Source organism: Streptomyces sp. NPDC107581 (genome assembly GCF_055657175.1).
This window is the reverse complement of the sequence record NZ_JBVKBH010000006.1, coordinates 453,875-567,207: the sequence shown is the minus strand read 5'-3', so window position 1 is coordinate 567,207 and position 113,333 is coordinate 453,875. Positions and strand designations below refer to the sequence as shown.

The window sequence follows — 113,333 nt, the reverse complement described above, 5'->3', positions numbered from 1 at the left end:
GTCCTGCTTCAGCAGAGAAGAGCCGACATCGTATGTGTCCTCCGCCAGTTCCTTCCGATACTTGTACGGTGTGTTCGGGTCGCTGACGATGAGGAACGAAACAGACATCGCCTTCGCCAGCTTCAAGGCCTGCGCATCATGGCTGCCTGTTGTCGCCCCATAGGTCGCGGCGTGCGCGCTCCCGATCAGAGGCCGACGCAGCTCCTCCGGTGTGGCGCGGTCGCCGATCGTGCCCAGCAGGGCTGCCGACCTCTCTGCCACCAGGGACATCACGCGCCGCTGCTCCGGCGGTGTCCCCGAGTGGTTGGCCGCGTCCAGCGCGGCGGTCACCTGTTTGACGAGCCCGGTCAACTGGCCCCGCAGCGCGCGAGGTGTCCGGGGATCGGCGATCACTTCCAGTGTGGAGTTCAGCGCCTGCGCGCTCCTGATGGCGCTGTCACGCTCCTGCGGAGAGGTCCCCGGGTCCTGCACCGCCTTCAGGGTGGCGGTCAGCTGCTCCAGGCTCGGGGCGAGCTCCTCCGGAACTTCCCCCTTCTTCTGGTTCAGGTCTCCCGTCACCTCATCGATGTCCTTCTTCTGCTCCGTCACCGCGTCGGACGCGGCAGTGTCCGTTCCGCTGGGACTGGGCGGCTCATCGGTGCGCGACGACTCGGTCGGTAGAGGCGCCGGGGGCGATGTTGTCGAGGGCGGAGCGCTGGTCGTCGGCGAGGGAGTGCTGATCGTCGGCGAAGGGTGTGGTGTCGTGGCCGACGCGGTGCTCGGCGTCGATGGGGGAGGGGGCTTCGGCGGCGGGGGCGTTGACACGTCCACCCTGGCCTCGCCATGGACCTGCGGCGCCGGCAGAACGGTCCCGGGAGCCGCGGGCAGCGCGAGCGCCGCGGCCAAGGCCGATGCGCTGCTCAGGTGGAAGACATGTCGCCTGGTGATTCCGGCCATCGCGCATCCAGACGGGCTGTGTGTCGCACTGCGGTGTCCGTTGCGGACAGAACTCCCCGAGGGCGGTCCCGCGGTCCGGTTCTGCGCCGAGGCCCGCGGTGAAAGCCGCTCCAGGACCAACTCTTCACCCGTTCAGCGCATCACGCAACGGGAGTCCGAGGCGCCGGCGGGGCCCTCGGAGTGCCCGTCCGGTCCGTTCCGGGCTGCCGACACACCGTCAGGCCTTACCGGGTTACCCGTCACACATCGCCGGGGCACCCGTCACACATCACCGGGCTACCCGTCACGCGCCACCGGGGTACCAGGAGCCGGACACCCGGACGTCTCCGTAGGCATCGGAGTCGGTGAAAGTTCTTGCCATCGGTTTCAGGACTCTTGCTGTAAACCTTTCGTCAGCGATACGGTCACGCGGGCGCCCGGCAGCGATGGCGTGCCGCGGCGTTGGGGTCGGACCCAAGAGAGCCGCATTCGCTAGGAGTTACCGCCTGTGATACCGAGATGGCCGGCGCCCCGCGCGCGCCGTACCCCACGAGCGGGACGAGCCGCGGCCGTCACCGCTGCGGCCCTCGCCGCCGCACTGATCCAGCCACTGGCCGCGCACGCCGCCGCCCCGCCCCCGCCCCCGTCGGACGCCAGTCTCGCGGCCCAGCCCGCCCGGCACGACGACACCCGCGAGCAGTTCTACTTCGTCATGCCGGACCGTTTCGCCAACGGGGACAGGTCCAATGACCGGGGCGGCCTGACCGGCTCCCGCCTGAGCACCGGCTACGACCCCACCGACAAGGGCTTCTACCAGGGCGGCGACCTCAAGGGCCTGACCAGGCGGCTCGACTACATCAAGGGCCTGGGCACCACCGCCATCTGGATGGCGCCGATCTTCAAGAACCGTCCGGTGCAGGGCACGGGCAGCAACGCGTCGGCCGGCTACCACGGCTACTGGATCACCGACTTCACCCAGGTCGACCCGCACTTCGGGACGAACGACGACCTCAAGACCCTCATCTCCACGGCGCACGCCAAGGGCATGAAGGTCTTCTTCGACGTCATCACCAACCACACCGCCGACGTCGTGGACTACAAAGAGAAGTCGTACGACTATCTGTCCAAGGGTGCCTTCCCGTACCTGACCAAGGACGGGCGGCCCTTCGACGACGCCGACTACGCCGACGGCAGCCGGAAGTTCCCCGCCGTGGACGCCGACTCCTTCCCGCGTACGCCGGAGGTCACGAGCGACAGCAAGGTCCCGGCCTGGCTCAACGACCCGACGATGTACCACAACCGGGGCGACTCGACCTACGCCGGCGAGTCCACGACCTACGGCGACTTCTCCGGTCTGGACGATCTGTGGACCGAGCGTCCCGAGGTCGTCCGGGGCATGGAGAAGATCTATGAACGGTGGGTGCGGGACTTCGGCGTGGACGGGTTCCGGATCGACACCGTCAAGCACGTCGACATGGAGTTCTGGACCCAGTGGGCCACCGCGCTCGACAGATACGCGGCCGCGCACGGGCGGAAGAACTTCTTCATGTTCGGCGAGGTCTACTCCGCCGACACCTCCGTCACCTCGCCGTACGTCACCCAGGGCCGCCTGGACGCCACCCTCGACTTCCCCTTCCAGGACGCGGCCCGCGCCTACGCCTCCCAGGGCGGCAGCGCGCAGCGGCTGGCGAGCGTCTTCGGTGACGACTACAAGTACACGACCGACAAGGCCAACGCGTACGAGCAGGTCACCTTCCTCGGCAACCACGACATGGGCCGCATCGGGTACTTCCTGAAGCAGGACAACCCGAAGGCCACCGACGCCGAGATCCTGCGCAAGGACCGGCTCGCCAACGAGCTGATGTTCCTCAGCCGCGGCAACCCGGTCGTCTACTACGGCGACGAGCAGGGCTTCACCGGATCCGGTGGTGACAAGGACGCCCGCCAGACGATGTTCGCCTCCAGGGTCGCCGACTACCTGGACGACGACGAGATCGGCACCGACCGCACCCACGCGAGCGACGCGTACGACACCGGCGCGCCGCTCTACCGGGAGATCGCCGCCCTCTCCAGGCTCCGCAAGGCCAACCCGGCCCTGACGGACGGCGTCCAGAGCGAGCGGTACGCGGCCGACGGGCCCGGCCTCTACGCCTTCACCCGGACGGACCCGAAGACGGGCGCCGAGTACGTCGTCGCCTTCAACAACGCCGACGGCGAGAAGTCCGCGACCTTCACCACCGGCTCGGCCGGCATGACCTACCGGGGCATCTACGGGACCTCCGAGTCGGTGACGTCCGACGCCGGCCGCAAGGTCACCGTCACCGTCCCGGCCGGTTCCGCGGTCGTCCTCAAGGCCACCGGAGCCCTGGCGAAGCCCGCCACCACGCCGACCCTCACCCTGCAGGCCCCGGCCGCCGGGGCCACGGGAACCGTGGACGTCACGGCCGATGCCGACGGGGGTCAGCTCGACCGCGTGGTCTTCGCCGCCCAGGTCGGCAACGGACGGTGGCGCACCCTCGGTTCCGCCGACCACGCCCCCTACAAGGTCACCCAGACCCTCGGCAAGGCCGTGCCCGCCGGCACCGCCCTGCGCTACAAGGCGGTCGTGATCGACTCGGCCGGGCGCACCACGAGTGCCACGGCGAGCAGCACCACCGGCACCCCGCCCGCGCCCGAGGTCCCCACGGCCTCCTCCCGCGACTACGCGATCGTCCACTACAAGCGCGCCGACGGCGACTACGCCGACTGGGGCCTGTACGCCTGGGGCGACCTGGCCGACGGCGAGTCGACCGACTGGCCCGACAGCCACCCCTTCGTGGGCCGCGACGCGTACGGCGCCTTCGCCTACGTCAAGCTCAGGCCCGGTGCCTCGAACGTCGGCTTCCTGGTCATCGACAAGGACGGTGACAAGGACGTCTCCGCCGACCGGTCCATCGACGTCACCAGGACGGGGGAGGTCTGGATCGAGCAGGGCAAGCCGGATGTACTGACGACCAAGCCCGGCTATCCCGCGCAGGACACGGCCAAGGCGGTCGTCCACTACCACCGCGCCGACGGGAACTACGACGGCTGGGGCCTGCACGTCTGGACGGGTGCCGCGCACCCCACCGACTGGTCGAACCCGCTGGAGCCGGTGAAGACTGATGCCTATGGCGCGGTCTTCGAGGTGCCGCTCACCGAGGGTGCCACCAGCCTCAGCTACATCATCCACAAGGGCGACGACAAGGATCTCCCCACCGACCAGTCACTCGACCTCAAGGTGAACGGCCACGAGGTGTGGCTGTTGAACGGCCAGGAGAAGTACCTGCTGCCGCAGCCCGCCGGCAGCGCGGCCGCCCTCGACCTGACCACGTCCAAGGCGGTCTGGATCGACCGGAACACGGTCGCCTGGAACGGCGTCGACGGCGCCGCCTCCACCCAGCTGCTGTACTCCCACGACGGCTCGATCGCCGTCGAGGACGGGACACTGGCCGGCGACGACGAGCGCTGGCTGCGGCTGACGAGGACCACGCTCACCGACGCCCAGAAGGCGAAGTTCCCGCATCTGAAGGACTACACCGCCTGGTCGGTCGACCCGCGCGACCGGGACCGGGTGCGCGAGGCGCTCGGCGGGCAGCTCGTGGCCTCGCAGCGCGCCGCGAACGGCGCCGTCCTCGCCGCGACCGGTGTGCAGAGCGCCGGGGTGCTGGACGACCTGTACTCCGGGGCGACGAAGAGCAGGCTCGGGCCGGTCTTCCACGACGGAAGGCCCACCCTGTCCGTATGGGCGCCGACGGCCCAGTCGGTGCGTCTCGACCTCGACGGCCGCAGCATCGCCATGCACCGCGACGCGGCGACCGGCGTCTGGTCGGTCACCGGCCCCGCGTCCTGGAAGGGCAAGCCCTACCGGTACGTCGTGAAGGTCTGGGCGCCCAGCGTCCGCAAGATGGTCACCAACAAGGTCACCGACCCCTACTCGGTGGCGCTCACCGCGAACTCCGAGCGCAGCCTCGTCGTGGACCTGAACGACAGGTCCCTCGCGCCGGGCGGCTGGGCGGCTCTGCGCAAGCCCAGGGCCGTACCGCTGAAGGACGCCCAGATCCAGGAGCTGCACATCCGGGACTTCTCGGTCGCCGACAGGACCGTCCCGGCGCGGGACCAGGGCACCTACCTGGCCTTCACGGACAAGAACAGCGACGGCTCGAAGCACCTGCGGCAGCTGGCGGAGTCCGGCACCTCGTACGTGCACCTGCTGCCCGCCTTCGACATCGCCACCGTCCCGGAGAAGAAGGCCGACCAGGCGAGGACCGACTGCGACCTGGCCTCCTACCCGGCCGACTCCGACCAGCAGCAGGCGTGCGTGGCGAAGACCGCCGCGAAGGACGCCTACAACTGGGGCTACGACCCGTACCACTACACGGTCCCCGAGGGCTCGTACGCCACCGACCCCGACGGCACCGCCCGCACGGTCCAGTTCCGCAGGATGGTCCAGGCGCTGAACGGGGACGGCCTCAGGGTCGTCATGGACGTCGTCTACAACCACACCGCCGCGAGCGGCCAGGCGGACACCTCCGTCCTGGACCGGATCGTGCCCGGCTACTACCAGCGGCTCCTCGCCGACGGCAGCGTGGCCGACAGCACCTGCTGCGCCAACACCGCGCCCGAGAACGCGATGATGGGCAAGCTGGTCGTGGACTCGATCGTCACCTGGGCCAAGCAGTACAAGGTCGACGGGTTCCGCTTCGACCTGATGGGCCACCACCCGAAGGCCAACATCCTGGCGGTCAGGAAGGCCCTCGACGCGCTGACCCCCGAAAAGGACGGCGTCGACGGCAAGAAGATCATCCTGTACGGCGAGGGCTGGAACTTCGGGGAGGTCGCGAACGACGCCCGGTTCGTGCAGGCCACGCAGCAGAACATGGCCGGCACCGGCATCGCCACCTTCTCCGACCGCGCCCGCGACGCCGTACGCGGTGGCAGCCCCTTCGATGCGGACCCCGGCGTCCAGGGCTTCGCCTCCGGGCTCTACACCGACCCCAACTCGTCCGCGGCCAACGGCACCCCGGCCGAGCAGAAGGCCCGCCTCCTGCACTACCAGGACCTGATCAAGGTCGGCCTGACCGGCAACCTGAAGTCGTTCACCTTCACCGACACCGACGGCAAGCAGGCCAAGGGCTCCGAGATCGACTACAACGGCTCGCCCGCCGGGTACGCGGACGCGCCCGGCGACGCCCTCGCCTATGTCGACGCACACGACAACGAGTCGCTGTTCGACGCCCTGACCTACAAACTGCCCAAGGACACCTCCGCGTCCGACCGGGCCCGGATGCAGGTCCTGGCCATGGCCACCGCCGCCCTCTCGCAGGGGCCGTCCCTCTCCCAGGCGGGCACCGACCTGCTGCGCTCGAAGTCGCTGGACCGCAACTCCTTCGACAGCGGCGACTGGTTCAACGCCATCCACTGGAACTGCGCCGACGGCAACGGCTTCGGGCGCGGTCTGCCGATGGCGGCCGACAACCAGTCCAAGTGGAGCTACGCCAAGCCGCTGCTCGGCACGGTGAAGGTGGGATGCCCGCAGATCAACGGTTCCTCCGCCGCCTACCAGGACCTGCTGAGGATCCGTACGACGGAGAAGGCCTTCTCGCTCGGTACGGCGGCGCAGGTGCAGGACCGGCTCTCCTTCCCGCTGTCCGGCAAGGACGAGACGCCCGGCGTGATCACCATGCGCCTCGGTGACCTGGTCGTGGTCTTCAACGCCACTCCGCAGCGGCAGGAGCAGCACATCGCCGCCCTCGCCGGGACGCCCTACCGGCTGCATCCGGTGCAGGCGTCCGGCGCGGACCCGGTGGTGAAGACCTCGTCCTACGCGGCCGGCCCGGGCACGTTCACCGTTCCCGCGCGGACGGTGGCGGTCTTCACCCGGGCGGCGGAGTAGGGTCGGGGCATCGCCTTAGAACGGGAGTTCCCATGCCGCAGATCACCGTCGACTGCTTCCACCCCGGGGAGGACGCCTTCGACATCGACGGATTCACCCTGGCACTGCACGAGGCGGTGGTCGACATCGCGGCGGCCAAGCCGGAGTCCTGCAAGACGCTGATCCGGCACGACTGCCTCGCGACGTTCGGCTACGAGGACCCCGAGGAGGAGCGGCACGCCATCGTGCACGTCACCATCGGTCTCCTCGCCGGCCGCAGCGAGGAGACCAAGGAGCGGCTGACGGAGACCGCGCTGGAACTGCTGCGCAGATACGTGGCGCCGGAGGACGGCGTCACCCTGCACGCCTCCGCCGAGGTCCGCGACCTGGACCCCTCCTACCGGAAGTTCGTCTGGTAGGCGGGGTCAGGGAGCCAGCGAGATCAGCCGGCCGACGAGCTCCGCGAAGGGCCCGTCGGCCGGTTCGTCCTTGACCATGGTGCGCAGCAGGGCGGCCATGTCGGGGTCGTGGGCGGCACTGACCGCCGCCAGGGCCGCGAAGTCGTGCACGAGCTGCAGCTCCAGTTCGGCGCGCGGGATGCGCCGGCCGTCCAGCCAGATCAGCGCCGTCGACTCGGCGAGCGAGATCCACGAGCGGACGACCAGTTCCAGCCGCGGGGGTGCGTCGACGACGCCCAGGTGCGACAGCATCTGGTCATAGGCGGCCTGGCGTACGGAGTCGATGAGCGCGTTGGTCGCCGAGACGTGTTCCCTCGAGTGGAGCCCGTCCGCGGGGACGGCCGGGCCGCCGCGCATCAGCGCCGAGAAGCCGGGGCCGTGCTCGTCCACGAAGTCGAAGTAGCGGCGCATCACACGCAGCAGCCGGGCCCCCAGCGGACCCTCGCGGGGCTCGGCGAACCGGTCGGCCAGATCCTCCGCGGCGCGCTTCAACGCGGCCTCGTACAGGCTCAGTTTGCCGGGGAAGTAGTGATATACCAGCGGGCGCGAGATGCCCGCCGCCGACGCTATCTCGTCGATGGAGATCTCGTCGGGCGAGCGGCGGCTGAACAGGTCGAGCGCGACACCGATCAGCTGCTGCCGTCGCTCCTCGACACCCATCCTGCGGCGAACCCCGGTACTCATGCGAACACCTTACCGATCGAATCCGGCCCCGAACGGGCCGGACCGGTACCGGCATTCGCATGATTTCGTCACAGATCCAGCACGAGACGCCCACTTCTGGCCCGCGATACACAGATCAGCATCGAGTCGGCACGCTCCGCATCCGTCAGCAGCTCGTCCCGGTGATCCACCTCGCCCTCCAGCACCCGCTGTTGACAGGTCCCGCAGAAGCCCTGCTCGCAGGAGTAGGCGGTGTCCGGCAGCTCCCGGCGCACGGCGGCCAGCACGGTGGAGTCGGCCGGCACCGTCAACGACCGCCCGCTGCGCCGGAGTTCGAGCTCGAACTCGGCGTTCCCGCCGGCCGAGGCGCGGGGCGCGAACCGCTCCAGGTGCAGCGAGGATCCCCGGGGCAGCCGTGCCTCCACCGCCGCCGTCAGGCCTTCCGGGCCGCAGCAGTACACCGCCGCCCCCTCGGGCACCCGGGCGAACCACGCCTCCAGGCCGGGGCGGCCGTCCTCGTCCTCGGCGACCAGCGTCAGCCGGTCCCCGGCGAGCTTGCTCACCTCCTCCAGGAACGGCATCGACGCCCGGGTCCGTCCGCCGTACAGCAGCCGCCAGTCGGTGCCCTCCGGCAGGGCCCGCAGCATCGGCAGGATCGGCGTGATGCCGATGCCGCCGGCGACGAAGGCGTACGAGGGTGCCCCGACCAGCGGGAAGCGGTTGCGCGGTCCGCGCACCTCCAGCTCCATGCCCTCGGTGAGCTGCTCGTGCACCTCGCGCGAGCCGCCCCGGCCGTCCTCCACCAGCCGGGTGGCGAGCGTGTACGAGGACGTGTCCTGCGGATCGCCGCACAGCGAGTACTGCCGGACGAGTCCCGACGGCAGCACCAGGTCGAGGTGCGCACCCGGCTCCCAGCCCGGCAGCCCGCTCCCCTCCAGGCGCAGTTGCACGACTCCGTCGGCGACGGTCTCACGGGCGGTGAGCAGCAGCCGCAGGGCCCGTGAGCGGGGGCGGCCGGAGAGCGGCGGGTCCAGGGCGGGCAGCGGCCACAGCGGCGAGGCCTTGACCCGGCGGCGCAGGGCCCGCCGGGTCAGCAGGGCGGCCCCGGTGACGAGGGCGACGGTGCGCAGCTTCGGCATCACGACGCCGCCTTCTCCGCGGCGAGCGCGGCGGGGGAGGAGGCCAGGTAGGCGACGGCCTGCGCGGTGGAGCCCTCGTGGGAGGGGTGGTAGGAGCGGCTGAGGTAGCGCGGGATGGACTTGAGCATGTCGCCGGTGGCGGGCAGGGTGCCCTGCCGCCCGCGGACGTAGAAGTCCTTCAGGGAGGCCTTGCCGTCCCCCACGGTCGGGTCGTTCTCCAGGAAGAAACGGACCCCGCGCTGCCACAGGAACACCAGTGCGCTGAAGGCCGTCGCCCAGGTGCGCGCCCGGCGCCGGTAGCTGCCGTCGACGTGGGTGAACAGGTCGAAGGCGACGGAGCGGTGCTCGACCTCCTCGGCGCCGTGCCAGCGCAGCAGGTCCAGCATGGTCGGGTCGGCGCCGCGCCGGTCCAGCTCGGCGGCGTTGAGCACCCAGTCGCCGAGGAAGGCGGTGTAGTGCTCGATCGCCGCGATCAGCGCGACCCGCTCCAGCAGCCACCAGCGGCGCGCCCTGCCCGGCGGCAGGGTGCGGTCCCCGAGCAGCTTCTCGAAGAACCAGTCGACCTGGGCGGTGTACGGCGTCGGGTCGAGCCCCTGCTCGCGCAGGTGCGGCAGGACCTCGTCATGGGCCTGGGAGTGCATCGCCTCCTGCCCGATGAAGCCGACGACGTCCTCGCGGAGCCGGTCGTCCCGGATGAGCGGCAGCACCTGCTTGTACACCTGCACGAACCATCGCTCACCGGCGGGCAGCAGCAGGTGCAGCACGTTGATGGTGTGCGTGGTGAAGGGGTCGCCGGGCACCCAGTGCAGCGGTGTGTCCTCCCAGGAGAAGGACACGTTGCGGGCCTTGAGCGGTATGCGCTCGGACTCCACCGGCCGGGCCTGCGTGTTAGACATGGCGTCAATGTACTGACGGGTAGGTGATCTGAGAACCCCTGTGCCGCACCTTGTTGACGCCGATGTCAGCTAGATGCACGCTGGATGCCCGGTGGATGCCGGCTAGTGGAGTCCGCTGATCTGCCGCCCGTCCGCCAGTGTCGCCTTCAGGTCGGCCTGGGCCCCTTGCCTGGCCTTGACCGCCAGCAGCGGCCCCTGCCCCGACGCGGTGACCCCGCCGGTCGCGCGGATCGACGCGGTGCCCTCGCTGCCGGCCGCCAGCAGGTACCAGGTTCCGGCGCCGGACTTCCACAGCACCCCGGCCAGCACATGAGGGTCGCGCGCACCGCAGGCCGGCACGTCCATGCCCTTGGCCACGACCGCTCCCGCCCGCCCGCCCGGCGTGCGGAACTGGGCCAGTGCGGCCGTACCGTCGCCGCGCCAGGTCTCGGCCCGGGTGCACACCCAGCCGGCCGCCCCGCCCGCCTCGGGCAGGGGCTGGTTCGCGAACGCCCACACGTTGACGCTGCGCACGCCCGCGGACCGCTCCATGGCCAGCGAGCAGGCGAACGGCGCCCAGGCACGCAGCCCCTCCGCGCCGGACGCCTCGGCGGCGGCGTCCGGGCGGCCCGCGGTGAGATGGGCCGGGACCAGCTCGCCCAGATCGGTGGCGAGCCGGGTGCCGGAGGCGTCGGTCAGCTGGAGCACGTTCCACGAGGTGCAGCTGCCCGGCTGCAGCGCGGGGCTGGCCAGTGGTGTGGTGACTCCGCCGGTGACGGTGAGGGGAGTCGCGGCCGCCCCCGGCTTCATCAGGTCCCGCTCGGCCGCCTGCTTCACCCAGGGGGCGAGCAGATAGCGGACGTTGCCGTCGGAGCGGCCCAGCACCAGCGCGCCCGCCTCGGCGCCGGTCGCGCCGTCGACGCGGGCGAAATCGAGGGCGGCGCCGGAGGTGCTGTCCGTGGGCTCGGCGTAGCGGACGATGCGCAGACCGTCGTGGAGGAGCACCACGCGGGCGCCGTCCACGTCGCCCGCGTACAGCAGCTGGGGCGGGCCGGCCGGGCCGCCGGTCTGGGTGCCGGGGGTGGCCGAGACGCGTACCGTCCCGCCGGGGCGGGCCCAGACGGCGAGGGCGCGGCGCAGCAGGGCCTTGTCGCCGGTGAGCGGGCCGCGTGCGGGCCACACGGAGAAGTCGGTACGGGCGGCCGACTGCCACGCCGCCGGGGGAACCCGGGTCACCTTGCCCGGGTCCAGGGCCGCCTCGGCCGCCGGGTTCTGCGCGTACAGCGGTGCGGCGGCGCCGTCGGGGCCCCAGCCGCCGCCCGGCATGGCCACCAGCGCCCCGCACACCGCGAGCGCGGCCGCCGCGGCCAGCGCGGCCTTGGTGTGCTGGCGGCGGCGCATCAGATCGGTGGGCCGGGCCTGCAGCGAGCAGGGGTCGTACTCGGGAGAGGAGAGCAGCGCGTCCTGCCCGGGTACCTCGTTGGCCTCCGCCAGCGCGGACTCGGGCTGTTCGACCCCGGACGCCTGAAGGATCCTGCGGATGTCGGGGTCGGGCAGCTTCTCCAGGCCGCGCAGCACGTACACGGCGCGGGCCGGGCCGGACAGGGCCGACAGCCGCTGGTCCAGGGCGAGTTCGTCGGCGCCGCCGGAGCGCGGGAACAGCCGCAGGCCCCACACCTGGGGGAGCAGGGGCGGCACCAGCTGTGAGAGCCTCGGCAGGGCCTTGCGGGGGCGGGCCGCCTCCAGCGCCGCCCGCAGCACGCGCAGGCGGAGGAAGGCGTACCCGGGGTCGCCGTCCCGGCTCGAGGACTGGGCCGGGATCACGGACGTGTGTTTGCGGCCCCCGGGCAGGGCACGCTGGGCCAGAGCGTGTGCCGTCAGCACCCGGCGGCTGCGCCCGAGGCGGGGCGGCAGCACCAGATAGGCGAGCCGGACCAGCCGGGGGTAGTGCTCGACGAGCGCGGCCTCGGCCTGCTCGACGTCGACTACCGGGCCGGCGGCTCCGGCGGAGGCGGGTGCGGGACGCTGGTCTACTTCCTGTGACTGCACGTCCGGGAAAACGAGCGAACCGTTGGTTGGTCACCGCCACACGGGTGAGTCAGTCCTCCGGCTCGACGAGCAGGCGTGCGTAGTTCCCCATCGACCGCTGGTAGCGCGGCAGATGCGGAGCCAGCGCGCCGAGCACCAGGGACAGGCCCTCGCGGTCGCGGCCCAGGCTGGACAGGCACAGGGCGAGACAGGCCCGTACCGCGTCGTCCAGCTCGTCCGACCCGGCGTCCAGTTCGGGGGTGAGCAGGTCGACACCCTCCTGGGCCTGCCCGATGTTCCGCAGCGAGCTGGCCATCTGGATCTTGGCCCGGCGGCCCTTGTACCGGCTGGCCCCGCTCAGACCGAGGGCCAGCGCCTCCCGGTACAGCGGCACCGCCCGGTCCGAGTGGCCGGTGGAGTCCCAGGCGCAGGCCCGCTCGAACGGGCCCAGCGGGCTGTCCTGCGGCAGTTCGGCGACGAGTTTGCCGATCACGGCGCGGAACTCGGCCGCATCCTCCTCCGCGTAGTCGTCGAAGGTGGCCCAGGCCGCGGTCACGCGATCTTCCCAGTCTTGGTTCACCGTGGCACTTTCGCACGCCTGTGCCCGTACCGGCACCGGATTTGAGCACAGCGCGCGCGACAGCCGTATCGAAGGGCGGGGTCCCTCGCCGGGGCTCCCTGCGGCATGCTTCTGCGCACCAGGACCGGAGGAACAGATGAGGTTGACGCGACCGATGCTCGCCGTTGCGGGTGCGGCGGCCGTACTGGCGCTGACGGGCTGCGGCTCCGGCGGGGAGACACAGAAGGTGCCGGCCACCGCCACGGGCAGCCTGGAGAGCCTGGCCGCCGACGTGAAGTGCAAGCCGAACATGCAGACCGACGCGGACGAGATCCGCCAGGCCATCTGCAAGAACACCGACGGGAAGTTCATCCTCGCGACCTTCGCCACCGACCGCGGCCAGCGCGAGTGGATCAACGACGCCAAGGACTACGGCGGCTACTACCTGGTCGGCCGCAAGTGGGTCGCCGTCGGCGACAACGGCGTCGTCAAGGCGCTGCGCGGCACGCTCGGCGGTGATGTGGAGATCGGGACCGACCACCACGCGCACAGCGGCTGACGGCCGCGGCACAGCACACGGAAGCGGGCGGTGGGAAATTCCCACCGCCCGCTCGCGCTACCGGTTCGTCACTGGCACTGACGCCCGGTGTTGATGCAGTTGGCGATCCCGTTGGCCAGGCCGCGGGTCGTGACGCTGATGAAGTCGTCGTGGTCGGTGGCCGGCTTGTGGAGCTGCTCCGGGAAGCCGTCGACCGCGTAGGCGTTCTTCACCTGGCCGTTCTGGAGGGTCGGCGGGTTGATGTTGTACACCAGCCGCATCGTCAGCTGCGGGATCGCCTTGAAGCCGTTCCCGCAGACGCCGCTCGCCGGATCGGCGAAGGCCACGTGCGTGCGGTGGTTGGCGCTGTCGATGTTCTGCCCGTCCCAGCAGCTCTGGAAGGCGAACGTACGCACGACCTTGCTGCCCTGCGGGCAGATCGGGTACTGCGTCGTCAGCTGGACCTTGTTCTCGAAGCCGGTGCAGCTCCAGTGCGCGTTGGCGTTGGCCAGACCGTTGGTGGTGGTCTTGGCGTCACCGGTGATGATGCGCAGGAACTGCGGCATCGCGACGACCTTGCCCGCCGGGCTGCCCACGTACTTGATCTGGGCCTGCACCGGCGTCAGGATCTTGCCGACGTTGCCTTCCTTGCCACCGCCGTCCGCGTTCTGGTCGAAGTCCTGGCTGCCGTCCTGGACGCGGACCACGGGCCAGTAGTAGGCCGACAGGTCGTTCCTGTTCTGGCAGCTGGTGCCGCCCTGCAGGAACGTCTGGTTGCTGGAGAACGCGTTGACCTTCTGGTTGCCGACGTAGTCGTGCAGGTGGTGCGCGCCGTTGGTCACGCCGGGCGCCACGATCACGTTGTCGGTGTTGTGGTTCTTGTTCGCGTTCACACCGCAGCGCGTGGTGAATGTACCCGTCGAGGCGTTGCGCAGCCGGCGCGGCTTGCCCTGGACGTTCGGCGCGACCTTCGTGATGTCCACGAAGTCGGCCGCGACCGGGCCGTTGCCCGCCTGTCCGCCGACGTTCTGCTGCTGCCCGGCGTTGCCCTGCTGCTGCCCGCCGTTCTGCTGCTGGCCACCGTTGTTCTGCTGCTGGCCACCGTCCTGCTGGCCACCGTCCTGCTGGCCACCGTCCTGCTGGCCACCGTTCTGCTGGCCACCGTTCTGCTGGCCACCGTCCTGCTGCCCCCCGGCGGTGGTCTGGTTGGCGGTCTGCGTCGTACAGGCGGCGAGCTGCTGCAGCGAGCTGTTGAAGGAACCGCCGACCCGCTGGATGTCCATCCTGATCCGGTCGATGGTCGAGGCCCGCTTGTCCTTGAGGGGGCCGACGATCGAGTTCTGCACGAAGCTCGGATCGTTCGCCTGCGCCTGCCGGGTGGAGGCGAGCCGGTTGTAGGCCTCGGTGATCTGCTTGTCGAGGTTCGCCAGCTCCATCGCCACGCCCTGTCGTGCGCGATAGGGCACGTTCGTCAGTTTCTGGCCGACGTCCGGGCAGGAGATCGTCGCGACCTGGGCCGTGGCGGCCTTGGTCGAGTTGCCTCCCCACGTCTGGTTGTTCGACTCGTGCGCCGAGGCGTAGAAGTTCGCCCAGATCAGCCCGCCCCCACCGAGCGCTAGGGCCGCCGATGCGGCTATGGCCTTGGTGGCCAGCGGCGTACGGCGTTTTCGTGTGTTGCGTCCCATGGAACTCCTCTGACTTCCTTGCGGGGCAGCATCGAGGCGCCCGACAGGAGTGAAGCGGCGTCCTTCCATACGGACGCCGCCCCAGAGGTGTTCAGCCGTCTCACGAAACATTCGCAGGAATACCCCGACCCCCCGCCTCAAATGCCCTCTGAGCAGCAGAAGTTGAGACCCGTATCAGAAGTCGCGGTCGAGGTGGGCAAGCACGGCCAGGACGCGGCGATTGTCATCGTCCGACACCTCCAGGCCCAGTTTGGTGAAGATGTTGGAGGTGTGCTTCGCGATGGCCCGTTCCGTCACCACCAGCTGGCCGGCGATCGCCGTGTTCGACCGGCCCTGCGCCATCAGCTCCAGGACCTCCAGCTCCCTGGGGGTCAGACGGGCGAGCGGCCGGTCGTCGGCCCGCCGCGACAGCAGCTGCTGGATCACCTGCGGGTCCATCGCCGTACCGCCCGCGGCGACCCGCTGTACGGCGTCCACGAACTGACCGGCGTCGAACACCCGGTCCTTCAGCAGATAGCCCACGCCGCCGCTGCCGTCGGCGAGCAGCTCGCGTGCGTACAGCTGCTCCACGTGCTGGGAGAGGACCAGCACCGGCAGCCCGGGGCGCTCCCGCCGGGCCTGCAGCGCGCACTGCAGACCCTCGTCGGTGTGCGTGGGCGGCAGCCGGACGTCGACCACGGCGACGTCCGGCCGCAACTCGGCGAGCGCACGGGTGAGTTCGGGGCCGGACTCGACGGCCGCCGCGATCTCGAAGTCGTAGGCCTCCAGCAGCCGGACCAGTCCGTCGCGCAGCAGGAACAGGTCTTCGGCTAGGACAACGCGCACGGAATCTCCATGGTCACCAGGGTGGGACCGCCCGCGGGGCTGCTGACGGCCAGCACGCCGTCGAATGTACCCAGCCGCCGCTCGATCCCGGCGAGTCCGGACCCCGCACCGACGACGGCGCCGCCCTTGCCGTTGTCGGTGACCGTGATCCGCAGCATGCCCCCGGCGTGGTGCAGGTCCACCCAGACCCGCTGCGCGCCGGAGTGCTTGGCGGCGTTGGTGAGGACCTCGCTGACCGCGAAGTAGGCGGCCGACTCGACCGGTGCGTCCGTACGGCCGGGCAGCTCCACGTTCACCTCGCTGGGCAGCGGAAGCCGCAGTGCGAGGGCCCGTACCGCGTCCCCGAGCCCGCGCTCGGCCAGCACCGGCGGATGGATGCCGCGGACCAGGTCGCGCAGCTCCTCCAGGGCGGCGGCGGAGTTCTGGCGGGCCTGGGCGAGCAGCTTGCGCGCCTTGGCCGGATTCTTCTCCAGCAGCGCCTCGACGGTGCCGAGGTCCATGCCCATGGCGACCAGCCGGGCCTGCGCCCCGTCGTGCAGATCCCGTTCGATGCGGCGCAGCTCGGCCGCGGAGGTGTCCACGGCGTCCCGACGGGTCTCGGTCAGCACCCGCACCCGCTCGGTGAGTTCGGCCTGGCTCGGGGCGAGGACGGCGCGGGTGAGGCGGAAGTGGGCGCTCAGCAGGGAGGGCGTGAACCGGAGGGAGGCCACGAGGAGCACGGCGGCCACGGCGGCGGCGGCGAACGCGGTCGCGCCGCCGCCGACGGGCACGAAGGCGTACCAGTAGGGGCCGCCCCCGGCCTTCGCCAGCACCCGCCACAGCCCGGCCGCCACCGCGAACCCCTCCAGCGGATAGAACACCAGCACGGCAGGCAGCAGGGCGGTGACGAACCCGGCCGTCATGTCGACCGGCAGCCACCTCAGGTCCCGCCAGGTCGCGGGGTCCCCGAGCATCAGGACGGTGCGCGTCCAGGGGTTGGCGTCCTCGGGCACCGGCCGGTACGTCTCCGGGATGCGCACCCCGCTCCACTCGGCCGCCAGGACCCGCCGCCAGCCGGCGAAGGTACGCACACCGGTCAGGACCCAGGGCGTCGTGAAGATGCCGACACCACAGGGGACGAGCGCGACGGACACGGCCGCCAGGGTGAAGCAGAGGACGGCCAGCGGCAGCGAGACCACGGCCAGCACGAACCCCCGCCCGGCGGCCCGCAGCACGTCCGGGACCCGGGTGCGCAGGCCGTCGTCCTTCGTGTCGGTGTTCATGACGTCAGTCTGGCGGCCCCGGTGCCGGAGGTCACTCGGCCGGACCCCCCTTCAGGAGGTGGTGCCGGCTACACCTCCGGTACCGGCCAGCACCTTCGCCTCCACTTCCGGGTCCAGGCCCGGGGCGACGCGGTCCGGCCGCTGCGGGGCCCGGCCGCCGATGTCCGTCAGCCACCGCCAGGTGTCGGCGACGGTCTCGGCGGCCGGCCGGCACACCAGCCCCGTGGCGAGCGCCCGGGACACGTCCCCCCGGTGCGCGGGGGCGTACATCTCGCCCTCCGGCGGCACCCACACCGGCAGCTGGGTCCACGGCTCGATCCCGGCGGCCAGGATCACGTCCGGCCCGGTCCAGCGCAGCTCCGCGTCCGCGCCGGTGACCTGGACGCACAGCCGCAGCAGCTCGCCCATGGTGGTGTGACCGGGCGGGCTCACCAGGTCGTACGGCCCGCCCAAGTCCTGCTCCACGGCGCCCAGAAGCCACTCGGCCAGGTCCCGGGCGTCGATGTACTGGAGCGGCAGTTCCCGGGGTCCCGGTGCCAGGACCGGGCCGCCGCGGGCGATCCGGGTCAGCCACCAGGGCAGCCGGCCGATGTTCTCGTACGGGCCGAGGATCAGCCCCGCCCGGACCAGCAGCGAGGCCTCGGCGCCGAAGGCCTCGACGGCGGCCAGCTCGCCGCCCCGCTTGTCCTTCGCGTAGTCCGTCGCCCCGGCGTCGGCGGCGGCACCCTCGACCAGCGGCCCGCCCTCGGCCGCCCCGCCCACCGAGGGCCAGGGCCAGGCGTACACGGACCGGCTGGACACGTACGCGTACCGGCCGGCACGGCCCCGCAGCAGCCGTGCCGTGTCCCGGACCGCGCGCGGCTCGGCCGACCAGGTGTCGACCACGGCGTCCCAGGTGCCGTCGTCCGCGGCGAGAGCGGCCAGACCGTCGGGGGCGGTGCGGTCGCCGTGCAGCGCCCGCACCCCCGCGGGAGGCCGGTGCCGGCCACGGTTGAAGACGGTCACCTCCCAGCCGCGGCCGAGCGCGGCCTCCACGACGGCCCGTCCCACGAACTCCGTACCGCCCAGCACAAGAAGTCTCATACCGGTGAGCGTGCCCGGTCGCAGCCGTGGCGGGGAAGGGCTGTCTGCCGAGGGCAGACAGCCCGGTCAGCGCCCGGTCGGCGGGGTGTACTTGTAGCCGACGCGGCGCACCGTCTGGATCGTCTGGCGGTGCTGGGCGCCCAGCTTGCGTCGCAGCCGGGCGATGTGGACGTCGACGGTGCGGCCGTCGCCGACGTGGCCGTACCCCCACACCGTGGTGACCAGCTGGTCGCGGGTGTGCACCCGGTGCGGATGCGCCACGAGGTGGGCGAGCAGCTCGAACTCCAGGTAGGTGAGGTCGAGTGCACGGCCGTCGACGCTCGCGGTGCGCTGCCCGGAGTCGATCCGCACGAGCGGGTCGCCGCCCGCCTCGCCGCCTGCCCCGGCGGCCGTCCCGGCGGCCGTCCCCGGCTCGTCCGGCACGGGGACCGGCAGGAACGGGGGCCGCTGGTCGGCCGGGACCAGCACCAGGTAGCCGACCATGGGCGGTTGTCCGGGGAGGGTGGGCAGGGTGTGCTGCGGCGCGGGCAGCCAGGTGGCGCCCGGCGGCAGGAAGTCCGCGACGTCCACGACCTCGTCCCGGTCGACGGCTCGCAGCCGGTGCCGGGCGCCGTTCGGGGAGGGGACGGTGAGGGCGGCGGTGGAGAGAGGACGAGTGGTCGCCATGACAGGTCAGCTCTTTCGCGCGAGGAGTTCGTCGGGCAGGACGGCGGCCGCGATTCGTGGTCGGGCGTGCCGGGGGACGTTCGTCGTTTCGCGCTGGCCGAAGGCCGGGGTGTACGGCTTTAGAGGGCCCGCGCGTTCACCGCGCGGCAACACACCCGGTCGAAGTCGTGGTGCTGACGGGAAGGCCAGAACGGCTCGAGGTCATGGCGACCCGTCGCGGTGTGGTTCTGGAAGCTGGCCATGGGGCCATTGAAGCAGACACCGGCGCCGGGCAGCAGCCTTCTCTCACTGCTTGGACGCGTCCTTGGCGCGAAGTCGACGCTGCCCGTGCTCCGTTGCGGCCGATCCGCCCCTGATCAGCGGCTTCCGGCCGGTCGACGGGTCCGGTACGTCGTCTCGGCATGCGGACAGGGCACCGGCTCGCGGACGTCCGGGTCCGCGGATTCCCGTGCCCGCAGCAGCTCCGGGGTGTCGGCCGGTCCGTACGCGCGCAGCAGCTCCGGGGTGTCGGCCGGTCCGTACGCCCCCAGCAGCTCCGGGACGTCGTGGGCCGGTCCGCACGCGTGCGAGAGCCGCCCCCGGTCGCTCTCCATGCCGGCGCACGATAGGCAAAAATAGGGGCGCCCGCCGAGTCGGCGGGCGCCCCTTCGGGAAGCGGGACGGATCAGGCCTGGCCGGCCTTCTCCAGGGCGGAGCAGCAGGTGTCCACCAGCAGGCGGGTCACCACGTACGGGTCGACGTTGGCGTTCGGACGGCGGTCCTCGATGTACCCCTTGCCGTCCTTCTCCACCTGCCACGGGATGCGGACCGAGGCGCCGCGGTCGGAGACGCCGTAGGTGAACTCGTCCCACGGGGCGGTCTCGTGCAGGCCCGTCAGGCGCTCGTCGATGCCGGCGCCGTAGTTCTTGACGTGGTCGAGCGGCTTGGAACCCTCGCCGAGCGACTCGCAGGCGGTGATGATCGCGGCGTACCCGTCAGATCCTTCACGCATCGCCCGGGTGGAGAAGTTGGTGTGCGCACCCGCGCCGTTCCAGTCGCCCTTGACCGGCTTCGGGTCGAGGGTCGCGGAGATGCCGAAGTCCTCGGCGGTGCGGTACAGGAGCCAGCGGGCCACCCACAGCTGGTCGGAGACCTCCAGCGGGGCGAGCGGGCCGACCTGGAACTCCCACTGGCCGGGCATGACCTCGGCGTTGATGCCGGAGATGCCGAGACCGGCCTTCAGGCAGTTCTCCAGGTGGGCCTCGACGATCTCGCGGCCGAAGATCTCGTCGGCGCCGACACCGCAGTAGTAGCCGCCCTGCGGGGCCGGGAAGCCGTTCTCGGGGAAGCCCAGCGGGCGGGCGCCGTCGAAGAAGGTGTACTCCTGCTCGATGCCGAAGATCGGCTCCTGCGCGGCGAACCGCTCGGCGACCTCGGCCAGCGCGGCACGCGTGTTGGACCGGTGCGGGGTCATGTCGATGTCGAGGACCTCGCACAGCACCAGGATGTCGTCGCCGCCGCGGATCGGGTCCGGGCAGGTGAAGACCGGCTTGAGCACGCGGTCCGAGGAGTGGCCCTCGGCCTGGTTGGTGGAGGACCCGTCGAAGCCCCAGACCGGCAGCGTGTCCAGACCGGCGAAGGCACCCGTGACGATCTTCGTCTTGGAACGGAGCTTGGCCGTCGGCGCGGTGCCGTCGATCCAGATGTATTCGGCCTTGAAGGTCACGGGGACACGTCCTTCGGGGGGTGGGTCGGGCGCACTCGGTGCGGGTGCTGCGGCGCTGCGGCACCGGGGCGCCGCGTCGAACTGCCCGGCAGCCTGTCAACAGGCGGTTTCTTGGTCATTGCTCGTCTGTGAACCCCGTGTTACCTGGCGGTTCTGTGCTCCGACTCACATGGCGAAGAGGCGGCGGCCCGGGTATGGGAGGTGGCCGTGTCCCGTCCCGGGGCTCACTCGCGCCCCGCAACGGCCTGCCGTACCCCGCCGAGGAAGCCCCGGCCGCCGACCGCCACCCCCGCACGGTCGCCGCCCCGGCCGTCCGGCCGGACGCCCTCCTGGACGCCCTCGGCGGGGACCCCTCCCGCCGCACCGGACCCGGGAGCGGGGGAGGCTCTCCTGGAACCCGGCCGACTCACCCTCCGGGAGCCGGCCGCGGTATTCCCGTCCGCAAAGCCGGTGCCGGGCCCGCGCCCGGCACCGGAGGCGCTGCGCGCCCTCGGTGTGCCGGTCCTGCTGCCCGTGGCCGCGAACAGCAGGACCGTCCCCCGCTCCGGACCTCGCCCGAGCGGGGGGACCTCATCCCCTGTGAGGCGGCGGCCCGGGCCGCGGCGATGCCGCGGCACGTGCGGACCGGCGTACTGCCGGACGTCTCGCACCACGCGCCGCCGCAGTCGGCACTCGACCCGGCCCGCCGCCTCACCGGCTTCCGGCCGGCCTCCTGAGCCTCACCCCACCTTCTCGATCACCGCGCGGCGGATGAGGAACTTGCCCGGCTCCCGGACCTGTTCGAAGGCCGCGTTGTTGAGCAGGACGCAGCTGCCGGAGACCGAGGTGACCTTCACCGTGGTGGACTTGTTGTTGTCCAGGTTGGTGACCTTCAGGGTCGTCCCCGCCGGGAACTGGCTGCTGGACGCCGCCGGGGCACCGCCCTCGCCGGAGAGCGTGACGGTCGAGCCCTTGCAGACCTGCTGGCCGGAGGCCACGGCTCCACCGGCGCCGCCGGCCCCCGCGGCACCGCTCTGCTGACCTGCCTGCTGGCCGCTGCCCTGCTGACCTGCTTGCTGGCCGTTGCCCTGCTGGCCCGCCTGCTGGCCGTTGCCGTTCTGCGCCGCCTGGGAGCCCTGAGCCGACTCCCCAACCGTGCAGCCGGACGCCTTCTGCTGGACCTCGATCTGTTTGATGACCGCCTCGCGGTTGGCGATCCGGGCCGCCGACTGTGCGTCCGGGTGCGCCTTCTGGTCCGCGATGAACTTGTCGTTGTTGCCGTGGGCCGTGGCCAGCCCCTGGCAGACGGTCGAGTCCCCGGCGGACAGGGTCCTGGCGTTCTGCGGGCTCTGCGCGGCGTTCGAGGTGGACGCCAGAGCGAAGGCTCCGCCGCCCGCCACCGCCGCGGCACTGACGAGCAGCGCGAGCTTCTTCTTGGTGCTGAGAGTTCTCCTGCGCGACATCACGCGCCTCCTGAAGAGGTAGGGGAGCGTACGCCGCTATGTACGAGATGCCGAACAGGGTTACTCAGCAGTTGCACAAGTTATCGAAGTAACCTGCGTCACAGCCGAGTTGAGCGCGGTTCAGCTCTTGCTCCGGGACAGCGCCTCCCGTACGGCTTCGTCCGTGCGCGCCACCAGGGCGGTTCCGTCGTCGGCGGTGATGATCGGGCGCTGGATGAGCTTGGGGTGCTCGGCGAGGGCCCGGATCCACCGGGCCCGCGAAGCCTCGTCCCGCGCCCAGTCCTTGAGTCCCAGCTCCTTGGCCACGGCCTCCTGGGTGCGGGTGATGTCCCACGGCTCGAGGCCGAGCCGTTCGAGCACGGCCCCGATCTCGTCCTCGCCCGGCACGTCCTCGAGGTAGCGGCGGACGGTGTAGCCGGCCCCCTCGGCATCGAGCAGGCCGATCGCGCTGCGGCACTTGGAGCAGGCCGGATTGATCCAGATTTCCATGCGGCCCACAGTAGCGAGACGCGCGCCACGGCCTTGGCCGCGGCAGCGGTGATGGCCGCCCGTGCCGGTCACGGTCACGGCCGCCCATGCCGGTCACGGCCGCCGACGGCGGTCACGGTCACGGCCACGACCGCCGAAGGCGATCGCGGTCGCGGCAGCGGTTGCGGCCGTCGGCGGCGGCCCGGGGCGGACGCCTTCCCCGATGGGTCTGTTCGAATTTCTGGACGCCTCACCCGCCTCACCCGGAACCTGGGTGACAAGGCGTCAATGTGCCTGCTCACCTGGAGCTTTGTCGGGCTTCGCGACCTCCCTGAATGTCAGTGCCGGCCAGTAGAATGGAGGCAGTGTTCGAGGGTTTCGCCGGACGTTCCGGTGGATGCCCTGACCGCGACAGGAGGATGCCCGTGCCCGCTGCCGCTCTGCAGTCCAAGCCGTTGCCCACCCAGTCCACCGCCAAGCGCTCCGTTCTGCTCGACTCGCCCTATACGCCGATGGAGAAGCGTCCGCTGCCGGCCGGGCGGCCCCGCGAGTGGTACGTCACGCACAACCGGCGCCTGAAGGCCATGCGTCTGGCCATCGCCCTGCTCGACTGCGGCGTCTACCTGCCCGACCACGCCCGCAACGAGACGATCCGCAGCACGGCGGAGCGGATCGGTGTGCACCCGCCGTCGGACACGACGTGCCACATGGTGCGGGCGTTCATGCGTTACAGCCGGTGAGACCGGTGCCGGGTGTCCCGTGCCGACGCGGGGCACCCGGTGCGTCACACCGACAGTTCACGCTCCAGGGGGGTCCGGAAGCGCGGCGTGACCTTCGTGGTCCCCAGCCACCCCCGCAACCGCTCCGCCTCCGCCGCGACCGCGGCCTCGGCCTCGCGGCCCGCGTCCTTCCCGGTGATCCGCCAGACGATCTCGCCGTTCGCGCGCTGGGCCCAGCCGCCCACCACCCGCCCGTTCCACCACACCGTCGGTCCCACGTTGCCGCTGCGGTCGAAGAGGTCCGGGCGCAGTTCCGGGGCGAGGTACCAGTCGCGCTGCTGCCAGGCCATGGCCGTCGGGTCCAGGGCGGGAAGCAGGGCCGCCCAGGGTTCGCCGGGGGCCTTCACCGGGTCCAGGTCACCGTCGGCGACATGGCCCGTCCCCTCGTCCAGGGTCACCTCCCGCGCGCCGATGGCGGAAAGGGCCCGGCGGACCTCCGTCACGCGCCAGCCCGTCCACCACTTCAGGTCCGCCTCCGTGGCCGGGCCGCACGCTCTGAGCCAGCTCTCCAGCAGGTCCGCCTGTGCCCGGGCGGTGTCCAGCTCCGGGTGCTGCGGTGCGGGTGCCCAGCGGAACCGGCTCGACGTCCAGGAGCCCAGCGGGCGGCCGCGGACCACCTTGCCCTCGACACCGAGGACGCGCAGCAGGCGGGAGGAGACCGTGTGCAGGCCCTCGTAGCTCTTGCCGGGCGCGTACACGAACTGCTCGCGCAGCCGGGGCTCGTCCGCCGTCAGCTCCGCCGCCGTCGCCTGGCCGCGCCGGTCCAGCGCGGCCAGCGTGGCCGCCTCGACCTCCGCCAGCCAGGCCGCGTCCGGGGCGCCCGCCCTGGCCATGTCCTTGAGCAGCGAGGCCCGTTCGCGGGCGGCCACCGTGAGACCCGTGGAGGCGTGGACGACCGCCGTCAGCTCCGTCGGGAACACGAACACCGTGTGACGCATACCGTGCATCCGCACGAGCGAGCGGTCCTCGTACAGGGCCCGTTCCGTCTCCGGGACCGCCTTCGCCGGGTCGGTCAGCCGCGCCGCCACCGCCAGGTACACCGTCGCCGGGTCCGTGCCGTGCAGCGCCACCAGGGAGGCGGCGACCTCCTCGGGAGCCGCCGCCCGCGCCCCACCCGCGAGCCGGTGCCGCAGGGCCAGTCTGGCCCTGCGCTCCGCCGTGCCGATGTGCCGCTGCCCTCCGCCGCTCATGCCGGCCTCCCCGTCGCTCCCACGATGTCCTTTCCCGCATGGTCGCCGATGCCACTGACAGTCGGCCTGTTCACCCGTTCGTCCCTGTTCCGGGTGCGACGGCCCGCCCGTGCGGACTTCACTGCGATCAGGAGGTGACGGCAGACGCGGGGAACCGCAGGAAGGGGCCGCCGTATGAGCACGACAAGAGACCGCCGTGTGAGCGCGGCCGAGGACCGCTTGCAGCATGGCACCCCCGAGCACCGTGCCCGGCTCGGCAGGGAAGCCCGCAAGAAGGTCCCCCGCTCCGCGCACGCCCCGTGGATCCCGTCCGCCGACAGGCCCGACCCCGTCGCCGTGCTGGAGCGGCAGGGCCGTGACCGGCTCCCCGAGCTGCTGCCGATCCGGTACGGGCGGATGGCCGCCTCGCCGCTGGCCTTCCTGCGCGGCGCGAGCGCGGTGATGGCCGCCGACCTCGCCGGCCGGCCGCACACCGGGCTCATGGTGCAGCTGTGCGGCGACGCCCACCTGCTCAACTTCGGGCTCTACGCCTCCCCGGAACGCTCCCTGCTCTTCGACCTCAACGACTTCGACGAGACGTTCCCGGGGCCCTTCGAGTGGGACGTCAAACGGCTAGCCGCCAGTGTGGCCGTGGCCGCCCGGGAGAACGGCCACAGTGGTGCCCGCACGCGGGCCGCGGCCCAGGCGGCCGTCACCGGCTACCGCACCGGCATGCGGCGGCTGGCCGGGCTCGGGGAGCTGGCCGTCTGGTACGAGCAGGTCGACGCCGACCGTCTGCTGCCCTTCGTCCGCTCCGTGCGCCGCCGGCGCCGCCTGGAGTCCACCCTCACCCGGGCCCGCCGCCGCACCAGCCTCCAGGCCCTCGGCAAGCTGACGGAGCTGGTCGAAGGGCAGCGCCGGATCGTGCACGACCCCCCGCTCCTCGAACCGGCCGGCGCCCCGGACATGGCCTCGCTGCGCAAGATATTCAGCGACTACCGCTCCACCCTCCCCGAGGAGCGCCGCCACCTCCTGGACCGGTACCGGTTCGTGGACGCCGCCCGCAAGATCGTCGGCGTCGGCAGCGTCGGCCTGCGCTGCTTCATCGTGCTGCTCGCCGGGCGGGACGCCGACGACGCCCTGTTCCTGCAGATCAAGGAGGCACGGGCCTCGGTCCTGGAGGAGTACCTGCCGAGCGGGCCGTACATCCACTCCGGTCAGCGGGTGGTCGCCGGGCAGCGGCTGCTGCAGTCCGCCTCCGACATCTTCCTCGGCTGGATGAGCGGGCCGCAGGGCCGTGCCTTCTACTGGCGCCAGCTGCGCGACATGAAGGGCTCCGCCGAGGTCGCCGGCATGGATCCGGACGGCCTGCTCGCCTACGCCCGGCTGTGCGGCACCACCCTGGCCCGGGCCCACGCCCGCTCCGGCGACCGCATCGCCATCGCCGCCTACCTCGGTGCCGCCGACACCTTCGACCGTTCCGTCGCCGACTTCGCCCTGGCCTACTGCGACCGGACCACGGCCGACCACCACACCCTCGGCGCGGCCATCGCGGCGGGGGTGGTGACCGCGGAGCCGGGCGTCTGAGACCGGTGCAGCAGCTCAGCAGTATCGTTCCAGCAGCCCGCGCACATACGTCTCCAGCCGCTCGCCCAGCAGCTCCGCCGTCAGATCCGTACGCCCCAGCTCACGCCACGGTCCGGCCAGCTTCTCCGCGTCGGGGACGTAGGCCAGGGTGTCGAGCAGCCGCCAGTAGAGGTGGTCGGGGCCGTCCGCGAGCCCGTGGCCGCCGTTCTCCTCGTACCGGTCCCGGAAGGCGAGTCCGTGCGTGGGCCCGTGCAGCAGGGCCAGCGCCGTCGCGCAGTGGGCCACGTCGAGGTCGGCGGGGCCCCACGAGGTCTCCACCCAGTCCACGACGCCGCTCACCCGCAGGCCGTCCCCGGCCCCGGTGAACAGCACGTTCCCGGGGTGGTAGTCCCGGTGCAGGAACCGGCCGCGGTACGGCGGCGGGTCGCGGCGCAGCACGTCCACCGCCCGCTCCCACATCCCGCCCGCCGGAGTGCGCACCCGCTCCGGCGAGGTCCACGCCTCGTAGGTGCGCGGACGCTCCTGCGGCAGGACCGCGTGGATCCGGACCAGCTGGGCGGCGAGCAGGTCCGCCCGCCGCTCCAGGGCCTCCCGGTCCTCCTCGTCCACCCGCACCAGACCCGGCAGCCGGGTCATCAGCAGCGAGGGATGGTCGCAGTGTTCACCGTGCGGGTCCACGGCGACCAGGGCCGGGGCCGGGATGCCCTCCTGACCCGCGAGCAGGCCGAGGACGGCCGCCTCCCGGCCGAGCAGGCCCGGTGCGTGCCGCCGGAAGAACGGCCGCACGAAGGTGCGCAGCACCAGCTCCTCCCCGTCGTCCAGGGTGAGCCCGCGCATCTGCGCGGACCAGCCCCCCGGCAGCGGCCGGCGGCCGGCGACCGTACGGCCCTGCGGGAGCTGCCCGGCCACCCAGCTCCGGGTCGCCGTCCAGCCCCCGTCCGCCAGCCCGCTCAGCAGTGCGGCGGCGAACTCCCGCCGGTCCTCCGCGTGATCGCGGAACCACGTGCCCAACCGGTGCCCGGCGTCCGGGAGGTCGAAGCGGGTGTACTGGGAGCGGGCCGACAGCGCGTCCTGGACGGCCTCCGTCACCTCGGGCGGGACGACCGCGTCGGTGCCCGGCACCGCCAGCACCGACCGTCCCTCGTACGCCCGCAGCGCCTCCAGGGCGGGCGAGGCGCACCAGCTGCCGGAGGTACGGATGATCCCGCTGAACCTGCCCCGGCCGTCGCCGAAGGGCACGTCCCAGGCCTCGGGCGCGTACACGGCGGGTGCGCACAGGCCCACGGCCGCCACCCGCGGTCCGTAGTGGCGGACGAGGTCCGCCACCGTCTGGCCGCTCATGCTGAACCCCGCCAGGACCAGCGGATCGTGCTCCGGGGCATGAGCGCCGATCACCGCCACCGCCTGCTCGAACCGGCGCCGCAGGCTCAACTCCGGGAGTTCTCCGGTGCTTTCGCCGTGCCCGGAGAAGTCGAAGGCGAGGGCGTGGCAGCCGTGCGCGGCGAACTCGGCGAGCAGCGGGAGCAGCCGCTCCTTGCTGCCGTTTCCGGCGCCGTGCAGGAGGACGACGGTCGCCCGTCCGGGCGGACCCGCACTCACGACGCTGAGCCGTTCACCGTCGCAGGCGTACGTGACGGAGCCGTACTCGCAAGGAGGAGCAGGGAGTTCGCTCATGCCGGCCATTCACTCACACCGGCCGGGCCGCCCGGAAAACGGGGTGCACCCGCGGTAGCGGTCTCCCTACTCTGAACAAACGTCGCGAAGCCGACACGTACCCCCTCACCCACGCACGCCGCACACACCCCAGGGAGGTCCGTCATGGGTGGCATCGTCGTCGCCGGGACCGCCGTCCTGGTGATCCTCGGATTCGGCAACCACCTCTGGTGGCTCGCCGCCGTCGCACTCGTCCATCTGTACCTGAAGCACGGCCGGGGCTCGTCCGGCGAGGCGACCCCGCCCACCGGTCAGGGCGGCCCGCCCGCCTCGTACCGGGCCTACCGCGAGCGCCGGGACCAGCAGGCCAGGTGGGAGCGCCGCTACCGCCGCGAGCGTCCCTTCGAGGCCCGGCGTCAGGAGCGGGAGAAGCACAAGTGAGCCCGGGGGGCCTCCGGTCACAGGCCGGGAGCCCGGGGGTGCCGCCGGTCACAGGCCGGGGGCACCCCACACCGGGAACCATCGGCTCAGGTCCTGCTCGATCCTGAGGTCGTCGGCGAGCGTGGCCTTCACCTGCAACTCCAGCGAGCTGTCCCGGTGTTCGCCACCGCCGGGCAGCGGTGCGAAGGGGTAGAAGGTGCCGCGTTTGTAGAGGTAGACGAGGGCCAGCCGGCGGCCGCTGTCGTTCGCGAACGCGGCCAGGGAGCACAGCAGCTGCGGGCCGAAGCCGTTGGCCTCCATCGAGCTGTTCACCGCATGCAGGTCGTTGACCAGCTGGGGCAGCTGGTCGGGGGCCCGCCGCGAGACCAGCCAGGAGTAGCCGTAGTCGTCCTGGCTCAGTTCCACCGGGGGACCAGCGCGGTCGGCGTCCGCGTCGAGCAGCGCCTGGACCTCCCGGTGGGTCTGTTCGAAGGCCGCGCCCTCGACCGTGGCGAAACACACCGCACCGCTGCCGGTCGGTGTGAACCCGGCCGCCGCCTGGAGCGTCACGGCCGCCGACGGCAGCGCGAACAGCTGGTCCAGGTCGGGCGCCACGGGCTTCGTGCGGCCCAGCAGGATGTCCAGCAGCCCCAAGGTTCAGCCCGCCTTCCGCAGTGCCGCACTCGGCTCCCCGTGAGTCATCGCCCGCTCAGTCCGCCCTGCCCGGCGCGGCCGCCTCGCCCAGCTCCGCGGAGATCCGGCCCAGCTGGTCCAGCCGCTGCTCCAGGGTCGGGTGGGTGGAGAAGAACCGCTCGATGCCGGGCTCCTTGCCGGTCGCGGGGGTGAAGTAGAAGGCGTTGAAGGCCTGGGCCGTGCGCAGGTCCTTGGTCGGGATCCGGGCGATGTCCCCGGAGACCTTGGTGAGCGCCGACGCCAGCGCCGAGGGCCGGCCGGTCAGATGCGCGGCAGCCCGGTCGGCCGCCAGCTCCCGGTACCGGGACAGGGCCCGGATCAGCAGGAAGCTGAGCGCGTACACGGCCGCCGAGACCCCCATCACGGCGGCGAACACGACGGCGGTGTTCTGGTCCCTGCGGCCCCCGCCGAAGAGCTGTGAGTAGAAGGCGAACCGCACGATCAGTCCGGCGATCACCCCGAGGAACGAGGCGATCGTGATCACGGCGACGTCCTTGTGCGCCACGTGCGACAGCTCGTGCGCGAGCACACCCTCCAGCTCGGCGGGCTCCAGGCGCCGCAGCAGCCCTGTGGTCACGCAGACCACGGCGTGATCGGGGTTGCGTCCGGTGGCGAACGCGTTCGGCATGTCCATCTCGGACACGGCGACCACCGGCTTCGGCATGTCGGCGATCGCACACAGCCGGTCGACCACCGCGTGCAGCTGGGGATACTCCTCCCGCTCCACGACCCGCCCGTGCATGGCGAACATCGCGATCCGGTCGGAGAACCAGAACTGGGCCACGAACATCGCGCCGACCAGGACGACGACGAGCAGCCAGGACTTCAGCAACACGATCAACACGGCGACGAACGCCACGTACAGCAGTCCGAGCAGGAACATCGTGACCGTCATCCGTACGGTCAGCCGCCGATCGCTCCTAAAGCGGCTCTGCATCTGCATCACCCCGCAGTCACGCACTCGTCCCGCTGTCCAGTGTGCACCTGCGGATCGCCATAAGGAGGTCGCGCGCAGACCTAGGGGCAGCAAAGGCTTCCTATGAACCGGGGCGCCTCAGTCCGCGCCCAGAAGGCACCGGGCCCGTGCGAGCAGCTCCGCGGCCTCGGGCTCCGTCCGGCTCCGCACGCCCCACCGCAGGGCCCGCCGCACGACCGGCTCGGCGCGGGTGCGCAGCCGGTCGTCCGCGTCGCCGAGCAGGGCCACCGCCGCCCGCAGCCGTACGAGCTCGCCGTGCGCGGCCAGCAGCCGGTACGCCGATACGCGTACCCACCGGGGCCGCCGCGGCGCCAGCCGCTCGCTCAGCCATGCCTCCGGCAGCGTTCCGGCCGAGGGGAGCAGGACGAGGGTGGCCTCGCGTACGACCCCGGGCGCCGGATCGTCCAGCAGCCGCCGCATCCGTGGCACGTCCGTCACGTCCAGCAGGCGCAGCCCGGCCACGGCCTTGGCCCGCACGGCCGGCGCCGGGTGGTCCAGCAGCGGCCACAGCAGGACGGAGTCCGCGCGGGTCCCGCACTCGGCGAGCCCGACGACGGCCCCCGGCGGAAGCTCCGGGTCGCCGGGGTCGGCGCACCGCCCGCGGTACCAGGGCAGCGGATCGGTCCCGTGCTGCCGTACGACATACCGGGCACAGGCCCGCACCAGCGCCGACCGGTCCGCCAGGAACCCGGCGGCCCGCTGCGGCCGCCCGAGCCGCCGCAGCGCGGTCACCCCGGCGGACCGGGCCCGCGGACTGCGGGCGCCGAGCAGCGCCTGAAGCACCTCCTCGGCGTCCTTCTCCGTCACGGCGGCCAGGGCGGCCTCGGCGCACCGGCTCTGGACGACGGCGTCGTCGTCCCGGGCGGCCGCGCGGGCCAGCTCGGCGCAGGAGAGGACCCCCTCCTCGATCGCCAGGCCGTATGCGAAACGGCGTACGGGGCGGTCGGGGGAGGAAAGGAGCGGGGCGAGCCATTCACCGGGGGCCTGCCGGAGCACGTCGCCGAGCAGGTCGAGGGCGTAGCCGCCCCGGTGGCGGTCGGCCAGGCGCCGGATCAGCGGGGCGAGCCGCGCGGCCGTCTCCGCGTCCATCGCCTCGGCGAGCCGCTTCCTCGCCCGGTCCCGCACCGGCTGCGCCCAGTCGGTGCAGCGCACGGCCACCAGCGGCAGCAGTGCCGGCAGCGCGGCGACCCGCCCCAGTGCCGTGTGCCGGATCCGGCCGTCCCGATGACACAGGGCGAGCGCGAGCTGTGCCTCGGTGAGCGGGCCCTCGCCGCGCAGCACGGCGGTCAGCGAGCGCCCGCCGTCCGTCTCGTCCCAGGCGGGACCGGCGTACGGCGGGAAGGACCACCCCTGGCTCCGCACGCCCTCGTCCAGCGCGAGCCAGGCCGCCGGATCGCCGGTGTCCAGCACGTCCCGCAGCGCGGCACCCGCGGCCAGCCGCCGCGCGGCCTCCGCCCCGCTCCCGATCTCCTCCTGCACCCGTCGTCCCCCTAGTACGGGGAGCGCATCTGCGCGTACCCGAGCAGGACTATCACCGCGGCCACACAGCCGAGCACCACGACCGTCGACACCCATGACGAGCGCCGCGGGGCCGCCCGCTCCGGGTCGGCACGGAAGGGCGCCGGGTCCGGGGGGTTCTCCTTCCAGCGGGCGGCCAGCATCCGGGCCCGTGCCGAGGGCTCCTTGTGTTCGGCGGAATTCGCCCACTTGTGATCGAACTCGTACTTCCAGTCGTCCTGTTCGGCCATCCCCGTTCAACCTCTCTCGTCGGACAGAACCAGGAGGATGATCCCCCGAAAGTAGGAAGCATGGGAAGCGCAGAAGGTTGCGCAGAAGGTTGCACGGACGGCCGCGGCTTCCCGGCTGATCTCGTCAGGATGCTGGGTGGTCGCCGGGCGGCTAGCATCTACAGATGAGAGCCGCGCCGCAGGGTGCGCCGGACGTGCGCAATCCCCGTATCGCAGGGGACTGAGAGCCCTGTTTCCTCTACCCGGGCGGCAACACCTACGACCACGCCGGACATCGCTCCGGGATCGTGGCCATCCGTCTCGTGCCTCGAAGCCGAACGCACGAGGGGGTGGAAGGAGGGCAGATCAATGAATGCACATCGTGCGAGGCGTCTTGCCGCTGCGTCCGCCATCGGCGTTCTGATGGCCGGCGGGGTGGCGATCGGCACCGCAGGTACCGCGTCGGCATCGACCCCGACCCAGGTCTCCACCAACCGAGGTTGCTACGGCCGCTTCTTCAACAACTGCTACGGCGGTTTCGGCTACGGCAACGGGTTCATCAACAACGGCTTCGGCTACGGGTTCGGCGGGTACGGCGGGTACGGCTACGGCAACAACCCGGTCGTGGTGGTCGTGGTGGGCTGACGGCCGCAGGAATCGGACACAGGCGAGGGCCGCCACCCGGAGACGATCCGGGTGGCGGCCCTCGCCGCTGGGCCGCACGGGGCGGACCGGTCGCATGCCGATCACACGTCACATGCCGACCACACGTCGAAGAAGTGACCCATCGGCCCAGCTGCCTCGGCACCCTCCGGGGATCGTTCCCCTGACCAGCGAAGACGCCATTGTTGCCCGTGTGTCGGGCAGTGCCTCGACGACGCTCCCGCTGTGCGTGGAATTCGCCACAATCTATACCGTTCATGAGCTATGACCATCAGAGTGGCATTTGGTGCCGGTTGCACGCCTTCGGTAACCAGCTCAGGGATTCAACGACCAGCGGCATGGGAGAAGCGTTTGATCACGGTACGTAAGCGACGCGTGGAACTGATGGCTACGGCCGGCGTACTCGGCGGCGTACTCGCACTCACCGTCCTCGGCGGCACCAGCAACGCCGCCACCGGCGGCGACGGCAACCCCGGGAACGACCCGAAAACGCAGACGCAGACGCAGGCGCAGACGGATCAGACGGGCGCCCAGGACGACGCTTCCGACGCCCGCATAGAGATCACGCCCGGGCAGGGTGCCTACAGCGTCGGGATCAACGGCCCCGTCAAGGTCACCGTCGGTGACGGCAAGCTCACCAAGGTGACCATGACCGCCGTCGCGACCGGCACCGAGGTTCCGGGCACCGTGTCCGCGGACGGCACGTCCTGGCAGCCGGACGGCCGGCTGGAGCGGGCCACCCGCTATCAGGTCGCCGCAGAGGCCGAGGACGCCAAGGGCCGCTCCGCCTCCGGGAACGCCACGATCACCACGGTCTCCCCGGCCAACGACTTCATCGGGCACCTCTCTCCCGAGGACGGCTCGACCGTCGGCGTGGGCATGCCGGTGACGGTCAACTTCTACAAGGCGATCAGCGACAAGGCCGCCGTGCAGTCGGAGATCCGGGTCAGCTCCAGCAGCGGCCAGCAGGTCGTCGGTCACTGGTTCAACGACAACCGCCTGGACTTCCGCCCCGAGGGCTACTGGAAGCCCGGCTCCACCGTCACCGTCGACCTCAACCGCGACGGCGTCCGGAAGACGGTCACGTTCAAGATCGGCCGGAGCCAGATCAGCACCGTCGACGCCAGGACGAAGCAGATGACCGTCGTCCGGAACGGCAAGACGATCAGGACCATCCCGATCTCGTCCGGCAGCCCCGAGCACCCGACGTACAACGGTCAGATGGTGATCTCCGAGAAGTTCCAGCAGACCCATATGAACGCCACGACCGTCGGTCTTACGGAGAAGGACGGCAAGCCCTCCTACGACATCAAGGCCGTTCCGCACGCCATGCGCCTGACCGACTCGGGCACGTTCATCCACGGCAACTACTGGGGTGCCGACTCGGTCTTCGGCAGTGCCAACACCAGCCACGGCTGCGTGGGCCTGAAGGACGTCAGGGGCGGCGGCGACGGCAGGCAGCCCGCCGCGTGGTTCTTCGACAACTCCATGATCGGTGACGTCGTGGTCGTCAAGAACTCCGGGGACAAGACCATGCTGGCCCCGGACAACGGCCTCAGCGACTGGAACATGCCGTGGAACGAGTGGGTCGCGGGCAGCGCGACCGGCTGACGCGTCGCCGGGCCCGTACGACCCCGAATCCCTTCCGCCGGGCGGCGGCCGACACCATGCCGGCCGCCGCCCGCGGCCGTTCAGTCGATGCAGAACTCGTTGCCCTCGATGTCCAGCATCGGGATGCACGAGTCATTGCCGTCGTACAGCGTCTGCACGTGAACCGCCCCGAGCGGGACCAGCCGCGCGCACTCGGCCTCAAGCGCGGCGAGGCGCTCTTCGCCCACGAGTCCGGTGCCGACCCGCACGTCGAGATGCACCCGGTTCTTGGCGGCCTTCCCCTCGGGGACGCGCTGGAAGTACAGACGCGGACCCACGCCCGACGGGTCGATGCAGGCGAACCATGCGTCCTGCTCCTCAGGTGGCTGTGAGCGCTTGAAATCGTCCCACGTGGCGAACCCCTCGGGCGGCGGCGGTACGACGTAACCCAGCACCTCGCACCAGAAACGGGCGAGGCGCTCAGGCTCTGCGCAGTCGAAGGTGACCTGGAACTTCTTGATCGACATCACCGGGCCACGGTAGGGGCGCGTGTTCTTCAGCGGAACCCCCAGGGTGCCGTCGCCGCGCGGGGCGAGCGCCTTGCAGGACGACGCGGCCCGGGCAGGCCCCGGAAGCCCCGGAGCCGGAAAAGCCGTCGGCCGGCTCTCCCGTGCGGGGAGAGCCGGCCGACGGCCCACAGACGGCCCAGGGGAGCGGAAGACCGCTCTGACCTGGGGCGATATCACACGTCGAAGTAGAGCTCGAACTCGTGCGGGTGCGGACGCAGCTGCAGCGGGGCGATCTCGTTCGTGCGCTTGAAGTCGATCCACGTCTCGATCAGGTCCGGGGTGAACACGTCGCCCTGGAGCAGGAACTCGTGGTCGGCCTCCAGCGAGTCGAGGACGGCCGGCAGCGACGTCGGGACCTGGGCCACGTTGGCGTGCTCCTCGGGAGCCAGCTCGTAGAGGTCCTTGTCGATCGGCTCGGCCGGCTCGATCTTGTTCTTGATGCCGTCCAGGCCCGCCAGAAGCAGGGCGGAGAAGGCCAGGTACGGGTTGCCGGAGGAGTCCGGGGCACGGAACTCGACGCGCTTGGCCTTCGGGTTGGAGCCGGTGATCGGGATGCGCATCGCGGCGGAGCGGTTGCGCTGCGAGTACACCAGGTTGATCGGCGCCTCGAAGCCCGGCACCAGACGGTGGTAGGAGTTCACCGTCGGGTTGGTGAAGGCCAGCAGCGACGGGGCGTGCTTGAGGATGCCGCCGATGTAGTAGCGGGCCATGTCCGACAGGCCCGCGTAGCCGGCCTCGTCGTAGAACAGCGGGTCGCCGTTGCTCCACAGCGACTGGTGCACGTGCATGCCCGAGCCGTTGTCACCGAAGATCGGCTTCGGCATGAAGGTCGCGGTCTTGCCGTTGCGCCAGGCCACGTTCTTCACGATGTACTTGAAGAGCTGGAGGTCGTCGGCGGCGGCGAGCAGCGTGTTGAACTTGTAGTTGATCTCCGCCTGGCCGGCGGTGCCCACCTCGTGGTGCTGGCGCTCGACCTTCAGGCCGTTCTTCTCCAGCTCCAGGGAGATCTCGGCGCGCAGGTCGGCGAAGTGGTCGACCGGCGGGACCGGGAAGTAGCCGCCCTTGTAGCGGACCTTGTAACCACGGTTGTCCTCCAGGGCGCCGGTGTTCCAGGCACCCGCCTCGGAGTCGATGTGGTAGAAGGACTCGTTCGCGCTGGTCGCGAAGCGGACGGAGTCGAAGACGTAGAACTCGGCCTCGGGACCGAAGTACGCGGTGTCCGCGATACCGGTCGAGGCGAGGTAGGCCTCCGCCTTCTTGGCCACGTTGCGCGGGTCACGGGAGTACTGCTCGCCCGTGATCGGGTCGTGGATGAAGAAGTTGATGTTGAGCGTCTTGTCCCGGCGGAACGGGTCCACCCGGGCCGTGGACAGGTCGGCGCGCAGCGCCATGTCGGACTCGTGGATGGCCTGGAAACCACGGATCGACGACCCGTCGAAGGCCAGCTCCTCGTCCGGGTCGAACGCCTCAACGGGCACCGTGAAGTGCTGCATGACGCCCGGCAGGTCGCAGAAGCGGACGTCGATGAACTTGACGTCCTCGTCCGCGATGAACTTCTTGGCCTCGTCGGCGTTCTGGAACATCCAGCTCCTCCTACTCCCGACCGTCCTCGCCGGGGTGGTAGATCGTTCGTGCGGCCAGTGCGGTGGCACACGCTGGTCTCGACCCTAGGGACGGGTGATTTCTCGGGCGTGACCCGTTTGTTTCGCAGAAGTTAACCGGCCACTGTTCCACCGTAGCCCCGACACACCCCTCCGCGCTGCGACCGGATCCGGGCGCAGTACCGTGTTCGGGTGGACAACAGGCAAGCAATCGGATCGTGGCTGTCCGGGCCGCGCGCGGCCATGGAAGAAGCCGGTGCCGACTTCGGATACCGGGGCGAGCAGCTCGGCCTCCCGGAGGAGGGCCCGAACTCGATCGCCCGGCCCGGCAGGCGGCTCGGGGCGCTGGCCGTGGACTGGGGGCTGTGCGTGCTGATCGCATACGGCCTGATCACGCACGGCTACACCCCCGCCACCAGCAACTGGGCGCTGCTCGTCTTCTTCGTGATGAGCGCCCTGACGGTCGGCACGATCGGCTTCACGCCCGGCAAGCGCCTGTTCGGCATCCGGGTCGTGGCCCTGGAGACCGGCACGGTCAAGCCGCTGCTTTCCCTGCTGCGCACGGTCCTGCTGTGCCTCGCGATCCCCGCGCTGGTCTGGGACCGGGACGGCCGCGGCCTGCACGACCGGATCGCGAAGACCGTCGAGGTGCGCGTCTGATCTCCCGCTTTCCGACACCGACACGGGCCGGCCCCGGAACCCGCGGGTTCCGGGGCCGGCCCGTGTGAGAAAAGAAGCGGTGGGGGTCAGCGCGCCTTCGGGCCGCCGCCCTTCGGCATCCGCATGCCCTTCGGCATCGGTCCCTTGGGCAGCGGCATGTTGCTCATCAGGTCGCCCATGGCGCGCAGCCGGTCGTTGGTGGTGGTCACCTGGGGGCCGGTGAGCACGCGCGGGAGCTTCAGCATGGTCGTGCGCAGCTTCTTCAGCTCGACCTGGCCCTCGCCGGTGCCGACGATCACATCGTGCACGGGCACGTCCGCCACGATGCGGTTCATCTTCTTCTTCTCGGCGGCCAGCAGGGTCTTCACCCGGTTCGGGTTGCCCTCCGCGACCAGCACGATGCCGGCCTTGCCGACGGCCCGGTGCACCACGTCCTGGCTGCGGTTCATCGCCACCGCGGGGGTGGTCGTCCAGCCCCGGCCGATGTTGTCCAGAACGGCCGCTGCGGCGCCCGGCTGGCCCTCCATCTGCCCGAAGGCCGCCCGCTCGGCCCGGCGTCCGAACACGATCGCCGCCGCGAGAAGGCCGAGGAACAGGCCCAGGATGCCGAGATAGAGCGGGTGGCCGATCAGGAAGCCGATCGCGAGGAACACACCGAGGGTGCCGATGCCGACGGCCCCGAGGACAAGACCGATCTTCTTGTCGGCCTTGCGGGTCATCTTGTACGTGAGGGCGATCTGCTTCAGTCGCCCTGCGCTCGCGGCGTCCGCCGCGGTTTCCTTCCTCGCCATGCCAAGAAGTCTACGTGGCCCCGGGAGTGCCCACGACGGCAGTGCCCGGTGGAGGAGAAGGGTCAGGAACGGGTGGCGGCCTGCTCCAGGACGCGCTGCGCCTCGACCCTGTCCTTGGCGCGGCGTCGGTCCTCCAGTACGGAGGTCCAGGCGTTGCGGCGGGCGGTGCGCTGGCCGCCGCTCATGAGCAGGGACTCGACGGCTCGGAGCGCGTCGGTGAAGGACGGGATGGCGGTGGCGCGTACGGGCGCGGCCTGCATGGTCGAGGTCCCCCCTCGGTCCGGGTGTACGGGGCGTGATACCAGAGTCACTGATTGGTGTTACCAGGGCGTGACCGACCGGTCAAACACCGATGAAACCTTGATACAGAGCACTGAAACACTGACGCGGCCCTGATGGACGCCCTCATCAGCGAGGACGGTCAGGACCGCGTCGACTCGGCCATTACTGGCCGGTAATTACTTGTGCGCGAATTCACACGCTCGGATCACACCGCCACGGCGATGCGGTCCGCTCGGATCACACCGCCCGCACGGCGATGCGGTCCGCGTCGGTCACACCGCCTGGACGGCGATGTAGTCGCCCCGCTTCTCGATGGCCATCTGGTACAGGCGCCCGGCGCGGTACGAGGAGCGCACCAGCGGACCGGACATCACACCGGAGAAGCCGATCTGCTCGGCCTCCTCCTTGAGCTCCACGAACTCCTGCGGCTTGACCCAGCGCTCCACCGGGTGGTGGCGCACGGAGGGGCGCAGGTACTGGGTGATGGTGACCAGCTCGCAGCCCGCGTCGTGCAGCTGCTTGAGCGCCTCGCTGACCTCCTCGCGGGTCTCGCCCATGCCGAGGATCAGGTTGGACTTGGTGACCAGGCCGAAGTCGCGGGCCTCGGTGATGACCTTCAGCGAGCGCTCGTACCGGAAGCCGGGACGGATCCGCTTGAAGATCCGGGGCACGGTCTCGACGTTGTGCGCGAAGACCTCGGGGCGCGAGGAGAAGACCTCGGCGAGCTGCTCCGGGACCGCGTTGAAGTCGGGAGCCAGCAGCTCCACCTTCGTGCGGCCGCCCTCGCGCCCGGCCGTCTGCGCGTGGATCTGGCGCACGGTCTCGGCGTACAGCCAGGCGCCGCCGTCCTCCAGGTCGTCGCGGGCGACGCCGGTGATGGTGGCGTAGTTCAGGTCCATCGTGACCACGGACTCGCCGACACGGCGCGGCTCGTCGCGGTCCAGGGCCTCGGGCTTGCCCGTGTCGATCTGGCAGAAGTCGCAGCGCCGGGTGCACTGGTCGCCGCCGATGAGGAAGGTCGCCTCGCGGTCCTCCCAGCACTCGTAGATGTTCGGGCAGCCGGCTTCCTGGCAGACCGTGTGCAGGCCCTCGCTCTTCACGAGGCTCTGCATCTTCGTGTATTCGGGACCCATTTTCGCCCGGGTCTTGATCCACTCGGGCTTGCGCTCGATGGGGGTCTGGCTGTTGCGGACCTCCAGGCGCAGCATCTTGCGTCCGTCGGGTGCGACTGCGGACACATCGGCTCCCTGCTGATTGCTGTGAGTAGTCTTCGATTCGTCGGCGTACACCAGCGTACGCCCGTGCTAACTGAGCCCTGACGGTGAGACCAACCTCACGGCCGCAGGGCGCATTCCCCCGGTCAGGCGGACGCCCTCTCGATCACCCGCGGCTTCGGTTCCGTGTTCTCCAGGATGTCCGTCAAGTGGCGCTCCACCACCGGCAGGACCTCCTCGATCGTGATGTCGCGGCCCAGCTCGGCCGCCAGCGAGGCCACCCCGGCGTCCCGGATGCCGCACGGGATGATCCGGTCGAACCACCGGTTGTCCGGGTTCACGTTGAAGGAGAAGCCGTGCATCGTGACGCCCTTGGCGACCCGGATGCCGATCGCGGCGATCTTGCGGTCCTCGCGGCGCTGGCCGGCGTTGGAGGGGGCGTACTCGGGTCCGTTGAGGCGGGCGTCGAACTCGTCGTCGGTCAGCCGGGGATCGAAGTCGAGGGAGAGCCCGCCGAGCGCCGGCCGCTGCTCGACCGGGTCGCCGAGCACCCACACACCGCTGCGGCCCTCGACCCGGGTGGTCTCCAGGCCGAACTCGGCGCAGGTGCGGATGAGCGCCTCTTCGAGACGGCGTACATGGGCGACGACGTCCACCGGACGGGGCAGCTTCTGGATGGGGTAGCCCACCAGCTGGCCGGGGCCGTGCCAGGTGATCTTGCCGCCGCGGTCCACGTCGATGACCGGGGTGCCGTCCAGCGGGCGCTCACTGTCCTCGGTGCGGCGGCCCGCCGTGTACACCGGGGGGTGTTCCAGGAGGATCACGGTGTCGGGGACCTCGTCGGCGAACCGGGCCGCGTGCACCCGGCGCTGCTCGTCCCACGCCTCCTGGTACTCGACGGCATCCGCACCGAACCCCATGCGGACGAACCGCAACTCACTCACGGCAAGCGCCTCCCTCAGCGAACCGGTGTGTCAGGCCTGTAACGCGCCCACGCCACTGTACGTCCGACCGGCGTACGTCAGCCCTGCGGGCAATCCTCACACGATCGGATGAATGCGAGGCGAACTGTGCGATCACCTGCTCACTCTCCGCTACATTCGCGCCGTCCAATAGGCCATAAGGGCTGCTCACAGGCAATCCCGGCACTTCAGAAGCCCGGAAGGCAGGAGACCGCACCACAGATGACGGACCGACCCGCGCAGCGCACCCCCAACCGCCAGCTCGCCGCGCTCATCGCAGAGGCGGGGTTCTCCAACGCGGGTCTGGCCCGTCGCGTCGACCAGCTCGGCCTGGAGCACGGACTGGACCTCAGATACGACAAGACGTCCGTCACCCGCTGGCTGCGCGGGCAGCAGCCCCGGGGAACGACGCCCGCACTCATCGCCGAGGTGTTCACGCGCCGGCTCGGGCGCCGGCTCACGGCCCAGGACCTCGGCCTGGACGCCTGTGCGCCGGTCTACGCAGGTCTGGAGTTCGCGGCCACCCCCGAGGAGGCCGTCGACATCGTCGGCGGGCTGTGGCGCAAGGACTCCGGCAGCCATGCCGAGCTGCGCAAGATCGCCTTCACCCCCGCCGGGCTCGTCGTGCCCAGCCGCGACTGGCTGATCGGCAAGCCCGACGACAGGGTGGCCCGCGAGCCGGTGCCCCGGGTGCCCGCGCAGATCCGGGCCGGTGCCCTCAAGGACCGCCCGGAGACCGTACCGACTCCGCTGCGGCCCCGCGGACATGCCGCCCGCGCCCCGGGGCACAAGGTCAGCGGCGGCGACATCGCCGCGCTGCGCTCGGTCGGCGAGCTGTTCCGCACCCTCGACGACGCGTACGGCGGCGGCCACGCCCGGCAGGCCCTGGTGCGCTATCTGGAGCACGAGTGCGAGCCGATGCTGCGCGGCATCTACGACGAGCAGACCGGCCGCCGGCTGTTCGCGGCGGCCGCGGACCTCACCCGGCTCGCGGGCTGGACCTCGTACGACATCGCCGCGCACGGGCTCGCCCAGCGGTACTTCGTGCAGGCCCTGCGCCTCGCCCAGGCGGCCGCGGACCGGTCCTACGGCTCCTACGTGCTGGTCACCATGAGCCGTCAGGCCGTCTACCTCGGGCACGGCAGGGAGGCGGTGCAGCTGGCGCGGGTGGCCCAGCAGGGAGTGGGCACCGGCGCGCCGCCGGTGGTGCAGGCGCTGCTGCACGCCTCCGAGGCCCGCGCGCACGGGGTGCTCGGAGAGGTGCGGGCGTGCACCGGGGCGCTGGTACGGGCCGAGCGCGCCCTGGAGGCGGCCCGGCCCGGGGACGACGTGCCGTACTGGGCCCGCTTCTTCGACGAGGCGCAGCTCGCCGACGAGTTCGGGCACTGCCACCGTGACCTGCAGCAGTTCCGGGCGGCCGCACAGCACGCGGAACGCTCCCTCCAGCTGCGCGCACCCTCCTACGCCCGCAGCCGCCTCTTCTGCCGGGTCGTCCTCGCCACCGCCCGGCTCGGCCTCGGCGAACTCGACCAGGCCTGCACGCTCGCCGCGGAGGCCGCCGGCCAGGCGGCCGAGATGCGCTCGGTCCGCGCGATCGAGTACGTCAAGGACTTCGAACGCCGCCTGGAGCCCTACAAGGACGCGGCGCCGGTGAGGGGGTACCGCGACCGGATCGCCGCCCTGGGCTGACCGCGGTCCGGGCACACGGCCACCGCGACCGGGCCGACCGCGGTCCGGGGACAGAGTCACTGCGCCCGGGCCGGCCGCATGCCCGTGCCGCAGGTCACAGCGCTCCCGAGAGGCGAGACGGGTGGGCCGGCGGCACCGGCACCGCCGGCCTCCACCGCCGTGGCCGACCGCCGGCGCCGCGGTGGTCGGCCGAACGGCGGTGGGGGGCGACCGGTGCGACGGCCACCGTCGGCGGAAGGTGGCCGGCGCATCCGACCGCCGTCGGCGGAAGGCTGCCGGTGCGCCCCCCTCACCGCCGCGGCGGTGAGGGGCCACGGCGGTGTGGAGCGGCGGTGCCGGACGTGCCGTGGCTCCGGGTGTGTTCCGTTCGCCGGGCTACGCGGCGCGCGGCATCGTCGGGGTCGGGTCCGACCTGTTCAGGGAGCCTGTCGCGCCCAGGTCGGACAGGATCGCGGTCGTGGCGCGGTGGGCCGAGTGGAGGGCCCCCTGGACCGTGCTGGTGTCGCGGTGGTCGCCGCACACGTACAGGCCCGCCATCAGGCGTACCGGGCGGCGCAGGTCGTGCGGCGGGCGCATCGCCGGTACCGCTTCCGGCGTGTGATGCACCGCCAGCGTCTCCCAGCGGCGCGTCGAGGTGCCGTAGAGCCGGGCGAGGTGGATGCGTACGGCGGTGTCGACGCCGTCGGGCGGGGTGCCGAGGACCGTCGACGAGATCAGCACCCGGCCGGCCGGCGCGCGGCTCGGGTCCACGGTGCTGAACACCGCCGTGTGCGCGACCGGCCCACCGCGGTCGGCGTCCAGCAGCAGCGAGGTGCCCATGGCGAAGACCGCCGTCGGATCGTCCGTGGTGTGGTGGACGAGCGTCAGCGGATGGAAGTCAGGCACCCGCAGGCCAGGCAGCAGCTCGGCCGCGGCGCGCGCGTCGGTCGCCAGCAGCACCGCACGACAGCGGATCTCGCCGTGCTCTGCCGTGGTCACCGAGGTCGTGGACACGGAGGTGACCCGCACCCCGGTGTGCACGGTGCCGGCCGGCAGCGCACGGGCCAGCTGCTCCGGCAGTACCTCCGCGCCGCCCTCCGGCACGCACAGCCGCCCGCTCGCGAACGAGTGCAGCGCCAGGTCGGCGCACCGGCTGGACGTGGTCAGCTCCGGGTCGCACAGCAGCGCGGCGAGCAGCGGACGCAGAAAGCCGTCGATCGTCCGGGCGGGCACCCCGCGGGCCGCGAGGGCCTGCGCGGCGGGCAGCTCGGGCCGGGACAGCAGGCGTTCGACGGGGGTGGCGGCGATCCGGCCGAGGGCCGTGCCGAGCCGGGCCTGGTCGACCGCACCGCCCAGCGGCGCACCGGCCCGGCCCGGCGAGGCCGCCGCACCCCTGGGGGCGCTCGCCAGGGCGCGCACCATATGGAGTGCGCCCCTTGTGCTCCCGCCGACCGCCGGTGCGCCCGCCCGGTGCGTGCGTCCGTCGCGGTGCAGCAGGACACCCGGTGCGAAGCGGCGCAGGGCGAGCGAGCCGAGCCCCGGGGTGTGGCGCAGCTCGGGGTAGGACGTGGACAGCAGCTGTCCGATGCGGTCGAGCCGGAAGCCGTCGACCTTCTCGGTCGACATGCGGCCGCCCACGTAAGGGGCGGCCTCCAGGACTGCGGTCGTTACTCCTGCGCTGGTGAGCCGATGGGCCGCCGAGAGTCCGGCGATCCCGGCTCCCACGATGACGACGTCCACCTGGTACGCGGGCTCAAGCACGAGGCCCCTCCTGTGGTTGCGCGGCCGGTGGAGACGTCATGCCCCCAACTGGCTTCGGGGATACCCGAGTTCGGGTCGAGGTTAGGGCCGTGATCGGTCAGGAACAGTCGCGCATCAACAGAGCACGGTCGCACGACGGTCGCATACGGTCACAACAGATCACAGGAGAGTCCTGATGTCCTGTCAGGCCGCGCGGATCGCATCCTCGATGCCCGGAAACGCAAAGGTGAACCCCGACTCCAGCAGCCGCTCGGGCACCACCCGCAGACTGCCCAGCACCTCCCCGGCCATCTCGCCGAGCGCCGCCCGCAGCACCGGGGCCGGCACGGCGAACGGCGTCGGCCGGTGCAGTACCCGCCCCATCGCCCGCGTGATCTCACGGTTCGTCAGCGGCTGCGGCGCGGTCAGGTTGAACGGCCCGGCGAGCGTCTCGTGGTCGATCAGATGCCGGATCGCGGCCACCTCGTCGTGCAGCGCGATGTACGACCAGTACTGCCGTCCGTCGCCCATGCGCCCCCCGAGCCCTGCCCGGAACAGCGGGAACAGCCGCGCCCAGGCCCCGCCGCCGCGCGCGACCACCAGCCCCGTGCGCGCGAACACCGTCCGTACGCCCGCCTCCTGCGCCGGCGCCGCCGCCTCCTCCCACTCCACGCACAGGGAGGGCAGGAAACCGTCCCCCGGCGGCGCGTCCTCGTTCACGGCCCGGTCGCCGGTGTCGCCGTAGAAGCCGATCGCGCTGCCGCTCACGAACACCCGCGGCGGGGTGTCCAGCGAGGCCACCGCCTCCGCGAGCGCCGCCGTGCCCAGTACCCGGCTGTCCCGGATCAGCCGCTTGTACTCGGGCGTCCAGCGCCGGTCGCCGATCCCCGCCCCCGCGAGGTCGACCACCGCGTCGCAGCCGGCCAGGCCGCCCGCGTCCACCTGCTGCCGCTCCGGGTCCCAGCGGACCTCGCTGCCGTCCCGGGGCGCACGGCGGACCAGGCGCACCACCTCGTGCCCGTCGGCGGCCAGGGACCGCACCAGGGCGCTGCCGATCAGACCGGACGCGCCCGCCACCGCGATTCGTGATCGTTCCATGCCCCCATCCTTCACCCCCGCGTCTAAGGTGGCCGTCATGCCGGAGCCGTACATACGTGTCGCCCTGCCCGCCGACGAGCAGGAGCTGGCCGTCCTCGACCGGGCCACGTGGTCCCCGCTGCACGCCGTCATGCCCGCACCGCAGCCGCCGTACCCGCCCTTCTTCGACGAGCGCCACGTGCCGGAGGACCTCCTCGTCGCCGTAGTCGAGGGGCGCATCGCCGGCTACATCCGTGTCGTCCCGCCGACCCGCCTGGCCTCGAACGCGCACGTCCGCCAGATCCAGGGCCTCGCCGTGGCCGACGACGCCCGCGGCAAGGGCGTCGGCCGCGCGCTGATCCGGGCCGCGATCGAGGCGGCGCGGGGGCGCGGCGCGCGCCGCATCACCCTGCGCGTGCTCGGGCACAACACCCCGGCCCGCCGGCTCTACGAGTCCGAGGGGTTCGTGGTGGAGGGGGTGCTGCCCGAGGAGTTCCTGCTCCAGGGGGAGTACGCCGACGACGTCCTCATGGGCCTCTCCCTGTGAGCGCCGGATGAGCGCTACGACGTGATCAGCCGGCCCGTGTCCACGGGCGTGGTCGCCGTGGCCGCGCGCCCGGCGTCGCCCGCCACCTCGCCCGCCGTCAGGACGTACCCCGTCTCGGCGTCCGAGGTGGAGCGGGCGAAGACCACGCCGAACACCCGGCCCCCCGTGGTCAGCAGCGGTCCGCCGGAGTTGCCCGGCCGGACCGTGGAGCGGACCGAGTAGATCTCCCGGGTGACCGTGTGGTCGTTGTAGATGTTCTGGCCCGTCGCCCGCACCCGGTTCGCCACCGTCGCCGCCTGCAGGTCCAGGCTCCCGTCCTGCGGATAGCCCGCGACCACCGCCGCGTCGCCGCGCCCGGCCCCGTCGTCGAACCGCAGCACCGGGGCGCGCAGCGCGGGCACGTACAGCACCGCCACGTCCCGGTCGGGGTCGAAGAGCACCACCCGGGCCTCGAACGACCGCCCGACCCCGCCCACGCGCACGCTCGGGTGCCCGATGCCCGCCACCACGTGCGCATTGGTCATCACGTGCTGCGGGGAGTACACGAAGCCGCTGCCCTCCCGGCCCTCGGTGCCGGCCGCGCCCTCGATCTTCACCGTGCTGCGCTTGGCCGCGCTCGCCGCCGCCGGTGTGACGTTGTCCCCGGTGGGCCTGGCCACCTGGGCCGTCGACTCGTTCTCGAACGGGTTGAAGACCTGCGGGAAACCCGCCTCGGTCAGCGCGGACGTGGCCCGGGAGAACCACACGGGGGTCGTCTCCGGCATCGTCTGCTGCACCGCGCCCAGCAGCGCCGAGTTCCGGATCGCCGTCGTCACGGTCTGTGACGAGGATGCGCCCAGCACGCTCGCCGCTACCCAGGCCACGATCAGCACGGCGGCCGAGTTGGCCGCCGCACCCCCTATCCCGTCCGCCACCCGCAGCGGACCCCGGCCCTCCCGGTCCAGCTCCCGCCGCAGCCGCAGGACCAGCCGGCCCGCCAGCTCGTGCCCCACCATCCCCGGCACCAGCACCGTCAGCACCGCCAGCACGGTCGCCGTCGCCGACCCGCGCGCCGCCAGACCGGTCACCCACGGCAGCACCCACACTCCGACGACCGCGCCGCCCACGAACCCGGCCAGCGACAGGCAGCCGGCCACCAGCCCGCGCCGGTAGCCGGATGCCGCGTAGACGAGGATCACCAGCGCAAGCACCAGGTCGAGCAGGTCCACGGCGCCGCCTTTCTGTAGGACCCCTTCTCATACGGGTTCTCATACGGGCGGGACGGGCCCGATGATCAGCCGCGCGCGACCGACCGCGCGTGAATGATCATCGGACGGCGAACCGGCCACGTGTGCGTATACCCCCAGAAACGTCCTGGACCAGGACGATGGTTCCACCGGGTGGCACAGCACACATCGCGGGCCGCGAAGACCGGTCCGAGAGTGGGTCCATGCGTGTCTTGCGACGAACACCGCGGGCAGTGAAGCGGCGGGCCGCGCACGGTCCCGGCGGCATGCTGGTGCCGCTCGGGTGTCTGCCCGGCCTGACCGCCGTCCTCGCGCTGACCCTGTGCGCCAGCGGCGTCGAGCGCCCCACGATGATCAAGCTCGCCGATCCCGCGGCGGGCCGGCCCGCCGCGGTCCACCGCGCCGCCCGGCCGCACATCGAGCCCCGCTCCGCCTGGCTGGACCGCACCACCGCCCGGCACGGCCGGCCGCCCCCGCGCTACGACGACAAGGTGGTCGCCGTCTTCGTCCACCACACCGACTCGCCCAACGGCTACGACTGCGCCGACGCGCCCCGCATCATCCGTGCCCTGTACGCGGGCCAGACCGGCATCCGCGACTGGGACGACATCGGCTACAACTTCCTGGTCGACCGCTGCGGCACCATCTACGAGGGCCGCGCCGGAGGCGTCGACCGGGCCGTGACCGGCGCCCACGCCCAGGGCTTCAACCACCGCACCGCCGGCATCGCCGCCCTCGGCACCTTCACCGCGGGCGTCCCCGTCCCGCGGGCCATGACCGACGCGATCGCCGCGCTCGCCGCCTGGAAGCTCGGCCTCGCCGACGTCGACCCGCGCGCCCGCACCCGCCTGGTCTCCAGCAACGGCCAGAGCCGCTACCGGGCGGGGGCCACCGCCACGCTGCCCGTGGTGGCCGGCCACGACGACGGGTTCCGGACCAACTGCCCCGGCGCCGCCCTGGCCGCCCGGCTCCCGGAGATCAGGCGCACCGCGGCCCGGCTGCAGGGCCGCACCACGGCGGGCCGCGCGCCCACAGGAAGGCCACAGCCGGTTCACCGGACCCCCTGAGCCCGCCGCCCTACCGTCGGGGCACGCGCTCACGCAGGGGGGCGCACCGAGCGGAGGCGGGGCGACGATGAGCGGACGTACGCAGCGGCAGGACGGGCGAGCGGAGCGGTCCGCGCCGGCGGGCTCGTCGTGGAGCCGGGCGGTGCGCCGGCCCTGGACCGTGGTCTGTGTCGCCGCGGCGGTCGTGGTCGGTCCGGCCGCCGCCACCGCCTGCGCGCTCGACCGGGCCAACGCGGCGCCGCTGCACGCACCGGCCCGGGAGAGCGCCAAGTCCCTTGTGTGACAAGGAAATCGGGCTTGTTTGCAACTTGGCGCAACGCTTCGGGCAGCCTAACCTTTTCAGGGCAAAGTGAGGCAGGAGTGAGTGACCGGCGGTCGGGTTGTGCCGCGCACTGGCCACTCCCGCCGTCATCCTGCGGGGCTCGGCGCGTGTGCGGTACGGTGCGTGCGGACCGGCGAAAGCGGGAAATACGGGGGTTTCCAGGCACGAAGCAGCCTCCAACCGTACGGTCACCGACCGTGGGGTGAGGGGGAGTCAGGGGTGGGCGACGGTGACCTGCTCGCACTCGGCTGGCGCAAAAGCAGTGCATGCGATCCGTACGAGTGCGTGGAAGTCGCCCTGACGGACGGGGGAGTTCGGGTGCGCGTATCGCATCGTCCCGACGGGCATGTCATCGCCTTCGAGGCTTCGGCCTGGAAGGAGTTCCTGCGCGCGTTATGCGGTAGAACCCTGGAAGGGCCGGCGTGAGAAGCGACTTCCGGCCATGGGACCGGGGCGAGGACAGGGACGGGGGGTGGCTGTGCTTCGATTGGGCCCAGCCGTGACAAGACATCCGCATCACCACCAGAGTCCACTTCAGCCGCCTGGGGGCGAGATGGGGGAATCCGCCAAGACGCCGCTTCCCGCCGGGAGCGCGGACCGGCCGCGGGGCAGAGCGCTCGTGCCCCTGGTGGTCCTGCTCGTCATCGGCTTCGTGCTCTCGGGGGGTACGGCGACGCTGGTGGGCGTGCTGCTGTCCCTCGTAGTGGCACCGGAACTGCGGCCGTGGGTGTGGGGGGTGTCGGGCGCCATGACGGCGGCCCTCACGGGGGTGCTGCTCGACCGGGGGGCTACGGCTGCCGCTCGTCGCTTTCCTCAGCTGGCGGCCCGGACTCAGGCGAACGGGCGGTTCCGGCCGTCGGAGTAGGCGGCTTCGGGGAGCGGTCCTTGCGCGAGGCGTGTATTCGGCGGCCGACGATGGCCAGCGTGCCGACGCCGCCGAACAGCCACATGCTCAGCTGTACGGAGCCCAGGGACGGGACGGAGCCGGCGGCGATCCTGTGGGCCAGGGCGTGGATTCCGACGGGGATGTGCGGCCGGACCCACAGCGCGCCGACGGCGGCGAGCACCGCGAGGAACCTGAGCAGGGCACGGGTCGAGCCGAGGACCGTGTGCATGAGGTAGAGCACCAGGTCGTAGAGCGTGGGCGGTCGGTCCATCAGGACCTGCCGGGGCGAGGCGATGTCGTTGCCGCCCCTGGTGGCGCCGCCCGGCTCCGGCGCGGGCGGGTCGGGGTCCGCATCCGGGTCCGGACCCTCGCCCGGTATCTCCTCGTCGGCCGGCTCCCTCGGCTCGCCCGCGGGCCCGGCCGCAGGTGTGCCGGGGCCGGCGGCACTGCCCGCCCACCACTGCCGTATCCAGGTGAAGACACCCGCCACGGGCCCTCTCCGATCTCTGCCCGACTGTCTCCAGTGCGGTGGAACTGCTAGGACGGGTACTGGGCCAGCACCTCGTCGATGAAGCCGATCGCCTCGTCGCCGCGGACGGCGTTCTGGCGGGACTCCTCGAACCTCTCCAGGTACTTGTCGACGGCCTCCTGGTCGTCGCGGGTCGTCAGCGCGCCGCTCGGGCCCTCCACGAAGAGGACGTCGTCGCCGCCCCGGAACGTCAGCGCGATCGAGCCGTTGCGCAGCAACGGGTGCACGCCCAGCGTGAAGGGCACGACACTCAGCTCCACGTGCGGGACGCCGGCGGCGGACTTCAGCCGCTCCAGCTGCTCGCGCATGGTGTCCGGACCGCCGACCCAGCGGCGCAGCGCCGCCTCGTCGACCAGGAACCGCAGCCGTGGCTCGGCCGCCTCCTCGAGCAGCCGCCGCTGCCGCTCGGCCCGCAGCCGGACGATCGCGTCGGTGCTGGCCGCCGGGCGCCGGCCGTCCGCCAGCAGTGCGCGGGTGTAGCCCTCGGTCTGCAGCAGGCCGGGGACGAGTGTGGGGTCGTAGGCGCACAGTTCGCAGGCCGCGCTCTCCAGGCCCAGGTAGGTGGCGAACTGCGGGCTCACCACGTCCCGGAACGCACTCCACCAGGGCGGCCGCCTGCTCTCCCGGGTGGCCTGCTCCAGATCGCGGCGGATCGCGTCGTCCGTCACGCCGTAGAGATCGAGGAGGGCGCGCAGATCGGTCACGGACACCCCTACGGAGCCGCCCTCGATCCGGATGACCTTCGACGGTGACCAGGACAGACGCTCGGCCACCTCGGGCTGGCTGATGTGCGCGTCATTGCGGTAATTGCGCAGGGCGAGACGTACCTTGCGCCGTTCCAGAGCCGGATCTTTCGTCGTCATCTCCTCGCGGTCCCGATTCTTGTCGAGGATGACTTCGAGCCGCCACCGGCAGGTTGCCACCTGGCAGACTGCCGGTGGCAGCCTGCGCGGGGGCGACCTGCTACCTGGCTGCCCTGCGGAGTGAGGCTCAGACTACCCCCGGCGCACGGAAAACGTGGAACACGCCCCTGGCGCACGGTTTCTGACGGTGTGTCCCCTGGGGCGGAAGGTGCTGGGGGAGCGGGTGAACCCGCAGCTCAGGCGGGGAAGAGGATCGTTCGGCGGACCCGGTGGAACGTTTTCGGTCGAATGTGGTGGCGGAATCAGCCCTTGAAACGCTCCCAGAGTTTGGGATAGAGCCCGGCGAGGACCGCCTCGTTCTCGAAGTCGACCGGTGTCCCGTCCGGTTCGGCGGGCGCCGGTGCAATACCGAGGTCCGGCGCGACGGTGCCGGTGAGCTGCTCGTACGCCTCGTCCGCCGCGTAGCCCAGCTCCTCGCCGTCGCCGTCGATCTCCTCGTCGAAGTCGTCCAGCAGCTCGGCCAGCGCGTCCGGGGTGTGCACGGCGCCCTCGAAGACCTCCCGCCCCTGACCGATCAGCCAGCACCGGAAGAAGTCGAACGCGTCGTCGCTGGCCCCGTCCAGCAGCACCCAGGCGGCACCCCACAGGTCCCAGCGGTAGGCGCGGTTGTAGCGGGCCTCGAAGTGACGGGCGAAATCCAGGACCATGTCCGGGTCCAGCTGCAGCAGCCGGTCCACGAGCAGGTCGGCCTGCTCCTCGGGGTCGCCCTCGGCGGCCTCGCGGGTGGCGTCGATCAGCTCCCAGAACTCCGTCTCGTCCATCACGGCACCAGCATCGGGCCTCGGCCGGTGGGACGCACGCGGAGTGCAGCGGAGTGCGGCGGATCGTTATCAGGCGTCCGTTCGCCGGTACAGCGCGGCGAGCCCCGCCGCGTCCCGCGCGAACCGCTCCCGCAGACCCGCGGGCGCCAGCACCTCGGCCCGCGGCCCGAGCGCCGTCAGCTGGGTGTGCGCCACCTCCTCCGACTCCACCGGCACGGTCACCGTCACCCACCCCTCGGCATCCGGCTCGCCCGCGTTCATGAGCGCCTCACGCGCGGAGAGCGGGTCGACCGCGTGCGGCAGCCTGCGCACACCGTCCGGGGACAGCCGTACGACGGCCTCGGCGCGCAGGAGCGAACGGGCGAACCGCTCGGCCTGCTCGGCCCAGCGGCCCGGCAGGTCGAAGTCCGGGTCCCGGCCGAAGCGCTCGGCCAGGGCGTCGACCGAGGTGAACCGGTCGATGCGGTAGGTCCGGAAGGCGCCGCCGCCGGCCACCCGCGCGCACAGGTACCAGACCCCGGCCTTCAGCACCAGGCCGTACGGCTCCAGCTCCCGCTCGACGGCACTGGCGCGGCCCTCGGGCTCCGCGCCCGGGCGCTGGTAGCCGGCCCGGATCCGCCGGTCGTCCCACACCGCCTCGGCGATCACGGGCAGCAGCGCGGGGGTCTCCGGCTCCCGGAACCATGCGGGCGCGTCCAGATGGAACCGCTGGGCGGCGCTGTCCGGGGCGTCCCGCAGGGACGGCAGCAGCGCGGCGGAGACCTTCAGCCGGGCCGCGGAGGCGGCGTCCTCCAGACCCATCTCGCGCAGTGCCCCCGGCACCCCGCTCAGGAACAGAGCCTCGGCCTCGCTGCGCGCCAGCCCGGTCAGCCGCGTGCGGTACCCGCCGACCAGCCGGTACCCGCCGGCCCGCCCCCGGTCCGCGTACACCGGCACTCCGGCCTCCGACAGCGCCTGGGCGTCCCGGGTGACGGTCCGCTCCGACACCTCCAGCTCCCGCGCGAGTTCGGCGGCGGTCATGGACGGCCGGGACTGCAGCAGAAGCACCATCTTGATGAGCCGGGCGGCACGCATGCCGTTCATGATGCCGGGGCCCACTGACAGAAGGGCCGAGGCGAGCGCCGAGGGGGGCTAGGTGGGTGTCGGCGGGGGTGAGGTGAACGCCGGCGAGGTCCAGGCGAGTGTCGGCGGGTTCCAGGTGAGTGCCGGCGGGGGCGAGACGGGTTCGGCACCGCCGGAGGCCGCCGTCGCGGCGAGCGCCGTCGCGGTGGAATGGGTGTGGCGGGGCTTCGAAGGCCCCGGTCACCGTTCTCCGCCGCAATGGCGCTCAGCCGCTTTGGTGCGGTCCGGCGGCGCCGGGGTCGTCGAAGCGAAGCGGTGGCCGGTCTTCTGCGGCGTCGGAGACCGTGCTCAGCGGCGAGCGCCGTCGCGGTGGAAGGGGTGTGGCGGGCCTTGAACGGCCTCGGTCGCCCTTTTCCGTTGCGACGGCGCTCAGCTGCGATCGTGCGGTCCGGTGGTGCCGGACCCGTCCGAGTGGTGCTCGGCGTTCTAGAGCCCGTACTTCTCCCGGGCCTCCTTGACCGCCGTGGCCTTCACCTCGCCGCGCTTGGCGAGCTGGGCCAGGGCCGCGACGACGATCGACTGGGCGTCGACGCCGAAGTGGCGGCGCGCCGCCTCACGGGTGTCGGAGAGGCCGAAGCCGTCGGCGCCCAGCGAGGACCAGTCCTGCTCGACCCACTGCGCGATCTGGTCCGGGACCTGGCGCATGTAGTCGGAGACCGCGAGGACCGGGCCCTCGGCCCCCTGCAGGGCCTGGCGGACGTACGGCACCCGCTCCTCGCCGCGCAGGAGGGCCGCGTCGGCCTCCATCGCGTCGCGGCGCAGCTCGGACCAGGAGGTGGCCGACCAGACGTCCGCCGCCACGCCCCACTCGTCGGCGAGCAGCCGCTGCGCCTGAAGGGCCCAGTGGATCGCCGTACCGGAGCCCAGCAGCTGGATGCGCGGGGCGTTGGCCGGGGCGCTCACGCCCGCGGACTCCGCCGTGTTGAAGCGGTACAGGCCCTTGACGACGCCCTCGTCGATGCCGAGCCCGGCCGGCTTGGCCGGCTGCGGCAGCGGCTCGTTGTAGACCGTGAGGTAGTAGAAGACGTTCTGGTCCTCGCCCGGCTCGGCCTCGCCGTACATCCGGCGCAGACCCTCACGGACGATCACCGCGACCTCGTAGGCGAAGGCGGGGTCGTACGTCAGCGCGGCCGGGTTGGTCGCGGCGATGACCGGGGAGTGGCCGTCGGCGTGCTGGAGGCCCTCGCCCGTCAGGGTCGTACGGCCGGCCGTCGCGCCGACGAGGAAGCCGCGGCCGAGCTGGTCGCCGAGCTGCCACATCTGGTCGGCGGTGCGCTGCCAGCCGAACATCGAGTAGAAGATGTAGAACGGGATCATCGCTTCGCCGTGCGTGGCGTACGCGGTCGACGCGGCGATGAAGTCGGCCATCGAACCGGCCTCGGTGATCCCCTCGTTGAGGATCTGGCCGTTCTTGGCCTCCTTGTAGTACATCAGCTGGTCGCGGTCGACCGGCTCGTACGTCTGGCCCTTGGGGGAGTAGATCCCGAGCGACGGGAACAGCGACTCCATGCCGAAGGTGCGCGCCTCGTCGGGGACGATCGGCACCCAGCGCTTGCCGGTCTCCTTGTCGCGGACCAGGTCCTTGACCAGACGGACGAAGGCCATCGTGGTCGCCATGTTCTGCGAGCCGGAGCCCTTGTCGAAGGACGCGAACGCCTTCTCGGCGGGCGCGGGCAGCGGGGCCAGCGCGTGCGTACGGCGGGCCGGGGCGGGGCCGCCGAGGGCCGCGCGGCGCTCCTGGAGGTAGCGGACCTCGGGCGAGTCGGCGCCCGGGTGGCCGTAGGGCACCACGCCGTCGACGAAGTCGCTGTCCTTGATCGGCAGGTCCAGCAGGTCCCGCATCGCCTTGAACTCGTCCACCGAGAGCTTCTTCATCTGGTGGTTGGCGTTCTTCGACGCGAAGCCCGCGCCGAGGGTGTGGCCCTTGACCGTCTGGGCCAGGATCACGGTCGGCGCGCCCTTGTGCTCGACGGCGGCCTTGTAGGCGGCGTAGACCTTGCGGGCCTCGTGACCGCCGCGCGAGAGGTGGAAGACCTCGAGGATCTTGTCGTCGCTCAGCAGCTTCGCCATCTCGACGAGCGCCGGGTCGGCGCCGAAGAAGTCCTGGCGGATGTAGGCGGCGTCGCGGGTCTGGTACGTCTGGATCTGCGCGTCCGGTACCTGGCGCAGGCGGCGTACGAGCGCGCCGGTCGTGTCGAGCTGGAACAGCTCGTCCCAGGCCGTGCCCCACAGCGTCTTGACGACGTTCCAGCCGGCGCCGCGGAACTGGGCCTCCAGCTCCTGCACGATCTTGAAGTTGGCGCGCACCGGGCCGTCGAGGCGCTGCAGGTTGCAGTTGATGACGAAGGTGAGGTTGTCCAGCTCCTCACGGGCGGCGAGCGCGAGGGCCGCGGTCGACTCCGGCTCGTCCATCTCGCCGTCGCCGAGGAACGCCCACACGTGCGAGGCGGAGACGTCCTTGATGCCGCGGTTGGTGAGGTAGCGGTTGAAGCGCGCCTGGTAGATCGCGGAGAGCGGGCCGAGGCCCATCGACACCGTCGGGAACTCCCACAGCCAGGGCAGCCGGCGCGGGTGCGGGTAGGAGGGCAGGCCGTTGCCGCCGGACTCCTGGCGGAAGTTGTCGAGGTGCGCCTCGTTCAGGCGGCCGTCGAGGAAGGCGCGGGCGTAGATGCCGGGGGAGGCGTGGCCCTGGATGTACAGCTGGTCGCCGGAGCCGGCGGCCTGCTGGGACTCCTTGCCCTTGAAGAAGTGGTTGAAGCCGGTCTCGTACAGCCAGGCCGCGGAGGCGAAGGTGGCGATGTGGCCGCCGACGCCGTACTTCGCGCCGCGGGTCACCATGGCGGCCGCGTTCCAGCGGTTCCAGGCGGTGATCCGGGCCTCCATCGCCTCGTCACCGGGAACGCCCGGCTCGGCGGCGGTGGGGATGGTGTTGACGTAGTCGGTCTCGAGGAGCTTCGGCAGCGCGACGCCGCCCGCCTCGGCACGCTCCAGCGTGCGCCGCATCAGGTACGCGGCGCGGTGCGGCCCGGCCTCCCTGGCGACGGCGTCGAGGGAGGCCTGCCATTCGGCGGTCTCCTCCGGGTCGCGGTCCGGGAGCTGGTCGAGCGCGCTCGGCTGGATGGCGTTGGGGTCGGTCATGTCGCCGCCTTCCTCAGTCGAAGGGGGTTCCCTCATCGGTAAGGGTTCGGGGGTGCCCTTGGTCTTTGGCAGGACAGGGCAGGCGGACTTCGGTGGAAGTCCGTCGGTGACTGTAACTCCCTGATCGATGATCGATCAAAGGGTTGATGGCCAAAACCTCTCGATTCCGAGAAAGTAGGCACGGGGTGCCTTTGGTGATGGCACCGGGTGACGCCCGTTGGCCTTGTTTTCGCAGGTGGGGCGGCGTATGAGCGGGGGTGCGCTCGACTGAATCAAACCCACGGAGGGCAGACCGCAGGAATCGCCGGGGTCCGGCCTTCAGGTCCGTGGGGCGGAGCATCAAACGCGTGAGGGCAGCATGAGACCCCCGAGGGCGGTATCAGGCCTGCGAGGGCGGCCTCAGGCACCGAAGGATGGCCTCAGGCCCCGAAGGGTGGCCTCAAGCGCGCGGCGCGCAGCCGAGGACGTGGGCCTTCACCAGTTCCGCGATCCTCGGATCCCGGCGCTTGAACGCCTGCACCAGCTCGTCGTGCTCCTCCGCGTACGACTGCTGGACGGTGCCCAGCCAGCGGATCGACAGCGCCGTGAAGACCTCGATGCCGAGCCCTTCCCAGGTGTGCAGCAGCACCGAGTTCTGCGCGGCGCGGACCAGCTCGCGGTGGAAGCCCACCGTGTGGCGGACCTGGGCGGTGCCGTCGGTCGCGCGGTCGGCCTCGTACAGGGCCAGGACGTGCGGCTCCAGGGCCGAACAGTCCTCCGCGAGGCGTTCTGCCGCCAGCTCGGCCGCGATGGCCTCCAGGCCTGCCCGGACCGGGTAGCTCTCCTCCAGGTCGGCCGCGGTCAGGTTGCGCACGCGTACGCCCTTGTTGGGCGCGGACTCGATCAGCCGCAGCGACTCCAGCTCGCGCAGGGCCTCGCGCACCGGTGTCTGGCTGACCTCCAGCTCGGTGGCGATCCGCCGCTCCACGATCCGCTCGCCCGGCTGCCAGCGCCCGCTGACGATCCCCTCCACGATGTGCTCGCGGATCTGCTCGCGCAGCGAGTGGACGACGGGCGCGGTCATGGGAGCTCCTTGGCGGTGCGGACCCGGCGGGTCGGCGGGACTCTTAGACAATACGTCCGTGACCGTGGACGGAAGGGGCACGGGTGCTCCCGCCACGGGTGATGCCTGTTACAGAGACGTGCCCCGCCCGGTGCGGAAGCATTCCGCCTCGCCGGCGTACCGCTCCGGGACGGCGCGTCAGCGCCGGAGCTCATGACCGGTAGATGAATCCTGAAGCTCTCGAACTCGCCTTCGATTAGGTTGGGTTCGGCAGACGCAGCAGGCAGCCGAAGCTGATCGGAACGGGGGGCGCGCGATGGGCCGGAAGAAGGACCTGGCGGCCAAGAACGAGGACCTGACCAAGCTGGCCGACGACCTCGGCACCATGCAGGAGCATCTGACCCGGCAGGTCAAGCGCATGGACGGGCTCGTCGACGCGATCGAGGAGGGCTGGCAGGGGCCCGCGGCGGTCGAGTACCGCAAGCTCCACCACTCGGTCGCCGAGGACGCCGTCCGGATCCGCGAGGTCATGAAGAAGCTCGAGGAGGCCGTGCGGCTGAGCCGGGACGGGTTCACCGAGACGGAACTCGAGGTGCTGGCGCGCATGCGTGCCGTCCACGTCGACGTCGAGGCCGAGGCGGACAGGCTGTCCACGCCCACCGAGGTGCAGCCGACGCGCCCGCGCAGCGGCCTCGACCGCCTGTGACACCAGCCGTAGTCAGCGAACGATGCGATCCAGGACGGACGCGCGGTGGTGCCGTTGTCCGGAACGGGGGAGTGCAGCATGCAGGGCGGCAGCGCCGAAGACGACTGCATAGCGGTCTCGTTCGGCACGTTGGAGCATCTGACCGTCGAGCTCGACGACATCCTCAAGCAGCTCAACGGGCAACTGGAGGACCTCTACACGCGCCTGGTGCCGGTCGTCGCGTCCTGGCGGGGTGAGGCCCGCGATGTGTTCCTCGGCGAGCTCGACAAGTGGGACAAGTCGGCGAGGGATCTGCAGGCGGCCCACAAGTGGCTGCACGAGGTCGTGACCAGTGGTCATCGCGGGTATGCGGCCGCGCACAGCGCGGTGCTGCGGGGATGGGGCGGCGCCTGATGGCCGAGCGGCGGCCCACCGATGAGGAGCGCAACAAGGAGCGGACCGAGGCCCGGACCCGCTCACCCAAGACGGACGGCGGTGGATTCGACGTACAGCCGCAGCACCTCTACTACACCGCCCTCGTGGTGCGCGACGGGCAGTTCGACTACGACAAGGGCGCCACGGTGCTGGTCGGGGTGCTGAACGAGTACAGCCAGTCGGCCGGTGCCGGCTGGGGTGCGGACGCCTTCTCGGCGGCCTACAAGTCCGTGAACGAGAAGTTTCTCGAGCTCTGGGCGAAGAGCGTGGTCAGCGTGGGCGGCGTCGCGGTCGGCCTGACGGACACGGCGAACAAGTACCGCCAGGCCGACTGGCAGGCCCGCAGGATGCAAGGGCCCCCGACGCCCCCGAAGGCGCCCCCGGCCGTCATCGGCAAGGCGCCCACGTACGGCCCGGTCCACGACATCAAGTGGTCCGGTACCGGCAAGGACGCGGACTCCTCGGAGATCGCGGGCATCCTCGGCGAGATCCCCGACTTCCTCGCCGATGTGATCCGGCCGGCCATCGAGCACGGCCTCAGGCTCGGCAAGATGCCACGAAAGAATTCACGGTGGGAACGGTCGACACCGGGAATCATGCGATTCCGGTCGTGACGGGACGTACGGCGGCAGTGGTGAGTGACTGTGTGACGCCACCGCAGGACGCCCACGGGGTCGCGACGGTACTCAAGAACGAACCGAGCCTGAATCCGCCGTTCGTCGTTTATACATCCATGCCCAAATGATGGGTGAGGAGATAGTGATGGCCGAACTCAACGAGCAGACGTGGGCCGATGCGATCGGCATGTACGAGCGTCGGGTGACTATTGCCAAGGTGACGAGCAGAGAGCATGAGAACTGGGTGCTCGATGTGTCCACCCTGATGCACTCTGACACCCGCGATGTCCGTGGGTGGCGCACGGTGGACCACTGGGAGGGAGACCTCGACAGGCTCGACGAACCGTCCTATCCCTTTGTCATGCCTCCGGGTGCTGCCGCGACGGCGGACGGCTGGAAGTCTCATCTGCATGAGATCCCGCGTTCTCAGGCCATGCGGTTCCTTGTGGCGCTTTCCACACCGTGGATCGATGTCACGCAGGAACCGGATTTCGAGGAGCGCAGGGAGACCCTCGAAGTGAACGCCCGCGTCATCCTCTCGCGATTCCCGGAGGGCTCGCACTTCTACGCGAACACCGGACGTGACCGCGACTACTACCAGCGGGTTTCCGGCTGGAATTCCTTTTCCTCGCGCACCTACGACTTCGGCCTGGTACTCGTCTCGGAGACGGAAGTCGGGATGGTCTGGTCATTCCGCTGATGTGACGCGATCCGCCGCCTGCCCAGATCCTCCGTACTGCACACCAGGGAGAAGCCCCGTGCGTACCCGTACCGCCACCTACCCCGACCGGGAAACCGCCCAGTGGGCGACTCAGCACGTGGTCACCCGCAACGAGCAGGTCATCCACCGCTGGCTGGCCCAGTCCACCCGGCGGCGGCTGACGATCGAGGCGGCCTGGCCGTCCCGGGAGGAGCCCGTCGGCAGGGTGCTGCTGCAGGCCATGATGCTGGCCGGGCGCGGAGCCGTCGACGTACGGGCCGCCCGGGTCGTGCTGCGCCGCGAGCCGTCCGCCGCGCACGGGTTCGCCGTACACGCCAGCTTCCCCGTCTACCTGTGAAGGCAGTGGTCCGACCGTGGCACTGACCCCCCTTGAGTACGACCGCGGATACGGCGAGCTGGACCAGGTCCTGCGCGCCTATCTCGGCCTGCCGGCAGACGACACCGAGGAGAAGCCGAGCGCGGCCCTCACCGCGTATCTGCGGCACACCTGGCACACCCGCCCCTGGGCGCTCGCCGCCGCCGAGAGCCGGCTGCGGGAGTACGCGAGCACCCCGCCGGGGCGGCTGAGGGTCCGCCTCGGTGAGTTCTACGACCTTCCGGACGTGGGCCTGGCCGACGCGGAGATCCTGGACTGGCTGACGCTGGTCGCCGACCACATCCGCCGAAGTGTGGAGGAGGGGCTGGTCCCGACGCCGGCGAAGCCGGACACGCACTGGGAGTGGCATGCCAGGTTCCCCGAGCTCGGGCAGTTCCTCGGCGGCTGGTTCTCGCAGGACATGCCCGACGAGTTCGACGGGCACGACGCGGCGGTGGACGACTATGCCGCGACGACCGACCGGCAGCTCGTCGCGCGGCTGGTGGGGGAGATCCGGGAACTGCTGGCCCTCGGGCTCGACGAGGGCGAGTACGTCGTCGGCGCCGCCGAGCTGGGCCTGGAGGTCGAGGCCCCGGACCAGTACGGCGTGAGCGGCTGGCTCGCGCTGGTGGCGGCCCGCCTCGCGTAGCGGCGCCCCGCCGGCAGGAGCGCCCGCCCCGTTCGGCAGGAGCGCCCGCCCCGTTCGGCAGGAGCGCCCGTCAGGACGGCACGAGCGTCCGTCAGGACGCCGCGGCTACCCGTCGGCACGAGCAGCGGAGCCCCCGTCCGGAGAGAACTCCGGACGGGGGCTCCGTCGTACTGCTGTGAGGCTCCTGAGCCTTACAGGCCCAGCTCGACCTCGAACTCGCCCGCCTCCAGGATGGCCTTGACCGCCGTCAGGTAACGGGCCGCGTCGGCGCCGTCGACCAGGCGGTGGTCGTAGGAGAGGGTCAGGTAGGTCATGTCGCGGACGCCGATGACCGTGCCCTCCTCGGTCTCGATGACGGCCGGACGCTTGACCGTGGCACCGATGCCGAGGATCGCGACCTGGTTCGGCGGCACGATGATCGTGTCGAACAGCGCGCCGCGCGAGCCGGTGTTGGAGATGGTGAAGGTCGCGCCGGACAGCTCGTCCGGGGTGATCTTGTTGGCGCGGACCTTGCCCGCCAGGTCGGCCGTGGCCTTGGCGATGCCGGCGATGTTCAGGTCGCCCGCACCCTTGATGACCGGGGTCATCAGGCCCTTCTCGGAGTCCACCGCGATACCGATGTTCTCGGCGTCGAAGTAGGTGATCGTGCCCTCGGCCTCGTTGATCCGGGCGTTGATGACCGGGTGGGCCTTCAGCGCCTGGGCCGCGGCCTTGACGAAGAACGGCATCGGGGAGAGCTTGACGCCCTCACGGGCGGCGAAGGAGTCCTTCGCCTTGCCGCGCAGCTTCATCAGGCGGGTGACGTCGACCTCGACGACCGACGACAGCTGGGCCTGCTCGTGCAGCGCCTTGACCATGTTGTCGCCGATGACCTTGCGGATGCGAGGCATCTTGACGGTCTGGCCGCGCAGCGGGGAGACCTCCAGCGCCGGGGCCTTCTTGGCGGCGGCGGCCGGAGCCGCGGCGGCCGGAGCCGGAGCGGCGGCGGCCTTCGCGGCCTCGGCGGCGGCGATGACGTCCTGCTTGCGGATGCGGCCGCCGACGCCGGTGCCCTTGACGGTGGCCAGATCGACGCCGTTCTCGGCGGCGAGCTTGCGCACCAGCGGGGTGACGTAGGCGCCCTCGTCCGTCGCCTGGGCGGCGGGAGCGGGGGCGGCCGGAGCCGGGGTGACCGGGGCCGGGGCCGGGGCGGCCGGAGCCGGGGCGGCGGCGACCGGGGCGGGCGCCGGAGCCGGAGCGGCAGGCGCCGGGGCGGCCGGAGCCGCGGGGGCGGCCGGGGCCGGGGCCGGAGCGGCCGGGGCAGCGGCGGCGGGCGCCGGGGCGGCCGGAGCCGGAGCGGCGGCCGGGGCGGCACCCGGGGCGCCGATGACGGCGAGCTTGGCGCCGACCTCGGCGGTCTCGTCCTCGCCGACCACGATCTCCAGCAGCACGCCGGAGGCGGGCGCCGGGATCTCGGTGTCGACCTTGTCCGTGGAGACCTCGAGCAGCGGCTCGTCGGCCTCGACGCTCTCGCCGACCGACTTCAGCCAGCGGGTGACGGTGCCCTCGGTGACGGACTCGCCGAGCGCGGGCAGGACCACGTCGGTGCCCTCGGCGCCACCGGCCGGAGCGGCCGGGGCCTCGGGGGCGGGGGCCGGGGCGGCGGGCGCCTCGGCGGCGGGGGCGGCCGGGGCCGGAGCCTCGGCGGCCGCGGGGGCCGGAGCGGCAGCCGGCGCGCCCGTGCCGTCGTCGATCACGGCCAGTTCGGCGCCGACCTCGACGGTCTCGTCCTCGGCGACCTTGATGGAGGCCAGCACGCCGGCGGCGGGCGAGGGGATCTCGGTGTCGACCTTGTCGGTCGACACCTCCAGCAGCGGCTCGTCGGCCTCGACGCGCTCGCCCTCGGCCTTCAGCCAGCGGGTGACAGTGCCCTCGGTGACGCTCTCACCGAGCGCCGGAAGGGTTACGGAAACCGCCATGGTTTCGGTTGCTCCTTACGAAATTGCGGAAGTCTGTGTCGTCGCGCCCGTTGACCGAAGGCTCAGTCGTGGGAGTGCAGGGGCTTGCCGGCCAGCGCCAGGTGCGCCTCGCCCATCGCCTCGTTCTGCGTCGGGTGGGCGTGGATGAGCTGGGCCACCTCGGCCGGCAGCGCCTCCCAGTTGTAGATCAGCTGAGCCTCGCCGACCTGCTCACCCATGCGGTCGCCGACCATGTGGACGCCGACCACGGCACCGTCCTTCACCTGGACGAGCTTGATCTCGCCCGCGGTGTTCAGGATCTTGCTCTTGCCGTTGCCCGCCAGGTTGTACTTCAGAGCGACGACCTTGTCCGCGCCGTAGATCTCCTTGGCCTTGGCCTCGGTGATACCGACGGAGGCGACCTCCGGGTGGCAGTACGTCACCCGCGGGACACCGTCGTAGTCGATCGGAACGACCTTCAGACCGGCCAGACGCTCCGCCACCAGGATGCCCTCGGCGAAGCCGACGTGCGCGAGCTGGAGCGTCGGGACGAGGTCGCCGACGGCGGAGATGGTCGGAACGTTGGTGCGCATGTACTCGTCGACGAGGACGTAGCCGCGGTCCATGGCGACCCCGGCCTCCTCGTAGCCCAGGCCCTGGGAGACCGGGCCGCGGCCGACGGCGACGAGCAGGACCTCGGCCTCGAACTCCTTGCCGTCGGCAAGGGTGACCTTCACGCCGTCCTGGGTGTACTCGGCCTTCTGGAAGAAGGTGCCCAGGTTGAACTTGATGCCGCGCTTGCGGAACGCGCGCTCAAGAAGCTTCGAGCTGTTCTCGTCCTCGACCGGGACGAGGTGCTTCAGGCCCTCGACGACCGTGACGTCCGAGCCGAAGGACTTCCACGCCGAGGCGAACTCGACGCCGATGACACCGCCGCCCAGGACGATCGCGGACTTCGGCACGCGGTCCAGGACGAGGGCGTGGTCGGAGGAGATGATCCGGTCGCCGTCGATCTGCAGGCCCGGCAGCGACTTCGGCACCGAGCCGGTCGCCAGCAGGACGTGGCGGCCCTGGATCCGCTGACCGTTCACGTCGACGGAGGTCGGGGAGGACAGTCGGCCCTCACCCTCGATGTAGGTCACCTTGCGGGAGGCGATCAGGCCCTGCAGACCCTTGTACAGGCCGGCGATGACGCCGTCCTTGTACTTGTGGACGGCCGGGACGTCGATGCCCTCGAAGGTGGCCTTGACGCCGAACTGCTCGCTCTCGCGGGCCTGGTCGGCGATCTCGCCCGCGTGCAGCAGGGCCTTGGTGGGGATGCAACCCCGGTGCAGGCAGGTGCCGCCGACCTTGTCCTTCTCGATCAGGGCGACGTCCAGGCCCAGCTGCGCCCCGCGCAGGGCCGCGGCGTAACCACCGCTACCACCGCCGAGGATCACTAGGTCGAAAACGGTGCTGGCGTCGTTCGCCACGTCACGTCCTCCATGCATGTGCGCCGTAGACCGGTCGTCGATGACCGGCGGGCGGCTGGTGTCCGGCCGCTTGATGCTTCGGCCCTTCGGTGGGGGCCCTGTCCTGCCGGGCTCCATCTTTGCACTTGTTCGAGGCGTACGAGACGCCGGGCTGGGGTGTGAGACACCCCACGTACAGCTGAAAACAGGGGGTGGCGACGGGCAGGGGCGGGGGAACCGCGCGAACAACCCCCACGCCCCTGCAGCCGCCGTACTACGGAATGGACCGAGCCGTCGGGCGAATCAGCCCAGGTCACCCGCGGCGGTGAGCTCCGCCAGCCGTACGAGCGTGCGCACGGCGGTGCCGGTCCCGCCCTTCGGCGTGTAACCGAACGGCCCGCCCTCGTTGAACGCGGGGCCCGCGATGTCGAGGTGGGCCCAGGCGATCCCCTCGCCCACGAACTCGCGCAGGAACAGTCCGGCGACCAGGCCGCCGCCCATCCGCTCGCCCATGTTCGCGAGGTCGGCGACGGGCGAGTCCATCCCCTTGCGCAGGTGCTCGGGCAGCGGCATCGGCCAGGCCGGCTCGCCGACCTCCTCCGCGGCCTCGTACACCGAGGTGCGGAAGGAGTCGTCGTTCGCCATGACCCCGAAGGTCCGGCTGCCCAGCGCCAGCATCATCGCGCCGGTCAGCGTGGCCACGTCCACGATCGCGTCCGGCTTCTCCTGCGAGGCCGCCCACAGCGCGTCCGCCAGGACCAGGCGGCCCTCGGCGTCGGTGTTGAGGACCTCGACGGTCTTGCCGCTGTACATGCGCAGGACGTCACCGGGGCGGGTGGCGGTGCCCGACGGCATGTTCTCGGCCAGCGCCAGCCAGCCGGTGACATTGACCTCCAGGCCGAGGCGCGCGGCGGCGACGACCGCGGCGAACACCGCGGCGGCACCGCTCATGTCGCACTTCATCGTCTCGTTGTGGCCGGCCGGCTTCAGCGAGATGCCGCCCGAGTCGTAGGTGATGCCCTTGCCGACGAACGCGAGGTGCTTGCCGGCCTTCGGGTGCGTGTACGACAGCTTGACCAGGCGCGGAGCCGCGGCCGAGCCGTTGCCGACGCCGAGGATGCCGCCGTAGCCGCCCTTGGCCAGGGCCTTCTCGTCGAGCACCTGCACCTTGAGGCCGTGCTCCTTGGCCGCGGCCTGCGCCTCGGCGGCGAACGCCGCCGGGGTGAGGTCGTTCGGCGGCATGTTGATCAGGTCGCGGGAGCGGTTGAGCTCCTCGGAGACCGCGAGGGCCCGGGCCACGGCCCCCTTGTGGGCGGCGTCGCGCGGCTTGCCGCCGAGCAGGGTGGCCTCGGCAAGGGGAGCCTTGCCGTTCTTGGCCCTGGCGTCCTTCGCGCTGTCCTTGTACGCGTCGAAGGAGTAGGCGCCGAGCACGATGCCCTCGCCGATCGCGCCGATCGCGCCGGGGCCGTCGACGGGCAGGGCGAACGCGGCCTTCTTGCAGCCGGCGAGGGTCCGCGCGGCCACACCGGCCGCCTTGCGCAGCGCCTCGGGGTCGTAGCCGGCGTCCTTCTCGGTCTCCGGGCCCAGGCCCACAGCCACCACGAGCGGCGCCTTGAAGCCGGCCGGGGCGGGCAGTTTGGTCAGCTCGCCCTCGGCACCCGAGGCGCCGAGGGTCTCCAGGACGCCGGCCAGCCTGCCGTCGTACGCCTTGTCCACTGCTTCGGCGCCCGGCGTGACGACGGGGCCCTTCGCGCCCTTGGCGACACCGATCACGATCGCGTCGGCCCGCAGGCCGGGCGCCGCGGCGGTGCTGAGAGTCAGAGCAGTCACGGTGGTGAAATCTCGCTTCCGATGTGAAGTTGCTATGGCCGATGAGGGGTGGGTCGACCGGGCCCGAGAGCCGACCCTAGGTCCAGGCCTGGGGGTATGTGGCAACCGGGGTCTTCACCCTGTCGGCGAACACCCGGAACGAGACTACGCGCGTGCGCCCGCTCGCTCATTCATGCGGGCGTTCACCCGTACGTGGCGTCGTGGTCACTTCTCGCCTCTGTGCGTCGGCGGGCTGAGCCACACTCGTCGGGTTCCGGTGGGTCGGCCGTCCACCGCTTCACATGTTTTCCACAGATCCCCCGTGATTTCATCACGGGGGATCTTCTAGGGGGAGGAACCAGCCATGGCTCGTCGAGCGCATCGCCGGAGAACCGCGACCGTCACCGTGACGGCCGCCGCACTGATCACCCTGGGCCTGGCCGCGCCGGGCGCCTCGGCCGCCACCGACCCGCGCATCGATCTGCGGGTCCTGGTGGTCGACGACGGCGGCAGCCCGGTCGGCGCGATCACCGCAGAGCTGAAGAGCGAGGGCATCCCGTACACCACCGTCGACCTGCACGACTCCGGCCGCCCCACCATCACCGGCAGCTTCCTGGGCGACACGGTGAGCGGCCGGCCGCGCGCCAGGTTCCAGGGCGTGGTGCTGCCGAACGAGGCCCCGTTCGGCGCGGGCTCCGCCGAGCAGACGGCGCTGGAGACGTACGAGAAGGCGTACGGCATCCCGCAGGTCGACGCCTCCACCTGGGCCCATCCCGAGGTCGGCCTCGACTACACCGACCAGAACGGCTACGCCGGAGGTCTCGACGGCACTGAGGCCGCCGTCACCGCGGCCGGCAAGGCGGGCCCGTTCGGGTATCTGGCCGGCGCCTTCTCCTTCGAGGACAACTCGCCCTCCGTGCCGGAGAGCTACGGCTTCGTCGCCCAGCCCCGCACCGGTTTCACCAGCTACGTCGACGTCCCCGTCCCCGGTGGCACCGGCACCGGCAGCCTGCTCGGCGAGTACGCCCACGACGGGCGCCGCGAGCTGGTGGTGACCTTCGCCTACAACCAGTACCAGCAGCAGTTCCGGGTGCTGGCCCGGGGCATCGTGGAGTGGCTGACCCAGGGGGTGCATCTCGGGCAGGCCCGCAACTACTTCGCCGTGCACGTGGACGACGTCTTCGCGGACGACGCCCGCTGGGACACCGAACGCAACTGCACGCCCGGCGACATCGACTGCGGCAGCGGCACCGCCGACACGACCACACCGATCCGGATGACCGCGGACGACGCCCGGTACGCGGCCTCCTGGGAGCAGAGCCACGGTTTCACGCTGGACCTGGTGTTCAACGCGGGTGCCGGCGAGGAGTGGAAGAGCGAGAACGGCGGCAAGGACGCGCTGGCCGACCAGCTGCTCGCGGACAGGGCGAGGTACCGCTGGGTGAACCACACCTACACCCACCTGTTCCTCGGCTGCGTCCAGGACACCTCGACCGTGCCGTGGAGCTGCACGAAGAACGCCGACGGCTCGACGAAATGGGTGAGCCGCTCCGACATCTCCGGGGAGATCTCGGACAACTACAACTGGGCGCTCCGGCACGGGCTGTCCGTCGACCGCAGCGAGCTGGTCACCGGCGAGCACTCGGGTCTGAAGACGCTGCCCCAGCAGCCCCAGGACAACCCCGAACTCGGACCGGCGCTCGCCGCGAACGGCGTGAAGTGGACCGCCTCGGACAACTCCCGCGAACCCGAGCAGCGGGCCGTGGGCAACAGCACGCTCACCGTGCCGCGCTACCCCATGAACGTCTACTACAACGCGGGCACCAAGGCCGAGATGGCCGACGAGTACAACTGGATCTACACGTCCAGGGCGGACGGCGGCAGCGGGCTGTGCGAGAACAACCCGGCCTCCACCTGCCTCCCGCAGCCACTGGACACCGCCACCGGCTACACGGACCGGATCGTGCCCGCCGAGGCCCGCACCGACCTCGGGCACGTGCTGAGCAACGACCCGCGCCCGCACTACGCACACCAGTCCAACCTGGCCGAGGAACGCGTCCTCTACCCGGTCCTGGACCGCGTGCTCGCCGACTACCAGGCGCTGTTCGCCGCCGACACCCCGATCGTCAACCTGCGGCAGAGCGCCATCGGCGCCGAGCTGCAGAACCGGGCCAAGTGGCAGACCGCGCTCGACAGCGGCAAGGTCACCGCCTACCGGATCGGCAGCACCGTCACCGTCACCGCGCCGTCCGGCACCCAGATCCCGGTGACGGCACCGGAGGGCACCAGGCAGCAACTCCTGCTGAGCACCCCCGCCTTCGGCACGGCCTACGCCGGTGAGCGCTCCGCATGGGCGGCACCCGGCCTGCTCCAGTCGGCGCTCACGCTGAAGCTGCCGTAGCCGCAGGGTGCCCGGCACGGGCGCTCACCCCTGGGGCACGCCGCCCCAGGGTGTGGGCTCCGCCCGCCGGAGGATTCCCTCGACCGAGGTACCGGCCAGCCGGTCGGCCAGGGAGCGGCCGCCGGGGGAGAGCACGGGCACCGCATTGACCAGGAACAGCACCACCGCGGCCCCCCACACCACCACCGACAGCACGAAGTGGCCCTCGATCAGCAGCACACAGGCCAGGGCGTACACGGCGACGTCGGCGGCGGTGGTGACGACGGCCCGGCGCACCGCGTGCCGGGGCAGGCGCGGACCGACCCGGAGCCCGAGCAGGCCCTTGCCGAGGGTGCGGCCGAGCAGCGCGAGACAGGCCCACTGGTAGAGGAACGTGACGACGACGAGCGCGCCGAACGCCTCCTCCACGTCGAGCACCGCCTCGTCCCACAGCGACAGGCCGAGCGACTCGGAGGCGCCGATGACGTCACCGCGGGAGGTCAGCAGGTCGAAGCCGCCACGGGTGGCCAGCTCCGGCACATCGGTGACGAGCGCGGTGATCCGGTGGAAGGTGAACACCGCGAGCAGCGAGGCCGCTGTCAGCACCAGGGCGAAGTCGATGAACCAGGCCACGGCACGGCGCAGCTTCAGCACGGATGTCCCCCGATCACACTCTTCTTGTCCGTGTACCGGCGAAGCCTAGCGACCCACGGGCCTGGCGACCCACGGGCCTGGCGACCCACGGGCCTGGCGACCCACGGGCCTGGCGACCCACGGGCCTGGCGACCCACGGGCCCAGCGACCCACGGGCCCAGCGACCCACGGGCCCAGCGACCCACGGGCCCAGCGACCCACGGGCCCAGCGACCCGCGGGCCCAACGGCCCAGGGACCTAGCGTCCTAGCGACCCAGGGACAGCACCACGAGCGCGGTCGTCGCCGCCGTCTCCGCGAGGGCGCCGAACACGTCCCCGGTGACTCCGCCGAACCGGCGCGTGCAGCGGCGCAGCAGGAGTTCGGCGGCGGCGAGGGACAGCAGCACCGCGGCCGCCGCCCGCAGGCCGCCGTACGGTCCGAAGGCCGACCCCCACGCGGCCGAGACGATCACACAGACGGCCGTGACGGCCAGCGCGCCCGGCACCGGCACCACCCCGGCGACCGCCGCCCCCAGCCCCTCCGGCCGGGCGGCCGGCACACCGGTGCGCGCGGCCAGGGTGAGCGCAAGACGGGCCGCGACCGCCGAGGTCACCGCCGCCACGGCGCCCCGCGCCCAGGAGTCGCCGTAGAGCTGCGCCAGCACGGCGACCTGGGCCAGCAGCACCAGCACGAGGGTGAGCACCCCGAACGGCCCGATGTCCGACTGCTTCATGATCCGCAGCGCGTCCGCGGCCGGCTTGCCGCTGCCCAGCCCGTCCGCGGTGTCGGCGAGGCCGTCCAGATGCAGCCCACGGGTCAGTGCCGCCGGTACGGCGGCCGAGGCGACGGCGGCGAGCAGGGTACCGGCACCCAGGAGGAGCAGCAGCAGCCCGAGGCCCGCCGCAGCGCAGCCCACGACCAGTCCGGCCACCGGGGCGCCGAGCATGCCGGCGCGCGCGGCCTGCCGGTCCCAGCGGTGCACCCGGACGGGCAGCACGGTCAGTGTGCCGAAGGCGAAGCGCAGGCCGTCGAGAGGGGAGGTCTTGAGCACCGGCGCAGGGTACCGGGCCGCCGTGCTCCCCGCCGCGGCCGGGGACGCTGCGTCATCCGGGGGACGGCCCCCGGACACCCGGCCGGACATCCCGCCGGACGGCGCTGAAACAGCCGGGCTCATGTGAGTAATGTGCGCACATGGGGCACTGGTGGGAGCGGAACATCGTGGAGCCGGGCAAGCTGCCCCTGCTGCTGGCCCTGACCGCCTTCGTCGTCACCTTCGTCGTCACCCGGGTCATCACCCGGCTGATCCGGGCCGGCAAGGGGCCCTTCGGCAACGTCAGAGCGGGCGGGCTGCACATCCACCACGTGGTCCCCGGGGTCGTCCTGACGGTCATCGGGGGCTTCGGCGCCGTGGCCAGCGACCGGCACGGGGCCGGCGGGGCCGTCGCCGCGGTCCTCTTCGGCATGGGGGTGGGTCTGGTCCTGGACGAGTTCGCGCTGATCCTGCACCTGGACGACGTCTACTGGACCGAGGAGGGCCGCAAGAGCGTCGAGGCCGTCGTGCTCACCGCCGCCCTGGTCGGCCTGCTGCTGGCCGGGTTCTCGCCGTTCGGCGTCAACGACCTGTCCGCCGAGGAACTCCAGGACCGGGGCACGGTCATCGCCAACATCGGCGTGAACTTCCTCTTCTCCCTCATCGCCCTGAGCAAGGGCAAGGCCCGCATCGCGATCTACGGCATCGTCGTGCCCCTGATCGCGTTCTTCGGTGCGGTCAGGCTGGCCCGCCCCGGCTCCCTCTGGGCCCGCCGCTTCTACGGCGGCCGCCCCCGCGCCCGGGCCAAGGCCGCCCTGCGCGCCTACCACCACGACCGTCGCTGGGCCGGGCCCCGGCGCGTCCTTCAGGACTGGATCGGCGGCAAGCCCGACCCGCGCCCGGTCCGGCTGCCCGGCCACCGGTGACGCCGCCGCAGCCGGTAGCCGTAGCGGTGCCGCAGCGCCGCCAGCAGGCACAGCGTCCCCACGGCCATCAGCGCGGCCAGGTGCTCCTTGCCCGCCAGGTTCTCCTTGAGCAGCACCTCGGCCACCATGGCCGCGGTCACCGCACCCGCCGTCGCGTAGGCGCCGTACCGCCAGGCCACGAACACGGCGAGTCCCACCACGGCCGCCGACGGACCGGTGTCCACGACCTGCGCGTCCGTCCAGGGAAGGCCGAACGGGGCGTGCGGGCCGAGCGCGATGCCCAGCCGCGCGTACAGCGTCCCGGCGAGCGTGGCGACGTAGGCGATCGTCAGCGTCCGCCACCAGCCCAGGCAGATCTCGGCGATCCCGAACACCAGCAGGATCTGCGCGAGCGCACCCCACACCGGCAGGTCGAGCGCCGGGACGAACAGCGACAGCGGGGTGCGCAGCAGGGCCAGTCCCAGCGGGTCCTGTGCCCGTACGGCACCCATGTTCTGCACGAACTGATAGCCCCACGACCGGTTCTGCACGTACTGGAGGAGCGCGGTCAGGCACACCGCCCAGACGGTCATCGGAGCCGCCCGCAGATGCTGTTTGAGCAGGGGCTCGCGCACCGTGACGTACAGCAGTCCCCACTCGGCACGGGCCCAGCGGGCGAGCGTCCTCATCAAGCGTTCCTCATCGGTGCGTGTCCAGGTGCCTGCGGTGCAGCCACTTCGGCAGTCCCGGCGCCTCCAGGAAGCCCTCGGCGCGGGCCGCGGCGAGGCCGATGCGCAGCAGGTCCGCGCTCTTCTCGAAGAGCAGGAACCGCGGCTCCCAGATGGGCCGGTACTTGGCGTTGGCGCGGTACAGCGACTCGATCTGCCACCAGCGGGAGAAGAAGCTGAGCAGCGACCGCCACAGCCTCAGCACCGGTCCGGCACCGAGGCGTGCGCCACGTTCGAAGACCGACCGGAACACGGCGAAGTTCAGTGAGACCTGGGTGATCTCGATCTCCTGGGCGCGGCGCAGCAGTTCGATGACCATGAACTCCATCAGCCCGTTCTCGGAGTCCCGGTCCCGCCGCATGAGGTCCAGGGACAGTCCGTGCGGGCCCCAGGGCACGAAGGAGAGCAGTGCGCGCAGCCTGCCCTCGGCGTCCGTGCACTCCAGCATCACGCACCGCCCGTCCTCGGGGTCCCCGAGCCGGCCGAGCGCCATGCTGAAACCGCGCTCGGTCGCCCCGTCCCGCCAGTCGTTCGCGCGCTCGATCAGATACGCCATGTCGCTCGCCGGGATGTCCTCGTGCCGTCGGATGCGCACCTCGTAGCCGGCCCGCTTCACCCGGTTGTAGGCCTGCCGGACGGTCCGCATCGCCCGCCCCTCCAGGGTGAACTCGGCCACCTCCACGATCGCCTCGTCGCCGAGTTCCAGCGCGTCGAGACCGTGCCGGGCGTAGACCGTCCCCGCTTCCTCGCCCGCGCCCATGACCGCCGGGATCCACCCGTGGGCCCGCGCCTCGGCCAGCCACGGCACGATCGCGCCGGGCCACGCCTCCGGGTCGCCCAGCGGATCCCCGGAGGCCAGGCTCACCCCGCCGACCACCCGATAGGCGACGGCCGCCTTGCCGGTCGGCGACCACACCACGCTCTTCTCCCGGCGCAGCGCGAAGTAGCCGAGCGAGTCCCGCTCGCCGTGCCGCTCCAGCAGACCGCTCAGCCGCTTCTCGTCGTCCTCGGTGAGCGGGTCCACGGCCCGCCGGGAGCGGAAGGCGGCGTAGAAGACGGCGAGCACGAGCAGCGTACTGAGCACGTTGATCGCCACGTTGGCCCAGTTGGGCGGCTCGATCCCCGGGAAGTGGCTCTCGTCGGCGGCCACCGACACCAGCCGCAGGGTGCCGTAGTGCCAGCGCTCCAGGAACGTCGAACGGGCCGCGTCCGGCGCCTGGTCGGTGACCGTGATCAGCAGCCCGGCGAGCAGGGAGGCGACGAGCCCGGCGCCGACGGCGACGGTCGCGGCGAGCCGTGGGTTGGACCGGTCGCCCTTGGCGTAGAACTCCCGGCGCCCGACCAGCAGCGCCCCGACGAAGGCGGCCGTGAGCACCAGGGAGATCCAGTTCTGCGCGTACTGCCGGATCTCCGGGAACGCCATGGCGAACGCGAACAGCGCCAGGAACAGGCCGCTCAGCACCAGGTTCAGGATCCATGCGGCCCGCTTGCGCCGCCGCATGGTGATGGCGAGGAACGCGGTGAACAGGCCCGAGGCGAAGCCGGCCGTCAGCAGGTACGGAGTGAAGTAGTTCTCCTGGTTGTGCCGGCGCACGTCCTGGCCCAGCGACACCCACACCGCGCTGAGGAAGTTGACGAAGGCGACGGCTCGCAGGTACCAGACGGCGACGGCGGCGGCCCGCCGGGAAGCCCCGGTGGACCGCCGCCCCTGCTCGCTGGACCGCTCCGGTTCGGCTTGCTGTTCCACGGCAATTCGGGCATCTCCCATGAGGGAGGATCATATGGGGCCGCCCCGGCGAACCACACTTTTGCCGCCGTGGCAGCAGCAGCCGCCCTGGTCCTAGTCCTGCGGCTGCTGCGCCTGCTTCTCCCGCGGCTCCTGCGCCTGCTCCTCGGCCGGCTTCTCCTGGGCCTCCTGGGCCTCCTGGGCCGGCTCCTTCTCGGGCAGCTCGGCGGCGAGTGCGGCGGCGGCCCGTACCAGCGGCAGCGCCAGCAGCGCCCCCACCCCCTCGCCGACCTTCACGCCCTGCTCCAGCAGCGGCTCCAGCGCCATCCGGTCCAGCGCCTTCGCCTGTCCCGGCTCCCCGCTGTCGTGCCCGGCCAGCCACCAGTCCGGCGCCCGGAAGGCCACCCGCTGGGCGACCAGCGCACACGCGGCGGCGACCACGCCGTCCAGGATCACCGGCAGCTTGCGCACCGCCGCCTGCAGCAGGAACCCGGTCATCGCGGCCAGATCGGCCCCGCCGACGGCCGCCAGCAGCTGCAGCTGGTCCCCGAGCACCGGCCGCGCCCGCCGCAGCGCGTCCCGGATCGCCGCACACTTGCGCATCCATGCCAGATCGTCGATGGCCTGCCCGCCGCGCCCGGTCACCACGGACGCGTCGGTCCCGCACAGCGCGGCGATCAGCACCGCCGCCGCCGTGGTCCCGCCCACGCTCACATCGCCGAGCACCACCAGATCCGTCCCCGAGTCGGCCTCCTCGTCGGCGACGGCGACACCCGCCCGGAAGGCCGCCTCGGCCTCGTCGGGGGTGAGCGCGTCCTCGATGTCGATACGACCGCTGCCGCGCCGCACCCGGTGCCGCACGACGTCCTCGGGGAAGGCGTCCTCGGGGCAGTCCAGGGCCATGTCCACGACCCGCACGGGCACGTCGAGGCGGCGCGCGAGCACCGACACCGCGCTGCCTCCCTCCAGTACCGCCCGCACCAGCTGCCCGGCACTGCCCGCCGGCCGCGCGGAGACGCCCAGTCCGGCGATCCCGTGGTCGGCGGCGAAGAGAACCACCCGGGGCCGCTCGACCGGCCGTACCGGTACGGCGCCCTGCGCGGCGGCGAGCCACTCGCCCAGCTCGTCCAGGCGCCCGAGCGACCCGGGCGGCACGATCTGACGCTCTCGCCGGGCCTCGGCGTCACGGCGCACGCCACCGTCCGGGCGCTCGATCAGATCGGTGAAGTCGTCCAGATTAAGGCTGCTCATTCGCCGAACAGTACCGGCAGCGAACGAACGCATCCGCGCCACACCGCGACCCCACGGTCACCACGTCGTTGCACCCAAGATCGGTATCCCATACGTTCCGGTTTGAAGCGGAATGTCGCACAGGGAGCCACCCATGCAGCCCTCGCCCCTCGCCCCCCGGGTCACCGGCCCGAACGACCCGTTCCAGGAGCCGCGCCGCGAGGACTGCCCGTGGTGCGGATCCCCGCGCCTGCGCACCCGGATGCGCGCCGCCGACCCGCTGCGGCACCGGCCGGGCACCTTCGTCCTCGACGAGTGCCGCGACTGCCGCCACGCCTTCCAGAACCCCCGGCTCACGGCGGAGGGCCTCGCCTTCTACCACCGGGACTTCTACGAAAGGCATCTGGAGGAGTTCACCGCCCGCATCGTCCCCGGCCGTGCGGTCCGCCGCCGCCACCGGGCCACGGCCCACGCGCTGTCGGCGCTGCGCGAACCGGAGAGCTGGCTGGACGTGGGCACGGGGCTCGCCCGCTTCCCCGAGGCGGCGAAGGAGTACTTCCCCTACACCAGCTTCGACGGCCTGGACCCGACGGCCCGGGTGGAACAGGCGCTGCTGGAGGGCCGCGTCGAGGAGGCCCACCGGGGCTATCTGACCACCCCCGGCACGGCCGCACGGCTGCGCGCCCGCTACGACGTGGTCAGCATGTTCCACCACCTGGAACACGCCCCCGACCCGCGCGCCGAACTCCGCGCCGCCCTGACCGCGCTGCGCCCCGGCGGCCACCTCGTCGTCGAAGTCCCCGACCCGCGCTGCGTGTTCGCCGCACTGCTCGGCAAGTGGTGGCTGCCCCACGGCCAGCCCCGCCACCTCCACCTGGTGCCCCTGGCCAACCTGCGCGCGGAACTGGAGGCGCAGGGCTGCACGATCCTCGTCACGGACCGCAAGGCGCCCCACACGCCCTACGACCTGTCGGCGGCCCTCTCCCTGGCCCTCGCCCACGCCCACCCGCTGCTGAGGGCCATGGCGGCCCCCGCGCTGGCGCTGGCCTCGGCCCTGGACCACACCCTGGCCCCCCTCGCCCGCCGCACCCGCCTCTCCAACGCGTACCGGATCGTGGCCCGCAAGGAGGCGGGCGCCGGCGTGCGGCTGCGGCCCGGCGGGGACTGATCGCGCGGTTCGCCGCGCCCCTGCGGGGCGCCCGGGGCCGCGGGCGGTCGCGCGCTCAGCCCCGCAGCACCAGAGCCTGCCCCGCCACCACCAGCAGAACCTGCTCGCACTCGCTCGCGAACGCCGCGTTCAGGCGCCCCAGTTCATCCCGGTAGCGGCGCCCGGACGCCGTCGCCGGCACGATCCCGGAGCCCACCTCGTTGGACACGGCCACCACGGTCCGCCGGGTGGCCCGCACCGCCGCAGCCAGCTCCCGCACCCGCTCGCGCAGCGCCTTCTCGCCGCCGTCCGCCCACTCCGCGTCGTCCCAGGCCCCGACCGCGTCCATCACATCCGTCAGCCACAGCGACAGACAGTCGATCAGCAGCGGCGGCCCGTCCACGGCGAGCAGCGGCACCAGATCGGTCGTCTCCGTGGTCCGCCAGGACCCAGGCCGCCGCTCCCGGTGCAGGGTCACCCGCGCCGCCCACTCGGTGTCCCCGCCACGCGTCCCGCCCGTGGCCACGTACAGCACCTCGGGGAAGGCCTCCAGCCGCCGCTCGGCCTCCACCGACTTGCCCGAACGTGCCCCGCCCAGCACCAGCGTGCGCCGCGGCACGTCCGGCACCTCCTCGTACGCCCCGACCACCAGCGTCGTACCGTCCGGCACGGCCCGCGCCCCGGCCGCCGCGAGCCGCCGCCGTACCTCCGCGCCCTGCGGCACGTCGTGGTCGAGATGGACGGCGATCACATCCGTCGTCGGGGTGATCGAACCGACCGCCCGCAGCCGGGCCGGCGCGTCCGGACGGCCCACGACATCGGCCAGCACCATCTGGTACGTCTCCGCCGTCGCCTCCTCCAGACCGGCCGGCGCCCCGCCCGGCGGCAGATACAGCAGCCGCTGCCCGTCCGGGCCGGTCACCGCGTACCCGGTGCCGCCCGCGTCCATCGCCACCGCCCGCACCCGATGCCCCGTCAGCAGCGCCAACTCCCGCCCGTCCGGCACCCGGCCGGGCTGCGGCAGCCCGGCCGGCACCTCCACCGCGGGCCCGTCGTGCGGGTGCGACAGCAGCACCTGGCGCACCCCGCCCAGCGAGTGCCCGGAGCGCGCGGCCGCGAACGCGGCCCCCGGCGTCAGGTCGAGCAGCAGCGCCCCGTCCACCAGCAGCGCGGTGGCCGCCCGCGCGTCCGGCCCGAGCGCGGTCGCACACACCGCGCAGGGACAGTCGGGGCGGGGCAGCCCCGCGGGAGCACCGGTACCGAGCAGAGTCACTTCCACGAGGTCGATTTTCACCCGTCCTCGCGGGCGCCGCCCGGCTGCCGCTCCCCAAGGGGCGCGGGGAACCGCGCGACCAGCCCTCACCGGCACGCGGTTTCCGGCACTTTCCCATGGTCATCTAACGGCCGGACCGGCGGAGCGCATACGCTTCCCGCAGGTGTTGGATCGAAGGAGGCCCACATGACGACATGGACGTGGCGGTTCGAGAAGGCCGACGGGACGGAGGTCCAGCCCGCAGTGCAGCCGGAGGAGTTCACCACACAGGGCGACGCCGAGTCCTGGATCGGCGAACACTGGAAGGACCTGCAGGAGGGCGGCGCGGACCAGGTGCGGCTGTTCGAGGAGAACACCGAGATCTACGGCCCGATGAGCCTGCACGCCGAAGCGTCGTAGCCCGGCCGGGGGGTGAGGAGGGGCCTTCCTCCTCACTGCTCGCCCAGCGTCACCTCCGCCGTCTTCTCGGCACCGTCGCGCTGGAAGGTGACCGTCGTCCGCCGCCCCGGTCTGTCCACCGCGAGCGCTTCGGAGAGTTCCGTGGTCGTGGTGACCGGGGTACCGCCCAGCTGGGTGATCACATCGCCCGGCCGCAGCCCCGCCCGGTCGGCCGCCCCGCCGCTCCTGAGGGTGACCACCGCGGCCCCGGCCGGCTGGTACCTGTCGTCCACGACCGTGCGCGCGGTGATGCCGAGCGCGGCCCGCCCCGAGTCGACGACCTTGCCGCTCCTGACGATCTGGCCGGCGACCGTCTTCACCATCGACACCGGGATGGCGAACCCGATGCCCGGCGCCGCGCTGCCGCCCAGCTCGGGATCGGCGGCGGCGAGCGTCGGGATGCCGATGACCTGTCCGTCGAGGTCGACCAGGGCACCCCCGCTGTTGCCGGGGTTGATGGCGGCCGACGTCTGCACCATGTTCGCGATGGTGGCGCCCGTACCCCCGCCCGTGCTGCCCTCGCTGACGGTCCGTCCGGTCGCCGACACGATGCCCTCGGTCACGCTGGACGACAGCCCGAGCGGCGACCCCATGGCCAGCACGAGCTGGCCGACCGCCACCTTCTCGGAGCTTCCGAACGACGCCGCCCGCAGCCCGTCCGGCACCTTGTCGAGCCTGATCACCGCGAGATCCTGCTCCGGGTACGAGTACACCAGGCGGGCGGTGAGCGGCTCCTCGCTGTTGGCCGCGGTCACCTTGAAGGTCTTCTCGGAGCCGACCACATGCGCGTTGGTGACGATGTGTCCCTGGCCGTCGTACACCACCCCGGAACCCAGATCGTGGCTCGCCTGGATCTGCACGACCGAGGGCAGGACCTCCTTGATGACCTTCAGATACTGGCTCTGCAGGTCGCCGCCGGCCATGGGGAGCGCCGTCCGGGTGGCCGAGCCCTCCCTCTCGGCGGGCGGCACCGGGGCGGTGCAGCCGGAGACCAGGGGCGCGGAGACCAGGAGAGCGGCCCACACGAGGACGGCGGCGCGGACGGCCGTCCACGGGGCACGGCTACGGGAAGCGTCCATGCCCCGAGTCTCTCCGCGGAGCGGATCACCGAGCCTGTCGTATGCGTCCGAACGGGCTCAGCCCCGCACCCCGCACAGGTGCAGCAGCGCCGCGACACCCCGGTACGGATCCGTCCGCCCGGCCCGCTCCTCGACCGCCAGCAGCGCCTGAAGATCCTCGGGGATCTCCGCGCCGTCCGCAGCCGTGTCGGTGAAGACCCGCACGCCGTACCAGGCGTGCAGCGGGGCGGCGATGCCGGCGAGCGTGGCGCTGAGCGCCGACAGCCGGTCGGCCCGCACGTCCAGGCCGAGGCGATTGCGATAGGCGGTGGTGCCGAACGAGCCCAGCGCGCCGGTCCAGTCCCCGGACAGGCCCGGCCGCATGGCGAGGGCGTCGCCGTTGCGCACCAGCAGCGACAGCAGCCCGCCCGGGGCGAGCATCCGGGCCAGACCGGCCACCAGCGGATCCGGCTCCTCGACGTACATCAGGACGCCGTGGCAGAGCACCACGTCGAAGCTGCCCGGCAGGAAGTGCACGCCGGTGTCCCGCCCGTCGCCCTGCACCAGCCGCATCCGCTCGCGGATGCCCTCCGGCTCACCGGCCAGGGCCTCGCGCGCGGCCGCGATCATCGTCGCGTCCTGCTCGACACCGGTCACCTGGTGACCGAGCCGGGCCAGCCGCAACGCCTGCGTGCCCTGGCCCATCCCCACGTCGAGCACGCGCAGCCGCTGCCCGACCGGGAACCGCCCGGCTATCTGCTCGTCGAGCTGCCGGGCCACCAGCTCCTGCCGTACGACATCACGCAGCCCGCCCAGCCTGTTCAGCCAGGACTCGGCCGCACCCCCGGTGAAGGCGTCTGCGCTCAGGGCCGCTCTCCGCGCTTGACCTGCGGCTTCGGCAGCCTGAGACGGCGCATCTGGAGAGAGCGCATCAGACCGTAGGCGACGGCGCCACGGCGGTTCTGGTCGGGGAAGCGCTCGGCCAGCCGCTTCTTCAGCCGGAAGCCGCTCACGGCCGCGTCGAGCACGATCAGCACGATCACGACGAGCCACATCCACAGGGCGACGGCCTGGATCGCGGGCACCCGCACCACGCTCATCACCAGGATGACCACGGCCAGCGGCAGGAAGAACTCCGCGACGTTGAACCGCGAGTCGACCCAGTCGCGCGCGAACTTGCGCACCGGGCCCTTGTCCCGGGCGGGCAGATAGCGCTCGTCGCCGCCGGCCAGCGCCTGGCGCTGCCGGTCCAGCGCCTGACGGCGGTCCTCGCGCTGACGCTTGGCCGCCTCCTTGCGCGTCGTCGGCGTGTTGGCGACACTGCGGCGCTGGGACTGGGCCTCACTGCGCTTGGGCGTGGGCCTGCCCTTGGGGGCCTGCGGGTCACGGGTCTGCTTGGAGAAGTTCACCGGCGCCTTGTCGGCGGGGGCCTTCTCTTCCTTGGCACGGCTACGGAACACAAAACCCAAGGGTACGGGCTCCCCGTGCATGGACCCCAGCCGAGCCGGGAACGATCCGGCAACGCCGGACGTCTGTAGGGGGACAGAGAGGACGTTGCAGACGCTTCACCCGGCGGCCACCGAGCAGGCCCGGGGGGATCACCCCGAGGACCACCTACTCCTCACGCCGGAGCGATATCGTCCGCAGTCGTTCTTGGGGATGAGCTCATCACCCCCGGAACAGTGCGGTAATGGAGTCAGGGCCCGTACTGTGGGTCCTGTCGCAGCATCGGTGAGCTGGAGTCCGTCAGAAGGGGGCGCGCGAAGCCCATGAGCGGTGTCATGAAGCGTATGGGGATGATCTTCCGCGCGAAGGCGAACAAGGCCCTTGACCGGGCCGAGGACCCGCGCGAGACCCTCGATTACTCGTACCAGAAGCAGCTGGAGCTGCTGCAGAAGGTGCGCCGCGGGGTCGCCGACGTGGCGACCTCCCGCAAGCGCCTGGAACTCCAGCTCAACCAGCTGCAGCAGCAGTCCACCAAGCTGGAGGACCAGGGCCGCAAGGCGCTCGCGCTGGGCCGCGAGGACCTGGCCCGCGAGGCGCTGTCCCGCCGTGCCGCCCTGCAGCAGCAGGTGACGGACCTGGAGACGCAGCACACGACTCTCCAGGGCGAGGAGGAGAAGCTCACCCTGGCGGCCCAGCGGCTGCAGGCCAAGGTCGACGCCTTCCGTACGAAGAAGGAGACCATCAAGGCCACCTACACCGCCGCCCAGGCCCAGACCCGCATCGGCGAGGCGTTCACCGGCATCTCCGAGGAGATGGGCGACGTCGGCCTGGCGATCCAGCGTGCCGAGGACAAGACGCAGCAGCTGCAGGCCCGCGCCGGCGCCATCGACGAGCTGCTCGCCTCCGGTGCCCTGGACGACCCGACCGGCACGGCCAAGGACGACATCGCCGCCGAGCTGGACCGCCTCTCCGGTGGTACGGATGTAGAGCTGGAACTGCAGCGCATGAAGGCCGAGCTGGCCGGAGGCTCGCCGCAGCAGGCGATCGAGGGCGGCACCGGCCAGGCGCAGTCCCAGCAGCACCCGCAGGACACCCCGCGCTTCGACAAGCAGTAGTCCGGGCCGGGACCCGGACCGAGGAGGCCGTCGTGATCGTACGGATCATGGGGGAGGGCCAGGTGAAGCTGGCCGACTCCCACTTCGTCGAGCTGAACAAGCTGGACGACGAGCTGCTGGAGGAGATGGAGAGCGGCGACGAGGAGGGCTTCCGTCGCACGCTCGCCGATCTCCTGGACGCCGTCCGGCGGCTCGGCACTCCTCTGCCGGACGACGCGCTGGAACCTTCGGAACTGATCCTTCCGTCCCCGGACGCATCGCTCACGGAGGTCCGGGAGATGCTCAGCGACGACGGGCTGATCCCGGGCTGAGCCCGGGACGGCTGATCCCGGGCTCAGCCCGGCCGGTCAGCCCAGGGTGAACCAGGTGGTGCGGGACTTCTGCCACTCCGGGTGGCTGAGGTCCTTCGCCTGGGTGCCGTCGCCGTAGAGGTCCGCGTCCCCGTCGTCGGTGATCAGCTGTACCCGGGCCCCGGAGACGCCCAGGTCGGGCACGGACACGATGGACTCCCAGCCGCCCGCGTCCGTGGTCGGCAGGTCCAGCTTCTTCACGGGCTGGTGCCCGGCCACCCCGTCCCATGTGTACAGGGCGTACGGGTCGCTGTTGTCGTCGGCCGCCCAGGACCCGGCGAGGATCAGGAACTGCCCCTTGTCGTTGCGGCGCAGGTCGCGGATGGACAGACCGCCGAGGTCCAGCTCGATCGGCGTACCGAAGGCGGCCTTCGTGCCGCGGACCACCTGGTCCATGTTCGTCACCGGCACGACCAGTGCCTTCCCGCCCGACTGCGGCGGCACCAGCGGGGCCCGGAAGCCGACGTAGGCGGTGGTGGAGGAGCCGGGTGCGAACTCCAGTCCCTCCACGTTGAAGCCGTCCACCTGCTTCGGGGTCTGGCCGTCGGCCGTCGCCGCGGCGAAGCCGTACCGGTCGCCGTTCGCCTCGTCCCAGGCCACCAGGTCGTCGCGCAGGTGGTGCCCGGCACTGCCGAAGGAGAGCGAGGTGGCCGCGCCCGAGCCGGAGACCGTGGTGGTGAAGACCGTGTTGCGGTCGGCCTTGTACTCGCCGTCCTTGTTGTTGCCCAGCGAGCCGGTCCAGTAGATCGTGTTCCCGACGCGCGTGGCGCCCTCGATGTCGACCTCCTTGTCGGCGTCCAGCGCGCTGTCCAGGTCCCAGGTCTTCACCGGGGCGCCGGAGGCCGAGCCGTTGTACAGGCGCAGCGTGTTGTCCTCGTCGTTGCCGACGACCTCGTACCCGCCGCCGACGTCCACCGCGGCGGAGGCGTCCGAGGCGCCGGTCAGATAGCGGGCGTCGGCGGAGTGCTGGACGGCCGGGGAGGCCGCGTAGTGCAGCGTGGTCGTGGCCGTCTTGCCGCCGAGCCCCGTCACCTTCAGCGTGAGGTCCGCGTAGCCCTGGGCGTGCGCGGTGACCGAGACGGTACGGCTGCTGCCGGTGCCCGAGACGCTGACGTCGGAGGTGGCCGCCACGGAGGTACGGCTGCTCTTGGTGGCCGTCACGGTCAGCGCGGAGGCGTCGGCGCCGCTCTGTGCGAGTGTGACGGTGACCGTCGGGTCGCCGGTGCTGCCGACCGCGCCCGACAGGTAGGACGCCGACAGCTTGATCGTCGGCGTGCCGTAGCTCGCGGCCTGTGCGGGGGTGACCAGACCCGTGGCCGAGGCGAGTGCGAGGGCCGCGGCGGACCACAGCACATGTCGGGACGGCGAGGAGGAAGGGCGCACGAGGGCTGCCTTTCGTCGACAGGACGCATCCGGCCCGGGCGGCGCGAATGCCGACGAGAAGGCTGAGCATGTACGGCCAACGCCGGGCGTCCGGCACCGGTACCTGCCGCGAACAGCGCGGGACAGCTGGCGATCAGTGAGTGGGGCTGCGCGGGCGTCTGCCGGGTGGGTGGTTGTGCGGCCGTCCGGCTCGGGATCGGTCTTCGTCCGGGTGCGGGTCGGTGGGGGCCTGTTGCGCAGTTCCTCGCGCCCCTTGGGGGTTGTGGTGGGCGTTGTTGGTGGGGTGCCGTGGTTGTGGGGGTTGTCTGCGGGGCGTGGTCCCGGACGGTTCGGGCGGCGGGGGTCTTGCTGCTGACCTGTGCTGCGGCGACCCGTACTGTTCACCACGTGAGCACCCTCGAACGGGCCCGGTGCAGCCTCAAGGCGCACCCCCTCGCGCTGGACGCGGCCATCGCGGCGGGCGTGCTGGTGTGCATGGTCGCCGGGTCCTTCGTGGTGCCCCGCGGCAACAACGGCGTGACCTGGGGCGTCCGCACCCCGGCCCTGTTCAGCCTGCTGCTGATGACCATCGGTGCCGCCGCGCTCGTCTTCCGGCGCCGCGCGCCCAAGGCGGTCCTCGCCGTCACCGGCACCGTCTCCGTGATCGAGCTGGTCACCGGCAACCCGCGCGCCCCGGTCGCCATGTCCGCCGTCGTCGCCCTCTACACCGTCGCCTCGCGGACCGACCGCACCACCACCTGGCGCGTCGGCCTGCTCACCATGACCGTGCTGACCGCGGCCGCCATGCTCGGCGGCACCCTGCCCTGGTACGCCCAGGAGAACCTCGGCGTACTCGCCTGGACCGGGATCGGCGCCACCGCCGGGGACGCCGTGCGCAGCCGCCGCGCGGTCGTCCAGGCCATCCGGGAACGCGCCGAACGCGCCGAACGCACCCGCGAGGAGGAGGCTCGCCGCCGGGTCGCCGAGGAACGGCTGCGCATCGCCCGCGATCTGCACGACGTGGTCGCCCACCACATCGCCCTGGTCAATGTGCAGGCCGGAGTCGCCGCGCACGTCATGGACAAGCGGCCCGACCAGGCCAAGGAGGCCCTCGCCCACGTCCGCGAGGCCAGCCGCTCCGCGCTCAACGAGCTGCGCGCCACCGTCGGCCTGCTCCGCCAGTCCGACGACCCGGCCGCTCCCACCGAACCCGCTCCCGGCCTCAGCCGCCTCGAGGAACTCGCCGGCACCTTCCGCAACGCCGGGCTCCCGGTCGAGGTGGCCCGCGCCGACCACGGCACCGAACTCCCGGCCGCCGTGGACCTGGCCGCCTACCGGATCATCCAGGAGGCCCTGACCAACGCGCAGAAACACGCGGGCCCGGACGCCAAGGCCGAGGTCAGCGTCGTACGCGTCGGACCGCACATCGAGGTCACCGTGCTGGACGACGGCGCGGGCGCGGGCGGTGCGCCCGGGGCCGGCGGCGGGCACGGGCTGCTCGGCATGCACGAGCGGGTCACCGCCCTCGGCGGCACCCTGACCACCGGACCCCGCTACGGCGGCGGCTTCCGCGTCCATGCGATCCTGCCGGTCAAGACCCGCACCACGGCCCCGGGGGAGCCCGTATGACGATCCGTGTCCTGCTCGCCGACGACCAGGCACTGCTGCGCAGCGCGTTCCGGGTACTGGTCGACTCCGAGCCCGACATGGAGGTGGTGGGGGAGGCCTCCGACGGCGCCGAGGCGGTCCGGCTCGCCAAGGAGCGAAGCGCGGACGTCGTCCTCATGGACATCCGGATGCCCGGCACCGACGGCCTCGCCGCCACTCGCCTGATCAGCGCCGACCCCTCCCTCGCCCAGGTCCGCGTGGTCATCCTGACCACGTTCGAGGTGGACGACTACGTGGTCCAGTCGCTGCGCGCCGGTGCCTCCGGCTTCCTCGGCAAGGGCAGTGAACCCGAGGAGCTGCTGAACGCCATCCGGGTCGCGGCGGGCGGCGAGGCCCTGCTGTCCCCGGCCGCCACCAAGGGCCTGATCGCCCGCTTCCTCGCCCAGGGCGAGGGCGACGACGGCCGCGACCCCGCCCGCTCCGAGCGGCTCGGCGCGCTCACCGGCCGGGAGCGGGAGGTGCTCGTCCAGGTCGCCGGCGGCCACTCCAACGACGAGATCGCCGAGCGCCTGGAGGTGAGCCCGCTGACGGTGAAGACGCACGTCAACCGGGCCATGGCCAAGCTCGGCGCCCGGGACCGGGCCCAGCTGGTCGTCATCGCGTACGAGTCGGGGCTGGTACGTCCGAGGATGGACTGACCTCCACCCGCGTGTACTGCGCGCGGAGTAGGGGCCGGATAAGGAAATGGACCTGGGGCCTACAAGAGCGCGCTCGGTCATGGCTCAGGGTGGTGGGGTGGGCGCTCACCTGCGCGTCCCGCATCTGCCGCTCACAGAAACGAGACCCTGAACCATGTCCTGGCTGTCGAGATTCAGTCTCGCGCAACGGGCCCTGATAGGCCTCATGTCGATCATCGCCCTCGTCTTCGGGCTGATCGCGATACCCCAGATCAAGCAGCAGCTCCTGCCCACCATCAACCTGCCCATGGTGTCGGTCATCGCGCCGTACCAGGGTGCCTCGCCCGATGTCGTCGAGAAGCAGGTCGTCGAGCCCATCGAGGACAACCTCCAGGGCGTCGACGGCATCAGCGGCGTCACCTCGACGGCGAGCGAGGGCAACGCCGTGATCATGGCGTCCTTCGACTACGGCAACGACACCAAGCAGCTGGTCTCCGATGTGCAGCAGGCCGTCAACCGGGCCCGCAACCAGCTCCCGGACGACGTCGACCCGCAGGTCATCTCCGGTTCCACCGACGACATGCCGACCGTGGTCCTCGCCGTCACCTCCGGCAAGGACCAGCAGGCCCTCGCCGACCAGCTCGACAAGACGGTCGTCCCGACCCTGAAGGACATCGACGGCGTCGGCCGCGTCCAGGTCACCGGCACGCGCGACCTCCAGGTCGCCGTCACCCCGGACGACGCCGAGCTGGCGCAGGCGGGTCTCACCTCCGCCGCTCTCGGCCAGGCTCTGCAGGCGGGCGGCGCGACCGTGCCGGCCGGCTCCTTCGACGAGGACGGCGCCAACCGCACCGTCCAGGTCGGCGGCGGCTTCTCCTCGCTCAGGCAGATCCAGGACCTCATGGTCTCCGGTGAGGGCGGCAAGAAGCCCGTACGCCTCGGTTCCGTGGCCACCGTCAAGGAGCAGCCGGCCCCGGCCGACTCCCTCACCCGCACCGACGGCCGGCCCAGCCTCGCCGTCAACGTCACCATGGACCACGACGGCAGCGCGGTCTCCATCTCGAACGCGGTCAAGGACAAGCTGCCCGACCTGCGCAAGGACCTGGGCTCCGGCGCGAAGCTCACGGTCGTCAGCGACCAGGGCCCGGCCGTCTCCAAGTCCATCAAGGGCCTGACCACGGAAGGCGCGCTCGGCCTGCTCTTCGCGGTCCTGATCATCCTGGTCTTCCTGGCCTCGGTCCGTTCCACGCTGGTGACGGCGGTGTCCATCCCGCTGTCCGTCGTCCTCGCGCTGATCGTGCTGTGGACCCGCGGCCTGTCCCTGAACATGCTCACCCTGGGCGCCCTGACCATCGCCATCGGCCGGGTCGTCGACGACTCGATCGTGGTCCTGGAGAACATCAAGCGGCACCTGGGCTACGGCGAGGAGCGCAAGGACGCCATCCTCAACGCGGTGCGCGAGGTGGCCGGCGCGGTCACCTCCTCCACCCTCACCACGGTCGCCGTCTTCCTGCCGATCGGCCTGGTCGGCGGCATGGTGGGCGCCCTGTTCGGCTCGTTCAGCATCACGGTGACGGCGGCCCTGCTGGCCTCCCTCGTCGTCTCGCTGACCGTGGTGCCCGTGCTGTCGTTCTGGTTCCTGCGCGCCCCGAAGGGCACCCCGAAGGACGCCGAGGAGGCCCGCCGCCGGGCTGAGGAGAAGGAGGCGAAGAGCCGCCTCCAGCGCTTCTACGTCCCCGTCCTGCGCTTCGCCACCCGCCGCCGGCTCACCAGCGTGCTGATCGCGATCGTGGTCCTCGTCGTCACGTTCGGCATGTCCGGGCTGCTGAAGACCAACTTCTTCGACCAGGGAGAGCAGGAGGTCCTCACCGTCAAGCAGGAGCTGAAGCCCGGCACCAGCCTCGCGGCCACCGACGCCCAGGCCAAGCGGGTCGAGAAGCTCCTCGCCTCCACCAAGGGCGTCAAGGACTACCAGGTCACCGTCGGCTCCTCCGGCTTCATGGCGGCCTTCGGCGGCGGCACGGACAGCAACCAGGCGTCGTACCAGGTGATGCTGAAGGACTCGAAGTCCTACGACGACGTGCAGAAGCACCTCGAGGACGGGCTGAAGAAGCTCAAGGGCATCGGCACGACCACGGTCTCGGCCGGTGACGGCTTCGGCAACCAGGACCTCAGCGTCGTGGTCAAGGCCTCCGACCCGCAGGCGCTGAGTGAGGCCGCCGACCGGGTGCGCTCCACCGTGGCCGGCCTCGACGACGTCACCGACGTCACCAGCGACCTGGCGCAGAGCGTCCCGCGGATCTCGGTCAAGGCCAACGCCAAGGCGGCCGCGGCCGGTTTCGACGACCAGAAGCTGGGCGCCGCGGTCGCCCAGGCCGTGCGCGGTACGACGGCGGCGAAGGCGATCCTCGACGACACCGAGCGCGACGTCGTCGTGAAGTCCGCCAAGCCCGCCACCACCCTCGCCCAGCTGAAGGCGCTGCGCCTCGGTCCGGTGAAGCTCGGTGACATCGCCACCGTCAAGCTGGTGGACGGACCGGTGTCGATGACCCGCATCGACGGTCAGCGCGCCGCGACCATCAAGGCCAAGCCGACCGGCGACAACACGGGTGCGGTCAGCACCCAGCTGCAGTCGAAGATCAAGGCCCTGAAGCTCCCGGCGGGCGCCAAGGCCGAGATCGGCGGTGTGTCCTCGGACCAGGACGACGCGTTCAAGAACCTGGGCCTGGCCATGCTGGCGGCGATCGCGATCGTCTTCATGCTGCTGGTGGCGACGTTCCGCTCGCTGGTCCAGCCGCTGATCCTGCTGGTCTCGATCCCGTTCGCGGCCACGGGCGCGATCGGTCTCCTGGTGGCCACCGGTACGCCGATGGGCGTCCCGGCCATGATCGGCATGCTGATGCTGATCGGCATCGTGGTGACCAACGCGATTGTGCTGATCGACCTGATCAACCAGTACCGCAGGCAGGGCTACGGCGTCGTCGAGGCCGTGGTGGAGGGTGGCCGCCACCGGCTCCGGCCGATCCTCATGACGGCCCTGGCGACGATCTTCGCCCTGCTGCCGATGGCCCTGGGCGTCACCGGCGAGGGCGGCTTCATCGCCCAGCCGCTGGCCGTGGTCGTGATCGGCGGTCTGATCTCGTCCACGCTGCTCACCCTGCTCCTCGTCCCGACGCTCTACGCCATGGTGGAGCTCCGCAAGGAGCGCCGCGCGAAGAAGCGGGCCGCGAAGAGGCAGGAGCGCCAGTCCGAGGTGCTGGAACCGGCCGGCGTCTGAACACCGCCGAGGCCCGGCTCCCCTCGCGGGGGAGCCGGGCCTCGGCCGTGCGGTGCGGTCCTACGGCAGCGCCAGCATCCGCTCCAGCGCCAGCTTGGCGAACGCCTCCGTCTCCTGGTCGACCTCGATCCGGTTGACCAGGTTCCCCTCGGCCAGGGACTCCAGGGTCCACACCAGGTGGGGCAGGTCGATGCGGTTCATGGTCGAGCAGAAGCAGACCGTCTTGTCGAGGAAGACGATCTCCTTGCCCTCGGGAGCGAAACGGTTCGCCAGACGGCGGACCAGGTTCAGCTCTGTGCCGATGGCCCACTTGGAGCCGGCCGGGGCCGCCTCCAGAGCCTTGATGATGTACTCGGTCGAGCCGACGTAGTCCGCCGCGGCCACGACCTCGTGCCGGCACTCGGGGTGCACCAGGACGTTCACACCGGGGATGCGCTCACGCACGTCGTTCACCGAGTCCAGGCTGAAGCGGCCGTGGACCGAGCAGTGGCCGCGCCACAGGATCATCTTCGCGGCCCGCAGCTGCTCGGCGGTCAGCCCGCCGTTCGGCTTGTGCGGGTTGTAGAGCACGCAGTCGTCCAGGGACATGCCCATGTCCCGCACCGCGGTGTTGCGGCCCAGGTGCTGGTCCGGCAGGAACAGGACCTTCTCGCCCTGCTCGAACGCCCAGTCGAGAGCGCGCTCGGCGTTGGACGAGGTGCAGATGGTCCCGCCGTGCTTGCCGGTGAACGCCTTGATGTCCGCCGAGGAGTTCATGTACGAGACCGGGACCACCTGCTCGGCGATACCCGCCTCGGTCAGCACGTCCCAGCACTCGGCGACCTGCTCGGCCGTGGCCATGTCGGCCATGGAGCAGCCGGCCGCGAGGTCGGGCAGGACGACCTTCTGGTCGTCGGAGGTGAGGATGTCCGCCGACTCGGCCATGAAGTGCACACCGCAGAACACGATGTACTCGGCCTCCGGGCGCGCGGCCGCGTCCCGGGCCAGCTTGAAGGAGTCGCCCGTGACGTCGGCGAACTGGATGACCTCGTCGCGCTGGTAGTGGTGGCCGAGCACGAAGACCTTGTCGCCGAGCTTCTCCTTGGCCGCGCGGGCGCGTTCGACCAGGTCGGGATCGGACGGCGAGGGCAGGTCGCCGGGACACTCGACACCCCGCTCGCTCTTCGGGTCGGCCTCACGGCCGAGAAGCAGCAGGGCGAGCGGAGTCGGCTGTACGTCGAGTTCCGGGGTCTGGGCGGTGGTCACGACACGCACCCTTTCTACTTTTCGTCTAACTGACGCTATCTATCATAACTGCTTCACGTCACTTTGACGACGGCCATAGCGTCGATGTGACGTGAATCCCGCTCGGGTTGCGCGGGTCCCCCTTCGGGCCGCTGTCCGCCCGATCGGGCATGTGCGAGCATGAGGAAAGAAGCAAAAACGCGACCACGCGAATGCCCGGCCCGGAATGAATCCGCGGAAACGCCGGTTGCACTCGTCGGCAAGCAGTCTCCGTACAACCCGGGAGAGATGTAGATGTCCGTATCGGACGAGACCACCACCGTCACCGACGGCATCATCCTGACCGACGCCGCCGCGTCCAAGGTCAAGGCGCTGCTCGACCAGGAGGGCCGCGACGACCTCGCTCTGCGCGTCGCAGTCCAGCCCGGCGGCTGCTCCGGCCTGCGCTACCAGCTCTTCTTCGACGAGCGTTCGCTCGACGGTGACGTCGAGAAGGACTTCGGCGGGGTCAAGGTCGTCACCGACCGCATGAGCGCTCCGTACCTGGGCGGCGCCACCGTCGACTTCGTGGACACGATCGAGAAGCAGGGCTTCACGATCGACAACCCGAACGCGACGGGCTCCTGCGCCTGCGGCGACTCCTTCAGCTGAGCCGGCCACAGCCTGACGCGAAAGGCGGCGACCCCCTGCCAGGGGGCCGCCGCCTTTCGCATGTGCGCGGCCGGCGCCCGTCCGGCGGATCATGCCGGAATCGCGGGCCACCCGTGCTGATCCGGAATCGCGGGGCGACTCGTGCTGATGAGGCACCGCCGCCCGGAGCCGCCCTGATCGAGCCGCCCTGATCCCGTCAGGCAGGCCCTAACGGGCGGCCTGCGGTCGCAGCGCTCCCGGCTCCGCCTTCGGCAGGCGTTTTCCGTCGGCGCCGACCACCGCGCGGCCGTCCAGCGGCGCGTCCAGCCGTACCGTCTTCGCGTACTCCCTGGCGATCAGGATGCACACCTTGTCCGGCCAGGGCTTCTCGGTCACGGTGACCGTGACCCGGCCGCCGCTCTCCTTCGCCGCAGCCGTGTAGTCCGCGCACACCCCGCCGGTGAAGCTCACGGTCAGCTCACGGCCGTCGGCGGTGTACCCGTCGACCTTCACCGCGCGTGTCTTCGGCGCGGAGGACGAGGGGGCCGAGGGGGCCGAGGAGGGCGCGGACGGGGCCGACGCCGACGGTGCCGCCAGGTACTTGGGGTCCAGCGCCGGGTACGCCACCGTGAAGGCGCCGCCCGCGGCCGACCCGCGTACCTCGAACAGCCACGACGGCACCAGCAGCTGCCGACCGCCGGCCGAGCGCGCGGCCAGCCCGAACACCGCCCTGTCGACGGTGGCCTGGTCCGCCGTCGGCTCGGGCGCCGACGACGCCCCGCCGCACGGCTGCTCCAGCCGGTCCTTCAGCGGCACCGGACTGGCGCAGCCGCCGATGCCCATGCGGTGGTCGCTCTTCGGCGCCCTGTTCATCAGCTCCAGCGTCTTCTTCGCGCCCAGGACCGGATACGTGTCCCCCTTCGCCGGGGTCGCAAGCTGCCCGTGCCCCCCGATCAGCTCGCCCCCCTCGCCGACGGTCAGGCCGGTCGTCAGACCGTACGTGGGCAGCCCGCCCACCACCGGGTCCGCGTTGACCACCCGCTGGGCCCCCATGACCTGGCTCGCGTCGATCTTCGCGTCGTCCTGGCCGAGCGCCTTCAGCACGGGCGCCGCCGCCTTCTTCGCGGCCGCCACGCTCACCTGGTCGCCTGCCGGGGCGGCCGGGTCGTGGGTGCAGACGGTGATCTTCTTGCAGTTGTCGGTACCGGGTGCGTACCGGCTGAAGGACCAGCTGCCCGGCGCGTCCCTGTTCACCTGAAGGCTCGGCCCGAAGCCGTCCTTCCCGCCGCCGACCCGCCAGATCCGCCCCTCGGCCACCGGCGTCCCGTCCACACCGAGCGCCTCGGCCAGCCGGGCCACCCGGTCCTTGCCGACCTCGGACCCCGGCAGGTACACGGGCGCCGATCCGGGACCGCCCGGCAGCTCGCCCGCGGCCACATAGGTCGCGCCGTACGGATCGGGCTCCCCGGGCGCGATGCCGCCCGTACCGCCCTGCGCCCATCCGTCCAGGGCGAGCGGCGCGGGGGCCCTGCCACCGCCGGACGCGCCCGCGTCCGCCCGGCCGTCCGAGCCGTGGTGCGCGGCGAGAAGGGCGCCACCGCCCCCGACCAGCAGAACGGCCGCCGCGACCGAGGCGACGGCCACGGGGGAGCGGCGCCGCCCGGCCCGCTCATCGTCCTTCGCGCCCTCGGCCGGCCCGGCTTCTTCGACCCGTTCGGCCTGCCCGGCCTGCCTGGCTTCTTCGGCCTGCCCGGCTTCTTCGACCCGTTCGGCTTCTCCGGCGGGCTTGGCTTCTTCGGCCGGCCCGGCCTCTGCGGCCCGCCCGGTTTCTTCGACCCGGTCGGCTTTCCCGGTCGGCCCGGCTTCTTCCGCGCGCCCGGCCTCTTCGGTCCCGCCGGTCCCGTCGGCCTGCCGGGCCTCGCCCGTTCCGCTGTCGTTCGCGCCGGCGGCCTCGCTCCTGCCCGAGGCCTCGGGTTCCTCGGGGTTCTCCGGTCGCTCGGTGTTCACCGCATCGCTCCTCGCTGGATCGTGTCCCACGTCCCCGGCACGGGGGACGGCGATGGGACGCGCGAGGGGAGCGCACGGTTCCCGGATGTGCGCCCCTGGTGTCAGTCGCCGTAGTCGGACATCGCGTCGAGCAGCCGGGCGGAGCGCGCCGGCACGCTCACCCCGTGGATCAGCGACGGCGGCACCGGACGCGGGGCGCTGTGCTCGGGAGCCGCCCAGTGCGGGGCCATCCGGGCGCAGTCGCCGCGCAGCGACGCGAGATCGCCTTCGAGGTCGGCCGGAGCGGTCGAGTTGACCTTGAGGTTTGTCATGACGGCACCGTAGGCATGCCGGAGCTCGTACAGAAAGACCTACTATCGGGTAGTTTTGTCAGCTTCAGTGACCGCCCGTGAGCGGGTAGCGTGAACTGTCAATCCAGCCTCCCGCAGGAGAATGCCTGTCGTGCGCATTGCAGTCACCGGCTCCATCGCCACCGACCACCTCATGACCTTCCCCGGCCGCTTCGCCGACCAGTTCGTCGCGGACCAGATGCACACGGTCTCGCTCTCCTTCCTGGTCGACAACCTGGACGTACGCCGGGGCGGCGTCGGCGCGAACATCGCCTTCGGCATGGGTCAGCTCGGGACCAAGCCGATCCTGGTCGGGGCCGCGGGCTTCGACTTCGACGACTACCGTGCCTGGCTCGACCGCCACGGCGTGGACACCGAATCGGTCCGTATCTCCGAGACCCTGCACACCGCCCGCTTCGTGTGCACCACCGACGCCGACCACAACCAGATCGGCTCCTTCTACACCGGCGCGATGAGCGAGGCCCGCCTCATCGAACTGAAGACGGTCGCCGACCGGGTCGGCAGCCTCGACCTGGTCCTCATCGGCGCCGACGACCCGGAGGGCATGCTCCGTCACACGGAGGAGTGCCGCTCCCGCTCGATCCCCTTCGCCGCCGACTTCTCCCAGCAGATCGCCCGCATGGAGGGCGAGGAGATCCGGATACTGCTCGACGGGGCGACCTACCTCTTCTCCAACGAGTACGAGAAGGGCCTGATCGAGTCCAAGACCGGCTGGAGCGACGCCCAGATCCTGGCCAAGGTCGGCCACCGCGTCACCACGCTCGGCTCGCGCGGCGTGCGGATCGAGCGGGTCGGCGAGGACCCGATCGAGGTCGGCTGCGCGCAGGAGGAGCGCAAGGCCGACCCCACGGGTGTCGGCGACGCCTTCCGGGCCGGTTTCCTCTCCGGCCTCGCCTGGGGCGTCTCCCTGGAGCGCGCGGCCCAGGTCGGCTGCATGCTGGCGACGCTCGTCATCGAGACGGTGGGCACGCAGGAGTACCAGCTGCGCCGGGGGCACTTCATGGACCGGTTCGGCAAGGCGTACGGCGCCGAGGCGGCCGAAGAGGTGCAGGCCCACCTGGGCTGAGCACCGCCGTCGGGTGTAGGCGCGTGGGAGCCGGCCGCCCGGTTCCCCGCGCCCCTTCGGCCGCCCGGTTTCCGGCGCCCCTTCGGCCGCCCGGTTTCCGGCGCCCCTTCGGGGGCCCGGGCCCCCGGCTCCCGTCTCAGCTCACCCTGCGGACCAGGTACGCCGTACCCCGCTCGGCCGGCTCCTCGCCCAGGTACTCCTGTCCCCGCATATCGCACCACGCCGGGATGTCCAGCCGGGCCGCCTCGTCGTCCGAGAGCACCCGGACCGTGCCCCCCACCGGCACCTCCCCGAAGACCTTGGCCAGTTCGATGACCGGGATCGGGCACCGCTTGCCGAGGGAGTCGACGACCAGTTCCTCCGCCCGGACCGCGGTCGCGGGAGCCGGTGCCCCCAGCTTCTCGCGCACCCCCGCAACCGCCCCCGGCAGCACCCGCAGGAACCGCTCCACGTCCTCCTCGGCCGTCCCGGGCGGCAGCGACACCCGTACGTTCCCCTCGCTCAGCACGCCCATCGCCTTCAGCACATGGCTGGGCGTCAGGGTGCTGCTGGTGCACGACGAGCCGGACGAGACGGAGAAGCCCTCCCGGTCCAACTCGTGCAGCAGGGCCTCTCCGTCGGCGTAGAGACAGGAGAAGGTGACGATCCCGGGCAGCCGACGCTCGGCATCGCCCACCACCTCCACATCCGGCACCAGCCGGGGCACCCGCACCCGGATCCGCTCCGTCAGCTCCCGCAGCCGTACCGCCTCCTGGGCCGCCTCGGCGCGCACCGCCCGCAGCGAGGCCGCGGCCGCGACGATCGCCGGGAGGTTCTCGAAGCCGGGCGCCCGCCCCGATTCCCGCTCGTCCGCGGGCCCTTGCGCCGCGAAACGCACACCCTTGCGTACGACGAGCAGCCCCACCCCGGGCGGCCCGCCCCACTTGTGGGCGCTCGCCGCCAGCAGCGACCAGTCACCCTCGACCGGACCCCACCCGAGCGACTGCGCGGCGTCCACCAGCACGGGCACCCCGGCGGCCCGGCACACCTCGGCCACCTCCGCCACCGGCTGCACGGTCCCCACCTCGTGGTTGGCCGACTGCAGGCAGGCCAGCGCGGTGTCCTGCCGGAGCGCGGCGGTGTAGTCCGAGGGGTCCACGGTTCCGGCCCGGTTCACGGCCACGCGCGTGACCTCCCCGCCGCCCGCCTCGAACGCCTCCGCCGAATGGAGTACCGAGGAGTGTTCGACGGCTGACACGATCAGGTGGCGCCCGGTCCGCCTCCGCCCGGACAGGGCCCCGGCCGTCCCCCGGTGCACGGCCTGGGTGCCGGACGGAGTGAAGACCAACTCGTCGGCCCGGCACCCCACAAGCTCCGCAACCGCCTCGCGTGCCGCGTCGAGCAGGATCCGGGCCCTGCGCCCTTCCCGGTACAGCCGGGCGGGATCGGCCCACCCTTCGTCCAGGGAAGCCAACAGGGCCTGACGGGCCACGGGGTGGAGGGGGGCGGCGGAAGCGGCGTCGAAGTAGGACACACAGCAACGGTAAATCTTCGCCGGAGCAGCCGGCTCCAAGGGGCGCGAGGGGCGTCGCGACCAGCCACAACGCCCCTCGCCCCCGCACGTCAAACCGCGACAACCCGAGCTATTGGGCGCTCAATCCCACCCTTAAGGAGGGACCGGCGGCGCGTATGGCACCCTCCCCGCGAACCCCTGGAGAGCGTCGGCTAGGGTTTGGTCCGCATAAACATCCAAACCCCTGCCCGACGCAGGGCGGCGACCGACCAGCGAGAAGGCCGCAGCCGACCGCGCGGGCGAGACTCTCGGGAAGGCGCTACGTGAGTCCCAACGGCTCCGACCGCTCGCCGCGGCGCCCGATGCGGCGGAAGCTGCTGCAGGCACTGACCGCGGGCCTGGTCCTGGCGACCGCTACCGGTTGCACATACAAGGACTTCCCCCGCCTTGGTATGCCCACCCCGACCACGGAAGAGGCTCCGCGGATCCTCTCCCTGTGGCAGGGCTCCTGGGCTGCCGCGCTCGCCGTCGGCGTGCTGGTGTGGGGCCTGATCCTGTGGAGCGCCATGTTCCACCGGCGCAGCCGCACCAAGGTCGAGGTTCCTCCGCAGACTCGGTACAACATGCCGATCGAGGCCCTGTACACGGTGGTCCCGCTCATCATCGTCTCGGTGCTGTTCTACTTCACAGCCCGGGACGAGTCGAAGCTCCTGGACCTCTCCAAGAAGCCCGACCTCACGGTCAACGTGGTCGGTTTCCAGTGGAGCTGGGGCTTCAACTACGTCGAGAGCGTTCCCGGTGTCACCGGCAACGCGAAGACCGACAAGAACCTGGACGCCATTCCGGACCGGTTCAAGAAGGACTTCCCGGCGAACGCCGGCGGTGTCTACGACGTCGGTACGCCCGGCACGCGGAACCCGCAGACCGGCAACCCGGGGCCGACGCTCTGGCTCCCCGAAGGCAAGACGGTCCGCTTCGTCCTCACCTCGCGTGACGTCATCCACTCCTTCTGGGTGCTGCCGTTCCTGATGAAGCAGGACGTCATTCCGGGCCACACCAACGCCTTCCAGGTGACCCCCAACCAGCAGGGCACCTTCAGGGGCAAGTGCGCCGAGCTCTGCGGCGTCGACCACTCCCGGATGCTGTTCAACGTGAAGGTCGTCTCCCCGGAGCGCTACGAGCAGCACCTCAAGGACCTCGCGAAGAAGGGGCAGACCGGTTACATTCCCGCCGGCATCGCGCAGACGCCGCACGAGAAGAACCGGGAGACGAACAACCTGTGAGCATCCTCAATGAACCCCAGGGTGCCGCGGCAGCTGAGGACTCGTACGAGAACGAGCTGCCGGTCAGGCGCAAGCAGCCCGGCAATGTCGTGGTGAAGTGGCTGACGACCACCGACCACAAGACGATCGGAACGCTGTACCTCGTCACGTCGTTCGCGTTCTTCCTGATCGGCGGCGTGATGGCGCTGCTCATGCGCGCCGAGCTGGCCCGTCCGGGCCTGCAGATCATGTCGAACGAGCAGTTCAACCAGGCGTTCACGATGCACGGCACGATCATGCTGCTGATGTTCGCGACGCCGCTGTTCGCCGGTTTCACGAACTGGATCATGCCGCTGCAGATCGGCGCGCCCGACGTGGCGTTCCCGCGGCTGAACATGTTCGCCTACTGGCTGTACCTGTTCGGCTCGAGCATCGCCGTCGGCGGCTTCCTCACCCCGCAGGGCGCGGCCGACTTCGGCTGGTTCGCCTACTCCCCGCTGTCGGACGCGGTCCGCTCGCCGGGCATCGGCGCCGACATGTGGATCATGGGTCTGGCCTTCTCCGGCTTCGGCACCATCCTCGGTGCGGTCAACTTCATCACCACGATCATCTGCATGCGTGCCCCGGGCATGACCATGTTCCGCATGCCGATCTTCGTGTGGAACGTGCTGCTGACCGCCGTCCTGGTCCTGCTCGCCTTCCCCGTCCTCGCCGCCGCGCTGTTCGCGCTGGAGGCGGATCGGAAATTCGGGGCGCATGTCTTCGATGCGGCCAACGGCGGAGCATTGCTCTGGCAACACCTCTTCTGGTTCTTCGGCCATCCAGAGGTGTACATCATCGCGCTGCCGTTCTTCGGCATCATCTCCGAGGTCATCCCGGTCTTCTCCCGCAAGCCGATGTTCGGCTACATGGGTCTGATCGCGGCCACCATCGCGATCGCCGGTCTGTCCGTGACGGTGTGGGCCCACCACATGTACGTCACCGGCGGTGTGCTGCTGCCGTTCTTCTCCTTCATGACGTTCCTGATCGCCGTACCGACCGGCGTGAAGTTCTTCAACTGGATCGGCACCATGTGGAAGGGCTCGCTGTCCTTCGAGACGCCGATGCTCTGGGCCACCGGCTTCCTGATCACCTTCACGTTCGGTGGTCTGACCGGTGTCATCCTGGCCTCGCCCCCGATGGACTTCCACGTTTCCGACTCGTACTTCGTGGTGGCCCACTTCCACTACGTGGTCTTCGGCACGGTCGTCTTCGCCATGTTCTCCGGCTTCCACTTCTGGTGGCCGAAGATGACCGGCAAGATGCTGGACGAGCGCCTCGGCAAGATCACCTTCTGGACGCTGTTCGTCGGCTTCCACGGCACCTTCCTGGTCCAGCACTGGCTGGGCGCCGAGGGCATGCCGCGTCGTTACGCCGACTACCTGGCGGCCGACGGCTTCACCACGCTGAACACGATCTCGTCCATCAGCTCCTTCCTGCTCGGCCTGTCGATCCTGCCGTTCCTCTACAACGTGTGGAAGACGGCCAAGTACGGCAAGCCGGTCGGCGTGGACGACCCGTGGGGCTACGGCCGTTCGCTGGAGTGGGCGACCTCCTGCCCGCCGCCCCGGCACAACTTCCTCACCCTGCCGCGGATCCGCAGCGAATCCCCGGCGTTCGACCTGCACCACCCCGAGATCGCCGCCCTCGAGCAGCTTGAGCACGCCGGTCACGGCGCCGCCATTGCGGGCAGCAAGGAGGCCGGCAAGTGAAGATCCAGGGTCGGATGTTCATCTGGCTGAGCGTCTTCATCCTGATCATGGCCATCGTGTATGGCGTGTGGTCGAAGGAGCCGGCCGGTACCACTGCACTCTTCCTGGCCTTCGGCCTGAGCGTCATGATCGGCTTCTACCTGGGCTTCACCGCCCGGCGGGTCGACGCGGGCGCGCAGGACGACAAGGAGGCCGACGTCGCGGACGACGCGGGCGAGCTGGGCTTCTTCAGCCCGCACAGCTGGCAGCCGCTCGCCCTGGGCGTCGGCGGCGCGCTGGCCTTCCTCGGTGTCGCGGTCGGCTGGTGGCTGCTGTACTTCTCGGCACCGATCATCATGATCGGCCTGTTCGGCTGGGTGTTCGAGTACTACCGCGGTGAGAACCGCACCCAGTAGCACGCACCGAACGCATCGGGAGCCCGGACACTCCGCAAGGAGGTCCGGGCTCCTCCTTTTGCCGGAGTGTCCGTCCCTCGTACGAGTTACGTGCCGCGCCAGTACGCTCTCCACCTCATAGCGTGATCGTATGAACCACACTCCGCGGACCCGCACCGTCGTCAGCTGTGCCTTGCTGGTGACCGCCCTCGGCGCGGGCGTCATCGGCTGCGGTTCGGACGGCAACCCCCTGTCGGCCAAGCCGTACGACGCAGCGGACCAGATCTCCTTCAGCGGCTCCACCGATGAGGGCAAGCCGGTCGACCCGGACAAGCCGCTGGAGGTCACCGCCAACAGCGATGACGACCGGATCACCGACGTCACCGCCCAGGACTCCACAGGACGCTATGTGGCGGGCGAACTCGCCGCCGACGGGAGTCGCTGGCACAGCACCTCCCCGCTGGCCGCCAACGCCCACTACACGGTCAGGGTGAGCACGGAGGACGACGACGGTGCGCCCGGCCGCAAGACCCTCACCTTCGACACCAGCAAGCCGACCACCCAGAAGCGCCTGAACGTCACCTTCGGGCCCGACGCGGGCCAGTACGGCGTCGGACAGCCCATCACCGCCCAACTGGACCAGCCGGTCAAGGACAAGGCGCAGCGGGCCGTCGTGGAGCGGGCCCTGAGGGTGGACTCCGCACCGGCCGTGCAGGGCTCCTGGTACTGGGTCAGCGACAAGGAACTCCACTACCGCCCCAAGGAGTACTGGCCCGCGCACGCCACGATCCAGGTGCACAGCAACCTGGACGGAGTCAAGATCAGCGACCGTCTGTGGGGCGGCAAGTCCAAGGCCCTGAAGATCACCATCGGCGACCGCATCGAGGCCGTCACGGACGCCGCCGCCCACCAGCTGACGTTCTACCAGAACGGCCAGCAGATCAATCAGATCCCCGTCACCACGGGCAAACCCGGCTTCGAGACCCGCAACGGCGTCAAGGTCGTCCTGGCCAAGCAGTACTTCGTACGGATGCGCGGCACCACCGTCGGCATCGCCGAGGGCAGCGCGGACTCCTACGACCTGCCGGTCTACTACGCCACCCGGGTGACCTGGTCCGGCGAGTACGTCCACGCCGCGCCCTGGTCCGTGGGCTCACAGGGCTCCGCGAACGTCAGCCACGGCTGCACGGGCATGAGCACCGGCAACGCCGAATGGTTCTTCGAGCACATCCACGAGGGCGACCTCGTCAGGGTCGTCAACTCCAACGGCGACCCGATGGAACCCTTCGGCAACGGCTTCGGCGACTGGAACGTCGACTGGAAGAAGTGGCGTACCGGCAGCGCCCTGGTGAACGGCACCCCGGACGGCCCCGCACCCCAGGACGCCCTGCGCCTGCAGCCGACGGCCCTGTGAGCGCCTGACGGGACGCGCACCCGGGAAGGGGCGCGGGGAACCGCGCGGACGGCCCCACCGGGCCGCGGCCGCGCACGATCCCCGTGCCCCGCCCCTCTAGGCGCTCAGCAAGCGCTTCTGACGGAGCAGGGAGGCCAGGGCAGCGGCGAACTCAACAGGGTCCACCGGCAGCGTCACAGCGGCGTCGGCACGGCTCCACGTAGCCAGCCACGCGTCCTGGGGCCGCCCCATCAACAGCAGCACAGGCGGGCAATTGAACACCTCGTCCTTGATCTGCCGGCACACCCCCATGCCCCCCATGGGCACGGCCTCACCGTCGAGCACGCACACATCGATGCCCCCCTCGGCCAACTCCCGCACGACCGCCTCAGGAGTCGCACACTCCACGAACTCGACCAGGGGCACATCGGGAGCCGGCCTGCGGCCGGAGGCCAGCCGCACCTGTTCCCGTGTGTTGGAGTCGTCGCTGTACACCAGCACCGTAGCGGTCGGCTGCATGCTTCCTCCGGGACGTCGGCGTCGTACGGACAGGGCCGTTTGGGGCGGATGTTACTCCCATGAACACCACGTCAACACCGGTTCGGCGGGCAGCAACACTCCGAACGGCACCCCCCGGAGTGAGGGCGGGATAAGCGACCGACATAATGTCGGTCGTGGCGACAGCAACGACAGTAGAAACCGGGCACGCGCACCCGTCGGTCAACCGGCCGAACCTCACCAGCGTCGGAACCATCATCTGGCTGAGTTCCGAGCTGATGTTCTTCGCGGCCCTCTTCGCGATGTACTTCACCCTGCGATCGGTGACGGGTCCGGCGCACTGGAAGCACATGGCCGAGGCGCTCAATGTGCCCTTCTCCGCGACGAACACCACGATCCTGGTGCTCTCCTCGCTCACCTGCCAGCTCGGCGTGTTCGCGGCCGAGCGCGGGGACGTGAAGAAGCTCCGTGGCTGGTTCATCCTCACCTTCATCATGGGTGCGATCTTCATCGGCGGTCAGATCTACGAGTACACGGAGCTGGTGAAGAAGGACGGGATCTCCCTGTCCTCCGACCCGTACGGCTCGGTGTTCTACCTGACCACCGGCTTCCACGGCATGCACGTGACGGGCGGCCTCATCGCCTTCCTGTTCGTTCTCGGCCGCACCTACGCGGCCAAGCGGTTCACTCACGAGCAGGCGACCGCGGCCATCGTCGTGTCCTACTACTGGCACTTCGTCGATGTGGTCTGGATCGGCCTCTTCGCCACGATCTACCTGATCAAGTAGCCGGGACCGTTCCCGCAATTCCACAAGCATCGACGCAGAAGATCCTGACACCGGGGTAATCCGTGAAAAAGCTCTCCGCACGACGACGCCATCCGCTGGCGGCGGTCGTCGTCCTACTCCTCGCGCTGGCGGCCACTGGGGGGCTGTACGCCGCGTTCGCGCCCGCGAGCAAGGCGCAGGCCGATGAAACCTCCCAGTCCCTGAAGATCCAGGAGGGCAAGAAGCTCTACGAGGTCGGCTGCGCCAGCTGCCACGGCATCGGTGGCCAGGGTTCCTCGGACGGCCCGAGCCTGATCGGCGTCGGCGCTGCGGCCGTGGACTTCCAGGTGGGTACCGGCCGTATGCCGGCCGCCACCTCGCAGGGCCCGCAGGTCGTGAAGAAGAAGAACATCTACACCCAGGACCAGATCAACCAGCTCGCCGCGTACGTCGCGTCGCTGGGCGCCGGTCCCGAGGTGCCGACGAAGCAGCAGTACGGCCCGGACGGCGCGGACATCGGCAAGGGTGGCGAACTCTTCCGCACCAACTGCGCCCAGTGCCACAACTTCACCGGCAAGGGTGGTGCCCTCACCAAGGGCAAGTTCGCACCGGACCTGACCGGCGTCGACCCGAAGCACATCTACGAGGCCATGCAGACGGGCCCGCAGAACATGCCGTCCTTCCCCGACACCACGCTGTCGGAGAAGAACAAGAAGGACATCATCGCGTACCTGCACGCGATCAACGGCAGCGAGACGGAGCAGCCGGGCGGAATGGATCTGGGCGGCATCGGGCCGGTCAGTGAAGGCCTGTTCGCGTGGATCTTCGGCCTCGGTGCCCTGATCGCGGTAGCCGTCTGGGTCGCCGCTCGGACCGCAAAGGCCAAGAAGTCATGAGTAGCCAAGACATTCCAGAAGAGAACCTGCCCGCTGAGCAGGGCCACGCGCACGGCGCCGTGAGCGTCGCGGACGAGGAGAACCCGTTCGCGGACCCGGGGCTGCCGCCTCACGAGCACCGGATCCAGGACATCGACGAGCGGGCCGCCAAGCGGTCCGAGCGCGTCGTCGCCCTGCTGTTCACGGTGTCGATGCTGGCCACCGTCGGCTTCATCGCCTCGTACGTGTCGATCCCGCACGACAAGTCGATCTTCGTCTTCCCGCTCGGACACATCAGCGCGCTGAACTTCGCGCTCGGTCTGACCCTGGGTACGGCGCTGTTCTGCATCGGCGCGGGCGCGGTCCACTGGGCCCGCACCCTGATGTCCGACGTCGAGGTCGCCGCCGAGCGTCACGCCATCGCGGCCTCTCCCGAGGTCCGTGCGCAGGTGCACGCGGACTTCAAGCAGGGCGCCAAGGAGTCGGCGCTCGGCCGCCGCAAGCTGATCCGCAACACGATGTTCGGCGCGCTGGCCCTGGTGCCGCTCTCCGGCGTCATGCTGCTGCGCGACCTCGGTCCGCTGCCCGGCACCTCGCTGCGCCACACGCTGTGGGCCAAGGGCAAGCTGCTCGTCAACATGAACACGAACCAGCCGCTGCGTCCCGAGGACGTCGCCGTCGGTTCGCTGACCTTCGCCAAGCCCGAGGGCCTGGAGGAGACCGACGAGGAGTTCCAGAACGAGATCGCCAAGGCGGCCCTGATGATCATCCGGCTGCAGCCGGACAACATCAAGGACAAGCGCGAGCTCCAGTGGTCGCACGAGGGCATCGTCGCGTTCTCGAAGATCTGCACCCACGTCGGCTGCCCGATCTCCCTGTACGAGCAGCAGACGCACCACGTGCTGTGCCCGTGCCACCAGTCCACCTTCGACCTCTCCGACGGTGCCCGAGTGATCTTCGGTCCCGCCGGTCACGCCCTGCCGCAGCTCCGCATCGGCGTGAACGACGAGGGTTACCTCCAGGCGCTCGGCGACTTCGAGGAGCCCGTCGGTCCTGCATTCTGGGAGCGCGGATGAGTACTGCAGCGAACGAAACGAATCCGTCTGCCGACGGCGCGGCGGGCCGCTCCCGCGGGAAGGCACCGGCCGGCGAGCGGATCGCCGACTGGGCGGACGGCCGGCTCGGGATCTACTCCCTGGCCAAGTCCAACATGCGCAAGATCTTCCCCGACCACTGGTCGTTCATGTTGGGCGAAGTCTGCATGTACAGCTTCCTCATCATCATCCTGACCGGTGTGTATCTGACGCTGTTCTTCCACCCGTCGATGAACGAGGTGGAGTACCACGGCAGCTACGTCCCGCTCCAGGGACAGCTGATGTCCGAGGCGTTCAACTCGACCCTGCACATCTCCTTCGACGTGCGCGGTGGCCTGCTCATCCGGCAGATCCACCACTGGGCCGCGCTGATCTTCCTCGCCGGCATGTTCGTGCACATGATGCGCGTGTTCTTCACCGGCGCGTTCCGCAAGCCGCGTGAGATCAACTGGCTGTTCGGCTTCCTGCTGTTCGTCCTCGGCATGTTCACCGGCTTCACCGGTTACTCGCTCCCGGACGACCTGCTCTCCGGCACCGGTGTCCGCTTCACCGAGGGCGCGATCCTGTCCATGCCGATCGTCGGCACGTACATCTCGTACTTCCTCTTCGGCGGGCAGTTCCCCGGCCACGACTTCGTCGCCCGGTTCTACTCGATCCACATCCTGCTGCTGCCGGGCATCATGCTCGGCCTGATGGTGGGCCACCTGATCCTGGTCTTCTACCACAAGCACACGCAGTTCGCGGGTCCCGGAAAGAGCGAGAAGAACGTCGTCGGCATGCCGCTGCTGCCGGTGTACATGGCCAAGGCGGGCGGCTTCTTCTTCCTGGTCTTCGGTGTGATCGCGGCCATCGCCGCGGTGACCCAGATCAACCCGATCTGGGCCATGGGTCCCTACCGTCCCGACCAGGTGTCCACCGGCGCCCAGCCCGACTGGTACATGGGCTTCGCCGAGGGTCTGGTCCGCTACATGCCGGGCTGGGAGATCAACTTCTGGGGTCACACGCTCGTCCTGGGCGTGTTCATCCCGCTGGTGCTCTTCGGCCTGGTCCTGGGCGTGATCGCGCTCTACCCGTTCATCGAGTCCTGGGTCACCGGCGACAAGAGCGAGCACCACATCCTGGACCGCCCGCGCAACGCCCCGACCCGTACCGCGTTCGGCGCGGCCTGGGTCACGGTGTACATGATCGGCCTGGTCGGTGGTGGCAACGACCTCATCGCCACCCACTTCCACCTGTCGATCAACGACGTGACCTGGTTCGTCCGGATCTTCTTCTTCGCCGGACCGGTCATCGCGTTCCTCATCACCAAGCGGATCTGCCTCGGCCTGCAGCGCCGCGACCGCGACAAGGTGCTGCACGGTCGTGAGACCGGCATCATCAAGCGCCTGCCGCACGGTGAGTTCATCGAGGTGCACGAGTCGCTCAGCCAGGAGCAGCTGCACACCCTCACGGCGCACCACCAGTACGAGCCGGCCGAGATCGGCCCGACGGTCGACGAGAACGGTGTCGAGCGGAAGGTGAAGGGGTCCGAGAAGCTGCGCGCCAAGCTCAGCAACGCCTACTACGGCGAGGACAACCAGATCCCGAAGCCCACTGCCGAGGAGTACAAGGAGATCACGAGCGGCCACGGCCACCACTGATCCCCGCGTCGCCACGCCACGCTGAAGGGCCCCGTCCGGCTTCCGGACGGGGCCCTTCGCCCTGTCCCGGGCTGGATAGGGTGGGATCACACTGTTCTGCCACGACACACAGGAGCGGCTGATGAGCGCTGTGACCCCCGCTGGAGGCGACACCGCGGCGGGCCGTTCCTGGCCCGCCCTGCTGAACGGGCTGCTGGACGGCCGGGACCTGTCCGCCGACGACACGGCCTGGGCGATGGACCTGATCATGCGCGGGGAGGCGACCGACGCGCAGATCGCCGGGTTCATGGTGGCCCTGCGGTCCAAGGGCGAGACGGTGGAGGAGATCACCGGTCTCGTGCGGACCATGTACGAGCACGCCAATGTGATCGAGGTGCCGGGGCCGGCCGTCGACATCGTCGGCACCGGCGGCGACGGCGCCAAGACGGTGAACATCTCCACGATGTCGTCGATCGTGGTCGCCGGCACCGGGGCGAAGGTGGTCAAGCACGGCAACCGCGCCGCGTCCTCCGCCTCCGGGTCCTCCGACGTCCTGGAGAAGCTCGGCATCAATCTGAACCTGACCCCGCAGCGGGTCGCCGAGGTCGCCGAAGAGGCCGGCATCACGATCTGCTTCGCGGTGAAGTTCCACCCGTCGCTGCGGTTCGTCGCCCCCGCGCGCGGCCAGCTGGGGATCCGTACGACCTTCAATGTCCTCGGTCCGCTCACCAATCCGGCCAAGGTGCGGGCCCAGGCCGTCGGGGTCGCCGACCCGCGCATGGCGCCGATCGTGGCCGGGGTCCTCGCCGAGCGCGGCAACTCCGCCCTGGTCTTCCGCGGGGACGACGGCCTGGACGAGCTGACCACCACGTCCACCTCCCGGGTGTGGGTGGTCCGGGACGGCAAGGTCACCGAGGAGAGCTTCGACCCGCGGGACGTCGGCCTCGACCTGGTGCCCGTGGAGGCCCTGCGCGGCGCCGACGCGTCGTACAACGCCGAGGTGGCGCGGCGCGTGCTGGACGGGGAGAAGGGGCCCGTCCGGGACGCGGTACTGCTGAACTCCGCGGCCGCGCTCGTCGCGCTGCGGCCGACGCGGGCGCCGCTGGCCGAGCAGCTCCGCTCCGGCATGGCCGAGGCGGCCGAGGCGATCGACTCGGGCGCGGCCAAGCGGGCACTGGAGCGCTGGGTCGCCGCCAGCAACCGGTAGCGGCACCGGTGGGGACGGTCGCCGCCGCGGCGGATGCCCAGGATCCGCATCCCGGAATCCGGACAGAAGTTGCGCGGCGGCGATCAGCTCGACTACTTTCCTGATCAGGTCATGAGTGACAGCCAAGAGGCCCCGGCCGGCTGTCCGGCAACCCTCCGTCCGTGGCGGGGTGCCCCGGGTGAAGACCAGGTCGTAGGCAGCGAGGTCTACGGCAAGCGCGGACCCCTCGTACACCAGGGGTCCTGGTCCTCGAGGGAGCCTTCCGTGAGCAAGCGAATGCGATAGGGCGTAGAGCCCCGCCTCCGCATCCCCCTTTTCACCCGCCTCCGTGCTTGAGCCACGTCCGCTCGCACGGCGGTTCGCCCTTGCCTCTCACGGGAGTTCGCCATGTCCGTCTTCACCGCTGCCGCCGATCAGTCCGTCTGCCGCGACACCTCGCAGCCCCTGCCCGTTCTGGGCCGGGATGTCACCGTCCCGCTCGTGACGGGCGGCGAAGTCACCTACGCCGCGCTCGACTACGCGGCCAGCGCCCCCGCCCTCCAGCGCGTCTGGGACGACGTGGCGGCCTACGCGCCGTACTACGGCAGCGTCCACCGCGGCGCCGGCTACCTCTCGCAGCTCTCCACCGACCTCTTCGAGAACGCCCGCAGGACGGTCGCCGAGTTCCTCGACTGCCGCGCGGCCGACCAGGTGATCTTCACCCGGTCGACCACGGACTCCCTGAACCTGCTCGCCCGCGCGCTCCCCGCCGACTGCCAGGTCTTCGTCTTCGAGACCGAGCACCACGCCTCCCTGCTGCCCTGGCAGGACGCCCGCGTCACCTTCCTCGACGCCCCGCGCACCCCCGAGCAGGCCGTCCGGACCCTGGAGCGGGCGCTGGCCGACCGCGCACCCCACGGCCCGGCCCTGGTCTGCGTCACCGGCGCCTCCAACGTCACCGGCGAGCTGTGGCCCGTGCGCGAGCTGGCCGCCGCCGCCCACGCGCACGGTGCCCGGATCGTCCTGGACGCCGCCCAGCTGGCCCCGCACCACCCGGTGTCGCTCCAGGACCTGGACGTGGACTGGGTCGCCTTCTCCGGCCACAAGCTCTACGCGCCCTTCGGCTCCGGCGTCCTGGCCGGCCGCGCCGACTGGCTGGTCGCGGCCGAGCCGTACCTCGCGGGCGGCGGCGCCAGCCGCAAGGTCACCCGGCGCGAGGACGGGGGAGTGGCCGTGGAGTGGCACGAGACGGCGGCCCGCCACGAGGCCGGCTCCCCGAACGTCATCGGCGCCTACTCCATCGCCTCCGCCTGCAAGGCGCTCACGGAAGCCGGTTTCGAGACCCTCGTCGCCCGCGAGCAGCACCTGATCTCCCGGGTCCGCGAGGGCCTGGCCACGGTCCCCGAGGTCAGGATCCTCTCCCTCTTCGGCGACGAGGCACCGCGCGTCGGCGTGATCAGCTTCGTGGTGGACGGCTGGAACAGCTCCCACTTCGCCGCCGCGCTCTCCGCCGAGTACGGCATCGGCGTCCGCGACGGCCTCTTCTGCGCCCACCCGCTGGTGCGCACCCTGCTGGGCTCCGGCCCCGGGGCCCAGGGCGAGTGCGGCGCCCCCGAGGCCGCGCCCGGCGAGAAGTCCCTGAACGCCATCCGGGTCAGCTTCGGCGCGGGCACCCCGGACGAGCACGTCGAGCGGTTCGTGGGCGCCGTACGGGAACTGGTCGCGGACGGCGCCAAGTGGCAGTACCGCACGGAGGACGGCCGCTGCGTCCCGGCCGTGTGAGGCCGGCCCGAGGACGAGAAGGGGCGCGGGGAACCGCGCGACAGGCCACGGACGGCCCCGGTCGCGCACGGACCGCGCCCTGCGGACGCCCGGGCGGTCTTCGGACGATCAGTTGTCCAGCCCGATGGAGAACGCCGCCTCCAGGTCGTGCTGCGAGTACGTGCGGAAGGCGACGTGCGTGTCCGTGGCCTCGACACCGGGGATCTTGCTGATGTGCCCCGGGATCACGTCGGCCAGATCCTCGTGCTGCCGTACCCGGACCATGGCGATCAGGTCGTACGTGCCGGTGACGGAGAAGACCTCGCTGACGGACTCCAGCGAGGCGATCTGCTCCGCGATCTCGGGGATCCGGTCCACGCTGGTCTTGATCAGGACGATCGCGGTGATCACGACGGGTTCTCTCCCTCGGGTGCCGGAACCGGTGCGGACTTCACTCTAGTCGCCCGTACGTCTCCCACCACCGCCGTTGCGGGGCGGCCCGTCGGCCCCCGCTTCCTTCCGTAGCGCGCCCACGCGTAGCCGAAGCCCACGCAGAAGCCCACCAGGTGGGCGAGGTACGCCACCCCGGGCCCCTGGCCCGCCCGGCCCGCCGCGAGCCACTGCAGGGCGGCCCAGAAGGGCAGTACGACCCAGGCGGGGAACCGCATCGGCAGGAAGAACAGGAAGGGGAGGAGACTGGTGACACGGGCGTGGGGGAACAGGTACAGGAACGCACCGAGGACCGCCGAGATCGCCCCGGAGGCGCCCACCAGCGACTGCTCGGAGGCGCTGTTGGCGGCCGCGTAGCCGAGCAGGGCCAGGTAGCCGCAGCCGATGTAGAAGAGGGTGAACTCCACCCGGCCCATCCGTTCCTCGGTCATCACCCCGAAGACGAAGAGGAAGAGCATGTTGCCGAGCAGATGCACCCAGCTGCCGTGCACGAACAGGGCGGTGGCCGGGGTCAGTGCCTCGCGGGCGGGCTTGTCGAACAGCTCGGCCGGGACCACCCCCCAGTGCCGGAAGTACGCGCGCTGCGCGGCCGCCAGCGCCTCCCCGGAGCCGTACACCGGAGCCAGCCCCGAGGCCGGGCCCAGCGCGAAGATCAGACAGCACAGGACGATGAGGCCGTACGTCATCGGTGCGGAGGAGTCCCGGACCGCCCTGAGCGCCCTGAGTGTGCCGTGGGCCGCCGTGCTCCAGGTGTTGATCATGACTACAGAGCATGACGTAACGGGACGCAAGCCGACAGACCGCCTCGCCGCCGCAGACAGACGGGCGGCGAGCAGCCGCCAGGCCGTAGGGTTACGAGCCACACGCGTCGGGGAGCGGCGCGGACCGACCCGAGCAAGGAAGCGAACAGCCACGATGACGGTTCCCCTGCCGACCGCCACGACGCGATGGCGCTGCACTCTCTGCGGCAACCTCACCCGCTTCGATGTGACCCGCTCGTCGAAGGTGGTCGAGTACGTCCACCTCGACCTGGCGGGCGAGCCGACGGTCGAGGAGCGCGAGGTGGTCAGTGAGACCATCGACTCCGTCCGCTGCCGCTGGTGCAACGCGGCGGACCAGGTGGAACTCGTGGACAGGCCGGGCGCCGGCTCCTGAACGGAGCGGGCCCCGTACAGGTATTGGGGTGTGACGGATGGTGGAGACCGCAGGCGGGGGGCCGGGCGACGGCACCGCTGAGGTGCTTGACCGTCCGCTGCCCGACGGCGTGCGCCGGCGCGTCGTGCAGATCGTCTCGGACGGCTTCGGCGGACTGACCGTGGCGGAACTGCCCGCCCAGCTCAGGCAGTACGCCCGGTTCACTCCGAGCAGGCGCGCCAAGTTCGCCGGGAACGCGATGGCGGCAGCGCTGGAGAACGATCCGCTGTTCCGGCAGCGGATCGGGGAGAAGTTCAGAGAGGTGCAGCCGGAGCTCTCCGGCGCCCTCGACTCCGGCTCGCCGCCCCCGGCCGCGGATCCGCTCGACGTGGCGGCCGCGGCCTACGTACTGCGCCCCGCGGGCTGGGTGAAGCTGGTCACCGCGGCCGGCGAGGAGGCCCAGCGTGCCGACGCCGAGCGGGCCGACGAGGAGAGCCGGGCCGAACTGGAGCGGCTGCGCGCGGAACTCGTCCAGGCCCGGGAGCAGACCCGGGCGGAGACCGAACGGCTGCGCGGCGAGCTGGATTCGGCGAAGCGGGAAGCGGAATCGCTTCACCGGAAACTGCGCGCCGCGCTCAGCGACGTCAAGCGCGGGGAGGCCGCGCTGCGCAAGGTGCACGCCGAGATCGAGGCCGTGCGCGCCGAGGGGCAGACGCAGGTGTCGGCCGCCGAGAGCGAGTCCCGGCGGCTCAAGGCCCGCCTGGGCGAGGCCGAGGCCGCGCTGGAGGCTGCCCGCAGGGCGGCCCGCGAGGGCCGCAGCGTCGAGGACATGCGGGTACGGCTGCTCCTCGACACCCTGCTGGACGCCACCCAGGGGCTGCGCCGGGAGCTCGCGCTGCCGCCGGTCTCCGTGCGCCCGGCCGAGACCGTGGACGCGGTCGAACCGGGACGGATGACCCCGAAGGACATCGCGGCCCGGGCGCTGTCCGAGAACGACCCCGCGATCCTGGACCAGTTGCTCGCGCTGCCGCAGGCGCACCTGGTGGTCGACGGCTACAACGTCACCAAGACCGGCTATCCGCAGATGCCGCTGGAGAAGCAGCGGCTGCGGCTCCTGGGCCAGCTCTCGGCGCTCGCCGCGCAGACCGGTGCCGAGGTGACCTGTGTCTTCGACGGCGCCGAACTCGCCGCGCCGGTGCTGCTCGCGCCGCCGCGCGGGGTGCGGGTGCTGTTCTCCAAGCCGGGGGTCACGGCGGACGAGCTGATCCGCCAGCTCGTGCGCGCGGAGCCGCCGGGCCGTCCGGTCATCGTCGCCTCGACCGACCGGGAGGTGGCCGACGGGGTCGCCAGGGCGGGTGCCCGACCGGTCGCCTCTGCGGTACTTCTGAAGCGACTGTCCTGAAGGTGCAACGCGCATATGCAATGCCCGAATTGACCGAACCGTCACGCAACGTAGCGTCAATCGAGCATCACTGCACGTGCGTTATGTGCAAAGAATGCATTGCGTGACGGTGTTTTTTGGCGTCAGGATTTGAACTGATCACAACTGGGTCACTAGGGTCTGGGCTCGAACCTCCGAACGGGTGAACACTCACAAGAAGGAGTTCGTCCTCCGTGGCGTCCCACCGTCGACCCAAGCAGCAGAGCCGCACGCGTGTCACCGTGCTGACCACCGCAGCAGCCGCTGCCGTCGCGCTGAGCGCGAACGCCGCCAACGCCGCACCGAGCGAGAAGCTCAGCAAGGACCAGGTCAAGGCGAAGGTCGACAAGCTCTACGAGCAGGCGGAGCAGGCCACCGAGAAGTACAACGGGGCCAAGGAGAAGCAGCAGAAGCTGCAAAAGGAAATATCGACCATCCAGGACAATGTGGCCCGCGGTCAGCAGGAGCTGAACAAGCTGCGCGACGGCCTCGGTTCACTGGCGACCGCCCAGTACCGCTCCGGTGGCATCGATTCCTCGGTCCAGCTCTTCCTGTCCTCCAACCCGGACGACTTCCTCGACAAGGCCTCCACGCTCGACCAGTTGAGCAGCCAGCAGGTCGAGTCCCTGAAGAAGATCCAGGACAAACAGCGCGAACTCGCCCAGGAGCGCGCCGAGGCCACCGAGAAGCTCAAGGACCTCGCCTCCACCCGCACGGAGCTGGGCAACAAGAAGAAGGAAGTCCAGGGCAAGCTCGCCGAGGCGCAGAAGATCCTCAACAGCCTGACCGCCAAGGAGAAGGCGGATCTCGCCGCCCAGCAGCAGCGCGCCGACCGCTCCTCCAGCGAGCGTGTGCACCTCGGCGACACCCCGCCCGCCTCCGGGCGCGCCGGGGCTGCCTTCTCCGCCGCCCAGAGCCAGATAGGCAAGCCCTACGTCTACGGCGCCACCGGCCCCTCCTCCTTCGACTGCTCGGGCCTGACCTCCTGGGCCTACGCCCAGGCCGGCGTCTCCATACCGCGCACCTCCGAGGCCCAGGCGAACATCGGCACCCGGATCAGCTCCGCCGGCGATCTGCAGGTCGGCGACCTGGTCTTCTTCTACGGCGACCTGCACCACGTCGGCCTCTACGCCGGCAACGGCCAGGTGCTGCACGCCCCGCACACCGGCGCCGTGGTCCGCTACGAGGCCATGGCCGACATGCCCTTCCAGTTCGGTGTCCGGGTCTGATCCGTCCCCACGTCAGGACGAGGTGACGCCCGAACGGGCGAATCCCGTGAACCGAACCTGACTCCACGCCCCGCCCATGACCTGCGTCAGGGGCGGGGCGTCACGTTTGTGCGGCCACCGCGGTCTTTGGCCGCCGGCCTCCGGCACGGCTACTGTCTGGCGCGTTTCCCCGGCGCAGGGGTCTCCCCGTCCCCAGCGCCGGGGAAGCCGTCTCTTGTCCGCCAGCAGAAGGACTGCCGTGGGGTCCCATCGCCGCCTTGCACCGTCCGGGTCCGACCGGGGCGCCGGTGCCGCCCTGTGCGCGCTCGCCGCCGCGGCCGCCGCACTCGGTGCCGTACCCGCCCAAGCCGCACCGGCGCCGCACGGGGGCACCCGTGCCGAGGTGGACCGCCTCTACGCGGAGGCCGAGAAGGCGACCCAGGCCTACGACAAGGCCGACGAGCGCGCCGGCACGCTGCGCCGCGAGGTCAGGGACGCCCAGGACCACATCGCCCGGCAGCAGCAGCGCATCAACACCCTGCGCGAGCAGCTCGGTTCGCTGGCCGGGGCCCAGTACCGCTCCGGCGGCATCGACCCGGCCGTCGCCCTGCTCTTCTCCGACGACCCCGACGACTACCTCGACAAGGCCGCCACCCTCGACCGCATCGGCGCCCAGCAGGCCGGTCGGCTGCGCGAGTTGCGCGCCGCGATGCGCGAGCTCTCCCAGGAGCGCGAAGCGGCGGCCGGGAAGCTCGCCGCCCTGGAGCAGAGCCGCAAGGCGGTCGCCGCGCACAAGCGGTCCGTCGAGCAGAAGCTCGCCAGGGCCCGGCGGCTGCTCAACTCGCTGCCCGCCACCGAGCGCGCCGCCTACGACCGGGCCTCCCGCTCCGACCGCTCCGACCTGCCCGGCCTGCCCGACCTGTCCGGCGTCGGCGCCGTCGCCCCCGACTCCCGGGCCTCGGCCGCCGTCGCCGCCGCCCTCTCCGCCCTCGGCCGCCCCTATGTGTGGGGCGCCAGCGGACCCTCCGGCTTCGACTGCTCGGGCCTGATGCAGTGGTCGTACGCGCAGGCCGGGGTCCATCTGCCGCGCACCTCGCAGGAGCAGCGGTACGCCGGCCGGCAGGTCCCGCTCTCCCAGGCGCGCCCCGGCGACCTGGTCGTCTACCGCTCCGACGCCAGCCATGTGGGGATGTACGTCGGCAACGGCCAGGTCGTCCACGCGCCCTACCCGGGGGCACCGGTGCGCTACGACCCGGTCGGGATGATGCCGGTCTCCTCGGTCACCCGGCCCTGACGCCCCGCGCCGCACCGTACGATCGGGAAATGGCTGATCGCAGACGGACGCGGGGGCTCTGGCGCACCGCGGCGGCGGGGCTGTGTCTGCTGCTCGCAGCGCCGCTGTCCGGCTGCGGCGGGCCGACGGCGGCCGACGCCGAGCGGGCCCAGGTGCAGCGGGTGCTCGACCGGCGGTCGGCGGCCCTGCTCGGCCACGACGAGGGGGCCTACGGCGCGACGGGCACCCGGAGCGAGTACGCCAGGCTGCGCGCGCTCCCGCTGGCCTCCTGGACCTACCGGGTGACCGGTCTGCACGACGGCGGCCCGGGCGCCACCGCCGACGCCGAACTGCGCTACCGCGTCGCCGGCTACGACCGGGCCCCGGTCAGCGTCCGCCGCACCCTGGCCCTCGGCCGCACCGCCGACGGCAAGTGGTACGTCACCTCCGACAGACCCGCGCGCCGGGCCGGTCAGCAGCTGTGGGACCAGGGCACGGTGACCGCCGTCAAGGGCACGCACAGCCTGGTCCTCGGGACCGGCCGCAGCCTCGGCGAACTGCGCGGCTACGCCCGGCTGGCCGACCGGGCCGTCCCGGCCGTCTCCGGCGCCTGGGGCACGGACTGGACCCGCCGGGTCGTCGTCCTGGTCCCGCGGACGCTGGAGGGCATGGCGGGCCTGCTGGGCTCGCCCGCCGCCGACTACCGGGGCATCGCCGCGGTCACCACCGGCGAGGCGGGCGGATCCGGTACGGCACCGGCGGACCGGGTGGTGGTCAACCCGGAGGCGTACGGCATGCTCGGCAGCGTCGGCAAACAGGTCGTGATCACCCACGAGACCACCCATGTGGCCACCCGCGCGCACACCACCGCCGCCACCCCGCTGTGGCTCTCCGAGGGCTACGCCGACTGGATCGGCTACCTCGGCACCGGCCGCACGCCGTCCGAGGCCGCGCCGGAACTCGCCCGGGCGGTCCAGGACGGCCGGACGCCGACGGCTCTCCCCGCCGACGGGGACTTCCGCTTCAGCAGCGACCCGGCCCGGCTCGCGCAGGCCTACGAGGGCGGCTGGCTGGCCTGCCGGATGATCGCCGACCGCTGGGGCGCGGCCCGGCTCGACGCCTTCTACCGGGCCGTCGGCGACCGCGCGAAGCGGGCGGGCGCGCCCGAGGAGGCGATGAAGAAGGTGCTCGGCACGACGCCCGAGGCGTTCACCGCCCGGTGGCGCGCGTACGTGCGCGCTCAGCTCGCCTGACCGAGCACCCCGATGGCCTCGCGCAGCCACTCCCGCTCCGCCGCCCCGGTGGCCCGGGCGACCCGCAGCATGCCCTGCCGGAAGAGGTCCCCGGCCTCCTCCGCACGCACCGGTTCACCGTCCCGGTAGAAGAAGCTCGCCGGGGTCTCCAGGAAGTCCAGGCGGCGGCGCAGCACCGCGGCCTGCTCGGCCGGGTCGGGCAGATGGCGCAGGAAGGCCAGGACCGTGTTGAAGCGGACGTGGTCGGTGATCTCGGCCTGCTTGGGACGGCGCAGCCGCTCCAGCAGATCCGCGCGGCCCTGCCCGGTGAGGGACAGCACCCGTCGCGGCGCGGCGCCCGCGCCCTCCTCGGTGCGCTGGTCGAGCCTGCCCGAGGCGACGAGCCGGTTGATGGCCGGGTAGAGGGCGCCGTCGCTGACCGGGCGGACATGACCGCTCAGCGCGGTGATGCGCTCCTTCAGCTCGTAGCCGTGCAGGGGCTTCTCGGCGAGGAACCCCAGGATCGACAGCTCCAGCACGCGAAATCCTCCTTGCAGCGGGTCCGACCGCCATGCTACCTCTTATCGATGTACCTCGATTCGAGGTAGTCGAAGTGGTCAGTAAGGCGACTCGCCA

At 71.4% G+C, this 113,333-nt stretch carries 103 protein-coding genes and 1 riboswitch (1 of these 104 cut by a window edge); of the genes, 46 read left to right on the top strand and 57 right to left on the bottom strand.

Annotation, left to right across the window (positions count from 1 at the left end; genetic code table 11):
• On the bottom strand, positions 1–588 hold the 5' portion of the coding sequence (locus tag ACZ7P3_RS18735; protein ID WP_472082926.1) for a hypothetical protein. Its footprint begins 450 nt before the window's first position; 588 of the gene's 1,038 nt are visible here — the first part of the coding sequence; the start codon lies at positions 586–588; the stop codon falls past the left edge of the window.
• 835 nt (positions 589–1,423) lie between these two features.
• Here ACZ7P3_RS18735 and pulA point away from each other — a divergent pair.
• Together pulA and ACZ7P3_RS18725 are read left to right on the top strand one after the other, a co-directional pair.
• On the top strand, positions 1,424–6,829 hold the full coding sequence (gene pulA / locus ACZ7P3_RS18730; RefSeq protein WP_472082924.1) for a pullulanase-type alpha-1,6-glucosidase: 5,406 nt from the start codon (positions 1,424–1,426) through the stop codon (positions 6,827–6,829).
• 32 nt (positions 6,830–6,861) lie between these two features.
• Positions 6,862–7,227, top strand: a complete 366-nt coding sequence (locus tag ACZ7P3_RS18725) for a 5-carboxymethyl-2-hydroxymuconate Delta-isomerase (protein WP_472082922.1) — start codon at positions 6,862–6,864, stop codon at positions 7,225–7,227.
• A 6-nt stretch (positions 7,228–7,233) separates the two neighbouring features.
• Here ACZ7P3_RS18725 and ACZ7P3_RS18720 read toward each other — a convergent pair whose 3' ends face one another.
• The 5 genes from ACZ7P3_RS18720 to ACZ7P3_RS18700 form a co-directional block, all read right to left on the bottom strand.
• A complete protein-coding gene (locus ACZ7P3_RS18720) occupies positions 7,234–7,926 on the bottom strand; it encodes a TetR/AcrR family transcriptional regulator (protein WP_472082999.1) in 693 nt (230 codons plus the stop codon).
• 92 nt (positions 7,927–8,018) lie between these two features.
• Positions 8,019–9,068 (bottom strand): PDR/VanB family oxidoreductase, encoded by a 1,050-nt coding sequence (locus ACZ7P3_RS18715; protein WP_472082920.1) that lies wholly within the window; start codon positions 9,066–9,068, stop codon positions 8,019–8,021.
• Positions 9,068–9,964: a metal-dependent hydrolase gene (locus ACZ7P3_RS18710; protein WP_472082918.1), complete on the bottom strand. Its 897-nt coding sequence runs from the start codon at positions 9,962–9,964 to the stop codon at positions 9,068–9,070. The genes ACZ7P3_RS18715 and ACZ7P3_RS18710 overlap by 1 nt, the downstream gene beginning before the upstream one ends.
• A 102-nt stretch (positions 9,965–10,066) precedes the next feature.
• Positions 10,067–11,992, bottom strand: a complete 1,926-nt coding sequence (locus ACZ7P3_RS18705) for a hypothetical protein (RefSeq protein WP_472082916.1) — start codon at positions 11,990–11,992, stop codon at positions 10,067–10,069.
• A 49-nt stretch (positions 11,993–12,041) separates the two neighbouring features.
• Entirely contained in the window at positions 12,042–12,551 is a 510-nt protein-coding gene (locus ACZ7P3_RS18700; RefSeq protein ID WP_472082915.1) for a tetratricopeptide repeat protein, read from the bottom strand.
• Between the two features lie 136 nt (positions 12,552–12,687).
• On the opposite strand from ACZ7P3_RS18700, the gene ACZ7P3_RS18695 reads away from it, so the two are divergent.
• Entirely contained in the window at positions 12,688–13,089 is a 402-nt protein-coding gene (locus ACZ7P3_RS18695; RefSeq protein ID WP_472082913.1) for a hypothetical protein, read from the top strand.
• 68 nt (positions 13,090–13,157) lie between these two features.
• On the opposite strand, the gene ACZ7P3_RS18690 is transcribed toward ACZ7P3_RS18695, so the two are convergent.
• From ACZ7P3_RS18690 to ACZ7P3_RS18650, 9 genes are all read right to left on the bottom strand, one after another.
• On the bottom strand, positions 13,158–14,753 hold the full coding sequence (locus ACZ7P3_RS18690; RefSeq protein ID WP_472082911.1) for a DUF1996 domain-containing protein: 1,596 nt from the start codon (positions 14,751–14,753) through the stop codon (positions 13,158–13,160).
• A 174-nt stretch (positions 14,754–14,927) separates the two neighbouring features.
• Positions 14,928–15,578, bottom strand: coding sequence for a LuxR C-terminal-related transcriptional regulator (locus ACZ7P3_RS18685; RefSeq protein ID WP_472082909.1), 651 nt, complete (start codon positions 15,576–15,578; stop codon positions 14,928–14,930).
• Positions 15,563–16,840, bottom strand: coding sequence for a sensor histidine kinase (locus ACZ7P3_RS18680; protein WP_472082907.1), 1,278 nt, complete (start codon positions 16,838–16,840; stop codon positions 15,563–15,565). The genes ACZ7P3_RS18685 and ACZ7P3_RS18680 overlap by 16 nt, the downstream gene beginning before the upstream one ends.
• Positions 16,841–16,891: 51 nt before the next feature.
• Positions 16,892–17,923 (bottom strand): NAD-dependent epimerase/dehydratase family protein, encoded by a 1,032-nt coding sequence (locus tag ACZ7P3_RS18675; RefSeq protein WP_472082905.1) that lies wholly within the window; start codon positions 17,921–17,923, stop codon positions 16,892–16,894.
• Between the two features lie 66 nt (positions 17,924–17,989).
• Complete coding sequence (locus ACZ7P3_RS18670) at positions 17,990–18,589, bottom strand: winged helix-turn-helix domain-containing protein (protein ID WP_472082903.1); 600 nt, start codon at positions 18,587–18,589, stop codon at positions 17,990–17,992.
• Between the two features lie 356 nt (positions 18,590–18,945).
• Positions 18,946–19,182, bottom strand: a complete 237-nt coding sequence (locus ACZ7P3_RS18665) for a hypothetical protein (protein WP_472082901.1) — start codon at positions 19,180–19,182, stop codon at positions 18,946–18,948.
• A gap of 71 nt (positions 19,183–19,253) precedes the next feature.
• A complete protein-coding gene (gene glnII, locus ACZ7P3_RS18660; protein ID WP_472082899.1) occupies positions 19,254–20,294 on the bottom strand; it encodes a glutamine synthetase in 1,041 nt (346 codons plus the stop codon).
• Between the two features lie 719 nt (positions 20,295–21,013).
• Positions 21,014–21,736, bottom strand: coding sequence for a hypothetical protein (locus ACZ7P3_RS18655; RefSeq protein WP_472082897.1), 723 nt, complete (start codon positions 21,734–21,736; stop codon positions 21,014–21,016).
• A 120-nt stretch (positions 21,737–21,856) separates the two neighbouring features.
• Positions 21,857–22,225 (bottom strand): arsenate reductase family protein, encoded by a 369-nt coding sequence (locus ACZ7P3_RS18650; RefSeq protein ID WP_472082895.1) that lies wholly within the window; start codon positions 22,223–22,225, stop codon positions 21,857–21,859.
• Positions 22,226–22,629: 404 nt separating this feature from the next.
• On the opposite strand from ACZ7P3_RS18650, the gene ACZ7P3_RS18645 reads away from it, so the two are divergent.
• Positions 22,630–22,944, top strand: a complete 315-nt coding sequence (locus ACZ7P3_RS18645) for a hypothetical protein (RefSeq protein WP_472082893.1) — start codon at positions 22,630–22,632, stop codon at positions 22,942–22,944.
• Between the two features lie 44 nt (positions 22,945–22,988).
• Here ACZ7P3_RS18645 and ACZ7P3_RS18640 read toward each other — a convergent pair whose 3' ends face one another.
• A complete protein-coding gene (locus ACZ7P3_RS18640) occupies positions 22,989–24,173 on the bottom strand; it encodes a winged helix DNA-binding domain-containing protein (RefSeq protein ID WP_472082891.1) in 1,185 nt (394 codons plus the stop codon).
• Positions 24,174–24,347: 174 nt separating this feature from the next.
• On the opposite strand from ACZ7P3_RS18640, the gene ACZ7P3_RS18635 reads away from it, so the two are divergent.
• On the top strand, positions 24,348–25,739 hold the full coding sequence (locus ACZ7P3_RS18635) for a DUF2252 domain-containing protein (protein ID WP_472082889.1): 1,392 nt from the start codon (positions 24,348–24,350) through the stop codon (positions 25,737–25,739).
• A gap of 15 nt (positions 25,740–25,754) precedes the next feature.
• Here the strand turns inward: ACZ7P3_RS18635 and ACZ7P3_RS18630 are convergent, their stop codons facing one another.
• The gene (locus tag ACZ7P3_RS18630; protein WP_472082887.1) at positions 25,755–27,413 is read right to left on the bottom strand and encodes an alpha/beta fold hydrolase; all 1,659 of its coding nucleotides are present in this window, start codon (positions 27,411–27,413) and stop codon (positions 25,755–25,757) included.
• A 144-nt stretch (positions 27,414–27,557) separates the two neighbouring features.
• Here ACZ7P3_RS18630 and ACZ7P3_RS18625 point away from each other — a divergent pair, with 144 nt between their 5' ends.
• Positions 27,558–27,833 (top strand): hypothetical protein, encoded by a 276-nt coding sequence (locus ACZ7P3_RS18625; protein WP_472082885.1) that lies wholly within the window; start codon positions 27,558–27,560, stop codon positions 27,831–27,833.
• A gap of 48 nt (positions 27,834–27,881) precedes the next feature.
• On the opposite strand, the gene pspAB is transcribed toward ACZ7P3_RS18625, so the two are convergent.
• The 4 genes from pspAB to ACZ7P3_RS18605 all read right to left on the bottom strand — a co-directional run bounded on the left by pspAB (position 27,882) and on the right by ACZ7P3_RS18605 (position 31,229).
• A complete protein-coding gene (gene pspAB, locus ACZ7P3_RS18620) occupies positions 27,882–28,466 on the bottom strand; it encodes a PspA-associated protein PspAB (RefSeq protein WP_472082883.1) in 585 nt (194 codons plus the stop codon).
• A 55-nt stretch (positions 28,467–28,521) separates the two neighbouring features.
• On the bottom strand, positions 28,522–29,442 hold the full coding sequence (htpX, locus tag ACZ7P3_RS18615; RefSeq protein ID WP_472082997.1) for a zinc metalloprotease HtpX: 921 nt from the start codon (positions 29,440–29,442) through the stop codon (positions 28,522–28,524).
• Between the two features lie 117 nt (positions 29,443–29,559).
• Complete coding sequence (locus tag ACZ7P3_RS18610) at positions 29,560–30,960, bottom strand: hypothetical protein (protein ID WP_472082881.1); 1,401 nt, start codon at positions 30,958–30,960, stop codon at positions 29,560–29,562.
• A gap of 11 nt (positions 30,961–30,971) precedes the next feature.
• Complete coding sequence (locus ACZ7P3_RS18605; RefSeq protein ID WP_472082879.1) at positions 30,972–31,229, bottom strand: SCO2583/SCO2584 N-terminal domain-containing protein; 258 nt, start codon at positions 31,227–31,229, stop codon at positions 30,972–30,974.
• A 348-nt stretch (positions 31,230–31,577) separates the two neighbouring features.
• On the opposite strand from ACZ7P3_RS18605, the gene ACZ7P3_RS18600 reads away from it, so the two are divergent.
• Together ACZ7P3_RS18600 and ACZ7P3_RS18595 are read left to right on the top strand one after the other, a co-directional pair.
• Positions 31,578–31,853 (top strand): hypothetical protein, encoded by a 276-nt coding sequence (locus ACZ7P3_RS18600; protein ID WP_472082877.1) that lies wholly within the window; start codon positions 31,578–31,580, stop codon positions 31,851–31,853.
• A 402-nt stretch (positions 31,854–32,255) separates the two neighbouring features.
• Positions 32,256–33,482 carry a L,D-transpeptidase gene (locus ACZ7P3_RS18595; protein ID WP_472082995.1) on the top strand — a complete coding sequence of 409 codons (1,227 nt, stop codon included), beginning with the start codon at positions 32,256–32,258 and terminating at the stop codon, positions 33,480–33,482.
• A gap of 80 nt (positions 33,483–33,562) precedes the next feature.
• On the opposite strand, the gene ACZ7P3_RS18590 is transcribed toward ACZ7P3_RS18595, so the two are convergent.
• Positions 33,563–33,991, bottom strand: a complete 429-nt coding sequence (locus ACZ7P3_RS18590) for a VOC family protein (RefSeq protein ID WP_472082875.1) — start codon at positions 33,989–33,991, stop codon at positions 33,563–33,565.
• A gap of 212 nt (positions 33,992–34,203) precedes the next feature.
• A complete protein-coding gene (gene glnA, locus ACZ7P3_RS18585; RefSeq protein ID WP_472082873.1) occupies positions 34,204–35,613 on the bottom strand; it encodes a type I glutamate--ammonia ligase in 1,410 nt (469 codons plus the stop codon).
• 210 nt (positions 35,614–35,823) lie between these two features.
• On the opposite strand from glnA, the gene ACZ7P3_RS18580 reads away from it, so the two are divergent.
• Positions 35,824–36,291, top strand: a complete 468-nt coding sequence (locus ACZ7P3_RS18580) for an RDD family protein (protein ID WP_472082871.1) — start codon at positions 35,824–35,826, stop codon at positions 36,289–36,291.
• A gap of 86 nt (positions 36,292–36,377) precedes the next feature.
• Here the strand turns inward: ACZ7P3_RS18580 and ACZ7P3_RS18575 are convergent, their stop codons facing one another.
• The 4 genes from ACZ7P3_RS18575 to lipB all read right to left on the bottom strand — a co-directional run bounded on the left by ACZ7P3_RS18575 (position 36,378) and on the right by lipB (position 39,522).
• Complete coding sequence (locus ACZ7P3_RS18575) at positions 36,378–37,082, bottom strand: DUF4191 domain-containing protein (protein WP_472082869.1); 705 nt, start codon at positions 37,080–37,082, stop codon at positions 36,378–36,380.
• A 62-nt stretch (positions 37,083–37,144) separates the two neighbouring features.
• Positions 37,145–37,342 (bottom strand): SCO2195 family GlnR-regulated protein, encoded by a 198-nt coding sequence (locus ACZ7P3_RS18570; RefSeq protein ID WP_386574392.1) that lies wholly within the window; start codon positions 37,340–37,342, stop codon positions 37,145–37,147.
• Positions 37,343–37,636: 294 nt separating this feature from the next.
• The gene (gene lipA, locus ACZ7P3_RS18565) at positions 37,637–38,602 is read right to left on the bottom strand and encodes a lipoyl synthase (protein WP_472082867.1); all 966 of its coding nucleotides are present in this window, start codon (positions 38,600–38,602) and stop codon (positions 37,637–37,639) included.
• Positions 38,603–38,724: 122 nt separating this feature from the next.
• Positions 38,725–39,522 carry a lipoyl(octanoyl) transferase LipB gene (gene lipB, locus ACZ7P3_RS18560; RefSeq protein WP_472082865.1) on the bottom strand — a complete coding sequence of 266 codons (798 nt, stop codon included), beginning with the start codon at positions 39,520–39,522 and terminating at the stop codon, positions 38,725–38,727.
• Between the two features lie 240 nt (positions 39,523–39,762).
• Here lipB and ACZ7P3_RS18555 point away from each other — a divergent pair, with 240 nt between their 5' ends.
• Positions 39,763–41,229, top strand: coding sequence for a regulator (locus ACZ7P3_RS18555; protein ID WP_472082863.1), 1,467 nt, complete (start codon positions 39,763–39,765; stop codon positions 41,227–41,229).
• Between the two features lie 375 nt (positions 41,230–41,604).
• On the opposite strand, the gene ACZ7P3_RS18550 is transcribed toward ACZ7P3_RS18555, so the two are convergent.
• Positions 41,605–42,969: an NAD(P)/FAD-dependent oxidoreductase gene (locus tag ACZ7P3_RS18550; RefSeq protein WP_472082861.1), complete on the bottom strand. Its 1,365-nt coding sequence runs from the start codon at positions 42,967–42,969 to the stop codon at positions 41,605–41,607.
• 183 nt (positions 42,970–43,152) lie between these two features.
• Positions 43,153–44,046 carry a TIGR01777 family oxidoreductase gene (locus ACZ7P3_RS18545; protein WP_472082859.1) on the bottom strand — a complete coding sequence of 298 codons (894 nt, stop codon included), beginning with the start codon at positions 44,044–44,046 and terminating at the stop codon, positions 43,153–43,155.
• Positions 44,047–44,083: 37 nt separating this feature from the next.
• Between ACZ7P3_RS18545 and ACZ7P3_RS18540 the strand changes: the two genes are divergently transcribed.
• The gene (locus ACZ7P3_RS18540; RefSeq protein ID WP_472082857.1) at positions 44,084–44,572 is read left to right on the top strand and encodes a GNAT family N-acetyltransferase; all 489 of its coding nucleotides are present in this window, start codon (positions 44,084–44,086) and stop codon (positions 44,570–44,572) included.
• 14 nt (positions 44,573–44,586) lie between these two features.
• On the opposite strand, the gene ACZ7P3_RS18535 is transcribed toward ACZ7P3_RS18540, so the two are convergent.
• Positions 44,587–45,780: a MarP family serine protease gene (locus tag ACZ7P3_RS18535; RefSeq protein ID WP_472082855.1), complete on the bottom strand. Its 1,194-nt coding sequence runs from the start codon at positions 45,778–45,780 to the stop codon at positions 44,587–44,589.
• A gap of 221 nt (positions 45,781–46,001) precedes the next feature.
• On the opposite strand from ACZ7P3_RS18535, the gene ACZ7P3_RS18530 reads away from it, so the two are divergent.
• From ACZ7P3_RS18530 to ACZ7P3_RS18520, 3 genes are all read left to right on the top strand, one after another.
• On the top strand, positions 46,002–46,865 hold the full coding sequence (locus ACZ7P3_RS18530; RefSeq protein ID WP_472082853.1) for a peptidoglycan recognition protein family protein: 864 nt from the start codon (positions 46,002–46,004) through the stop codon (positions 46,863–46,865).
• Positions 46,866–46,932: 67 nt separating this feature from the next.
• Positions 46,933–47,148, top strand: a complete 216-nt coding sequence (locus ACZ7P3_RS18525; RefSeq protein WP_472082852.1) for a hypothetical protein — start codon at positions 46,933–46,935, stop codon at positions 47,146–47,148.
• A gap of 258 nt (positions 47,149–47,406) precedes the next feature.
• Positions 47,407–47,613 (top strand): DUF397 domain-containing protein, encoded by a 207-nt coding sequence (locus tag ACZ7P3_RS18520; RefSeq protein ID WP_472082851.1) that lies wholly within the window; start codon positions 47,407–47,409, stop codon positions 47,611–47,613.
• 362 nt (positions 47,614–47,975) lie between these two features.
• Here ACZ7P3_RS18520 and ACZ7P3_RS18515 read toward each other — a convergent pair whose 3' ends face one another.
• From ACZ7P3_RS18515 to ACZ7P3_RS18490, 6 genes are all read right to left on the bottom strand, one after another.
• Positions 47,976–48,563 (bottom strand): hypothetical protein, encoded by a 588-nt coding sequence (locus ACZ7P3_RS18515; RefSeq protein WP_472082850.1) that lies wholly within the window; start codon positions 48,561–48,563, stop codon positions 47,976–47,978.
• Positions 48,564–48,610: 47 nt separating this feature from the next.
• On the bottom strand, positions 48,611–49,465 hold the full coding sequence (locus ACZ7P3_RS18510) for a helix-turn-helix domain-containing protein (RefSeq protein ID WP_472082848.1): 855 nt from the start codon (positions 49,463–49,465) through the stop codon (positions 48,611–48,613).
• 302 nt (positions 49,466–49,767) lie between these two features.
• Complete coding sequence (locus ACZ7P3_RS18505) at positions 49,768–50,286, bottom strand: DUF4240 domain-containing protein (protein WP_472082993.1); 519 nt, start codon at positions 50,284–50,286, stop codon at positions 49,768–49,770.
• 69 nt (positions 50,287–50,355) lie between these two features.
• Positions 50,356–51,360: a helix-turn-helix transcriptional regulator gene (locus tag ACZ7P3_RS18500; protein ID WP_472082847.1), complete on the bottom strand. Its 1,005-nt coding sequence runs from the start codon at positions 51,358–51,360 to the stop codon at positions 50,356–50,358.
• A 474-nt stretch (positions 51,361–51,834) separates the two neighbouring features.
• Positions 51,835–54,546, bottom strand: a complete 2,712-nt coding sequence (aceE, locus tag ACZ7P3_RS18495) for a pyruvate dehydrogenase (acetyl-transferring), homodimeric type (RefSeq protein ID WP_472082846.1) — start codon at positions 54,544–54,546, stop codon at positions 51,835–51,837.
• A 439-nt stretch (positions 54,547–54,985) separates the two neighbouring features.
• Positions 54,986–55,609 carry a GntR family transcriptional regulator gene (locus ACZ7P3_RS18490; protein ID WP_472082844.1) on the bottom strand — a complete coding sequence of 208 codons (624 nt, stop codon included), beginning with the start codon at positions 55,607–55,609 and terminating at the stop codon, positions 54,986–54,988.
• A gap of 295 nt (positions 55,610–55,904) precedes the next feature.
• Here ACZ7P3_RS18490 and ACZ7P3_RS18485 point away from each other — a divergent pair, with 295 nt between their 5' ends.
• The 6 genes from ACZ7P3_RS18485 to ACZ7P3_RS18460 all read left to right on the top strand — a co-directional run bounded on the left by ACZ7P3_RS18485 (position 55,905) and on the right by ACZ7P3_RS18460 (position 59,050).
• Positions 55,905–56,294, top strand: coding sequence for a WXG100 family type VII secretion target (locus tag ACZ7P3_RS18485; protein ID WP_472082842.1), 390 nt, complete (start codon positions 55,905–55,907; stop codon positions 56,292–56,294).
• 78 nt (positions 56,295–56,372) lie between these two features.
• Positions 56,373–56,687: a WXG100 family type VII secretion target gene (locus tag ACZ7P3_RS18480; protein ID WP_472082840.1), complete on the top strand. Its 315-nt coding sequence runs from the start codon at positions 56,373–56,375 to the stop codon at positions 56,685–56,687.
• Positions 56,672–57,322, top strand: a complete 651-nt coding sequence (locus ACZ7P3_RS18475) for a hypothetical protein (protein ID WP_472082838.1) — start codon at positions 56,672–56,674, stop codon at positions 57,320–57,322. The genes ACZ7P3_RS18480 and ACZ7P3_RS18475 overlap by 16 nt, the downstream gene beginning before the upstream one ends.
• A gap of 148 nt (positions 57,323–57,470) precedes the next feature.
• Positions 57,471–58,025, top strand: a complete 555-nt coding sequence (locus ACZ7P3_RS18470) for a hypothetical protein (RefSeq protein WP_472082836.1) — start codon at positions 57,471–57,473, stop codon at positions 58,023–58,025.
• A 58-nt stretch (positions 58,026–58,083) separates the two neighbouring features.
• Positions 58,084–58,383, top strand: coding sequence for an RNase A-like domain-containing protein (locus ACZ7P3_RS18465; protein ID WP_351613244.1), 300 nt, complete (start codon positions 58,084–58,086; stop codon positions 58,381–58,383).
• 16 nt (positions 58,384–58,399) lie between these two features.
• Positions 58,400–59,050: a contact-dependent growth inhibition system immunity protein gene (locus ACZ7P3_RS18460; protein WP_472082834.1), complete on the top strand. Its 651-nt coding sequence runs from the start codon at positions 58,400–58,402 to the stop codon at positions 59,048–59,050.
• Between the two features lie 191 nt (positions 59,051–59,241).
• Here the strand turns inward: ACZ7P3_RS18460 and sucB are convergent, their stop codons facing one another.
• The 3 genes from sucB to ACZ7P3_RS18445 all read right to left on the bottom strand — a co-directional run bounded on the left by sucB (position 59,242) and on the right by ACZ7P3_RS18445 (position 64,268).
• A complete protein-coding gene (gene sucB, locus ACZ7P3_RS18455; RefSeq protein WP_472082832.1) occupies positions 59,242–61,008 on the bottom strand; it encodes a 2-oxoglutarate dehydrogenase, E2 component, dihydrolipoamide succinyltransferase in 1,767 nt (588 codons plus the stop codon).
• 62 nt (positions 61,009–61,070) lie between these two features.
• On the bottom strand, positions 61,071–62,459 hold the full coding sequence (gene lpdA / locus ACZ7P3_RS18450) for a dihydrolipoyl dehydrogenase (protein ID WP_472082830.1): 1,389 nt from the start codon (positions 62,457–62,459) through the stop codon (positions 61,071–61,073).
• A gap of 282 nt (positions 62,460–62,741) precedes the next feature.
• The gene (locus ACZ7P3_RS18445) at positions 62,742–64,268 is read right to left on the bottom strand and encodes a leucyl aminopeptidase (protein ID WP_472082828.1); all 1,527 of its coding nucleotides are present in this window, start codon (positions 64,266–64,268) and stop codon (positions 62,742–62,744) included.
• A gap of 343 nt (positions 64,269–64,611) precedes the next feature.
• Between ACZ7P3_RS18445 and ACZ7P3_RS18440 the strand changes: the two genes are divergently transcribed.
• On the top strand, positions 64,612–66,648 hold the full coding sequence (locus tag ACZ7P3_RS18440) for a hypothetical protein (RefSeq protein WP_472082826.1): 2,037 nt from the start codon (positions 64,612–64,614) through the stop codon (positions 66,646–66,648).
• Between the two features lie 24 nt (positions 66,649–66,672).
• On the opposite strand, the gene ACZ7P3_RS18435 is transcribed toward ACZ7P3_RS18440, so the two are convergent.
• Positions 66,673–67,281: an RDD family protein gene (locus ACZ7P3_RS18435; RefSeq protein WP_472082824.1), complete on the bottom strand. Its 609-nt coding sequence runs from the start codon at positions 67,279–67,281 to the stop codon at positions 66,673–66,675.
• 245 nt (positions 67,282–67,526) lie between these two features.
• Complete coding sequence (locus ACZ7P3_RS18430) at positions 67,527–68,312, bottom strand: adenosylcobinamide-GDP ribazoletransferase (RefSeq protein WP_472082822.1); 786 nt, start codon at positions 68,310–68,312, stop codon at positions 67,527–67,529.
• 140 nt (positions 68,313–68,452) lie between these two features.
• Between ACZ7P3_RS18430 and ACZ7P3_RS18425 the strand changes: the two genes are divergently transcribed.
• Positions 68,453–69,217: a hypothetical protein gene (locus tag ACZ7P3_RS18425; protein WP_472082820.1), complete on the top strand. Its 765-nt coding sequence runs from the start codon at positions 68,453–68,455 to the stop codon at positions 69,215–69,217.
• Here ACZ7P3_RS18425 and ACZ7P3_RS18420 read toward each other — a convergent pair.
• The 3 genes from ACZ7P3_RS18420 to cobT form a co-directional block, all read right to left on the bottom strand.
• The gene (locus tag ACZ7P3_RS18420; RefSeq protein ID WP_472082819.1) at positions 69,157–69,885 is read right to left on the bottom strand and encodes a hypothetical protein; all 729 of its coding nucleotides are present in this window, start codon (positions 69,883–69,885) and stop codon (positions 69,157–69,159) included. The two genes, ACZ7P3_RS18425 and ACZ7P3_RS18420, sit on opposite strands and share 61 nt — an antisense overlap.
• 10 nt (positions 69,886–69,895) lie before the next feature.
• A complete protein-coding gene (locus tag ACZ7P3_RS18415) occupies positions 69,896–71,692 on the bottom strand; it encodes a phosphatidylglycerol lysyltransferase domain-containing protein (protein ID WP_472082817.1) in 1,797 nt (598 codons plus the stop codon).
• Between the two features lie 72 nt (positions 71,693–71,764).
• Complete coding sequence (gene cobT / locus ACZ7P3_RS18410) at positions 71,765–72,901, bottom strand: nicotinate-nucleotide--dimethylbenzimidazole phosphoribosyltransferase (protein WP_472082815.1); 1,137 nt, start codon at positions 72,899–72,901, stop codon at positions 71,765–71,767.
• Between the two features lie 133 nt (positions 72,902–73,034).
• Between cobT and ACZ7P3_RS18405 the strand changes: the two genes are divergently transcribed.
• A complete protein-coding gene (locus ACZ7P3_RS18405) occupies positions 73,035–74,048 on the top strand; it encodes a class I SAM-dependent methyltransferase (RefSeq protein ID WP_472082813.1) in 1,014 nt (337 codons plus the stop codon).
• Between the two features lie 55 nt (positions 74,049–74,103).
• Here ACZ7P3_RS18405 and ACZ7P3_RS18400 read toward each other — a convergent pair whose 3' ends face one another.
• The gene (locus ACZ7P3_RS18400; RefSeq protein WP_472082811.1) at positions 74,104–75,306 is read right to left on the bottom strand and encodes a bifunctional adenosylcobinamide kinase/adenosylcobinamide-phosphate guanylyltransferase; all 1,203 of its coding nucleotides are present in this window, start codon (positions 75,304–75,306) and stop codon (positions 74,104–74,106) included.
• A 180-nt stretch (positions 75,307–75,486) separates the two neighbouring features.
• On the opposite strand from ACZ7P3_RS18400, the gene ACZ7P3_RS18395 reads away from it, so the two are divergent.
• The gene (locus ACZ7P3_RS18395) at positions 75,487–75,699 is read left to right on the top strand and encodes a hypothetical protein (RefSeq protein WP_472082809.1); all 213 of its coding nucleotides are present in this window, start codon (positions 75,487–75,489) and stop codon (positions 75,697–75,699) included.
• Positions 75,700–75,731: 32 nt separating this feature from the next.
• Here the strand turns inward: ACZ7P3_RS18395 and ACZ7P3_RS18390 are convergent, their stop codons facing one another.
• The 3 genes from ACZ7P3_RS18390 to ACZ7P3_RS18380 form a co-directional block, all read right to left on the bottom strand.
• Positions 75,732–76,817: a S1C family serine protease gene (locus tag ACZ7P3_RS18390; RefSeq protein WP_472082807.1), complete on the bottom strand. Its 1,086-nt coding sequence runs from the start codon at positions 76,815–76,817 to the stop codon at positions 75,732–75,734.
• A 57-nt stretch (positions 76,818–76,874) separates the two neighbouring features.
• On the bottom strand, positions 76,875–77,576 hold the full coding sequence (locus ACZ7P3_RS18385) for a class I SAM-dependent methyltransferase (RefSeq protein ID WP_472082805.1): 702 nt from the start codon (positions 77,574–77,576) through the stop codon (positions 76,875–76,877).
• 83 nt (positions 77,577–77,659) lie between these two features.
• Positions 77,660–78,286 carry a DUF3043 domain-containing protein gene (locus ACZ7P3_RS18380; protein WP_472082803.1) on the bottom strand — a complete coding sequence of 209 codons (627 nt, stop codon included), beginning with the start codon at positions 78,284–78,286 and terminating at the stop codon, positions 77,660–77,662.
• Between the two features lie 279 nt (positions 78,287–78,565).
• Between ACZ7P3_RS18380 and ACZ7P3_RS18375 the strand changes: the two genes are divergently transcribed.
• Entirely contained in the window at positions 78,566–79,357 is a 792-nt protein-coding gene (locus ACZ7P3_RS18375) for a PspA/IM30 family protein (protein ID WP_472082801.1), read from the top strand.
• Positions 79,358–79,389: 32 nt separating this feature from the next.
• Positions 79,390–79,668: a PspA-associated protein PspAA gene (pspAA, locus tag ACZ7P3_RS18370; protein WP_472082800.1), complete on the top strand. Its 279-nt coding sequence runs from the start codon at positions 79,390–79,392 to the stop codon at positions 79,666–79,668.
• 36 nt (positions 79,669–79,704) lie between these two features.
• Here pspAA and ACZ7P3_RS18365 read toward each other — a convergent pair whose 3' ends face one another.
• The gene (locus tag ACZ7P3_RS18365) at positions 79,705–81,090 is read right to left on the bottom strand and encodes a DUF3616 domain-containing protein (RefSeq protein WP_472082798.1); all 1,386 of its coding nucleotides are present in this window, start codon (positions 81,088–81,090) and stop codon (positions 79,705–79,707) included.
• Between the two features lie 387 nt (positions 81,091–81,477).
• Between ACZ7P3_RS18365 and ACZ7P3_RS18360 the strand changes: the two genes are divergently transcribed.
• The 3 genes from ACZ7P3_RS18360 (at position 81,478) to ACZ7P3_RS18350 (ending at position 86,631) form a co-directional block, all read left to right on the top strand.
• The gene (locus tag ACZ7P3_RS18360) at positions 81,478–82,698 is read left to right on the top strand and encodes a sensor histidine kinase (RefSeq protein WP_472082796.1); all 1,221 of its coding nucleotides are present in this window, start codon (positions 81,478–81,480) and stop codon (positions 82,696–82,698) included.
• Positions 82,695–83,375: a response regulator gene (locus tag ACZ7P3_RS18355; RefSeq protein WP_472082794.1), complete on the top strand. Its 681-nt coding sequence runs from the start codon at positions 82,695–82,697 to the stop codon at positions 83,373–83,375. The genes ACZ7P3_RS18360 and ACZ7P3_RS18355 overlap by 4 nt, the downstream gene beginning before the upstream one ends.
• 154 nt (positions 83,376–83,529) lie before the next feature.
• Complete coding sequence (locus ACZ7P3_RS18350; protein ID WP_472082792.1) at positions 83,530–86,631, top strand: efflux RND transporter permease subunit; 3,102 nt, start codon at positions 83,530–83,532, stop codon at positions 86,629–86,631.
• Between the two features lie 60 nt (positions 86,632–86,691).
• Here the strand turns inward: ACZ7P3_RS18350 and nadA are convergent, their stop codons facing one another.
• Positions 86,692–87,876 (bottom strand): quinolinate synthase NadA, encoded by a 1,185-nt coding sequence (gene nadA, locus ACZ7P3_RS18345; protein WP_472082790.1) that lies wholly within the window; start codon positions 87,874–87,876, stop codon positions 86,692–86,694.
• 273 nt (positions 87,877–88,149) lie between these two features.
• Here nadA and ACZ7P3_RS18340 point away from each other — a divergent pair, with 273 nt between their 5' ends.
• Positions 88,150–88,506, top strand: coding sequence for a HesB/IscA family protein (locus ACZ7P3_RS18340; protein ID WP_016435777.1), 357 nt, complete (start codon positions 88,150–88,152; stop codon positions 88,504–88,506).
• A 207-nt stretch (positions 88,507–88,713) separates the two neighbouring features.
• Here the strand turns inward: ACZ7P3_RS18340 and ACZ7P3_RS18335 are convergent, their stop codons facing one another.
• Both ACZ7P3_RS18335 and ACZ7P3_RS18330 read right to left on the bottom strand, forming a co-directional pair.
• Entirely contained in the window at positions 88,714–90,492 is a 1,779-nt protein-coding gene (locus tag ACZ7P3_RS18335) for a hypothetical protein (RefSeq protein WP_472082788.1), read from the bottom strand.
• A gap of 101 nt (positions 90,493–90,593) precedes the next feature.
• Positions 90,594–90,803, bottom strand: coding sequence for a hypothetical protein (locus ACZ7P3_RS18330; RefSeq protein WP_472082786.1), 210 nt, complete (start codon positions 90,801–90,803; stop codon positions 90,594–90,596).
• Between the two features lie 130 nt (positions 90,804–90,933).
• Here ACZ7P3_RS18330 and ACZ7P3_RS18325 point away from each other — a divergent pair, with 130 nt between their 5' ends.
• The gene (locus ACZ7P3_RS18325) at positions 90,934–91,908 is read left to right on the top strand and encodes a carbohydrate kinase family protein (protein ID WP_472082784.1); all 975 of its coding nucleotides are present in this window, start codon (positions 90,934–90,936) and stop codon (positions 91,906–91,908) included.
• Positions 91,909–92,044: 136 nt separating this feature from the next.
• Here ACZ7P3_RS18325 and ACZ7P3_RS18320 read toward each other — a convergent pair whose 3' ends face one another.
• The gene (locus ACZ7P3_RS18320; RefSeq protein WP_472082782.1) at positions 92,045–93,421 is read right to left on the bottom strand and encodes an aminotransferase class V-fold PLP-dependent enzyme; all 1,377 of its coding nucleotides are present in this window, start codon (positions 93,419–93,421) and stop codon (positions 92,045–92,047) included.
• A 302-nt stretch (positions 93,422–93,723) separates the two neighbouring features.
• Here ACZ7P3_RS18320 and ctaC point away from each other — a divergent pair, with 302 nt between their 5' ends.
• The 4 genes from ctaC to ACZ7P3_RS18300 all read left to right on the top strand — a co-directional run bounded on the left by ctaC (position 93,724) and on the right by ACZ7P3_RS18300 (position 98,201).
• The gene (ctaC, locus tag ACZ7P3_RS18315) at positions 93,724–94,683 is read left to right on the top strand and encodes an aa3-type cytochrome oxidase subunit II (RefSeq protein WP_472082780.1); all 960 of its coding nucleotides are present in this window, start codon (positions 93,724–93,726) and stop codon (positions 94,681–94,683) included.
• Positions 94,680–96,413 (top strand): aa3-type cytochrome oxidase subunit I, encoded by a 1,734-nt coding sequence (ctaD, locus tag ACZ7P3_RS18310; RefSeq protein ID WP_472082779.1) that lies wholly within the window; start codon positions 94,680–94,682, stop codon positions 96,411–96,413. The genes ctaC and ctaD overlap by 4 nt, the downstream gene beginning before the upstream one ends.
• Positions 96,410–96,808, top strand: coding sequence for a cytochrome c oxidase subunit 4 (locus ACZ7P3_RS18305; RefSeq protein ID WP_472082777.1), 399 nt, complete (start codon positions 96,410–96,412; stop codon positions 96,806–96,808). Before ctaD ends, ACZ7P3_RS18305 begins: the two co-directional genes overlap by 4 nt.
• A gap of 130 nt (positions 96,809–96,938) precedes the next feature.
• Entirely contained in the window at positions 96,939–98,201 is a 1,263-nt protein-coding gene (locus ACZ7P3_RS18300; RefSeq protein ID WP_472082775.1) for a L,D-transpeptidase, read from the top strand.
• A 96-nt stretch (positions 98,202–98,297) separates the two neighbouring features.
• Here ACZ7P3_RS18300 and ACZ7P3_RS18295 read toward each other — a convergent pair whose 3' ends face one another.
• On the bottom strand, positions 98,298–98,699 hold the full coding sequence (locus ACZ7P3_RS18295) for a response regulator (RefSeq protein ID WP_472082773.1): 402 nt from the start codon (positions 98,697–98,699) through the stop codon (positions 98,298–98,300).
• Between the two features lie 146 nt (positions 98,700–98,845).
• Between ACZ7P3_RS18295 and ctaE the strand changes: the two genes are divergently transcribed.
• From ctaE to ACZ7P3_RS18265, 6 genes are all read left to right on the top strand, one after another.
• A complete protein-coding gene (ctaE, locus tag ACZ7P3_RS18290; protein WP_066992847.1) occupies positions 98,846–99,466 on the top strand; it encodes an aa3-type cytochrome oxidase subunit III in 621 nt (206 codons plus the stop codon).
• 62 nt (positions 99,467–99,528) lie between these two features.
• Complete coding sequence (qcrC, locus tag ACZ7P3_RS18285; protein WP_472082771.1) at positions 99,529–100,341, top strand: cytochrome bc1 complex diheme cytochrome c subunit; 813 nt, start codon at positions 99,529–99,531, stop codon at positions 100,339–100,341.
• Positions 100,338–101,396, top strand: a complete 1,059-nt coding sequence (gene qcrA / locus ACZ7P3_RS18280) for a cytochrome bc1 complex Rieske iron-sulfur subunit (protein WP_472082769.1) — start codon at positions 100,338–100,340, stop codon at positions 101,394–101,396. Before qcrC ends, qcrA begins: the two co-directional genes overlap by 4 nt.
• Positions 101,393–103,054, top strand: a complete 1,662-nt coding sequence (gene qcrB / locus ACZ7P3_RS18275) for a cytochrome bc1 complex cytochrome b subunit (protein WP_472082767.1) — start codon at positions 101,393–101,395, stop codon at positions 103,052–103,054. Before qcrA ends, qcrB begins: the two co-directional genes overlap by 4 nt.
• A 121-nt stretch (positions 103,055–103,175) precedes the next feature.
• On the top strand, positions 103,176–104,240 hold the full coding sequence (gene trpD, locus ACZ7P3_RS18270) for an anthranilate phosphoribosyltransferase (RefSeq protein WP_472082766.1): 1,065 nt from the start codon (positions 103,176–103,178) through the stop codon (positions 104,238–104,240).
• A 107-nt stretch (positions 104,241–104,347) separates the two neighbouring features.
• A riboswitch (SAM riboswitch) is annotated at positions 104,348–104,464 on the top strand.
• 163 nt (positions 104,465–104,627) lie between these two features.
• Positions 104,628–106,001, top strand: a complete 1,374-nt coding sequence (locus ACZ7P3_RS18265) for an aminotransferase class V-fold PLP-dependent enzyme (protein WP_472082764.1) — start codon at positions 104,628–104,630, stop codon at positions 105,999–106,001.
• A 108-nt stretch (positions 106,002–106,109) separates the two neighbouring features.
• Here the strand turns inward: ACZ7P3_RS18265 and ACZ7P3_RS18260 are convergent, their stop codons facing one another.
• Entirely contained in the window at positions 106,110–106,391 is a 282-nt protein-coding gene (locus ACZ7P3_RS18260) for an Lrp/AsnC family transcriptional regulator (RefSeq protein ID WP_472082762.1), read from the bottom strand.
• On the bottom strand, positions 106,388–107,191 hold the full coding sequence (locus tag ACZ7P3_RS18255) for a rhomboid family intramembrane serine protease (RefSeq protein ID WP_472082760.1): 804 nt from the start codon (positions 107,189–107,191) through the stop codon (positions 106,388–106,390). Before ACZ7P3_RS18255 ends, ACZ7P3_RS18260 begins: the two co-directional genes overlap by 4 nt.
• A 154-nt stretch (positions 107,192–107,345) precedes the next feature.
• Between ACZ7P3_RS18255 and ACZ7P3_RS18250 the strand changes: the two genes are divergently transcribed.
• From ACZ7P3_RS18250 to ACZ7P3_RS18230, 5 genes are all read left to right on the top strand, one after another.
• Entirely contained in the window at positions 107,346–107,585 is a 240-nt protein-coding gene (locus ACZ7P3_RS18250) for a hypothetical protein (protein WP_472082758.1), read from the top strand.
• Between the two features lie 37 nt (positions 107,586–107,622).
• Positions 107,623–108,966 (top strand): NYN domain-containing protein, encoded by a 1,344-nt coding sequence (locus ACZ7P3_RS18245; RefSeq protein WP_472082756.1) that lies wholly within the window; start codon positions 107,623–107,625, stop codon positions 108,964–108,966.
• Between the two features lie 212 nt (positions 108,967–109,178).
• The gene (locus ACZ7P3_RS18240; protein WP_472082754.1) at positions 109,179–110,213 is read left to right on the top strand and encodes a C40 family peptidase; all 1,035 of its coding nucleotides are present in this window, start codon (positions 109,179–109,181) and stop codon (positions 110,211–110,213) included.
• Positions 110,214–110,451: 238 nt separating this feature from the next.
• A complete protein-coding gene (locus ACZ7P3_RS18235; protein ID WP_472082752.1) occupies positions 110,452–111,486 on the top strand; it encodes a C40 family peptidase in 1,035 nt (344 codons plus the stop codon).
• 29 nt (positions 111,487–111,515) lie between these two features.
• Entirely contained in the window at positions 111,516–112,718 is a 1,203-nt protein-coding gene (locus ACZ7P3_RS18230; RefSeq protein WP_472082750.1) for a hypothetical protein, read from the top strand.
• Here the strand turns inward: ACZ7P3_RS18230 and ACZ7P3_RS18225 are convergent.
• Positions 112,706–113,236 carry a PadR family transcriptional regulator gene (locus ACZ7P3_RS18225; protein ID WP_472082748.1) on the bottom strand — a complete coding sequence of 177 codons (531 nt, stop codon included), beginning with the start codon at positions 113,234–113,236 and terminating at the stop codon, positions 112,706–112,708. The genes ACZ7P3_RS18230 and ACZ7P3_RS18225 overlap by 13 nt on opposite strands.
• Between the last annotated feature and the right edge of the window lie 97 nt (positions 113,237–113,333).

What these genes read in the sequence shown, in the direction of transcription:
- ACZ7P3_RS18725 (WP_472082922.1), top strand. Translation starts at nt 6,862, where the DNA reads ATGCCGCAGATCACCGTCGACTGCTTCCACCCCGGGGAGGACGCCTTC.
- ACZ7P3_RS18720 (WP_472082999.1), bottom strand. Translation starts at nt 7,926, where the DNA reads ATGGGTGTCGAGGAGCGACGGCAGCAGCTGATCGGTGTCGCGCTCGAC.
- ACZ7P3_RS18715 (WP_472082920.1), bottom strand. Translation starts at nt 9,068, where the DNA reads ATGCCGAAGCTGCGCACCGTCGCCCTCGTCACCGGGGCCGCCCTGCTG.
- ACZ7P3_RS18710 (WP_472082918.1), bottom strand. Translation starts at nt 9,964, where the DNA reads ATGTCTAACACGCAGGCCCGGCCGGTGGAGTCCGAGCGCATACCGCTC.
- ACZ7P3_RS18695 (WP_472082913.1), top strand. Translation starts at nt 12,688, where the DNA reads ATGAGGTTGACGCGACCGATGCTCGCCGTTGCGGGTGCGGCGGCCGTA.
- ACZ7P3_RS18690 (WP_472082911.1), bottom strand. Translation starts at nt 14,753, where the DNA reads ATGGGACGCAACACACGAAAACGCCGTACGCCGCTGGCCACCAAGGCC.
- ACZ7P3_RS18680 (WP_472082907.1), bottom strand. Translation starts at nt 16,840, where the DNA reads ATGAACACCGACACGAAGGACGACGGCCTGCGCACCCGGGTCCCGGAC.
- ACZ7P3_RS18675 (WP_472082905.1), bottom strand. Translation starts at nt 17,923, where the DNA reads ATGAGACTTCTTGTGCTGGGCGGTACGGAGTTCGTGGGACGGGCCGTC.
- ACZ7P3_RS18670 (WP_472082903.1), bottom strand. Translation starts at nt 18,589, where the DNA reads ATGGCGACCACTCGTCCTCTCTCCACCGCCGCCCTCACCGTCCCCTCC.
- ACZ7P3_RS18665 (WP_472082901.1), bottom strand. Translation starts at nt 19,182, where the DNA reads ATGGAGAGCGACCGGGGGCGGCTCTCGCACGCGTGCGGACCGGCCCAC.
- ACZ7P3_RS18655 (WP_472082897.1), bottom strand. Translation starts at nt 21,736, where the DNA reads ATGTCGCGCAGGAGAACTCTCAGCACCAAGAAGAAGCTCGCGCTGCTC.
- ACZ7P3_RS18650 (WP_472082895.1), bottom strand. Translation starts at nt 22,225, where the DNA reads ATGGAAATCTGGATCAATCCGGCCTGCTCCAAGTGCCGCAGCGCGATC.
- ACZ7P3_RS18640 (WP_472082891.1), bottom strand. Translation starts at nt 24,173, where the DNA reads ATGAGCGGCGGAGGGCAGCGGCACATCGGCACGGCGGAGCGCAGGGCC.
- ACZ7P3_RS18635 (WP_472082889.1), top strand. Translation starts at nt 24,348, where the DNA reads ATGAGCACGACAAGAGACCGCCGTGTGAGCGCGGCCGAGGACCGCTTG.
- ACZ7P3_RS18630 (WP_472082887.1), bottom strand. Translation starts at nt 27,413, where the DNA reads ATGAGCGAACTCCCTGCTCCTCCTTGCGAGTACGGCTCCGTCACGTAC.
- ACZ7P3_RS18625 (WP_472082885.1), top strand. Translation starts at nt 27,558, where the DNA reads ATGGGTGGCATCGTCGTCGCCGGGACCGCCGTCCTGGTGATCCTCGGA.
- htpX (WP_472082997.1), bottom strand. Translation starts at nt 29,442, where the DNA reads ATGCAGAGCCGCTTTAGGAGCGATCGGCGGCTGACCGTACGGATGACG.
- ACZ7P3_RS18605 (WP_472082879.1), bottom strand. Translation starts at nt 31,229, where the DNA reads ATGGCCGAACAGGACGACTGGAAGTACGAGTTCGATCACAAGTGGGCG.
- ACZ7P3_RS18600 (WP_472082877.1), top strand. Translation starts at nt 31,578, where the DNA reads ATGAATGCACATCGTGCGAGGCGTCTTGCCGCTGCGTCCGCCATCGGC.
- ACZ7P3_RS18595 (WP_472082995.1), top strand. Translation starts at nt 32,256, where the DNA reads ATGGCTACGGCCGGCGTACTCGGCGGCGTACTCGCACTCACCGTCCTC.
- glnA (WP_472082873.1), bottom strand. Translation starts at nt 35,613, where the DNA reads ATGTTCCAGAACGCCGACGAGGCCAAGAAGTTCATCGCGGACGAGGAC.
- ACZ7P3_RS18575 (WP_472082869.1), bottom strand. Translation starts at nt 37,082, where the DNA reads ATGGCGAGGAAGGAAACCGCGGCGGACGCCGCGAGCGCAGGGCGACTG.
- ACZ7P3_RS18570 (WP_386574392.1), bottom strand. Translation starts at nt 37,342, where the DNA reads ATGCAGGCCGCGCCCGTACGCGCCACCGCCATCCCGTCCTTCACCGAC.
- ACZ7P3_RS18555 (WP_472082863.1), top strand. Translation starts at nt 39,763, where the DNA reads ATGACGGACCGACCCGCGCAGCGCACCCCCAACCGCCAGCTCGCCGCG.
- ACZ7P3_RS18545 (WP_472082859.1), bottom strand. Translation starts at nt 44,046, where the DNA reads ATGGAACGATCACGAATCGCGGTGGCGGGCGCGTCCGGTCTGATCGGC.
- ACZ7P3_RS18540 (WP_472082857.1), top strand. Translation starts at nt 44,084, where the DNA reads ATGCCGGAGCCGTACATACGTGTCGCCCTGCCCGCCGACGAGCAGGAG.
- ACZ7P3_RS18530 (WP_472082853.1), top strand. Translation starts at nt 46,002, where the DNA reads ATGCGTGTCTTGCGACGAACACCGCGGGCAGTGAAGCGGCGGGCCGCG.
- ACZ7P3_RS18525 (WP_472082852.1), top strand. Translation starts at nt 46,933, where the DNA reads ATGAGCGGACGTACGCAGCGGCAGGACGGGCGAGCGGAGCGGTCCGCG.
- ACZ7P3_RS18510 (WP_472082848.1), bottom strand. Translation starts at nt 49,465, where the DNA reads ATGACGACGAAAGATCCGGCTCTGGAACGGCGCAAGGTACGTCTCGCC.
- ACZ7P3_RS18505 (WP_472082993.1), bottom strand. Translation starts at nt 50,286, where the DNA reads ATGGACGAGACGGAGTTCTGGGAGCTGATCGACGCCACCCGCGAGGCC.
- ACZ7P3_RS18500 (WP_472082847.1), bottom strand. Translation starts at nt 51,360, where the DNA reads ATGCGTGCCGCCCGGCTCATCAAGATGGTGCTTCTGCTGCAGTCCCGG.
- aceE (WP_472082846.1), bottom strand. Translation starts at nt 54,546, where the DNA reads ATGACCGACCCCAACGCCATCCAGCCGAGCGCGCTCGACCAGCTCCCG.
- ACZ7P3_RS18490 (WP_472082844.1), bottom strand. Translation starts at nt 55,609, where the DNA reads ATGACCGCGCCCGTCGTCCACTCGCTGCGCGAGCAGATCCGCGAGCAC.
- ACZ7P3_RS18485 (WP_472082842.1), top strand. Translation starts at nt 55,905, where the DNA reads ATGGGCCGGAAGAAGGACCTGGCGGCCAAGAACGAGGACCTGACCAAG.
- ACZ7P3_RS18480 (WP_472082840.1), top strand. Translation starts at nt 56,373, where the DNA reads ATGCAGGGCGGCAGCGCCGAAGACGACTGCATAGCGGTCTCGTTCGGC.
- ACZ7P3_RS18475 (WP_472082838.1), top strand. Translation starts at nt 56,672, where the DNA reads ATGGGGCGGCGCCTGATGGCCGAGCGGCGGCCCACCGATGAGGAGCGC.
- ACZ7P3_RS18470 (WP_472082836.1), top strand. Translation starts at nt 57,471, where the DNA reads ATGGCCGAACTCAACGAGCAGACGTGGGCCGATGCGATCGGCATGTAC.
- sucB (WP_472082832.1), bottom strand. Translation starts at nt 61,008, where the DNA reads ATGGCGGTTTCCGTAACCCTTCCGGCGCTCGGTGAGAGCGTCACCGAG.
- ACZ7P3_RS18440 (WP_472082826.1), top strand. Translation starts at nt 64,612, where the DNA reads ATGGCTCGTCGAGCGCATCGCCGGAGAACCGCGACCGTCACCGTGACG.
- ACZ7P3_RS18425 (WP_472082820.1), top strand. Translation starts at nt 68,453, where the DNA reads ATGGGGCACTGGTGGGAGCGGAACATCGTGGAGCCGGGCAAGCTGCCC.
- ACZ7P3_RS18420 (WP_472082819.1), bottom strand. Translation starts at nt 69,885, where the DNA reads ATGAGGACGCTCGCCCGCTGGGCCCGTGCCGAGTGGGGACTGCTGTAC.
- ACZ7P3_RS18415 (WP_472082817.1), bottom strand. Translation starts at nt 71,692, where the DNA reads ATGGGAGATGCCCGAATTGCCGTGGAACAGCAAGCCGAACCGGAGCGG.
- cobT (WP_472082815.1), bottom strand. Translation starts at nt 72,901, where the DNA reads ATGAGCAGCCTTAATCTGGACGACTTCACCGATCTGATCGAGCGCCCG.
- ACZ7P3_RS18405 (WP_472082813.1), top strand. Translation starts at nt 73,035, where the DNA reads ATGCAGCCCTCGCCCCTCGCCCCCCGGGTCACCGGCCCGAACGACCCG.
- ACZ7P3_RS18395 (WP_472082809.1), top strand. Translation starts at nt 75,487, where the DNA reads ATGACGACATGGACGTGGCGGTTCGAGAAGGCCGACGGGACGGAGGTC.
- ACZ7P3_RS18390 (WP_472082807.1), bottom strand. Translation starts at nt 76,817, where the DNA reads ATGGACGCTTCCCGTAGCCGTGCCCCGTGGACGGCCGTCCGCGCCGCC.
- ACZ7P3_RS18380 (WP_472082803.1), bottom strand. Translation starts at nt 78,286, where the DNA reads ATGCACGGGGAGCCCGTACCCTTGGGTTTTGTGTTCCGTAGCCGTGCC.
- ACZ7P3_RS18375 (WP_472082801.1), top strand. Translation starts at nt 78,566, where the DNA reads ATGAGCGGTGTCATGAAGCGTATGGGGATGATCTTCCGCGCGAAGGCG.
- ACZ7P3_RS18355 (WP_472082794.1), top strand. Translation starts at nt 82,695, where the DNA reads ATGACGATCCGTGTCCTGCTCGCCGACGACCAGGCACTGCTGCGCAGC.
- ACZ7P3_RS18350 (WP_472082792.1), top strand. Translation starts at nt 83,530, where the DNA reads ATGTCCTGGCTGTCGAGATTCAGTCTCGCGCAACGGGCCCTGATAGGC.
- ACZ7P3_RS18340 (WP_016435777.1), top strand. Translation starts at nt 88,150, where the DNA reads ATGTCCGTATCGGACGAGACCACCACCGTCACCGACGGCATCATCCTG.
- ACZ7P3_RS18330 (WP_472082786.1), bottom strand. Translation starts at nt 90,803, where the DNA reads ATGACAAACCTCAAGGTCAACTCGACCGCTCCGGCCGACCTCGAAGGC.
- ACZ7P3_RS18300 (WP_472082775.1), top strand. Translation starts at nt 96,939, where the DNA reads ATGAACCACACTCCGCGGACCCGCACCGTCGTCAGCTGTGCCTTGCTG.
- ACZ7P3_RS18295 (WP_472082773.1), bottom strand. Translation starts at nt 98,699, where the DNA reads ATGCAGCCGACCGCTACGGTGCTGGTGTACAGCGACGACTCCAACACA.
- ctaE (WP_066992847.1), top strand. Translation starts at nt 98,846, where the DNA reads ATGTCGGTCGTGGCGACAGCAACGACAGTAGAAACCGGGCACGCGCAC.
- qcrA (WP_472082769.1), top strand. Translation starts at nt 100,338, where the DNA reads ATGAGTAGCCAAGACATTCCAGAAGAGAACCTGCCCGCTGAGCAGGGC.
- qcrB (WP_472082767.1), top strand. Translation starts at nt 101,393, where the DNA reads ATGAGTACTGCAGCGAACGAAACGAATCCGTCTGCCGACGGCGCGGCG.
- trpD (WP_472082766.1), top strand. Translation starts at nt 103,176, where the DNA reads ATGAGCGCTGTGACCCCCGCTGGAGGCGACACCGCGGCGGGCCGTTCC.
- ACZ7P3_RS18265 (WP_472082764.1), top strand. Translation starts at nt 104,628, where the DNA reads ATGTCCGTCTTCACCGCTGCCGCCGATCAGTCCGTCTGCCGCGACACC.
- ACZ7P3_RS18255 (WP_472082760.1), bottom strand. Translation starts at nt 107,191, where the DNA reads ATGATCAACACCTGGAGCACGGCGGCCCACGGCACACTCAGGGCGCTC.
- ACZ7P3_RS18250 (WP_472082758.1), top strand. Translation starts at nt 107,346, where the DNA reads ATGACGGTTCCCCTGCCGACCGCCACGACGCGATGGCGCTGCACTCTC.
- ACZ7P3_RS18245 (WP_472082756.1), top strand. Translation starts at nt 107,623, where the DNA reads ATGGTGGAGACCGCAGGCGGGGGGCCGGGCGACGGCACCGCTGAGGTG.
- ACZ7P3_RS18230 (WP_472082750.1), top strand. Translation starts at nt 111,516, where the DNA reads ATGGCTGATCGCAGACGGACGCGGGGGCTCTGGCGCACCGCGGCGGCG.